This is a genomic window from Rhodococcus sp. Z13 (genome assembly GCF_025837095.1).
Classification (GTDB): Bacteria; Actinomycetota; Actinomycetes; order Mycobacteriales; family Mycobacteriaceae; genus Rhodococcus; species Rhodococcus sacchari.
In genome coordinates, this window is the sequence record NZ_CP107551.1 from 4367801 (window position 1) to 4481278 (window position 113478).

The following is a 113478-nucleotide window of genomic DNA, read 5'->3' on the forward strand; positions in this document are numbered from 1 at the left end:
TCCGCGGTCTCGATCATGCCACCGGGCACCGGGTAGAAACGGCCGCCGGCGGTCTCGCGGGCACGGACCAGGCCGTCGTGCATCTTCACGCCGGTGCGGGCGCCGCCCCAGCGGATGTCGACGGAGTAGAACGCCGCGTTGCTCATCGACTCGGCGCCACCGGCGACGACGAGATCGTGGTCGCCGTTACCGACCTGGAAGGCAGCCTGGATGACGGCCTGCAGGCCCGAACCGCAGCGGCGGTCGATGTGCATGCCGGGCACCGTGATCGGCAGACCGGCGTCGAGGGCGACGACACGGCCGATGGCGGGAGCCTCGCTGTTGCCGTTGCAGTGACCGAGGATGACGTCCTGAACCTCTTCGGGCGCAACGCCGGTACGCTCGAGCAGGCCCTTGAGAGCCGCGACACCGAGATCGACTGCGGTGAGGGACTTGAACATTCCGCCGTAACGGCCGATCGGAGTACGGACCGGCTCGCAGATGACGACTTCGCGCATGATGACCTGAAGACCTTTCGGGGAGGAGGGGGGTGACGGAGGGTCCGTCACATGAAGCGGCCGCCGGTGACCTCGAGGACCGTTCCGGTCATGTAGGAGGACATGTCGGAGGCGAGGAACAGTGCGACGGAAGCGACTTCGTCGACCTCGCCGGGACGGCCCATGGGGATTTCGCTCATCTTCTGGTCCCAGGCCTTCTGCGGCATCGCCTCGGTCATCGCCGAGCGGATCAGGCCGGGCTGGATGGCGTTGACGCGCACTCCGTGGTGGGCCATCTCCTTGGCGGCGGCCTTGGTCAGGCCGACGATGCCGGCCTTGGCGGCCGAGTAGTTGGTCTGGCCGACCATGCCGACCTTGCCGGACAGCGAGGAGATGTTGACGATCGCGCCGCGCTTGGCCTCACGCATGATCGCGGCGGCCTTGCGGGTGCCGTGCCAGGTGCCCTTCAGGTGCACGGCGATGACCAGGTCGAAGTCCTCCTCGGTCATCGTGCGCATGGTGGCGTCGCGGGTGATGCCGGCGTTGTTGACGACGATGTCGAGCGAGCCGAAGCCGTCGACCGCCTCGGCGAGGAGGGTGTCCCAGTCGGATGCCTCGACGACGTTCGCCCGCACGGCCCGTGCCACGTCGCGGCCGCCGAGCTTCTCCGCGGCGGCGGTGGCGGCGTCGAGGTCGAGGTCGCCGATCACCACGCGTGCACCGGCATCGACGAACTGTTGTGCGATGGCGAACCCGATGCCCTGTGCGGCTCCGGTGATGACGGCAGTGCGATTCTCCAGCAGAGACATCTACGATTCCTTTCGCGGGGCTCGGGACGGCCCCCAGACAAGTCGATGCTCCGAATATAACGGCGATCCGGCTCGTTGAACGGCCTCGATCCATCGACAATGCCTATACGGGAATGGCGCCATTCGTATTGGACACCTTCCGGCGGCCGCACGAAGGTTGTAGACATGACACTCTCCATCCCCGCCCCCGAGGTCGACGAAGACGACTTCCGCGAGATCCTCGCCCAGACCCGCGCGTTCGTGCGCAACGTGGTCGTTCCCCGAGAGCAGGAGATCGCCGAGACGAATGCGATCCCCGAGGACATCCGCGCTGCCGCCAAGGAGATGGGCCTGTTCGGATACGCCATCCCGCAGCAATGGGGCGGGCTCGGCCTGAACCTGATGCAGGACGCCGAACTCGCAATGGAGCTCGGCTACACCACCTTGTCGCTGCGCTCGATGTTCGGCACCAACAACGGCATCGCCGGGCAGGTGCTCGTCAACTTCGGCACCGACGAGCAGAAGGCACAGTGGCTCGAGGGCATCGCCTCCGGCGAGGTCGTCGCCTCCTTCGCCCTGACCGAACCCGGCGCCGGCTCCAACCCGGCCGGTCTGCGCACCAAAGCCGTGCGCGACGGTGACGACTGGGTGATCACCGGCGAGAAGCGATTCATCACCAATGCCCCGTTGGCGAACCTGTTCGTGGTGTTCGCCCGCACCCGCCCGGCCGACGAGAACGGCCCCGGCATCGCGGTCTTCCTCGTCCCCGCCGACACCCCCGGTGTCTCGGTGGGCAACAAGGACGCCAAGATGGGTCAGGAGGGCGCCTGGACCGCCGACGTGCACTTCAACGACGTGCGCGTGCCGAACTCCGCCCTGATCGGTGGCAGCGAGGACGTCGGCTACAAGGCCGCGATGGTCTCCCTCGCCCGTGGCCGCGTGCACATCGCCGCGCTGTCGGTCGGGCAGGCGCAGCGCGCCCTCGACGAATCCGTCGCCTACGCCGCGACCGCCACCCAGGGCGGCACCCCGATCGGCAACTTCCAGCTGGTGCAGGCGATGATCGCCGACCAGCAGACCGGGGTCATGGCCGGCCGCGCCCTCGTGCGCGATGCCGCCCGCGCCTGGGTGGAGGAGACCGACCGCCGTATCGCCCCGTCGGTGGCGAAGCTGTTCTGCACCGAGATGGTCGGCAAGGTCGCCGATCTGGCCGTGCAGATCCACGGCGGCACCGGGTACATGCGCGAAGTCGCCGTGGAGCGGATCTACCGCGATGTGCGTCTGCTGCGCCTGTACGAGGGCACCAGCGAGATCCAGCGCCTGATCATCGGCGGCGGACTCGTCAAGCAGGAACAGAAGAAGAACTCCTGACCCTCGGGTGCGGCTCCGGGACCGAGCGTCCCGGAGCCGCATTCCTGTCCCGGATCGGTTTCCCGCACAGACGAAGAGGCCACCGGCACTGACGTGCCGGTGGCCTCTTCGCGTGTGGGTCAGGAAACCGTCAGACGCGATCGCAGATCGGTCTTGAGGATCTTGCCCGCGGCGGAGGTCGGCAGGGCGTCGACCAGCACCACCTCACGGATCTTCTTGTACGGCAGGACGCGTTCGGCCACATAGGACTTCAGCTCGTCCTCGTCCGGGTCCGAGCCCTCGACGGGGACCACGAACGCGACCGGCTCCTGCCCGACCGCGCCGGCGTCCCGGCCGACGACCGCGGCGGTGGACACCTGCGGATGGGTCACCAGGATCTCCTCGAGCTCACGCGGATACACGTTGTAGCCCTTGTAGATCAGCATGTCCTTGGCGCGGTCGGCGATGTAGACGAAACCGTCGGCGTCGCGGTAGGCGATGTCGCCGGTGGCGAGCCAGCCGTCGACGTACTGCTCCGCCGTGATCTCGGGGTGGCCGAGGTAGCCGTCGGTGACCTGGGGTCCCTTGATCCAGATCTCGCCGCGCTCACCGGCGCCGAGGACGACGGACGGGTCGGTCTGCGAACGGATCTCGATCTCGGTGTCGAACACCGGCAGGCCGACGCTGCCGAGCCGGTAGTCGGAGTCGACGACGAGCGGCATGGCCGTGACGACGCAGGTGCCCTCCGTCAGCCCGTAGCCCTCGGCGACCCGGGCGTTGGGGAACGCCCGCTGCAGGTTCTCGAGGGTCACGTGGTCGATCGGGGCCGCACCCGAGGAGACGACCCGCACGGTGCTCAGGTCGCGCGTCTCGACGTCGGGGTGGGTGGCCAGCGCGTGCCACATCGCGGGGCTGCCCGTGATGTAGCTGGCCTCGTACTGCTCGATCAGCACGAGCATCCGCGCCGGATCGAACCGGCCGGCGAGGACCTGGGTCAGGCCGCACGCGAGCAGGAACGAGGTGTTGATCAGTGCGTGCGCGTGGAACAACGGGGACACGACGATCGTCGACCCCTGCCCCGGGACCACACCGGCGATATCGAGATCGTCGATCTTTTCGAGCGACACCAGGCCGTCCTCGTCGGCGACGAGCTGGTGCCCGGCGCGCCACGCGCACATCTGCGTGACGTTGCCGATGACGTTGCGGTGCAGGACCCGCACGCCCTTCGAGATACCGGTGGTGCCACCGGTGTACGCGATGTGTGCGACGTCGTCGCCGGACACCGCGGCCGGTTCGAAGGCGGTGGGCCGGCCGTCGAGCAGGTCGGCGAACCGCACGACACCCGGGGCGGACGCCTCGACCGGGGTGTCCGAGACGACGGCGATCAGGCCGACGGTCGTACCGGCCGCGGCGCTCGCCAGGGTGCCGAACTGCTCGGGCTGTGTCACCGCCGCGACCGCCGCGGTCTCCTCGATCTGCCGGCGCAGGCCCGGTTCGGGCTGCAGCGGGTTGACGAGGGTGACCGCGGCGCCCACGCGCAGCGCACCGTAGTAGGCGATGTGGAAGTCGACACAGTTGCCGAGATGCAGCAGCACCACGTCGCGTTCGCGCACACCCGATTCGCGGAGTGCACCGGCGAACTGCGCCGAACGCTCGTCGAGTTCACGGAAGCTCAGGACCCGGTCGCCGTCGATGACGGCGGGCCGGTCGCCGTAGACGGCGGCAAGGCTCGGCGTCCACACCGCCATCGACGTCGCCGGATAGGACAGCGTCCGATTCACCCAGTCCGGACGGGAATTCATCGTCTGCTCCCGCATCAGCGCGGTGCCATGCGGATGGCACCGTCGAGACGGATCGTCTCGCCGTTGATGTAACCGTTCTCGAGGATGTTCGTGGCCAACCGGCCGAACTCGTCGGGGCGGCCCAGGCGCGACGGGTTGGGCACCGTGGCCTCGAGCGACTTGCGGACGTCCTCGCGCAGGCGGGCGAGCAGCGGGGTGTCCATGATGCCGGGGGCGATGGTGTTGACGCGGATGCCCTTGCTGGCGAGGTCGCGTGCCGCGACGATCGTCATGCCGACGATGCCGGCCTTGGACGCCGAGTAGTTGATCTGGCCGATCTGGCCCTCGAAGGCGGCGACGGAGGCCGTCATGACGATGGCGCCACGCTCGTCGTCGATGAGGTCGAGCTCGGCCATGCGCTCGGCGCCGAGGCGCAGGGCGTTGAAGGAGCCGATGAGGTTGAGGCGGATGACGAACTCGAAGTCCTCGAGCGAACCTGCCTTGCCCTCCTTGTCGAGGACGCGCATCTTGCGGCCGGCGCCGGCGCAGTGGACGACACCACGCAGGCCGCCGCGCTCGTGCGCGACGTCGAGGGCCGCGGCGAACTGCTCGGGATCGGTCACGTCGCCGGGAGCGAACACCGCGCCGTCGCCGAGTTCCTCGGCGACCTCGTCGCCGTTCGAGCTCGGCAGGTCGATGAGGGTGACGTTGCCGCCGGCGGCGAGGACGCGACGTGCCGTGGCGAGACCGAGACCGGAGGCGCCACCGGTGACGGCGACGGACAGACCCTTGAGTTCCATGCTGTGTTCCTTACGTGTCGAAGCGGGAGTCGAGAAAGGTTCGGGATCAGAGGAGTTCGAGAATGGTGGCGTTGGCCATGCCGCCGGCCTCGCACATCGACTGCAGGCCGTAGCGGATGCCGTTGTCGCGCATGTGGTGCACGAGGCGGGTCATGAGGATCGCGCCGGACCCACCGAGCGGGTGGCCGACGCCGATGGCGCCGCCGAGCGGGTTGAGACGGTCGGGCTTGGCGCCGGTCTCGGCGAGCCAGGCCAGCGGCACCGGGGCGAAGGCCTCGTTGATCTCGAAGGCACCGATGTCGTCGATGGACAGGCCGGAACGCTTCAGCGCCTTCCCGGTGGCGGGGATCGGGCCGGTGAGCATGACGACCGGGTCGTCGGCGGCGACGACGGCGGTGTGGATGCGCGCGAGCGGGGTCCAGCCCTGCGCCGCAGCGTATTCGCTGGTGGTGATGAGCAGGGCGCCGGCGCCGTCGGAAATCTGCGAGGAGTTGCCGGCGTGGATCACGCCGTCCTCCTTGAAGACCGTCTTGAGCTTGCCGAGCGACTCGAGGGTGCCGCCGCGGCGGATGCCCTCGTCCGTGGCGAAATCGCCGACCGGGACGATCTGGCCGGTGAAGGCCCCGGCGTCGGTGGCGGCCGCGGACAGTTCGTGCGAGCGCAGCGAGTACTCGTCGAGTTGCGTGCGGGAGAAGCCCCACTTCTCGGCGATCATCTCGGCGCCGATGCCCTGGCTGAAGCCGCCGACCTCGAAGCGGTCGAGGACGTTCTGCGGGAAGTGCTGGCCGTCCTTGCTGGCGCTGCCCATCGGCACGCGGCTCATGGACTCGACACCACCGGCGACCACGACGTCGTTCTGGCCGGAGACGACGGTGGCGGCGGCGAAGGACACGGCCTGCTGGGCCGACCCGCACGCCCGGTTGATGGTGGTGGCGGGCACGGTGACGGGCCATCCGGCCGCGAAGACGGCGCTGCGCGAGACGATTCCGGCCTGGTCGCCGACCTGGCTGACGCAACCCCACTGGACGTCGTCGATCGTGGCGGGATCGAGGCCGGTCCGCTCGGCCAGCGCGGTCAGCACGTGGGCGGACAGGTTGACGGGGTGGATTTCGGACAGTGCACCACCGCGACGTCCGATGGGGGTACGGACGGCGTCGACGATCACGGCATCGCGCATGCGAATCGGTCCTTTGCTGTTGCGGACACGGTTGCCGGGCAACCATGGTGGGTAAACGACGACCGGCCGGGTGGCGGCCCTCACATTCGAGGAGACCATGCACCCGGCCGGTAGGGGAAAGTCTTTCGGCGGAAGCCTCCGTTAGGTGGAAGCTATGCCGTTCGTCAGGCGATGCCCCGGATCAGCTTGCGATCGCGTTCGGGGTTGGCGAAGACCAGCACCGCCACCGCGGCGATCGCACCGACGATGCCGATGGCCTGGAACGCTGCCGCGTAGCCCTCGGCGGGCGTGGCGGCGTTGTCGACGAGCACACCGGTCGCGTAGGGGGCGACGAGGCCGCCGACGGCCATGAGGGCGAGGAAGACACCCATCGTGCCGGCGGTCTGCTGCGGCGGGCACAGCTCCGAGATCGCCGCGTTGATCAGCGGGAACGCGATGGAGCCGATGCCGTAGCCGAAGGAGACGACCGCGACGGCGAGCGCCGGGGTGCTGATCGAGGGCAGGAACACCAGGATGGCGCCGCACAGGAGGACACCGACGGACGGGACGATGATGCGCACGACCCGCGAGCGGTAGCCCTTGCCGAGCAGCCGGTCGGTGACGGTGCCGGAGAAGATCATCAGGCACAGGCCCACGATGGACGGCAGGGCGAACATCGAACCGGCCTGCATGGCGCTGTAGCCGAGACCGACCTCGAAGTAGGACGGCAGCCAGGTCAGCACCACGGTCGACAGAGCGTAGACGACCATGATCAGGGCGGCGCAGCTGATGAAGGTGCGGGTCAGCAGGATCTTGTGCCACGGAACCGACGGTTCGGTCGAGGCGGTGTCGGCGTTCTCGACGGCCTTGGCGGTCTTGGCCGTCTTGGCGGTGAAGGGGCCTTCCTTCCAGCCCGTCAGCCAGCACAGGACCCAGACGGCGCCGAGCACCGACAGCGCGATCAACGCCATCTTCCAGCCGTAGTTGACGGTGATGAAGGTCAGGACGGGCGCGAGCAGGATCTTGGCGACCGAGGCGGAACCGGTGAGGAAGGCGCCCGGCAGGCCGCGCTTGGCCGGCGGGTGCCACGAATAGGTGGCGGTGTGCATGAGCGCCGAGCTGGGGCCCTCGGCGAAACCGAGGAGCATGCGGCACACGACCAGCACCGCGAACGACGCGCTCACCACGAGCGGCAGCATCACGACCGACCAGACCAGACCGAGGGCGAGCAGCGCCCAGCGCAGGGTGAGGTACTTGTTCAGCGGGCCGGCGAGGAAGCCGCCGACGGTGAACGTGACGAAGAAGAGCGAACCGACCAGACCGATCTGCGAGGAGTTCAGTCCGAGGTCACGCGCCAGGGGCTGGGCGATGATGCCGAGCACCGCCTTGTCGGCGTAGTTCACGACGTACAGGAAGATGACGAGCCCCGTCATTCCCCATGCACGGCCCGGGGTCACCAGGGGTGTCGAGACCTTCTCGGGTTCGGACGGGCCGTCGGCGGCACCGGATGTGCCGCGCACGATTTCGCCTGTGGTCACTGGGAGTCCCTTCAGAACTCGGATGGATGACCGGCGTACGAACGTCCGTGGGACTTCGTCTGCCGGGAGAACGTCACGCCTGGCGTTGGCGTGTATTCAACGTGAGCCGGGTCACCACAGGCAAAGAGCGGGTTGCGAACGAATCGATCACCAAAACCTATGATTCGTCACAAGCGGGTTCCGGAAGGTCCGTGCTGGTCCCCGGATCATTGGTCTGCGCTAACCGAGCGATAGCCGATCGGTGGCTGTTGCCGGTGCCACCCCCGGGGCATGCTGACTGTGCACCGGGCCGGGACACATGTCTTCGGCCCCACCGGGACACGACCGTGTCCCCCACGAGACCCGCGACGAGGACAGCGAGCACAGCATGAACTCCACCGCTTCCACCGACGAGCTGCCCTCGTCCACTGCTCCCCTGGCCGGGGTGCGTGTGGTCGAGGTGTCGAGCTTCGTGGCCGCCCCGTTGTGCGGAATGACCCTGGCCGCGCTCGGCGCCGACGTCGTGCGCGTCGATCCGATCGGAGGGGCCGCCGACTACCGGCGCTGGCCGGTCACCGACGACAACGAGTCGATCTACTGGGCCGGGCTGAACAAGGGCAAGCGTTCGTTCGCCGCCGACTTCCGTGATCCCGGGGCGCAGGCGCTGATCCGCGATCTGATCATCGACGCCGGGGTGCTGGTCACCAACGCCGCCGGCCGTTCGTGGCTGGACTACGACGAGCTCGCCGCGGTGCGCCCGGACCTGATCCACGTGCAGGTCCTCGGCCGCGCCGACGGCACCGGCGCGGTGGACTACACCGTCAACGCCGCCGCCGGGTTCCCGCAGGTCACCGGCCCGGAGAACATCTCCGCCCCGGTCAACCACGTGCTGCCCGCCTGGGACGTCAGCTGCGGGCTGTACGCGGCGCTGTCGGTGGTCTCGGCGGTCTACCGCAGGGAGATCACCGGCGCCGGTACCAAGGTGGTGCTGCCGCTCGAGGACGTCGCGTTCGCCACCGTCGGCAATCTCGGCTACATCGCCGAGGCGCAGCTCGGCCGCCCCGAACGTCCCAAGGTCGGCAACGGTGTCTACGGCACCTACGGCGCGGACTTCGCCACCCGTGACGGCGTCCGGTTCATGATCGTCGCGCTGACTCCGCGGCACTTCCGCGACCTGACCGAGCTGACCGGCACCACCGAGGCGGTGACCGCCCTCGAATCCGCCCTCGGGGTGAGTTTCAAGGACGAAGGTGCCCGCTTCGAGCACCGCCACGTGCTCGACAGCCTGTTCGGCGCCTGGTTTGCCCGCCACAGCGGCGACGAGGTCGAGAAGGCCCTGGCCGGCACCTCGATCCTGCACGAGCGCTACCGCACCTTCGCCGAACTCGCCGCCGACCCGCGGGTGACCGACAACCCGATGTTCACCCGGCTCGAGCAGCCGCGGATCGGCACCTACCACGCGCCGAGCACCCCCATGTCGTTCGACGGCCGCTATCCCGAGGTGCGCCCCGCGCCCGCCAACGGCGACGACACCGCCGAGGTCCTCACCGAACGACTCGGGTTGACCGACGAGGAGATCGACGCCCTGGCCGCCTCCGGCACCATCCGTACCACGCAGAAGGATCACGCATGACCCGCCTCGCCCAGACCCTCGGCCTGACCGAGTTCCAGACCGAGATCCTGGACACCGTCCGCGCTTTCGTCGACCGGGAGATCATCCCCAACGCGCAGGAACTCGAGCACTCGGACACCTACCCGCAGGCCATCGTCGACCAGATGCGCGAGATGGGTCTGTTCGGGCTGATGATCCCCGAGGAGTACGGCGGGCTCGGCGAGTCGCTGCTGACCTACGCGCTGTGCGTGGAGGAACTGGCCCGCGGCTGGATGAGCGTCTCCGGTGTCATCAACACCCATTTCATCGTCGCGTACATGATCCGCCAGCACGGCACCGAGGCGCAGAAGCAGCACTTCCTGCCGCGCATGGCCACCGGCGAGGTCCGCGGGGCGTTCTCGATGTCCGAACCCGAACTCGGTTCCGACGTCGCCGCGATCCGCACCAAGGCCAAGCGCGACGCCGAGGGCAACTACACCATCAACGGCCAGAAGATGTGGCTGACCAACGGTGGCTCCTCCACCCTGGTCGCCGCGCTGGTGCGCACCGAGGAAGGTGCCGAGAAGCCGCACAAGAACCTGACCACCTTCCTGATCGAGAAGCCGGCCGGTTTCGGTGAGGTCGCGCCGGGCCTGACCATCCCCGGCAAGATCGACAAGATGGGTTACAAGGGCATCGACACCACCGAGCTCGTCTTCGACGACTACAGGGCCTCGGCCGATTCGATCCTCGGCGGCACCCCCGGCAAGGGCTTCTTCCAGATGATGGACGGTGTCGAGGTCGGCCGCGTCAACGTCTCCGCCCGTGCCTGCGGTGTTGCGATCCGCGCCTTCGAGCTCGCCGCCCGGTACGCGCAGCAGCGCACCACCTTCGGCAAGCCCATCGCCGAGCACCAGGCGATCGCGTTCTCCCTCGCCGAGATGGCCACCAAGGTCGAGGCCGCCCATCTGATGATGGTCAATGCTGCGCGCCTGAAGGATTCGGGTGAGCGCAACGACGTCGCGGCCGGCATGGCGAAGTACCTCACCAGCGAGTACTGTTCCGAGGTCACCCAGGCTTCCTTCCGCATCCACGGCGGCTACGGCTACTCCAAGGAGTACGAGATCGAGCGCCTCATGCGCGAGGCCCCCTTCCTGCTCATCGGTGAGGGCACCAGCGAGATCCAGAAGACCATCATCAGCAAGGGCCTCCTGCGCGAGTACGCGCTGTAAGGTCATCTCCCACAACTACATCCATCTCCGGAAGGACGACGCGTGAAGCGCACGCTGTACAACGAGGACCACGAGGCGTTCCGGCAGACGGTGCGCGACTTCATCGCCAAGGAAGTCGCCCCCGTCTACCACGAGTGGGAGGAGGCCGGTCATCCCCCGCGCGAGTTCTACAACCGCATGGGCGAACTCGGTCTGCTGGGCATCCAGGTGCCCGAGGAGTACGGCGGCGGCGGCGAGAAGTCGCTGAAGTTCAACGTCATCCTCGCCGAGGAGGCCTCGGCGGCCGGCGTGTCGTTCGGGTCGTCGTCGGTGCACTCGAATCTGATCCTGCCGTACATCATGCAGAACGCCACCGAGGAGCAGAAGCAGCGCTGGCTCCCCGGATTCGCCTCGGGCGAGCTGATGTTCGCGATCGCCATGACCGAGCCGGGCACCGGTTCGGACCTCGCGAACATCGCGACCACCGCGAAGCTGTCGGAGGACGGCAGCCACTACGTCCTCAACGGCGCCAAGACCTTCATCACCGGTGGTGCGCTCGCCGACCGCATCCTCGTGGTGTGCCGGACCTCCCCCTACAACCCGGAGGACCGTCGCGGCGGCCTGTCGATCCTGGTGGTGGACACCCAGAGCGAGGGCTTCTCGGTCGGGCGCAAGCTGAACAAGATCGGCCTCAAGACGTCGGACACCGCCGAGCTGGCGTTCGACGACGTGAAGGTGCCCGTCTCCGATCTGCTCGGCAAGGAGGGCGAGGCGTTCTCGTACCTGACGCAGAACCTCGCGCAGGAACGCCTCACCATTGCCTTCGGTGCCGCCGCGACGGCCGCCGCCGCGATCCAGCACGCCATCGCGTACACCAAGGAGCGCAAGGTCTTCGGTAAGCCGGTCGCGTCGTTCCAGAACACCAAGTTCGTGCTCGCCGAGTGCTCGACGGAACTGCAGGCGATGCAGATCATGGTCGACAACGCGATCGAACTCAACGACCGTGACGAACTGACGGTGCCCGACGCCGCCCGCGCGAAGCTGTTCGCGACGGAGGCTGCCGGTCGCATCATCGACAAGTGCCTCCAGTTGCACGGCGGTTACGGCTACATCACCGAATACCCCATCGCCCGCCTCTACGCCGACACCCGCGTGACCCGCATCTACGGCGGCACCAACGAGGTCATGAAGACGATCATCGCCAAGGATCTGGGACTGTAGGTCTTCACGGTTCTTCGGTGGAGTGGCCCCTGTGACCCGGGGCTACTCCACCGAAGTCGTTTCCGGCTATCGTGTTCCGCCATGCGACTAGTCGTGAAGACCAAGAGGGTGATCGAGGCGCACCTGAGCAACTCCTCCGTGCGTGCACTGTCGGGGTCGATGGTGGCGTACGAGGGGCAGATCGAGTTCAGGTCCGCCGGTTTCGGTGGCGGCGAGGGGGTGCTCGCCGGGCTCCGGCAACGCGCGACCGGTGAGGGACTGTCGCTCATGGAGTGCAGCGGCAACGGCGTCGTCTACCTCGCGCACGAGGCGCAGGACGTGACCGTGCTGGACCTGAACAACGAGACCCTGCAGGTCGAGTCCGAACAGCTGCTGGCGCTGAGCGGGAACCTGACCACGAACGTGACGTTCGCGGGCCTGCGCGGCGGCATGAGCGGCCAGGGCCTGTTCACGACCACGGTGACGGGCACCGGGCAGGTCGCGTTGCTGTCGGCCGGGGGCCCGCTCATCCATCTCGAGGTGTCGCCGCAGTACCCGCTCGTCGTCGATCCCGACGCCTTCGTGTGTGCGAAGGGTCAGCTCACGCAGTCGTTCGTCACCGACGTGTCGTGGCGGTCCGCCATCGGCCAGGGCAGCGGCGAGGCGTTCTCGCTCAAGTGGGACGGTGTCGGCGTGGTGTCGATCCAGCCGGCGGAACGGTAGGGGCACGATGACGTTCACGAAGATCAACGGCAAGGTCGTCCGGGCGGATCTGCGGCAGACCGGCCCGATCGTCGCGCGACGCGGCGCGATGCTGTTCTACACCGGCAACGTCCGGTTCTCGCCGCACGGCATGCCCGGTGGGGTCGGCGGCGCGCCCGGTCTCGGTGGGGTCGTGGGCATGGCCGGCCGCATGCTGCAGGGCGAGCACGAGGCCACGATGCTCGCCGAGGGCGACGGGGTCGTGCACTACGGCTTCCGCGGGCTCGAGACGCACGTCGTCGACATGTCGGCCGGTGGCGAGCTGCGGGTCGAGGCCTCCCGTCTGCTCGCCCACACCACGGGACTGCAGTCCACGGTGGTGTCGGTGGCCGCGGCGTCCGGTGGAGGCGGGGGCGGCGGCCTGTTCGGCGCCCTGCGCGGCGCCGCGACGGGCGCGCTGACCGGCACGGGCATGTTCACCACGCAGCTGACCGGGCACGGCACGGCGGTGTTGCTCGCGCACGGTGGTGTGATCGAGCTGCAGGTCGGCGGGCCGGCGCCGGTGGTGGTGGACCCACAGGCGTTCGTCGGCTCGTACGGGCCGGTGCGCACCGAACTGAAGTCGGCGATGAGCTGGCGCAATCTGGGCCGGACCGGTGGGGAGGGCATGCAGCTCGAGTGCACCGGTCAGGGCATCGTCTACGTGCAGGCATCGGAGGAGAAGCTGTGAGCACCGTTCTGAATCCGTCGAGTTTCGCCGGCAGCGACAACGTGCCCGGCAATTCCTACGCCTACTGCATCGATCTGCAGACGCCGTGGTTCCTGTCGAAGGGCGCGATGATCGCCTATTACGGTCAGGTGCAGTTCAATCCCCTGACCCACGGCCTGCAGGGACACCTGCTGCACATGGTGGCGCAGCAGTTCTCCGCTCCGCTCTATCTGGGCGACTACGTCGTGGCGGAGGGTTACGGGAAGCTGATCCTCGGCGACCGCGGGTACGACATCAACTCGTACGACCTCGACGACGGCAACCTCACCATCCGGCAGGCGAACCTGCTGGCCTTCGAACCGGGGCTGTCGCTCAACCAGTCGATCGTGCCGGGCTTTCTCACCCTCATCGGGACGGGGCGGTTCCTCGCGTCGTCGAACGGCCCGGTGATGTTCGCGGAGCCGCCGCTGCGCGTCGACCCGGAGGCCCTCGTCGGCTGGGCCGACTGCCCCTCCCCCAGCCACCACTACGACGAATCGTGGATCACCGGGTTCGTGGCGGCGGGGGCGCGGCGTTTCGGTGTGCAGTCCGGTGAGGAACGTCAGTTCGATTTCACCGGCAAGGGCACCGTGCTCATCCAGTCCAGTGAGAAGGTCATCACGGATTCGTCGCTCGTGCGGACGATCGAGAACCAGATCCCGGGATTGTCGACGTCGGGTTTGCACCGTATCAACCAGGTCGTCTCGCAACAGCTGCAACAGCAGCAGCACTGACACCACGTCCTGGGCCGAGACCGGAGAAATTACCGGGTCATCACCTCTTCCGGTGACGAGCTTCACAAGCTAGGCTTGCCTAACCAGAGGTAAGGTTTGGGCAACCTAAGAAGTGCCCTCGGTCCAGGAAAGGTGGCTCTGATGATCGTCTGCAGTTGCCACGCTCTTACTCACAGCCACATCGAGGCCGAGGTGGCCGCGGGAGCACGATGCACCCGTGAGGTCAGCGCCCGGTGCCGTGCAGGCACCGACTGCGGCAACTGTGTCCGCAACATCTCTGCGATCATCCGGCAGGCTCGCGTCCGGAATGAGACCATCGAACTCGAGACCGCCGTGTAGCCAGCCCCTACCCGGCGGTGAAACCCGATGGTTCCCCCGGGAGGTGGCCATGAAGGGCGACAAGAAGGTCATCGAGTTGCTCAACGAGCAGCTCACAGCAGAGCTCACCGCGATCAACCAGTACTTCCTGCATTCGAAGATGCAGGAGGACCGCGGCTGGTCCAAGCTCGCGAAGCACACGCGCGACGAATCGTTCGACGAGATGCGTCACGCCGAGAAACTGACCGACCGCATCCTCTATCTGGACGGACTCCCCAACTACCAGCGTCTCGGCGGCCTGCGCCTGGGCCAGACGGTCAAGGAGATGCTCGAGGCAGATCTGCAGGTGGAGATCGAGGCCCGCGACCGGCTCCGCAAGGGTGCCGAGTACATGCGCTCGGTCAGCGACATCACCTCGGCGAAGATCTTCGAGGACATCCTGGCCGACGAGGAGGAACACATCGACTATCTCGAGACGCAGCTCGATCTGGTCGAGCAGCTCGGCGAACCGCTCTACATCGCCCAGCACATCTCCCCGCCGGAGTGACCCGGCAGGAGTGACCCGACAGCGCAGAACGGGCCGCGGCGTCGTGCCGCGGCCCGTTCTCTATGCTGTGGGACACACCCGCTCCCCCGACGGTGAGAGGAAGACCATGAGCGACTCGTCCGTGATCGTGGTGCACAACGCCGAGCAGCAGCGTTACGAGCTCCACGACGACGATGCCGTCATCGGCTACACGCAGTACCACCCCGACGGCGACACCCAGCTGGTGTTCGACCACACCGAGGTCGACAAGGGTTATTCGGGCCAGGGTCTCGCCGGGAAGCTGGTCGGCTCCGCCCTCGACGACGTCCGTGCGCGCGGCAGGAAGGTCGTCGCGATCTGCCCGTACGTCGACAAGTTCATCGACAAGCATCCCGAGTACCGGGATCTGACGGCCTGAGACCGGATGCGACCGGCGCGGCGGTGGGATCACCGCCGCGCCGGTCGTCGTATTCGGAAGATCTCTCCGGGAGGGTCAGTTGCCCTTGCGGTTGCGCAGATCCAGGGCGACGTCGGTGATCATGTCCTCCTGGCCACCGACGAGGCCGCGCCGGCCGATCTCGACGAGGATCTCGCGGGTGTCGAGCCCGTAGATGCTCGCCGCGGTCTCTGCGTGCCGCAGGAAGCTCGAGTACACACCCGCGTAGCCGAGGGTGAGGGTCTCGCGGTCCACCTGGACCGGGCGGTCCTGCAGCGGGCGGACGATATCGTCCGCGGCGTCCTGCAATCCGAACAGATCGCAGGAGTGCTTCCAGCCGAGCAGGTCGGCGACGGCGACGAACGGCTCGATGGGGCAGTTGCCGGCACCGGCACCGTGACCGGCGAGCGAAGCGTCGACGCGGATCACGCCCTCCTCGACCGCGCACACCGAGTTGGCGACAGACAGCGACAGGTTCTGGTGGGCGTGGATGCCGATCTGTGTGGTCTCGTTCAGGACCTCGCGGTAGGCGCGCACGCGCTCGCGGACCCCGTCCATCGTCAGGCGGCCGCCCGAGTCGGTGACGTAGACGCAGTCGGCACCGTAGGACTCCATGAGCTTGGCCTGCCGGGCGAGTTCCTCGGCCGGCGCCATGTGCGACATCATGAGGAAGCCCGACACGTCCATGCCGAGTTCCTTTGCGGCGGCGATGTGTTGTGCGGAGACGTCGGCCTCGGTGCAGTGCGTCGCGATGCGCACGGAGCGCACGCCGATCTCGTAGGCGCGCTTCAGCTCGTGCACGGTGCCGATACCCGGGAGCAGCAGCGTCGTGAGGGTGGCCGAAGGGATCGCTTCCGCAGCGGCTTCCAGCCACTCCCAGTCGGTGTTGCTGCCGGGGCCGTAGGTCAGCGAGTGACCGGCGAGCCCGTCGCCGTGCGCCACCTCGATGGCGTCGACACCCGCACGGTCGAGGGCGCCGGCGATCTTCGCAACGTCCTGCGGCGTGATGCGGTGACGGATGGCGTGCATGCCGTCGCGCAGGGTCACGTCCTGGATGTACAGAGCCGTTCCGTCGGTTGCGAATTCGCGTGTCGTGGTTGCCGCGGTCATGCCGTCACCTGATCCTTCGTGCGTGCCGCGACGGCGCGTGCGACCTGCAGCGCCGCCGAGGTCATGATGTCGAGATTGCCCGCGTACTCGGGCAGGTAGTGCGCTGCGCCCTTGACCTCGAGGAACACCGCGACCTTCCACAGCGGACCGGTGTGGTCGGTGAGCGTCGCCATGGATTCGGTGACCTCGGTGAACTGCACCTCCTGCTTGAGGGTGTAGCCGGGCACGTACTCCTGGACGGTCGCGACCATCTCCTGCACGGACGCGACGATCTCGTCCTTGCGGTCCTCACCGACGAGCGCGAGCACGGTGTCGCGCATGATGACCGGCGGATCGGCCGGGTTGAGGATGATGATCGCCTTGCCGCGGGTGGCGCCACCGATGAGTTCGATGGCCTTCGAGGTGGTTTCGGTGAACTCGTCGATGTTGGCGCGGGTGCCCGGACCGGCGGACTTCGAGGAGATCGAGGCGACGATCTCGGCCCAGTGCACCTTGGTGACGCGGGAGATGGCCGCGACGATCGGGATCGTCGCCTGCCCACCGCAGGTGACCATGTTGATGTTGGGCGCGTCGAGGTGCTCGGTGAGGTTCACCGGCGGCACCACGTACGGGCCGATCGCAGCCGGGGTGAGGTCGATGAGCTTCTTGCCGTGGGGGCGCAGGATCTTCTCGTTGTGCTCGTGGGCCTTCGCCGAGGTCGCGTCGAAGACGATCTCGATCTCGTCGAAGCGGGGGTGCGCGACGAGGCCGTCGACGCCGTTCGAGACGGCGTCGATGCCGAGGCGCTTCGCCCGGGCGAGGCCGTCGGAATCCGGGTCGATGCCGACGAGGGCGACGGTCTCGAGTTCGGCGTCGGCCAGACGCTTGATCTTGATGAGCAGGTCGGTGCCGATGTTGCCCGACCCGATGATGGCCACTTTGGTTGTCATGAATTCTCCTGTGCCGTAGAGGGTGCGGACGAGAACTTCGCGGTCACGCCGCCGAGGGAGGAGATCTCGGCGCGCACGGTGACGCCGGGCGGTGCCGGCACCATCGGACCGAGGGCGCCGGACAGCACGACCTGTCCCGCCCGCAGGGGCTGACCGAACTCGCGGGCGGTGCGCGCGAGCCAGAGCAGTGCGTTGAGCGGATCGCCGAGGCAGGCGGCTCCGGTGCCCTCGGAGACGAGTTCGTCGTCGACGTACATCCGCATGGTGGCGTCGATCGGCTCGAACTCGTCGAGGGTGAGGGTCTGCGAGCCGAGCACGTACAGGCCGCTGGACGCGTTGTCCGCCACCGTGTCCGTGATCTTGATGTCCCAGCCGGCGACCCGGCTGTCGACGATCTCGAGGGCTGCGACGGCGTGGCTCACGGCGGCCCGCACGGTCGCGAGGTCGAGGTCGTCGGAGTCGAGGTCCGCGGAGAGGACGAAGGCGATCTCGGCTTCGACCTTGGGCTGGAGCAGCCGCTCGCTGGGCACCTCGTCGAGAGCCGTGACGTCCATGTCCTCGAAGAGGACACCGAAGTCGGGGCGGTCCACGCCGAGCTGCTGCTGCACGGCCGGGGAGGTCAAGCCGATCTTCCGGCCGACGACGCGGGCGCCGTCGGCCAGGCGGCGCGCGGTGAGCTGCTGCTGCACCTCGTACGCCAGGTCGATGTCGGTCTCGCCCAGCAGGTCGCGGACGGGCCCGCACGGGGTGGAGGTCCGGGTGGCCTCGATGAGGCGGTCGGCCGCTTCACTGGCGATGTGGGTGCGATCCGCCGCGGAAGTGGTGTTCGAGCTGGTTGTCATCACGTCCTCGTCGTTCGATGGATTACGACCATCGTGACGGGAAGCACCACGCGCACCTAGGGTCATGTTCCGGTGAGTGGAACGTTTGGGCGGAGGTCGTGTCGCCACACAGCTCGGGTCGCCACACAGCTCGGGTCGCCGCACGGGCCGTGTCGCCGCACGGGCCGTGTCGCCGCGGATCAGAGATTGCGGATGGCCTCGCGGCGCGCGTGGGTGGCGGCGATCCCGGCGGCCGCCGCCTGCACCGCACCGGCGTGCTTCTCGGGCCGGAACCGGGTGACCGGGCCGGTCACGCTCACCGCGGCGATCGGCCGGTCGTCGGCGTCGAAGATCGGGGCGGCCACGCACGTCAGCCCCACCGCCGACTCCTCGTACTCGAAGGCCACCCCGTGTTCGACGACCGCGGCGAGGTTCGCGCTCAGGCGGCCCGGGGTGGTGATGGTGCGCGGGGTCTTGCGGGGCATCCCTCCGGCGAGCACCTCGGCGAGCACCTCCGGCGGCGAGAAGGCGAGCAGGGCCTTCCCGATTCCGGTGCAGTACATGGGCATTCGACCGCCGATACGGGAGGGGATGGACGCCGGTCGGTGACCGCCGATCTTCGAGACGTAGACGACCTCGGTGCCCTCGGGAACGCCCAGATGGACGGTCTCGTGGGTCCGTTCGTAGAGATCCTCCATGAACGGGATCGCGACCTCGAGCAAACCGCGTTCGAGGGAGGCACGCAGGCCGAGTTCGAACAGCTGACCGCTGAGGCGGTAGCCGGACTCGTCCCGGTCGAGCAGCCGGACGGCGACGAGGTCGTTGGCGATGCGGTGCAGGGTCGCCTTCGGCAGGCCGGTGCGGCGCGCCAGTTCGGCGAGCGGCAGACCGTGGTCGTCGGCGGTGAACGCCCACAGCACCGTGACGACCTTGCCGAGCACGGTGTTGGTGTCGACCTGCTGACCTTCCACGACGCTCAGGGTAGGACAGGCCCGGTGCGGCCTGCCGGAGGGCGCGCGCTCCTGGCATCCTGGAACGGTGACCGAGCGCAAGCGGGGGGATCTGACGTTCGAGAGCTGGATCGAACGTCAGATCCGCGTGGCGCAGGAACGGGGCGATTTCGACGACCTGCCCGGCTACGGCAAGCCCATCCCCGACCACGGCGACGACGAGCTGTGGTGGGTGAAGAGTTATATGGCGCGCGAAGGACTTTCGACCGAGGCGCTGCTGCCGCCGGAGTTGCAGTTGCGACGCGAGATCGAGCGGCTGCCCGAGACCGTCGGGGCCGTACCCAGCGAGCAGGTGGTGCGGGAGATCGTCGCCGACCTCAACCGGCGGGTCGCCTCCTGCCTGCTCTCCCCCGGCCGGTTGCCGGTCCCGGTGCACAAGGTGGACGCCGACGAGGCCGTGGAGATCTGGCGGGCCGAGCGGGCGCGACGGCGCGAGGAGGCGCGCCGGGCCCTGAACTCGACACGGCCCCGGCTCGAGACGATGTCCGAGACCGGGGCCGTGCCCAGGAGAGTGTGGTTCCGGTGGTTCCGCAGGCGGAACCGGCCGGCCGTCAGGGAAGAGTGAGCGGTGCGCCCGTCGCGGCCTGCACCTGCTCCGCGGTGACGCCCGGGGCGCACTCGCGCAGCACCAGGCCCTCATCGGTCACGTCGATGACCGCGAGGTTGGTGATGATCCGCTGGACGACGCCCTCACCGGTGAGCGGCAGCGAACACTGGGAGACGACCTTCGGGTTGCCCTGCTTGTCGGTGTGCTCCATGAGCACGATGACCTTGCGGGCACCGTGGACGAGGTCCATCGCGCCGCCCATGCCCTTGACCATCTTGCCGGGGACCATCCAGTTGGCGAGATCACCCGTGGCCGAGACCTCCATGCCACCGAGCACCGCGGTGTCGATGTGGCCGCCGCGGATCATGCCGAAGCTCAGCGCGGAGTCGAAGAAGGAGGCGCCCGCGTTGACGGTGACGGTCTCCTTGCCGGCGTTGATCAGGTCCGGGTCGACCGCGTCCTCGGTGGGGTACGGGCCGGTGCCGAGGATGCCGTTCTCGCTGTGCAGCGTGACGTGCACGCCCTCGGGCAGGTAGTTGGGGATCAGCGTCGGCAGGCCGATGCCGAGGTTGACGTACTCGCCGGGGGAGAGTTCCTGCGCGGCGCGGGCGGCCATCTCGGTCCGGGTCCACCCGTTGGTCTGCGTTTCGACGGTCGCTGTCATCTCAGGCACCCTTTCCGGCGGAGACGGTCCGCTTCTCGATCTGCTTGTCCTGGACACCGGTGTGCACGATGCGGTTGACGAAGATGCCCGGCAGGTGCACCTCGCCCGGATCGATCTCACCCGGCTCGACGAGTTCCTCGACCTGCGCGATGCACACGCGCCCGGCCATCGCGGCGAGCGGGTTGAAGTTCATCGCGGCCTTGTTGAACACGAGGTTGCCCTCGGTGTCGCCCTTGAGGGCGTGCACGAGGGAGAAGTCGGCGGTGATGGACTCCTCGAGCACGTAGCGCTTGCCGCGGAACTCGCGGATCTCCTTGGCCGGGGACGCGACCGCGACGGAGCCGTCGGTGTTGTAGCGCCACGGCAGGCCGCCCTGGGAGATGGGGGTGCCGACACCGGCCGGGGTGTAGAAGGCGGGGATGCCCGCGCCGCCGGCGCGCAGCTTCTCGGCGAGGGTGCCCTGCGGAGTCAGCTCCACCTCGAGCTCACCGGAGAGGTACTGGCGGGCGAACTCCTTGTTCTCCCCCACGTACGAGGCGGTGACGCGGCGGATGCGCTTGTCGCCGAGCAGGATGCCGAGGCCGTGGCCGTCGACGCCGCAGTTGTTGGAGAAGACTTCGAGGTCGGTGGCGCCGGAATCGGCGATGGCCTGGATCAGGACGTCGGGGATGCCGCACAGCCCGAATCCGCCCACCGCGAGCGTCGCTCCGTCACGGATGTCCGCGACGGCCTCCGCTGCCGTCTCGAAAACTTTCGTTGCCAACTCACACCTCTCGGGGCCCGGGAGCCACACGACTCCGATGTCCGGATGCGTCCACTGGATGAACGCTGGTTCTTGCTTGCCTTCCAATAAAGATGCTGCAGGTCAGGAATTCAAGGAATCACGAGAATCTCTCGAAAATTGATCGCTGTCCGAACGACATACCCTCATGCGTTCACTCAGTGGACGTATGCTGGGGGCATGTCCACCGGAGCACAGGGTCAACTGATCAAGCGGGTCACCGCGGTGCTGCGCACCATCTCGGCGCACGAACCGCACGGGGTGACCACCTCCGAGGCGGCCCGCGAGACCGACCTCGCGCGGCCGACGGTGCACCGGTTGCTCTCCTCGCTCACCGACGAGGGGCTCGTGGACCGGGACGCGGCGACGGGCCGCTGGACGCTGGGACCGGAGCTGTACCTGCTGGGCTCGCTCGCATCGATGCGCTACGACATCACCGATCTCGCCGGCGACGTGGTGCGCGAGCTGGCCCGCGCGACGGGTGAGAGCGCCTTCCTGTCGGCGCGGCGGGGCGACGAGACGGTGTGCCTCCTACGAGAGGAGGGCAGTTTCCCGCTGCGCTCGCACGTGCTCCACATCGGGATCCGGCTACCCCTGGGCGTCGCCTCGGCGGGGCTGGTGATCCTGTCGCACATGCCCGATCCGGAGATCGACGCCTACCTGTCGCGGGTCGATCTCGTGTCCGAATGGGGGCCGCAGCATTCACGGGAGGAACTCGGGAAGCGGATCGAGGCGACCCGCCTGACCGGATACGCCGTCAATCCCGCTCTCCTCGTGGAGGGCAGCTGGGGGTTGGGCGCCGCGGTGTTCGACCACCGCGGCGCCCCGACGTGGGCGCTGAGCCTCACGGGTGTGGAGAGCCGGTTCCGTCCCGACCGGATACCGGAGCTCGGTGAGGCGTTGCTGGACGGCGCCCACAGGCTCACCCAGCGGTTGCGTCAGCGCGGACGCTGACGTCCGCTCACGCGGACGCGGCCGCCGCGGCGCGCTGCAGTACCCGTTCGGCGTGCCGCAGGACGGGGGCGTCGACCATCTTCCCCTCGAAATCGAAGACCCCGCGCTCCTTCTCGGCGGCGGCGAGGACCCGTCGTGCCCAGTCCTCCTCCTCCGGGGTGGGGGCGTAGGCGCGGCGGACCACGTCGACCTGACCCGGGTGGATCGACACCTTGATGTCGAATCCGACCGCGACGGCGTCGAGGGCCTCCTCGAACAATCCGTCGATGTCCTTGATGTCGAGGTACACCGAGTCCAGCGCCCAGCGGGCGTGGCCCTTGGCGGCGAGCAGGGACACCGACCGCGCATGCTGCGCGACCGCACGGTAGGTGCCGTCGGCGCGGCGGCTGGCGTTGCCGCCGAGCCCGGCCACCAGATCCTCTGCGCCCCACATGATCCCGAGGGTGTTCTCGGCGGTGGCGATCTCCTCCACCTTCAGCACGCCCAGCGGCGACTCGACGAGTGCGACCACCTCGAACGGCGCGAGCGACCGTACCTCGTCGCCGCTCTCGCACTTGGGCAGCATGATCCGCGTGTAGGCGGTGCGCTTCAGTGCCTCGAGGTCGGCCTCGTGGTCGGCGGTGCCGACCGGATTGACCCGCACCACGGTGCGTTCCGGGTCGAGCGGGGTCGCGACGAGGGCATCGCGGGCGGCCGGTTTGTCGCCCGCGGCGACGGCGTCCTCGAGGTCGAGGATGACCACGTCGGCGCGGTCGGCGGCCTTGGCGTAACGATCGGGCCTGTCGGCGGGGCAGAACAGCCATGCCGGCCCGGGCAGTTCCCAGGTCATGACGTCGGCTTCTTCCTCACGAGGGTCTTGCGCACGGCCACGGCCACGATGTCGCCGTGCTGGTTGCGGCCGGTGTGCTCGAGGGTGACGATCCCCTCGCCGGGACGGCTCTTCGACTCGCGCTTGTCGAGGATCTTCGTCTCGGCGTAGAGGGTGTCACCGTGGAACAGCGGCTTCGGGAAGGAGACCTCGGAGAATCCGAGGTTGGCGACGATCGTGCCCTGTGTCAGCTGCGCGACCGACAGACCCACGATGGTCGACAGGGTGAACATCGAATTGACCAGACGCTCACCGAAACTCGTCTCGGCCGCGTAGGCCGCATCGAGGTGCAGCGCCTGCGTGTTCATCGTCTGCGTCGTGAACAGGGTGTTGTCGGCCTCGGTGATGGTGCGACCGGGCCGGTGCTCGTAGATCGCGCCGAGTTCGTATTCCTCGAACCACAGGCCGCGCTGGACGATCCGCTTCTCGGTGCCCGTCTCGCTCACAGTCCCAGCTCCCGTCCGATGAGCATGAGCTGCACCTCGGTGGTGCCCTCGCCGATCTCGAGGATCTTGCTGTCGCGGTAGTGGCGCGCCACCGCGTACTCGTTCATGAAGCCGTAGCCGCCGTGGATCTGCGTCGCGTCGCGGGCGTTGTCCATCGCCGCCTCGGAGGCGACGAGCTTGGCGATCGCGGCCTGCTTCTTGAACGGCTTGCCGGCAAGCATCGCGGCGGCGGCGTCGTAGTAGGCGGTGCGGGCGGCGTGCGCGCGGGCCTCCATGCGGGCGATCTTGAAGGCGATGGCCTGGTTGCTGCCGATGGGGCTGCCGAAGGCCTCACGCTCCTTGGCGTATTTGACCGATTCGTCGACGCAGCCCTGCGCGGCACCGGTCGACAGCGCCGCGATCGCGATGCGGCCCTCGTCGAGGATGCGCAGGAAGTTGGCGTAGCCGCGGCCGCGCTCGCCGAGGAGGTTCTCCTCCGGCACCCGCACGTCCGCGAAGGTGAGCGGGTGGGTGTCCGAGGCGTTCCAGCCGACCTTGTTGTAGGCGGGTTCGGCGGTGAAGCCGGGCGTATCGGTCGGCACGAGGATGGTGGAGATCTCCTTCTTGCCGTTCTCGCGCACACCGGTGACCGCGGTGACCGTCACGAGCGAGGTGATGTCGGTCCCCGAGTTGGTGATGAACTGCTTGTTGCCGTTGATGATCCACTCGCCGTTCTCGAGCCTGGCGGTGGTCTTCGTGCCGCCGGCGTCGCTGCCCGCGCCGGGTTCCGTCAGGCCGAAGGCGGCGAGATTGCGGCCGCTCGCGAGTTTCGGCAGCCATTCCTGCTTCTGCTTCTCGTTGCCGAACCGGTAGATCGGCATGGCGCCGAGGGAGACACCGGCCTCGAGGGTGATGGCGACCGACTGGTCGACCTTGCCGAGTTCCTCGAGCGCGAGGCACAGGGCGAAGTAGTCGCCGCCCATGCCGCCGTACTCCTCGGGGAACGGCAGACCGAACAGACCCATGTCGGCCATGCCCTGCACGACCTCGTAGGGGAACGAGTGCTCGGCGTCGTGCTTCGCCGCGACCGGCGCGACCACCGTGCGGGCGAAGTCGGCGACCGTCTTGCGCAGCTGCTCGTACTCGTCGGGAAGTTGGCCCGTGGCCAGGTATTCCGTCATGACTGTGCCTCTTCCGTATCGGCGTGCGGGACGACCCGCGCGAGAAGTTGATCGACCTTGACCTGCTCACCGGGCGCCGCGAACAGTTCGACGACGCCGTCGACGGGTGCGGTGAGCGAATGTTCCATCTTCATGGCCTCGACCACGACGAGCGTCTGCCCGGCGGTCACGGTGTCCCCGGATGCGACGGACACCGCGATGACGGCGCCCGGCATGGGGCTGGTGATGTCGGCGTCGCCGGCATGCGCGTCGTCGCCGCGCACCGAGGCCTCCTGCACCTCGCGGACGGCGACGCTGCCGCGGCCGTCGGCCAGCCAGATCGCCCCGTCGGATTCGGCGACGCGGTAGTTGTGCCGCCGGCCGTCGAGCACGACGGCGAGGGTGGAGCCGTCGAGATCGACCGTGATCGAATGGCTCTGTCCGCCTTCGACGTCCACGCGTCCGTTCCGGGGTGTGCCGGTGAGGTGGACGTGTTCGGTGCGGTCGCCCGAGGAGAGCCGGAACGAGACGGGACGGTGCGTCCCGACGCGCCAGCCGTCCGGCACCGACCAGGGGTCGGAAGTGTCGGCGGGCCAGTTCTCCAGCCAGCGCAGCGCGGCGGCCGCGACGAGGGTGGCGTCCGGAGTGCCGGGGGCGGCGTAGTCGCCGAGACGGCGGTCGAGCAGGCCGGTGTCGAGGGCGCCGGCGACGACGTCCTCGTCGGCGAGCAGGAACCGCACGAAGTCGACGTTGGTGACCACACCGAGCACCGCGGTGTCGGCGAGCGCCCGGTCGAGGCGACGCAGGGCGCCGGCACGGTCGTCGGCGTGCGCGATGACCTTGGCGAGCATCGGATCGTAGTCGCTGCCCACCACGGTGCCGGGCCGGATTCCCGAATCCACCCGCACCCCGGGGCCGGTGGGCTCGACGACGTCGGCGATCTCGCCGCCGGTGGGCAGGAAGCCGCGGGCCGGGTCCTCGGCGTAGACGCGGGCCTCGATCGCGTGGCCGGTGAGGGTGACGTCGTCCTGGGTGAAGCCGAGCGGCTCACCCGCGGCGATGCGCACCTGCCACTCGACGAGGTCGAGGCCGGTGACCATCTCGGTGACCGGATGCTCGACCTGCAGCCGGGTGTTCATCTCCATGAAGAAGAACTCGTCCGGCCTGTCGGCGGAGACGATGAACTCGACCGTGCCGGCGCCGGTGTAGTCGACGCTGCGGGCGGTGTTGCAGGCCGCCTCGCCGATGCGGGCGCGGGTGGCCTCGTCGAGCAGTGGCGAGGGCGCCTCCTCGATGACCTTCTGGTGGCGGCGCTGCAGGCTGCACTCGCGTTCGCCGAGATGCACGACGTTGCCGTGGGTGTCGGCGAGGATCTGCACCTCGATGTGCCGGGGGCGCTGGACGAACCGCTCGAGGAAGAGGGTGTCGTCGCCGAACGCCGAAGCGGCTTCGCGGCGGGCGGATTCGAGTGCGGCGGGCAGATCCTTCGAGTCCTCCACCAGGCGCATGCCCTTGCCGCCGCCACCGGCGGACGGCTTGACGAGCACCGGATAGCCGACCTCCTCTGCGCCGGCGATCAGTTCGGCGTCGGTCAGTCCCGGGCGGGAGATGCCTGGGACCACCGGGACACCGAACTTCGACACCGCGGCCTTGGCGGTGATCTTGTCGCCCATCGTCTCGATGGCGTGGGCGGACGGGCCCAGGAAGGCGATACCGGCGGTGGCGCAGGCGGCGGCGAAAGCGGAGTTCTCCGAGAGGAATCCGTAGCCGGGATGGATGGCCTGCGCGCCGGTGGCGAGGGCGGCCTCGATCACCTTGTCGATGACCAGATAGCTCTCGCGCGCGGCGGCGGGACCGAGCAGGACGGCGGTGTCGGCCTCGCGGACGTGCCGGGCGTTCCGGTCGGCCTCGCTGAACACCGCGACCGAGCGGATGCCCATCGCGCGGAGGGTGCGGATGACGCGCACCGCGATCTCGCCGCGGTTCGCCACCAGGACCGTGTCGATCCGATTCGTTTCACTCATGTCGCTCACATCCGGAAGACGCCGTAGGAGACCGGCTCGAGGGGCGCGTTCGCACACACCGACAGGGCCAGGCCGAGAACTTTTCGGGTGTCGGCGGGATCGATGATGCCGTCGTCCCACAGCCGCGCGGTGGAGTAGTAGGGATTGCCCTGCTCCTCGTACTGGGCGCGGATCGGTGCCTTGAACTCCTCCTCCTGCTCGGGGGTCCAGGGCTTGCCCGAGGCGTCGAGCTGATCCGACCGGACGGTGGCGAGCACCGAGGCGGCCTGCTCGCCGCCCATGACGGAGATCCGGGCGTTGGGCCACATCCACAGGAAGCGAGGCGAATACGCGCGCCCGCACATCGAGTAGTTGCCCGCGCCGTAGGAGCCGCCGATGACGACGGTCAGCTTCGGCACCCGCGCGCACGCGACGGCGGTGACCATCTTCGCGCCGTGCTTGGCGATGCCGCCGGCCTCGTAGTCGCGGCCGACCATGAACCCGGAGATGTTCTGCAGGAACACCAGCGGGATCGAACGCTTGTCGCACAGTTCGATGAAATGCGCGCCCTTGACGGCGGATTCACCGAAGAGCACACCGTTGTTGGCGATGATGCCGACGGGGTGCCCGTGGATGCGCGCGAAACCGGTGACGAGGGTCTTGCCGTACTCGGCCTTGAACTCGTGGAACGAACCCCCGTCGACCACACGGTCGATGACCTCGTGCACGTCGTAGGGGATGCGCGGATCGGTGGGCACCACGTCGTACAGCCCGGTGGGGTCGGCGTCGGGTTCGACGGTGGGTTCGACGTCCCATGGGCGCGGGTTGCGCGGCCCGAAGGTGGAGACGATGTCGCGCACGATCCGCAGGGCGTCGCGATCGTCCTCGGCGAGGTGGTCGGTGACGCCGGAGACCTTCGAGTGCAGGTCGCCGCCGCCGAGTTCCTCCGCGGTGACGACCTCGCCGGTCGCGGCCTTCACCAGCGGCGGACCGCCGAGGAAGATGGTGCCCTGGTTGCGGACGATGACGGCCTCGTCGCTCATCGCGGGGACGTAGGCACCGCCGGCGGTGCACGAGCCCATGACCGCGGCGATCTGCGGGATCCCCTTGGCGCTCATGGTGGCCTGGTTGTAGAAGATGCGGCCGAAGTGGTCGCGGTCGGGGAAGACCTCGTCCTGGCGCGGGAGGAAGGCACCGCCGGAGTCGACGAGGTACAGGCACGGCAGGTTGTTCTGGAGGGCGACCTCCTGCGCGCGCAGGTGCTTCTTGACCGTGATCGGGTAGTAGGTGCCGCCCTTGACGGTGGCGTCGTTGGCGACGATGACGCACTCGCGGCCCGCCACCCGGCCGATGCCGGTGATGATGCCGGCGCCGGGGCACTCGTCGTCGTACATGCCGTTCGCGGCCAGCGGGGAGAGCTCGAGGAACGGGCTGCCGGTGTCGAGGAGTTCGTCGACGCGGTCGCGCGGGAGGAGCTTGCCGCGGGAGACGTGCCGCTCACGGGCCTTCTCGCTGCCGCCGAGCGCAGCCGCGGCGAGCTTGTCGCGCAGCTCGCCGACCAGCTGTTCGTGCTGGTCGCGGCTCGTCGGGGTCGCTTGGGTGGTTGTCACGGACACCATCCTCGGTCGGTTTGGCGAATCACGATTAACTGAAATCTAGGTTAGTTATGATTAACCGAGTTGTCCAGACCACATTTCGAGCGGAGAGTGTCATGACCGAGTCCGCGATCGACGCCCCGACCACCTCGGGACGCCCGACCCGGCGCAGCCTCGCGAAGGCCGAACGCCGCCGCGACCTCCTGCGCGCCGCGTCGCAGCTGATCGCCGAACGCGGATTCGCCGGTGTCCGGCTCGAGGATCTCGGCGCCGCCGTGGGCATCAGCGGCCCCGCCGTCTACCGGCACTTCTCCAACAAGGACGCCCTGCTCGTCGAACTCCTCGTCGACATCAGCCGCCGCCTCCTGGCCGGCGGGCAGCAGGTCGTCGAGACCACCCCCGACCCCCGCGACGCCCTCGAGGGCCTGGTGGACTTCCACCTCGACTTCGCGCTCGGCGAGCCCGATCTCATCCGCGTGCAGGACCGCGAGTTCGCCTCGCTCCCCGAGGACGCCCGCCGGGAGGTCCGACGCACCCAGCGCCTCTACGTCGAGATCTGGGTGGGCGTCCTGTGCCGCCTCGACCCGGCACTGCCCGAGTCCGACGCCCGCACCATGGCCCACGCGACCTTCGGGCTCATCAACTCCACCCCGCACAGCGCCGACCCGCGCTCGCCCGAGAGCACCCGCGCGGTGCTGCGGCGCATGGCGCTGGCCGCCCTCACCACCACCGCCTCGGCCGCCGCGCCGAGTCCGGCCCGAACGGAGACCGCATGAGCTACTTCGAACGTCTCGGCCCGGCGTCCTTCCGCGCCACCTCGCACGTGAGCGGCGCCTGGAACGAGACCGAACAGCACATCGCGCCCGCCCTGGGCCTGCTGGCCCACGTGATCGAGACCGACCGCGACGAACGGCGCGACGACGGCCTGGCCGTCGCCCGCCTGTCCTACGACATCCTCGGCACCGTCCCGATCGGCCGCGTCGACACCCGGGTGGAGGTGCTGCGCCCCGGACGCACCATCGAACTCGTCGAGGCCACCCTCGTCCACGACGACCGCGCGATCGTCCGCGCGCGGGCCTGGCTCATGCAGACCCGCCCCACCGACGGGGTCGCCGCCACCGCCCTGACACCGATCCCCCGGCCGCAGGAGCTCGAACCGTGGGATCCGACAGCGCTGTGGCCCGGCGGATACATCGACTCGGTGGAGGTGCGCCGCGCGAGCCTCGGCGAGGGCCGTTCCTCCTACTGGGTGCGCACCGACGTGGCGCTCGTGGAGGGCGACAAGGTCAGCGACCTCGCCCGGTTCGCGGGACTGTTCGACATCGCCAACGGCATGGCCGTCCTCGCCGACCCACGCCGGGTCGCCTTCCCCAACGTCGACCTCACCGCGCACCTGTTCGCGGAGCCGCGCGGCGAGTGGCTCGGCTTCGACACCTCGGTGTCGTTCGGGGAGAACGGGATCGGTCTGACCACCAGCGTGTTGCACGACGAGGCCGGCCCGATCGGCACGTCCTCGCAGATCCTCACCGTGCGGCCGTCCTGACCGCACGGCGTCCCGTCAGCCCAGCAGCGCGGTGGCCAGTGTCCGGTACGCCTCGATCGGGAAGGTGAACGGATCGGCGGTGAGCACCTGAATCGCGACCTCGTCGGCACCCGCCGCGTAGTGCTTCTCGATGCCGGCCACCACGGTCTCGAGGTCGCCCCACGGGATCAGCGCGTCCATCAGCCGGTCGCTGCCGCCGCCGGCGACGTCCTCGTCGGTGTACCCGAGCCGCCGCAGATTGTTCGAGTAGTTCGGCAGCGAGAGGTAACTGCGCATGTACTCGCGGGCGATACCGCGCGCGGTGGTCTCGTCGGTGTCGAGCACGACCGCCACCTCCGGCGCCAGCAGCGGCCCGTCCCCGAGGGTCTGCCGGGCGAGGGCGGTGTGCTCGGCGGGCGTGAAGTAGGGGTGCGCCCCGGCGGCGCGATCGGCCGACAGCTTCAGCATGCGCGGGCCGAGGGCCGCGAGGACCCGGCGTTCGGCGGGCACCGGAGCGGCGGTCGCGTCCAGGGAATCGAGGTACTCGACCATGCGGCTGTAGGGCCGGGTGTACGAGGTGTTCTCCCTCGCGTCGACGACCGGCGCGTGGCTGGTTCCGAGACCGAGGAGGAAGCGTCCCGGATACTTCCGTTCCAGGTCGGCGACGGCCGCGGCGGTTTCCTCCGGGGCGGTGTGCCAGATGCTCACGATGCCGCTCGCGAAGCCGAGCCGCGACGTCGCCGCGAGGTAGTCGTCGTAGAAGGGTGGGAAGCCGTCGGCGAAACCACCGGAAGTCCACACCCGGTCGTAGCCGAGTTCGTCCAGTCCCCGCGCCGCGGCGAGCGCCGCCTCCCGGCTCCTCCGACCGATCCAGAACGCGCCGCCCCACACACTCACCCGTCGTGTCATGTGGTCGACCATAGCGACGACACCGGGGTCCGTGCAGGAGCGCGACCACCGCACCCCTACCCGCCTGGTCCGATAGAGTCGCTTCCGGGGCTGATCAGCAAGCCCGGACAACGTGTGTTCGTCGACCGATACGGTCCTGTCCACACCGCCCTCGGGACTCGTCGGCGTAGGCCGGACCGGGAAACGGGGTGGAGATGGCAGGTTTCGCTCGTTCCCGGACCATACGGGCGGGGGTGCGGTCGTGAGAGATCCGTCGGTCCCCGAGACCCGCACCGAACGCCTCGCGGCGCGGCTGGTCGTGCAGAGCTGGTTCCAGGTGGCGTTCGCCGTCCTGGCCGTCTTCGCCGTGATCGGCTCGATCGTCGGCGGCGTCTTCATCCAGCGCACCGTCCAGATCACCGACGAGGTCACCGACCGGATCCAGCCCGCGATGACCCAGGCCTACCGGCTGCAGGCCGCCCTGCTCGGCCAGCAGACCGCCGCCCGCGGCTACGCCCTCACCGGCGACACGTCGTTCCTCGAGCCCTACGAGTACGGCCGGAACGAGGAGGTGGCCGCGAACGCCCGGCTGCGCGAGCTGCTGGCCGGGCATCCGGAACTGCTCGAGGACGTCGAGCAGATCGAGACCCTGGGGGACGAGTGGCGCCGGCAGTACGCCGAGCCGCTCGTCGAGTCCGTCGAACCGGGGACCAACCGCAGGGTGGATCCGGCCGCGGCCGCCGCGGGCCGGGACACCTTCGTCCGGCTCCGGGCGTTGTTCGACGCGGAGAACACCGCGTTGTCCGCCGCTCTCGAGGACCGTCTCGACGACCTGTCGCGATCGCGCACGATCCGCAACTCGGTGCTCATCGCCATGGTCGTGGCGTTCATCCTCACCGGGCTGCTCATGGTGGTGCTCGTCCACAATCTCGTCGCTGCCCCGCTCGGCCGTCTCCGCCAGGCCGCGCGGCGGGTGGCGATGGAGGAGAACTTCGATCAGCACATCTACCCGCAGGGACCGAAAGACATCCGGGCCCTTGCCGGCGACGTGGAGACCATGCGCGGCCGTATCGTCGATGCCCTCACAGAGTCGCGCCGACAGCAGGATCTGCTCGCCAAGCAGACCGCGGATCTCGACGCGCAGGCCGAGGAACTACGACGTTCCAACACCGAACTCGAGCAGTTCGCCTACGTCGCCTCACACGACCTGCAGGAGCCGCTGCGCAAGGTCGCGTCCTTCTGCCAGCTGCTCGAGAAACGCTACGGCGACATCCTCGACGAGCGCGGGCAGCAGTACGTGCACTACGCCGTCGACGGCGCGAAGCGGATGCAGGTGCTCATCAACGACCTGCTGGAGTTCTCTCGCGTCGGCCGCATCCACGACGCGTACGTGCAGGTCGATCTGGGGCGTTCCCTGGACAAGGCGCTGGCCAATCTGTCGACCTCCGTGGAGGAGACGCAGGCCCGCATCGAACGGCCCGACTCGCTTCCGGAGATCGTCGGCGACCCCACGCTGCTGACGATGCTGTGGCAGAACCTGATCGGGAACGCGATCAAGTTCCGTCACCCCGACCGCGCTCCGGTCGTGCGGATCGAGTGCGAACGCATCGGAGAGGCGGACGGAGAGGCCGAGGGGCAGTGGCAGCTGTCGGTCACCGACAACGGCATCGGGATCGACAAGGAGTTCGCCGACAAGGTCTTCGTCATCTTCCAGCGTCTGCACGCCCGCGACGACTATCCGGGTACCGGCATCGGCCTGGCGTTGTGCAAGAAGATCGTCGAGTATCACGGGGGACGCATCCGGATCGACACCGATTACACCGACGCCCACTCCGGGGGAACTCGAATCTGCTTCACCCTCGGATCCTCAGCCCGCCCCGCCGAACCGGTGAAGCACGGGAGCGACACACCAGGAGCACCATCGTGAACCATTCCGCCGCTCGGCCGGTCGACGTCCTGCTCGTCGAGGACGATCCCGGCGACGAACTGATGACCCGTGAGGCGTTCGAACAGAACAAGATCGGGAACACCCTGCACGTCGTGCGCGACGGCGAGGAGGCCCTCGACTTCCTGTACCGCCGCGGGCGGCACGCCGACGCCCCCCGCCCGGATCTGGTCCTGCTCGACCTCAACCTTCCCAAGTACGACGGCCGGCAGGTGCTGACGCAGATCAAGTCCGACCCGGACCTGGCCGAGATCCCCGTCGTGGTGCTCACGACGTCTTCGGCCGAGGAGGACGTCCTGCGCAGCTACCGACTGCACGCCAACGCGTACGTCACCAAGCCGGTCGATCTGGACCAGTTCCTCGGTGCCGTCCGGCAGATCGACGAGTTCTTCGTGCAGGTGGTGCGGTTGCCGGGTCGGCGCGGCTAGTGCCCCGGCACGATCGACCCCCGCCCGGGTGCCTCCCGGGCGGGGTGCGGTGTCCTCGTCAGGACAGTATGCCGATGATCACGACCAGGAAGACCACCGCGATCACGGCGACCGCCAGCAGTGTCAGCCAGCCGCTGATCGGAAAGCGTTTCCTGGTGTCCGGTTCCGGCGCCGAGAGCCCCGAGGTGGTGCCGGAGTCCGGCGGCGTCGATCCGGGAGGTACTCCCCCACCGGGCTCGAGGTCGGGGGTGCGGGACGGGTCGGGGTCCTGATTGCCGTGCGGTTGGGGATCCGGGACTGACACGGGATCTCCTTTCGTCGATCGTCCGAAGAGGCACGTCGCATGTGCCTGTCCGACGGAAGCTCCCTTCAGCGGAAGTCCCTGCACTGCCGCATACCCCTCGGCTCCCGCCACAAACGACCCCCGCCACGAACGACCCCCGCCACGAACGACCCCCGCCACGAACGACCCCCGCCACGAACGACCCCGCCGGGCGTTTGCCGCCCGGGCACCGGGGTAGGCACCCGCAGGACGCATTCCCGACGAGCCGAGGAGCGACGATGAAGGCAGTGACATGGCAGGGCAAGCGGTCGGTGAGCGTCGAGACGGTGCCCGACCCGCGGATCGAAGATCCCGGTGACGCGATCGTCCGCATCACCAGCACCAACATCTGCGGATCGGATCTGCACCTGTACGAGGTGCTCGGCCCCTTCATGGCCCCCGGCGACATCCTCGGCCACGAACCCATGGGCATCGTCGAGGAGGTCGGCCCCGAGGTCACCCGGCTGAAGCCCGGGGACCGTGTCGTCATCCCCTTCCAGGTGTGCTGCGGGCAGTGCTTCATGTGCGAGCACGGCCTGCACTCGCAGTGCGAGACCACGCAGGTCCGTGAGCAGGGCACCGGAGCCGCGTTGTTCGGCTACTCCGAGCTGTACGGCAGTGTCCCCGGCGGGCAGGCCGAGTACCTGCGCGTCCCGCACGCGGACGCCACCCACATCAAGGTTCCCGACGGCCCCGCCGACGACCGCTTCGTCTATCTGTCCGACGTGCTGCCCACCGCGTGGCAGGGCGTCGAGTACGCCGAGATCCCCGAGGGCGGAAGCGTCACCGTGCTCGGCCTCGGACCGATCGGTGAGATGGCGGCACGCATCGCCGCGCACCGCGGTGCCCGCGTCATCGGTGTCGATCTGGTGCCGGAGCGCCTCGCACGCGCGGCGTCCCGCGGCATCGAGGTGGTCGATCTGCGCGACGTCGACGACCGTCCCGGCGACGCGATCCGGGAACTCACCGCCGGCCGCGGCACCGATTCGGTGATCGACGCGGTGGGCATGGAAGCGCACGGCTCCCCCGGCGCGAAACTCGCCCAGACCGCCGCGGGCCTGCTGCCGTCGGCGATCTCCGAGAAGGTCATCGAGAAGGCCGGAGTCGACCGGCTTCACGCCCTCTACACCGCCTTCGACGTCGTGCGGCGCGGCGGCACCGTGTCGCTCAGCGGCGTGTACGGCGGTGCGGCGGATCCGATTCCGATGCTCACCCTGTTCGACAAGCAGCTGAGCCTGCGCATGGGTCAGGCCAACGTGTTGCGCTGGGTACCGGAGATTCTGCCCCTGCTCACCGACGAGGATCCGCTGGGCGTGGACACCTTCGCGACACACCGCCTGCCGCTCGACGAGGCGCCGCACGCCTACGAGATCTTCCAGAAGAAGCAGGACGGCGCCATCAAGATCACGTTGCGGCCCTGAGGCCGGTCACGGGAAGGGTCCGGGGCACGCCCCGGACCCTGTCCGTCGTCAGCGTCCTGCCGTGGCGAGCCGTTGGCCGTCCTCGGACGCCTTGCCGGCGGATTCCTTCATCGCCTCGTGCATCGGTTCGGCCGCCGCGCTCTCGATCGCGCTCTGCGATTCTTCGAGGGCGTGGTCGTGATCGGCGTCGATCACGGTGATCTTGCGCGGCTTGGCCTTGTCGGCGATCGGGATGGTCAGGCGCAGCACACCGTTTCGGTAGTGGGCCTCGATCCGGTCGGTGTCGAGGGCGTCACCGAGGAAGAGCCGGCGGGTGAACATGCCCCGCGGCCTCTCGGCCGAGATGTACTCGCGGTCCCGGTCGAGTTCCGGACGCTCGGCGCGCACGGTGAGGACGTTGCGTTCGACGTCGAGTTCGATCGATCGGGCGTCGACACCGGGAAGATCGAATTCCGCGATGAAGCGGTCGTCTTCGCGCCATGCGTCGAGGGGCATCACGGCGGGTCTGGTCATCGTGCCGAGTACCTGCTGAGTGATGCGATCGAGATCGCGGAACGGGTCGGTGCGCATCAACATGGATTGTCACCTCCGACTGTCCGGCCGTCAGGAACGGCCACTCGCTTTTCAATTATCTGTGCCAATTGACACAGATTTATTATGGCCTCGTTCTACAATGTGGTCAAGAACCGATGGAACCGGACGAGGACGAGCGAGGAGAACGATGACGCAGGATCCCACCCCGCGGTCCCAGCGCGGCGTGTACGGGATCTCGGTGGCCGCGGAGCTGTCCGGCCTCGACCCGCAGACCCTGCGCCTGTACGAACGCCGGGGCCTGCTGAATCCTGCACGCACCGCCGGTGGAACCCGACGGTACAGCGATCACGACCTGCAGACGGTGCAGCACATCGTCGAACTGGTCTCGTCCGGCATCAACATCGCCGGGGTCGCGCGCATCCTCGAACTCGAGGCGGCCAATGCCGCGTTGCGGGCCGACATCGAGCGTCTGCGCGCCGCCCTGGGGAACGGATCCGACGCACCACCACGGTGACGCGAATGTCCGTTCCGTGCAGATGCTTGAAAAATCTGAATCATGCGATATAGGAATACTGAGTCCGGTCCACGCGGATCGGGATAGTATCGATAACACACCTCACAGGTGCCGAGGAATGCGTCGCAGCAGGCGGCGCACCGAAAAGCAGTAAGGGGTGACATCCGTGCGCAGAGCGCAACACGACTCTCCCACCCGGGAACAGGCGCGGGTCGAGGAAGAGAACCTGTCGAATCAGATTGCGGACGAACCGATCCGGTGGCCCGATCCCAGCCCGCTCGAGGACTGGTGGGCCCGGGTCATGGCGAAATCCATTCCCTGATCCGGTTTCTCCGATCCGTCATGTTCCCGTCCACTTCCGACTCCGTTTCGACGAGGTAGAGGCGCACGATGCCACACCGAGATCTGCTGGCCGGAAACCGGTGGGTCTTCCGTTGCGAACACTGTGATCACAGCTATCGCGCTCCGGCGCAGAACCGGCTGCACGCCGAGCTCTACGCCCATGTGAACGGCTGGGCAACCGAACCCCGGACATTGTGTCCGGGCTGTGCCACGCTGTTCGTCCACGAGGATCGTCCGGGAGTGCATCCACCCGCGAGCGGGTACGGTGACGTGCATGGACCACTCGCACGCACCGATAGTCGATGCGCGGGCGGACTATCACCGAACTGACCGATACGGATTCACCCCGCCCCGGCCACCGCCAGGGCCGCGGGACCGATCCGCGCGTCGTCGACGTCCTCGGAGCCGATCCGTTCCGCTCCGACCTGCTGGCGAACTCGGGTGTGGACGACCGGCTCGCCCGGGGCGGATATCTGGCCGACGCCGAGGAGCTCATGGCCGACGCCGTGGGATCCGATCAGGCATTCGTCTCGACTTGCGGAAGTTCGCTGTCGGTCAAGGCCGCGATGATGGCAGTGGCCGGGCACCACCCCGGTGGGCTGCTGCTCGGCCGCGACTCCCACAAGTCCGTCGTCGCCGGCCTGATGTTCAGCGGCATCACCCCGCGCTGGGTGCCACCACGCTGGGACGCCGGGATGCACTTCTCCCATCCGCCCTCCCCCGCCGAGATCCGGGAGGGCTGGGAGCGGCATCCCGACGCGGCCGGGGCGCTGGTGGTCAGCCCCAGTCCCTACGGCACCTGCACCGACATCGCCGGGATCGCGCAGGTGTGCCACGAACGCGGCAAACCGCTCATCGTGGACGAGGCCTGGGGTGCGCACCTCCCCTTCCACGAGGACCTGCCGACCTGGGCGATGGACGCCGGGGCCGACATCTGCGTGGTCAGCGTCCACAAGATGGGGCACGGCTTCGAACAGGGCTCGGTGCTGCACCGGCAGGGCGACCTCGTGGACGGTGCCCACCTGTCGTCGTGCGCGGACCTGCTGATGACCACCAGTCCCAACGTGATGATCTACGCCGCCCTGGACGGCTGGCGCCGCCAGATGGTCGAACAGGGCCACGAGCTCATCGGCCGGGCGCTGGATCTGGTCCGGCGCACCCGGGAGCGTATCGCCGGGATCGCCGGGCTCACCGTGCTCGAGGATCGGCTGCTGGGCAAGGAGGCCTCGCACGATCTCGACCGGCTGCAGGTCCTCCTCGACGTCACGGAGACCGGCGCCTCGGGCTACCAGTGCGCCGACTGGTTGCGGGAGGAATGCTCCGTGGACGTCGGAATGGCGGACCACCGGCGCATTCTGGCGACCTTCTCGACCGCCGACGACGAGGACACGGCCGCACGTCTCGTCCGTGCGCTGACCGCGCTGTCCCGTGCCGCACCGGATTTCACCCCTCCCCCGAATATCGACCTGCCGGCACCCGCCGATCTCGAACTCGAGTCCGTGATGTCCCCGGCGGACGCCTTCTTCGCGCCCACGGAGACGGTCCCGACCACCCGGGCGGAGGGCCGTATCTCTGCCGAGCAGCTCACGCCCTATCCACCCGGCATCCCGGCGATGATCCCGGGGGAACGACTCGACCGGGAGGTGCTCGACTATCTCGCGAGCGGCCGCGGGGCTGGAATGGCGATCCCCGATGCCACGGATCCGTCACTGGAGACCGTACGGGTGGTCGCGGAACGGTGAGCGCGACACCCAGGGAACCGGATCGGTGTGGTCACCCGCCTGGCGGGGTCCGAGCATCTACTCTCGCCTCATGGCAGGCGACGCGACGACCGTGCGTTCCCCCGGGGAACTAGCGGCTGCACTGGAATCCACCGGGTATCTGGCCGACGAGGGGCTCGCCACCGTGGCCTTCCTCGCGCTCCGGATGGGGCGCCCGTTGTTCTGCGAGGGCGAACCCGGCACCGGGAAGACCTCGCTCGCCGCGGCCCTCGCGCAGGCCCTGGACCTGCCGATGGTGCGGTTGCAGTGCCACGAGGGGATCGACGCGTCGCAGGCGCTCTACGACTGGGACTTCCCGCGCCAGCTGCTCCACCTGCGCACCCTCGAGGCCGCGAGCGGGGGTGAGCTCGACGCCGACGCCGCCGAGCGGTCCCTGTACACCGAGCGGTATCTCCTCGTCCGCCCACTGCTGCGGGCGCTCACCGAGTCACCGTGCGTGCTGCTCGTCGACGAGATCGACCGCGCCGACGACGAGTTCGAGGCGTTCCTGTTGCAACTGCTCGACGAGAACACGGTGACGGTGCCGGAGCTGGGTGAGATCCGCGCCGCCACACCACCTCTGGTGGTGCTCACGTCCAATCGCACCCGGGAGGTCCACGACGCGCTCAAGCGCCGCTGCCTCTACCACTGGGTCGACCATCCCGGGCTCGACCGGGAGATCGCGATCCTCCGGCGGCGCCTGCCCGATCTCGACACCGGCCTGGCCGGGCAGGTCGCCCGGGCGGTGCGGGTACTGCGGGAGCAGGAACTGCTCAAACCACCGGGTATCGCCGAATCCCTCGACTGGGCACGGGCATTGCGCGCCCTCGACCGCGACGTCCTCGACGCGGCCACCGCCGCGGCGACCCTCGGTGCGGTCCTCAAGTACCGGGAGGACATCGACCGGGTCACCCGCGCCGGGCTGGAGAAACTGGTCGCGGTGGGGTGACGGGCGCCACCCCACCGCGGGGCGTCATTCCGTGAAGGTGCGCCCGTTGATCGTCAGTTCGATACCGCTCCCCCGCCGGATCGTGTTGTAGATCGGGCAGGCGGCGACGAACTTGCGGCCGAGCGCGAAGGCGTCCTCGTACTCGACGCCGGACACCTCGATCTCGAGCACCGTGCGGTCGTACCGGGTGGGATCGACCGTGCCCCGGGTGTGGGCGGCCCGCGCGACGATCCCGTCGACGGGCAGCCCGTCCTGCTCCGCGTTGTGCTCGAAGTTGGCCATCGCGCAGGAGGTCAGGGCGGCGAGCAGCAGTTCACCGGCGTGCACCGCTTCCCGGCCGGCGAGCCGGGAGTCGGTGACGAAGTGGTTGCTGCGCGCGCTGACGACGAACCGTCCGGTCTCGGTGGTGACGGTGCCGGTCACCACCGCGTCGTGCTCCGCCTCGAGACGGCCCGCGGGAAGGTCGACCCGCTCGGGGGCGCTCATGCCCGAGCCCCGGAGCGACGCTTCCACTCCCCTGCCGCGGGGCGGGCCAGACCGAGATTCTCACGCAGGGTCGTGCCCTCGTACTCGGTGCGGAAGATGCCGCGCTTCTGCAGCTGCGGGACGACCTGCCGGGTGAAGGTCTCGAAACCACCCGGCTGGTAGGGCACCTGGAGGGTGAAGCCGTCCGCGGCGCCGTCCTCGAACCAGTCCTGCAGGCCGTCGGCGACCTCGTCCGCCGTGCCGATGAAGTTGCCCTCGTAGCGGCCGCCGTACTGCTTGCCCAGCTCGCGCAGAGTCAGTCCTTCGCGTTCGGTGATCTCCCGGACCTCGTGGTAGTGCCCGGCCACACCCGGAACCTCGACCTCGGGGAGCCGCTCGTCGAGCGGGAAGGTCGACAGGTCGACGTCGAGATGGTAGGCGAGCGTGGACAATCCGCCGATGGGCGGCACCAGCTCGAAGATCTCCTCGGCGAGTTCCTTCGCACGGGCGGTGGTGGACCCGACCACCGGGGTGATCGACGGGAGGATCTTGATCTCCTCAGGAGCGCGGCCGAACGTCGCGGCGCGTTCCTTGATCTCGGTGTAGAACGCCTGCGCCGACTCCTTCGAGGCGTGGCTGCAGAAGATCACGTCCGACCAGCGGGCCGCGAAGTCCTTGCCCTTGGAGGACGCCCCGGCCTGGATGAGCACCGGGTAACCCTGCGGCGGGCGGGGCACGTTGAGCGGGCCCTGCACCGAGAAGTAGTGACCCTCGTGATCGATGCGGTGGACCTTCTCGGGATCGGCGAAGAGGGGCTGCTCGGCGTCGAGCACCAGCGCGTCGTCGTCCCAGCTGTCCCAGAGCTTGCCGGTGACCTGGAGGAACTCGTGGGCGCGCTCGTAGCGGGTGGACCGGTCGAACTGCTGGTCGAGGTTGAAGTTGCGGGCCTCGGACTCCTGGAAGGAGGTCACGATGTTCCACGCCGCACGTCCCGCGGACAGATGGTCGAGGCTGGCGAAGGTGCGCGCGATGTTGAACGGCTGGGTGTAGGTGGTGGTGACCGTCGCCGCGAGCCCGAGGTGGCGGGTCACCGCCGCCATCGACGCGATGACCGGCAGCGGGTCCACGCGCAGCGATCCCAGCGCGCCGTAGCGCAGCTGCGAGTCGGTGCTCCCGCCGAAACGGTCGGGGACCGAGAGGATGTCGGGGAAAAAGGCGAGATCGAACCGCCCGTCCTCGAGGGTGCGCGCGATGTTCTGGTAGTAGCCGGCGTCGAGCCAGCCGGGCACCGAATCGGCCATGCGCCACCCGCCGGGACGACCCGGTCCCGCGGTGATGAACGCGGCGAGATGCATCTTCCTGCTCACGAATACTCCTGACTTGCTGTGTGCCGGAACGGATCCGGTCAGGCCTGCGCCAGTTCGGCGGACACGGCGGAACGGACGGGCTCGAAACGGCTGTCGGACAGCCAGGTCCGCACGTCGACCGTCTCCGGGTACACGCCCAGCGCGTGGAAGTTGTCGGCGAGGTCCTGGGTGCCCTCGATCGCGTCGGTATCCACGGCGGTGAATTCACCTGCACCCGAGTAGGACAGGCGGCGGTCGACGACGAGGTCGCGGTAGACCTCCTTCTCGAGCTGCGAGTCGCCGAAGCCGCCGAGCGCGGCGAACTCCTCGACCGCGACGTCGGGCTGTGCCTCGATCCAGCGCTGCGCGTCGCGCACGTTGCGGGCGAGCTTCGCGGCGATCTCGGGGTGCTCGAAGGCGAACTTCTCGCTGGCGACGAAGAACGCGTAGTCGTAGGTCTGCACGTCGGGGAGGGTGTCGGCGTCGTGCTTGCGGCGGGCCAGCTCGATGGTGGGCTGCCAGTTGATCCACGCGTCGACCTTGCCCTGCGCGAAGGCGGCCTCGGCGTCGGCGGCGGTGAGATTGCTGTACTCGATGTCGTCGAGGGTCAGGCCCGCGCTCTCGAGGTACTTCACGAGGCTGTAGGTGCCGGTGGTGCCCTGCTGGTCGGCGACGCGGCGGCCCTTCAGGTCCGCGGCGCTGCGGATGTCGGAGCCCTTGGGCACGAGGATGTCGACCTCGTTGCGCGGCAGCGGGTAGGCGACGAGCGGGACGAACGGCACGTTGCCGCCGATGCCGTAGATCACGGCGGTGGCGGTCGCGAAGGAGAAGTCGATGCTGCCGGCCTTGATGGCCTCCATGACCGGGAGGGAGGCGGTGAAGCCGGACTGGAAGTTCACCGGCACACCGAGATCCGCGGAGACGTCGAAGCCACCGAGGTTGTGGGAGAGCACGGCGCCGGGCTCCGCCTTGCCGTCACCGATGAGCGCGTAGCGGACCTCGGAGAGCTCACCGTCGTTCGCCGAGTCGCCGGAGCCGCACGCGGTGAGGGCACCGAGCCCGGCCAGGCCGAGCGCGCCGATGCCCGCGGCACGCAGGAACCCGCGGCGGTCGAGGACGGGACGGGGCAGAGCGTTCATGTGGGGGAGAACCTTTCGAGGTCGATCGGGATGGAGCGGCGGGGATCAGGAGCCGGTGGCGGCGTGGACGGCGCGGTCGGCCTCGAGCAGGCCGTCGAGCAGTTCCTCCTTCCACGCGGCGAGCTGGGCGTCACCGCGGTGACGTGGACGGCTCTGGGGGACGCGGAGATCCCGGGTGATGCCCTGCGGGGTGAGCAGCAGGACGCGGTCGGCGAGGACGAGGGCCTCCTCGACGTCGTGGGTGACGAGCAGGACGGTGCGAGGATGCTCGGCGAGCACGCCTTCGAGCAGCTGCTGCATCGTGACGCGGGTGATGGCGTCGAGGGCGCCGAAGGGCTCGTCGAGCAGCAGGATGTCGGGGCGGTGCAGCAGTGCGCGGGCGAGCGCGACGCGCTGGCGCTGACCGCCGGACAGTTCTGCGGGCCAGGCCTTCTCGCGGCCGGCGAGCCCGACCTGGGCGAGCAGCTCGGCGGCCTTGTCGCGCTGTCCCTTCGTGCCGAGCTGGACGTTGTCGAGCACCGACTTCCACGGTAGGAGCCGGTCCTCCTGGAACATCATCCGGGCGGTGGGGCCGCCGGCGGGGACGTCGCCGATGGGGGTCATGGTGCCGGAGGTGGGTTCCTCGAGTCCGGCGAGGATGCGCAGCAGGGTGGACTTGCCGACGCCGCTGGGGCCGAGGATCGCGACGAAGTCGCCGGGGTCGATGGTCAGGTCGAGATCGCGCAGGACCTGGTTGTCGCCGTAGCGGCGGCCGATGGAGGACAGTTCCAGGCCGACGAGGCCGCGGGTGGTGGTCATCGATCGCCCTTCCGGTAGTTCGGGTTCCAGCGCAGGACGCGGGCCTCGATGAAGCGGGTGATCTGGTCGGCGAGCAGGCCGGCACCGGCGTAGAGGACGATCGCGAGCACGATGCGTTCGTTGCGGAGCATCTCGCGGCCGTTCTGCGCGAGGTAGCCGATGCCCTCGCGGGTGGCGATCGTCTCGGCGACGACGAGGGTCAGCCAGGCGACGCCGAGGGCGTAGCGGATGCCGGTGAGGATCATCGGCATGGCTCCGGGGACGATCACCTCGCGGATCAGCTGACCGCGGCTGAGTCCGTAGGAGCGCCCGAGCTGGATGAGCTTCTCGTCGACGGTGCGGATGCCGCTGACGGTGTTGAGGTAGACGGGGAAGATCACGCCCAGGGTCACGAGCAGGACCTTGGGGAGTTCACCGATTCCGAAGGCCGCGATGAGCAGCGGCACGAGGGCGAGGTGGGGCAGTGCGCGCACCATCTGGAGGGTGCGGTCGAACAGGCCCTCGGCGATGCGGGACAGGCCGACGGCGAAACCGAACGCCAGGCCGATGGCGGAACCGATCACGAATCCGATCGCGATCCGGCGCAGGCTCACGAGGATGTGCGACTGGAGTTCGCCGGTGGACCACAGCGAACGCGCGGCGTCGACGACGTTCGTGGGCGGCGGCAGGATCGACGCGGGGATGACACCGGTGCTCGACGCCCACTGCCACCCGACGACGACCAGCACGGGCACGACCCAGGGCAGCAGCGTCGTCCAGTGCGGGGCGCGCAGGCGGCCGAGGCCGCGGCCGGTGGCCGGGACGGCGGGGGCTACGGAGACGGTGGCGTCGCTCATCGCAGGATCCCGCGGGCGGGCCGAGCGGTGTGGTCGGTCATGGGTTCTCCCTGTCGGTGAAACGGTCGCGAAGCACGCTACGACTCGCGCACGCAGATGTCGTCGTTTGTATACAGATGGATTCAAAATATGTACAACGCGGGTACCCCGTGGTAGTTCTGATCGGATACCGCCCGGATCGGAAGCGGACACCAGAGCGACGACGGGGAGGCCTCCGGATGGAACGTGCAGCCACGAATCCCTATCTCGAGCTGCGCAGACGCATCCTGGACGGGGTCTACTCGCCGGGCGATCTGCTCGTCCCCGCGACCGTCGGCGAGCAACTCGGGGTCTCCCGCACCCCCATCCGCGAGGCCCTGATCCGACTCGAGATCGAAGGTCTCGTGACGAAAGTCTCACGCGGATTCCAGATCCTCCGGCGCACCCCCGAGGAGATCCTCGACATCTGCGAGGCCCGCATCGCCCTCGAATCGGCGGTCGCCCGCTCGGCCGCACAGCGCCGCACCGAACTCGACCTCGCCCGCCTCCGGCGGAGCCTCGACGAGGCCCGCGAGGAGACGGACCCGGACGTCCGGCTGCGCCGGCACGCCGAGTGGCACGTCGCCCTGCGGCTCGCCGCCCACAACCCCACCATCACCGAACTGATGGAACTGCTCGACACCCGGCTGCACGTCCACGACGGCAGCGCCTCACGCGCCCCGTCGAACCTCGATCTCATCGAGGGCGAGCACGAGGACATCTATCAGGCCGTCGCCGAAGGGGACGGCGACCGCGCCCGGGAACTGATGGTCGCGCACCAGAGCCGCACCCGGGACATTCGCATCGCCGAGATGGCGGCGAAGAACGGCTGAGCACCTCCGATCCGTCCCCAGCGCGACCGGCGGGCAGTACCGTCAGCGAACGGACCCGGTGACAGGAGGGCGGATGACGGGCACACGGACGTCGGACGACCGGCAGGCGCCGGCCTCCGGCACGATCGTGGGCCTCGTCGGGTTCGGCCGCGCGCTCGCCGAGGCCGGCCTGTCCGTCCCCCTCGACGCGACCACCACCTATCTCGACGCCCTCCGCCACCTCGACGTCGCCGACCCGGCCCAGGTGTACTGGGCGGGCCGCGCCGTCCTGTGCCGCGCGCCCGACGACATCGACCGCTACGACGCGGCGTTCGTCCACTGGTTCGGCGGCACCCTGCCGACGGCCTCCCACCGGCAGGGGCGACGCACCCGCACCGCCCGCATCGCGGCGCTCACCCGCACCGGCGACCCGGCGGACGGCTCCGGGGACGACTCGCCGCACCTGCAGGTCGCCGCGGACGACACCGATCTGCTGCGCCGCCGCGACATCGCCGAACTCACCGCCGCCGAACGCGCGCATCTCGGTGAGATGCTGACCCTGCTGCGGCCCCGCCCTCCCCGCCGCCCGGCGTTGCGCTCACGGCCGTCGCGGCGCGGGCCCGTCGACCCGTCCCGCACCCTGCGCGACATGCTCGCCGCCGGGGGAGAACCCGTGCGGCCCCGGCGGCACCACCGCGCGACCCGGCCCCGCCGGGTGGTGCTGCTCGTCGACGTCTCCGGATCGATGACCCCCTACGCGGACGCACTGCTGCGCTTCGCGCACGTCGTCACCCGCGCGGCCCCGGCGTCGACCGAGACGTTCTCCGTCGGCACCCGGCTGACCCGGTTGTCGCGAGCCCTGCGCGCCCGCGACCCGGAACTCGCGCTCGCCGCGGCCGCGCGGGCGGTGCCCGACTGGGCGGGCGGCACCCGGCTCGGTGACACCCTGCGCGCCTTCCTGGACCGCTGGGGCCGGCGTGGCCTCGCCCGCGGCGCGGTCGTCGTGATCTTCTCCGACGGCTGGGAACGCGGCGACGCGACGCTGCTCGGCGAGCAGATGGCGCAGCTGCGGCGCCTCGCCCACCGGGTCCTGTGGGTGAACCCGCACGCGGGTGGGGAGGGATACGAACCGATCCAGTCGGGTATCTCGAAGGCCCTGCCGCACATCGATCGTCTGCTCGCAGGACACAGTCTCGCAACCCTGGAGGAACTGCTCGAGGAGGTTCATCGTGCGTGAGGTTCTCGACGAACTGGACCGTCGATGGAGGGCGGGGGAGACCGTCGCACTCGGCACCGTGGTGTCGACCTTCCGGTCGGCACCACGCGGCCCGGGCGCGTCGATGCTCGTCGCGCAGGACGGCACCGTCACCGGCAGCGTCTCCGGCGGCTGCGTCGAGGGCGACGTCTACGAACTCGCCCGCGCCGTCATCGAGGACGGCGCCCCGGTGCTGCAGCGCTACGGGGTGTCCGACGACGACGCCTTCTCCGTCGGACTCACCTGCGGCGGCATCATCGACGTGTTCGTCGAACGCATCGACCCGCAGGGCTTCCCGCAATTCGGCGCCCTCGTGGACTCGGTGCGCGACGGGGAGCCCGTCGCGCTCGCGACCGTCACCGAACATCCCGATCCGGTGGTGCGCGGACGCCGGGTGCTCGTGTGGCGGGACCGCGACGAGGGGCGGCTGGCGTCGGCGCGGATGCACGACGCCGTCGTCGACGACGCCCGCGGCCTGCTCGAGGCCGGCCGCTCCGGCACCCTCCACTACGGCACCGACGGGCAGCGGCGCGGCGAGGGAATGTCGGTCTTCGTCAACGTCTTCCAGCCGCCGCCACGCATGATCGTGTTCGGGGCGATCGACTTCGCCTCGGCGATGGCCCGTCTCGGCTCGTTCCTCGGCTACACGGTGACGGTGTGCGACGCGCGCGGTGTGTTCGCCACCGAGGCCCGTTTCCCCGGCGCCGACGAGGTGGTCGTGCAGTGGCCGCACCGCTATCTCGCCGCCGAGGCCGAGGCGGGGCGCGTGGACAAGCGGACGGTCATCACCGTGCTCACCCACGACCCGAAGTTCGACGTGCCGCTGCTGGAGGTCGCGTTGCGGCTCGACGTCGCCTATGTCGGGGCGATGGGGTCGCGGCGCACCCACGAGGACCGGATGGCGCGGTTGCGGGAGACGGGCCTGACCGACACCGAGCTCGAGCGGCTCTCGTCGCCGATCGGGCTGGACCTCGGTGCCCGCACCCCCGAGGAGACCGCGGTGTCCATCGCGGCGGAGATCATCGCGCTGCGCTGGGGTGGGGGCGGTGGCCGTCTCGCGGAGACCGCCGGGCCGATCCATCGGCACGAGGAACCCGCCGTCGGGCACCGGCAGTAGCGGTCGCCGCCCTGGCCCGGACGGGATTTCCCGATTCGGGTCCTTTTCGTGCGCTACATAACGCAGAGTGTCAGTGATCTGTATCACCGCGATACGTGAAGGTATCTGGAGGCTCGATGCGCATCACTGTCACCGTCGACGGCACGCAGTACACGGACGACGTGGAACCCCGGCTGCTCCTCGTGCACTACCTGCGGGAAAGACTCGGCAAGGTGGGCACGGTGGTCGGCTGCGACACCAGCAACTGCGGCGCCTGCACCGTCCTGCTCGACGAGCGCAGCGTCAAGTCGTGCTCGGTGCTCGCAGTGCAGGCCGACGGCCGGTCCGTCACCACCGTCGAAGGACTCGACGCGAACGGGAGCCTGCATCCCGTCCAGGAGGCCTTCCGGGAGAAGCACGCGCTGCAGTGCGGCTTCTGCACCCCGGGGATGATCATGTCGACCATCGACCTGCTCTCCGAGAACCCCGACCCCACCGACGAGGAGGTGCGGCACGGACTCGAGGGAAATCTGTGCCGCTGCACCGGTTACCAGAACATCGTCGCCGCCGCCCGCGACGCCGCGCAGCGGCTGCGTGAACGCCCGGCCACCACCCGGGAGGTAGGACGATGACGAGCACCGCCGACCCGGAGACCACCGTGACCGACCCCGAACCGGAACTCGGGCGGGCCCGGCGCCGCAAGGAGGACGAACACCTCATCACCGGGCGCACCCGCTGGACCGACAACATCGTGCTGCCCGGCATGCTGCACGCGGCGATCCTGCGCAGTCCCGTCGCGCACGCCCGCATCACCGGTATCGACGTCTCCGAGGCCCGCACCCGGCCCGGCGTCGTCGCCGTCTACACCGGCGCCGACCTCGCCCAGGAGCAGGGCAGCCTGCCGTGCGCGTGGCCGATCACCGAGGACATGTTGACGCCGGACGCGCCGGCCCTCGCGGTCGACACGGTCCGGTTCGCCGGTGAGGCCGTCGCCGTGGTCGTCGCCCGCAGCGCCTACGAGGCCCACGACGCCCTCGACGCCATCGACGTCGACTACGAGGACCTGCCGGTCGTCCTCGACCTCGAGGCCGCGGTCCGGGGCGGCGACCTCGTCCATCCCGATCTCGGCACCAACGTCAGCGCCACCTGGGTGTTCGACTCCGCCGAGGCGGGCAGCGGCGGGAAGGTGGACGACGCGATCCGCGACGCGGAGATCGTCCTCGAGCGCACCTTCCGGCAGCAGCGGCTCATCCCCGCCTTCATGGAACCGCGTTCGGTGGTCGTCGACCCCACCGCACCGCAGATCACCATGTGGTCGGCCACGCAGGTCCCGCACGTGCTGAAGCTGATGCTGGCGATGACCCTGGGCATCCCGGAGCACAAGCTGCGGGTGATCGCCCCGGACGTGGGCGGCGGGTTCGGCGGCAAGCTGCAGGTGACCCCGGAGGAGGTGCTCACCCTTCTCGTCGCGCGGCGCCTGCACAAGCCCGTCAAGTACACCGAGACGCGCAGCGAGTCGATGCTCGCGGCGCACCACGGCCGCGACCAGGTCCAGAAACTCACCCTCGCGGCGCGCCGGGACGGCACCGTCACCGGCCTGAAGGTCGAACTGCTCGCCGATATGGGCGCCTATCTGCGGCTCGTCACCCCGGGTGTGCCGATCCTCGGGGCGTTCATGTTCAACGGCATCTACAAGTTCGACGCCTACCGGTTCGAGTGCACCAACGTGTTCACCAACAAGGTGCCCACCGACGCCTACCGCGGTGCCGGGCGCCCCGAGGCGACCTTCGCGATCGAACGGCTGATGGACGAACTCGCCGTCGAACTGTCGATGGACCCCGTCGAGATCCGGGAGAAGAACTGGATCCGCCACGAGGAGTTCCCCTTCGACACCGTCGCCGGACTGACCTACGACTCCGGCAACTACGAGGCTGCCACGGCCAAGGCGCGAGAGTTGTTCGACTACGACGCATTACGGCGCGAACAGGCCGAGCGACGCGCACGCAAGGACCCGGTGCAGCTCGGCATCGGGGTCTCGACGTTCACGGAGATGTGCGGTCTCGCTCCGTCGCGGGTGCTCGGTTCGCTGTCCTACGGTGCCGGCGGCTGGGAGCACGCGGCGATCCGCATGCTTCCGACCGGCAAGGTCGAGGTGGTCACCGGTTCGTCCGCGCACGGGCAGGGGCACGAGACGGCGTGGAGTCAGATCGTCGCCGACCGTCTCGGAATCCCGTTCGAGGACATCGAGGTTCTCCACGGCGACACCCAGACCGCGCCGCGCGGACTCGATACCTACGGCTCCCGGTCGCTCGCCGTCGGTGGTGTCGCCGTCGTCAAGGCCGCGGAGAAGGTGGTGGCCAAGGCCCGGCCCATCGCCGCGCACCTGCTCGAATGTTCCGAGGACGACCTCGATTTCGAGTCCGGGCAATTCCGCGTGAAGGGCACCGCGAAGTCGGTGGCCCTGACCGACGTGGCGCTCGCGGTGTTCGCGGCCCACGACCTGCCCGAAGGTGTGGAACCGAATCTGGACTCCGACGCGACCTACGATCCCGACAACTTCTCGTTCCCGCACGGCACGCACCTGTGCGCCATCGAGGTCGACACCGAGACCGGGCACGCCCGCATCCGGAAGTACGTGTGCGTGGACGACATCGGGCACGTCGTCAACCCGCTGATCGTGGAGGGACAGGTGCACGGTGGTCTCGCGCAGGGTATCGCGCAGGCCCTCTACGAGGAGGCGGTGCACGACGAGTCGGGCACGCTGCTCAGTTCGTCGTTCGCCGAGTACCTGCTGCCCACCGCGGTGGACCTGCCGCCCTTCGTCACCGACCGCACCTCCACCCCGGCTCCGGGTAATCCGCTGGGGGTCAAGGGCGTCGGGGAGGCCGGGACCATCGCGTCGACACCGGCGGTGGTCAATGCGGTGCTCGACGCGGTGCGGCAGTTCGGGGTCACCGACATCGAGATGCCCTGCACGCCCATGCGGATCTGGCACGCGATTCGAGACGCGCAGACGAGGCAAGGAGGAGCGGCATGATTCCCGCACCGTTCGACTACATCGCCCCCACCACCGTCGACGAGGCGGTCGCCGCCCTGCACGAGGCGGGGGAGGACGCCAAGGTCGTCGCCGGCGGCCAGAGCCTCATGCCGGTGCTGCGGCTGCGGATGGCCGCACCGAGCGTGCTCGTCGACCTCGGCCGCATCCCCGAGCTGCGCGGCATCCGCGACGACGGCGACGCCCTCGTCATCGGTGCCACCACCACCCACCACGACGTGCTGCACGACCCGCTCGTCGCGGAGCACGCCCGGCTGCTGGCCGAGGCCACCGCGACGGTCGCCGACCCGCAGATCCGGCACCGCGGCACCTTCGGCGGGTCGCTCGTGCACGCCGACCCGGCCGGTGATCTCGCCGCTCCTGCAGTGGCTCTCGGCGCGAGCTTCACGGTGGCGGGACCGTCCGGCCGCCGCACCCTCGGCACCGACGAGTTCTTCCAGGACTACTTCACCACCGCCCTGGAACCCGACGAGCTGCTCGTGGAGGTGCGCGTGCCCAAGCACACCGGCTGGGCGGCGCGATACGAGAAGTTCCACCGTGCGGCGCAGCAGTGGTCCATCGTGGGTGTCGCCGCGACCCTCGAGGTCACCGGGGGCACCGTCGCGCAGGCCCGGGTGGCGCTGACCAACATGGCGGCGGTGCCGGTGCGGGCACGCAGTGTGGAGGAGTCGCTCGTCGGCCGGCCCGCGACCGCCGAGACGATCCGGGAGGCCGCCGAGCACGCCGCGGAGGGCACCTCCCCGATGACCGACGGCAACGCCGACGCCGAGTATCGGAGCCATCTCGCGCGGGTACTCACCCGGCGGGCGGTGACCACGGCCGCCGGGGTCGGGTCCGCCTAGGCATCCCGTCCCGGAACCACTCGTTCGGAAAGGTCCACATGCAACTCGAACACACACTGTCCGTTCCCGCGCCGATCGACGAGGTCTGGGCGGCACTGCTGAATCCGGAGAAGGTCGCGCCCTGCATGCCGGGGGCGACGCTCACCGGCGTCGACGGCGACACCTTCACCGGCACCGTGAAGGTGAAGCTCGGGCCGGTCGCGCTCACCTTCAAGGGCAAGGGCGTCTACGTCGAGAAGGACGAGACGGTCCGGAAGGCGGTCATCCAGGCCGACGCGAAGGACACGCGCGGCAACGGCACGGTGAGCGCGACGATCACGGTCGGGCTCACCGGCCACGGCGACCGCACCGACGGCACCGTGAACACCGACATGAAGATCACCGGCAAGCCCGCCCAGTTCGGGCGGGGCATGATCTCCGACGTCGGCGGGAAGATCCTCGAGCAGTTCGCGGACTGCCTGTCGAAGAAGCTGGGTCCGGCCGCCGAGCCCGGGGGGAAGGCCGTGCCGGAGACGGCGGCCGCGAAGGCCACCGCCGAGGCGGCCGAGTCGCAGCCCAACGAATCGGTGGCGCCGAGCCCACCCCTGCCCGGCAGCGGCCCCGAGGAGCAGCCCGCGGGCATCGGTGGGCTCTCCAGCGACGAGGACGCCGGGAAGGAGGAGGCAGCCACGCCCCGCCCCAACGAGTCCGTGCCTCCGAGCCCATCCGTCGCCGCGGCGGCACCCGAGGCGGCGCCGGTGCAGCAACCCGAGGCCGAGCCGCTCGACCTCATGCAGTACGCCGGGGGATCGGTGGCCAAGCGGGTGGTGCCGGTCGCGGTGATCGCAGCGCTCGTCGTCGTCCTCGCCGTGATCCTCCAGCGACGCTCGGGACGCTGACACCCTCGTCCTCCCACACCGATACTGCGGCCCGGTTCGATTGCGAACCGGGCCGCAGTTCTCATCGGGGGTCAGGCCGTGGCGTGCACCGGGGTGATCGGGTCGATCCGGGAGCGCAGCCAGATGTGCGCCGGGTCGGTGTCGCGTTCAGCGTGCCAGACGGCGAACTGCCGCAACGGCGGCAGCGGGAAGGTGGGTTCGAGGATGCGCAGGGACGCGACGTCGGCGATGTGACGCGCCATCCGCTCTGGCAGCAGGGTGACCAGGGAGGTGTTCTGCAGCGCGTAGGGCAGCACGGCGACATTGCCGGTGGTGGCGCCGGTGCGGGTGACGATACCGGCCCGCAGCAGCGCGCGGGCCGGGTTGGTCTCGTCCGCGTACTGGACGTAGGACAGCAGCGGATACCGGGCCAGGACCTCGCGGGTGAGGTCGGTGCCGGGATACGGATGCCCCGACCACACCGCGCCCACGAACCGGTCGGACAGCACCGGGCGTCGTCGGCAGGTCGCGAATTGCGGTGCCTCCAGGAGATGTTCGGGGAGGACGGCGAGATCGACCTCGAAGCGGTGGAACGCCTCGAGTCCGGCCGCGCTGAGCGGCCGCAGGTCGTAGCGGATGTTGGCGGGAGTGCCGCCGCGCACCAGCATGCGCAGCAGCGACACCTCGGCGTAGTCGCCCGTCAGCAGGGTGAAGGTGCGGGTGTCGGTGGCGGGGTCGAAGTCCGGGGACGCGAGCACCGACTGTTCGAGCGTCCGCAGCGCCGCCCGCAGCGGTTCGACGAGTGCCTGCGCCCGCGCGGTCGGCCGTAGGGTGCGGCCGCTCTTGACCAGCAACGGATCGCCGAGTTGCTTGCGCAGCCGCGCGAGGGCCGTGCTGGTCGCCGGCTGGGACATGTTCAGACGCCGGGCGGCGCGGGTGACGTTGCGTTCGGAGAGCAGGACGTCGAGGACGACGAGCAGGTTCAGATCGACCCGTCGTAGATCCATTCGACCCCCCCTGACGTCGAAAGCGGCGGAACGGGTAATTCCGGCGGGCATAGTGAGGTTTTCTCACCAGGCCGGTGCTTGCAGGTGAAGAAGAACGAGAGCCGCAGCAGCGATCGAGCCGATCCTCCACGGACATAGACTGATTCGCTGCAGCGCCTTCCACCGGGTCTTCAGCAGCGCGTTCGCGCGTTCGGCCGGAGCACGCATCGCAGACAGCAGCGTGTTGCGGCAACGAGTGCCGATATCGAGATCACGGCCTTTCGTCGGGACGTGGACGCCGATCCCGGCACCGGTGTACCCCTTGTCGGCGAGGGTGGGCATCCCGCCGGCGGCAGCGTGGTAGAGGGCGCCGAGGATCCCGCCCCGACGAGCAGCGGTGAGGTCGTGCACCGAACCGGGGGCAACCTCGGACACCCAGATCGGGTAGCCGGTCGGATCGGTCAGGACCTGGACGTTGCCGCCGTGGCGGCGATGTTTACCCGAGTACCACACGTCGTGCCCGGACTCGGAACGCTCCCGGCAGCGAGTCGAGGCGATGAGGGTGCCGTCGAGACAGACATGCTCCCAGCCGGACTCGATCCCACGTTCGAGCACGTCGTGCAGGTCCGGGGCGTGCGCAGCGATCACGTCGATACCTTCGTGGAGATACCGGTAGGCGGTGGCCTGCGAGATGCGGGCATCGCGCGCCAGGGTGGCGACGTCGGTGCCGTCGCGGAACCACCGCAGCACCATCAGAGCCTGGACGTAGACGGTCGCGGCCCGCTGCCACGGCCGGCGATCGGTCCTGCGGCGGTGGGCAGCGAGGATACGGGCGACGAAGGTCAGGGTGTGCTCGGGCACGTCGAGCGTGGCACGATAGGTAATCACGTGGGGTCCTGCTCCGGGTTGCTTCTTGCTCGAAACAATCCCTACCAGGCAGGACCCCACGTCCTCTTTTCACGCCACACCGTTCGGATGTCTTTGCTGTCGTCGGTGACTCTCTGGTGAGAAAACCTCAGTAACCCACGTCCGAGACGTATACGCAAGATCGAATACCACCTATCGGAGTTGGACGTCGATCTTGTGAGCGGGGTGGTCGACTCCTAATGTGGCCCACGTCCTGACGGCATCGAACCGTATTTCGCCGTGGCCCGCATTTCAGTACCGATCTTCTTCAGCGCCGAAGTCCTCCGGTGCCGAAATCATTCCGGCCGCCGGCTCAGGCATGCAGAGAGTTCGGGGGGCCTTGGCAGTGGATCTTCTTCGGGGAGTACGACGGCACACGCCGGAGAACTGGCGTCTGTGGCGGAAGATGACCGTGGTCGTCGCCGTCCCCATCGTGGCCGCGACCCTGTTCGGTTCGCTCCGCGTCCACAGCCTGTTCGACGAGTCCCGCACCTACAGCCGGGCCGCCGAAAGCGCCTCCATCCTGCCGGCACTTGCCACCTACGGCACCGGTGTCACCGGCGCCGCCGCCGCGACGATCCTGTCGCTGCCCGTGGACAACGGTGCGCAGGCCGCCGCCGAGGCGGAGGTGCAGTTGACAGCTTTCCTCGACACCAAGGACCTCGACGGGCAGACCACCGTGCTCGTCGAACGCGTCCTCGCCGAGGGCCGCAGTCTGCTCGACAGCGCGCGGTCCGGGACGCTGGCCCCGCTGGTGGCCAGTGAACGCGCCGAAGCGTTCGTCACCCGGGTGCAGACGGTCTTCCGGTCCCTCGTCGACGACACCGGCGCACCCGCCGTGCGGACCTCGGGAGCGACGCTGTCGGACATGTGGGGCACCCAGTGGAGCCTGCTCGACCAGGTCGTCGCCTACCCGTCTCTGCGGGACGGAACCGAAGGCGCGCTGCTGATGTGGTCGAACGCCCTGGGCACCGAGGCGGCGAAGCTGTCGGTGCTGCGCGAGGAGATCTCCTCCGATCCCGGTGCCGACGACGCACTCGTCGACACGCTCTCCGCCGAACTCGACAACCGCCGCGCCGTCACCGCCGACCTCGACAGTGCCGCAGGCGATGTCAACGCCCTGCGCACTTCGATCTTCACGAGCCTGATGGCCTACCAGTCCGGGGTCGCCGACTCGGCGACCCGGATCGTGGCGGTCCTCGACGACCTCGCCGGGGAGGCCCGCACGGAGGCGGTGAAGAACGCCATCGGTGTCGCCTGTGTGCTCGCCCTCGCACTGACCCTCGCCGTCCTCATCGCGGCCTCGCTCGTCCGTCCGTTGCGCCGCCTCCGGAACGACACCCTCGATGCCGCGGAAGTGGTCCTGCCCCAGGCACTCGCGGCGATCAAGGACGGCGCGGAGATCGAGTCCGTGAGCCTGCCGCCGGTCCGCGTGCGCACACGCGAGGAGATCGGTGAGGTGGCCCGCGCGATCGACAGCATGAACGAGGGCGCCCTGCGGCTCGCCGGCGAGCAGGCGCAGCTGCGACGACAGGTCAACGAGATGCTCGAAACCCTCGCCCGCCGCAACAAGACTCTCGTCGAACAGCAACTCGCCCTCATCGACTCGCTCGAGCACGAGGAACGCGATCCGGCCCGCCTGCAGAGCCTGTTCGCCCTCGACCATCTCGCCGCGCGCATGCGGCGCACCGGCGACTCCCTGCTCGTCCTCGCCGGCACCCGCCCCCGCCTGGGCCGCATCCCGGACGCGCCGCTCGTCGACGTGCTGCGCGCCGCCGTCTCGCAGGTGGAGAACTACCAGCGCGTGCAGATCGGTCCCGCCCCCGACGGCAGCCTCGCCGGCCACGCCGTGACCGACGTCGTGCACCTCGTCGCCGAGCTCCTCGACAACTCCCTGCGGGCGTCGCCGCCGGAGAGCCCCGTGGCGTTCGTCTTCTCCCGCGCCATCGACGGCGGCCTGTTGCTCGAGATCGTGGACCGCGGAATCGGTATCCCGCCCGAGGAACTCGCGCAGATCAACAAGCGGCTGGCGTCCGGTGACGCGAACACCTCCGACGCCACCCGGCGCATGGGCCTGTTCGTCGTGGGCCGGCTCGCCGAACGGCACGGCATCACGGTGCGGTTGCGGCCCACCTCGGACGCCACGACCGATCCGGGGATCACGACGAGCGTGTACCTGCCGACGACGCTCCTCCGGGGAACGGACGACCACGACGATCCGTACCGCACCGAGCGACCGCGCCGGCTGCCCGGCGAGTACTCCGGACCGAAGCGGCCCGGGCCCCGCTCGCTGGTTCCCGCAGTGTCCCCGAAACCGCGTGCGGGTCTGCCATCCTGAGGACATGACCCCACCACGGGTCGACGTCCACCAGCACGTGTGGCCGGCGTCCCTCCTCGCCGCGCTGCGGGCACGCACCCGCCCGCCGCGGCTCGTCGACTGGACGCTGCATCTCGAGGGCGAACCACCCTACGAGGTGCGGCCCGAGGATCATTCGGTCGCCGAGCGGGCCGGTCTCGCCGCGCGCGACGGCGTGGACCGCGTGCTGGTGTCGTTGTCCAGCCCGCTCGGCATCGAGGCGCTGCCCCCGCGCGAGGCGGCGGTGCTGCTCGACGCCTACCACGAGGGGGTGCTGGCCCTGCCCGATCCGTTCGCAGCCTGGGCCGCCGCCTCGGTGCACGATCCGGACCCGGACGCCCTCCGCGACGTCCTCGCGGCGGGCTGCGTGGGTCTGCAGCTGCCCGCCACCGCGCTGTGCGACGCGGAGGGCTACGGCCGGTGCACACCGCTGCTCGAGGAACTCGACCGGATCGGGGCGCCGCTGTTCGTGCATCCCGGTCCGGCGGCGGCGCGGCCGTCGGATCCGTCCTGGTGGCCCGCGATGGTGTCGTACGTGGCGCAGATGCACACCGCGTGGTTCGCCTGGCACGAATACGGGGCGCCGCGCTTCCCGCGGCTGCGGGTGGTGTTCGCGATGCTCGCCGGGCTCGCCCCGTTGCACCGCGACCGGATGGCGGCCCGCGGAGGACCACCGGTCCCGTCGGCCGGGGTCTTCGTGGAGACCTCGTCGTACGGTCCGGAGATCGTGGCGTCGGTGGGGGAGGTGCTCGGTCCCGAGCGCGTCGTCCTCGGTTCCGACCGTCCCTACGCGGCGCCCCTGCTGCTCGGCGACGAGTGTGACGGGCCCGTGCGGCGGTACAACCCCGCCGCCCTGTTCGACGGATCACATGCGCGCAAACCTTGACACCCGTCCCGCCCGGCGCTGAAGTGGTCGGCATGCATTCTCCGGCGACCCTGCACCATCGCAGGCTCCACGTGGACCTCGTCCGCATCGCCGGCGGTTTCTGTGGTTGTCGCGCCTGTCGTTGAACCGACCCGGCCCTCTCCCCCGTCACCCCAGGAACCACGATGACCCCTGCTGTATCCACCCCTGCTGTGTCCACCCCTGTTCTGTTCACCCCCGAGCTGTCCGCTCCCGCGCGTCCGGATCTCGCCCGGATCGCCCGGCGGATCGCTGCGGATCCGGCTCGCTGGCGTCCTCTCGTCCGGTTCGACGCGGACGAACGCTGGTACACCCGCCTCGCGGTCACCGACGACCACGAGGTGTGGCTGCTGAGCTGGCTTCCCGGTCAGCGCACCGGAATCCACGATCACGGCGGGAGCGCGGGAGCGTTCGCCGTGGCGCAGGGCGTGTTGCGGGAGGACACCGTCGACGGACTGCCGGGCGGGGATCCGGCGGGGCGCCGGGTGGCGGTCTCGTCCGCATACCATGAAGCCGGAGCGGTGCGCCCCTTCGACAGCCGCCACGTCCACGAGATCGTCAACGACGGGACGATGCCGGCCGTGAGCGTCCACGTCTACGCACCGGCACTGGACTCGATGAACCGCTACCGGCTCGTCGACGGTGTCCTCGAACTCGCGGTGTCCGAACGCGCAGGTGCCGACTGGTGAGACCCGGGCTGGGCCGGGAGTCCCGAGCCGGACGAACAGCGCAACACCGACTCGGCGAGAAGACTATGATTTGTATCACAAGAGTTGTCGGGGGCCGGGAGCAGACTACGCGTAGAGACGAATCGTCATCGAGGAGGCGCAGGTGCGATGTATGCACAACGCGAAACCTACTTCGGGTGGACGTCTCGCCGCGTACCGCTGTCCTCCGATCTCCCGCGCGACACCCCGCGTGAACGGACTCCACACCCCGACGAGGAGGACTCCGCTCCGTCCGGCGTGACCCTGGACCGGATCCTTCCCGAATCGCTGCTGCACGGCCGGCTGGTGGCCTACCACGACGCCGAGGAGGACAAGGACTACGTCGCCGTGGCCGTGGGCGAGATCCGCGGCGAGGACGACGTGCCGGTCCATGCGGTGGAGGAGGAATGTCTGGTCGTCTCCGCCGCGCACAGTCCCGTCGGCGGCATCCTCGTCGGCACCGACGACGACGATCTCGACGACCGCGAGATCGAACGCCAGCTGCGGCGGGGAGGCCCGGTCAGGGATCTTCTCGAGTATCTGGGGGTGCGGTCGGTGGTCGTCGACTGGACCTCGATGAGGGTGTGACCCGCGGGCACGGACACATGCCCCGAGTCCACCCTCGGGTGGTACCGTCGTTCGCGTCACCACCGTGACCAAACCGTGATTTTCTGTCCGGTTTCGGAAGATTCGCCACGGGTATGCCCTGTCGGACACGAGCCGGGTGGGTGGTGTCACGCGAAGGCGGTGCCGGACTGAATGCATGCCCGTCGGGGGCAGTCCGGCACCGCCCTTCTCGTTCTCGGCCGCGCCGGCGGACCTCAGCGTTCCTGGGGGACGCCGTCGACGATCTCGCGGACGAGCAGCTCGGGCGCCTCGACCGACAGGAGATGACCGGCGTCGGCGACCGCCACGAAGCGGCCCCCGATCTCGTCGGTGAGCTTGCGCAGCGCCGCGACCTGCACCAGGGGATCCTTCTCGCCCACCACGACCTCGACGGAGTGCCCACGCCAGCGCTTCAGCAGCGTGCGGTCGATCCGCGGCATGTTGATCAGCGAGGTGCAGTAGGCGCCCACCCGGCACGACCAGCGCAGCGTCTGCTCGTCCGGCTCGAAACCCGGACCGGCCAGAGCGCGCAGGTACCGCTCGGTGTTCTCCAGATTGGGCTCGCTGCGCCACTGCAGGCTCGGGATCAGGGCGCGGTTCCAGCGGATGCGCGGCACCAGCCCCAGCGGGGCCGCCAGCACCAGCTTCTCGACCCGCTCGACGTCCTCCACCGCGGCGGCGACGGACGCCGCCCAGCCGAGGCCGATGACCGGGACGCGGTCGGCGCCGAGCGCGTCGAGGATCTCGGTCAGCCAGTGGCCGTAGACGGCGTGCAGGCGGGCATCGGGGCGGCTGCCGGCGCTGGCACCGGGAAGGCCGGGGAGGTCGACGAGGACCACACGGTTCGTGTCGCCGAACCGGTCGGCGAGCAGGCGCAGACCTGCGGCGGGGAGGTCACCGCCGGCCAGCACGACCACCGGCGGGGCCGTGGTGGGACCGGTGGTCAGCACGTAGGTGTCGCCGAGCGAGGTGCGGGCGACATGCTCCTCCACGGGACGCTTCCAGTGGCTCAGCAGCCCTGCGCACGCCTGGTGGATGACCGTGTCGTCGCCGGGACAGCGATACGGCGAACGGGTGAGCATCCTCATCACCCGCCGACCCGGACGAGCCCGGGAGCGACAACGTGATCACTGGTGAACGGCATGGATGAATCTTCTTTCGTCGGTACGACATCGTTGGTACGACGTGGTTACGTCGACCGGCCTCCGGCACACCGCACGACACCGTAGCCCACCGCTCGGGCGGAAGGCCAGCCCCTCTCGCGGAAATTCTCACTCACGTCCCAGACGACACATCCGTGCCGAAACTCACCGCCGGTGAAGGAGTCTCGTGAGGATCACCGCAACGAGCGATGGTGAGACATACATCACTCCGCGCTCGTTGGGTAGTCGAAGCAACAGTTGCCCGGCACGCCGGGCCCGCGTGCTCGGACCCCCGTGTCCAACCCCGTATCCAGGGGTACCGGTTGAAGCCCGCGCGCCACGGGTATGCGGGGGCCATGACCGATCTGCCCTCGGTACTCTCGGCACCCTTCCGGCTGGGCTCCGCGCTCCGCGGAGCACGGATCTTCCACCCCCGCGGTGCGACATTCGAAGGTACAGCCGAACTCGGCTCGTCCTGGTGGCCCCGGCAGATGCCCCGGCACCTTCCGGTGATCGCCCGGCTCTCGCGCGGCATCGGCACCCCCGACGGCCTGCCGGACGTGCTGGGTCTGGCGATCCGCTTCCCCCTCGATTCGGGACCGTGGGACGTGCTGCTCGCCTCGGCGTACCTGCCGGGCCGGGTGACGCTCTCACCCGCGCGGTCGTGGTCGAGTGCCGGATACAGCACCCTCATGGCCTATCGCACCCACGTCGACCCGACGCCGCGCTGGATCACGGTTGTTCCCCGCGGGGAACAACCGTCGTCCACCACGTCCGTGGAGGCGTTGCGCGGACCGTTGCCGTTCTCGCTCCTCGTCGGCTCGGCCCGCGGACCGTTGGAGGGCGCGGGCACGCTGGTGCTGGAGCGGCGGATCCCGGAAAGCGACGAGAACCAACCGTCTTTCGACCCGACCGTGCACTGCCCGGATTTCGTGGATCCCTGGCCGGGATGGCTCGGCACCGTGCGGCGCGACGCCTACCGGGCGAGCCGGACCGGGCGCGGTGCGATCCTCGCCCGGTCCGGCCGCACCGTCAGCTGAGCACGGCGTCGACCGTCTTCTTCAGCGCGGACGGCTGCGCGGGGGAGCGCGGCGCGTCCTCCCTCAGCTCCAGCATCCGGGCACCGATCTCCTGCAACCTCTTGCGCCCCAGTGCTTCCCGCACCTTGGGGAACCACTCCTCCTCTTCCTCCTCGATGTGGTGCTCGACGTTCTCGATGAGGACGGTGGCCTTCGCCTCGAAACGCTCTGCGCCGGGCTTCATTCCGGCCAGTTCCGTCACCAGCACGTCGGCCACGTGGTGCTCCTCGTAGGACTCGAGGACGTCCTCCTCCAGATCCGGCAGCAGCGAACGTACCTCCGGATACATGCACTCGTTCTCGATGTAGGTGTGGACGGTGAGGGCCTCGATGATCCGGTCGACGATCCGGCCCTGGTCCTTCTCGCTCTCCGCCTTCCGGAACTCGCGGAAGAGCTTCTTGATCTCCTTGTGGTCTTCCTTCAGCAACACGATCGCGTCTGTGGACACCGGATCCTCCTGCAGCGTGGGACATCATCACCCCGGCGGGCGTGGCACAGGGGTACCCGCCGCAAATGCCCTCACACGCGGACCCGGTGCCTCAGACGCGGACGCGGTGGGCGTCGGTGAGGATCGCGTCGCGCAGGGCTGCCTCGGGCCCGCTCAGCACCGAGCGGCGGGAGAGGAGCACGAACTCGATGTCCCCGGCGTCGGGCAGCACCCGCTGCGGATCGCGCGCCGGGACGAGACCCGGGGGTGGCAGCCCCTCGGCGTGCAGGACGACACCCAGCCCCGCCAGGGCGGCGGCCCGCAACCCGTTGAGACTGTCGGTGGTACAGGCCACCCGCACCCCGCGGCCGGTGCGCTGCAGCACGTCGAGCGCGATCGCCCGCGTCAGTGCCGGCTGCGGGTAGGTGACGAGCGGGATCGGCTCGCCGGGGTCGACGACGTAGTCGGGGGCCGCGAGGAAGACGAGCCGCTCCCGGAAGATCAGCTCGCCGCGCCGGCTGCCGGGTCGGCGCTTGCCGAACACCAGGTCGAGTTCGTTGCCGTCCAGGCTCCGCTGCAGGTCCTCGCTGAGGCCCACGGTCAGCTGGAGGTCGATCCGCGGATGGCTGCGCCGGAAGCCGGCCAGGATGGTGGGCAGTTCGTAGAGGACGAGGTCCTCGGAGACACCGAAGCGCAGGCGGCCGGAGATCGGCGACTCGGAGAAGTGGCGGCGGGCGGCGTCGTGCCGGTCGAGGATCTCGCGGGCGAAGGCAACCATGTCGGCGCCGTCGGCGGTCAGCTCGACACGGTGCGTGTCGCGGACGAACAGCCGCCGTCCCACCTCCTTCTCGAGGCGGGCGATGTGCTGGCTGACCGTCGACTGCCTCAGCCCGAGCCGGTGCGCCGCCGCGGTGAAACCGCCCTCGCGCTCGACGGCGAGGAAGCTGCGCAGGTGGACCGGATCGAACACGACCCCCACTGTAATCACGATCCGTGATCGCAGAAAACGTCGCTACCGCCTTCTGTAATTACACGGCGCTGTCGTACCGTCGAATCCGTGCTCTCCAAGATTCCCGTGCTCGGCCGACTCGACCCGTTCCTGCTGGCCATCCTGCTCACCGTCCTCGTGGCGGCCCTCCTGCCCGCCGACGGTGTCGTTCTCGACGGCGTGAACTGGGCCGCCAAGATCGCCATCGGGCTGCTGTTCTTCCTCTACGGTGCGCGGCTCTCCACCCAGGAGGCGATCGACGGTCTCAAGCACTGGCGTCTGCACCTGGCGATCCTCGCCACCACCTTCGCCGTGTTCCCGCTGCTCGGCCTGGCCGCGAAGGCGTTCGTGCCCTCCGTGCTCACCGAACCGCTCTACCTCGGTGTGCTGTACCTGTGCCTGTTGCCCTCGACCGTGCAGTCGGCCATCGCACTGGTCTCGGTGGCCCGCGGCAACATCCCCGGCGCGATCGTCTCCTCGAGCGCCTCGAGCCTGCTGGGCATCGTCGTGACCCCCGTGCTGGTCGCGCTGACCATGTCCACGCAGGGCGTCACCTTCAGCGGTGGTGCCGTCGTCGACATCATGCTGATGCTGCTCGCCCCCTTCATCGCCGGTCAGCTGCTGCGCCGCTGGATCGGCACGTGGGTCAAGGAACACGGCAAGCCGCTCAAACTCGTGGACCGCGGCTCGATCATGCTGGTCGTGTACGTGGCGTTCAGCCGCGGCATGAACGAGGGCATCTGGTCGATGGTGTCCGTCGGCCACCTCGCCGCCCTCGTGGGCGTCTGCGCCCTGCTGCTCGCGATCGTGCTCGGCCTGACCTGGTACTCGTCCCGGGCCCTCGGCTTCTCCTACGAGGACCGCACCGCGATCCTGTTCTGTGGTTCCACCAAGTCCCTCGCCACCGGCCTGCCCATGGCGATCGTGCTCTTCCCCGGCCAGCCCATCGGCCTGATCGTGCTCCCGCTCATGCTGTTCCACCAGATGCAGCTGCTCGTCTGCGCCGCCATCGCGGGACGGCTGGCGAAGACGCAGCCGGAGGAACTGGTGGCCGCGTGACCGGTCCGTAGCGCGACGAACGGCGGTGTCCCCGGATCCCGGGGGCGCCGCCGTTCTCGTCACGTCACGCTCCCGTTCGGCGACATCGAGGGTGAAATCCGCCGTGTCGAGTGGCGGCGACGGCGCCGTGCCGCCACCGTGCAGAGGAACCGATCGATCCACGGACCTCGACCGAAGGAGCACTCGAATGGGTCTTCTGTTCCACGATCACCTCCACGACGAGTTCGGGACCTGGCCACTGGCCTACATCCCCTACGGCGGCGCCGACTTCGGTGAGATCGCGGCGGTGGCCCGCCGGGTGGGCGACGGGGACGACGGGGACTTCCACACGGCATGGATCGAGGCCGGCGACCGCCTCGTCACGGAAGCGGAGTCCTGCGCCGCCGCCGGGCACGACAATTCGGCCCGGGAACTGTTCCTGCGGGCGAGCGCCTACTACGCGACCGCCTACCACCCGCTGTACGGCTCCCCGGTCGATCCGCGGCTGCTCACCGCCTTCGGCAAGCAGAGGGCCGCCTTCGATGCCGGGCTGGCGATCGGGGACACGCCGGTGACCCCCAGCAGGATTCCGTTCGAGGACACCACGCTGCCGGCTTACCTGATTCCCGCACCCGGCCACGAGAACAGCGTGCGCCCCCTGATCGTCTTCACCAACGGCTACGACGCCACGATCACCGACATGTACTTCGCGTCGGCCGTCGCGGCACTGCGGCGCGGCTACCACTGCCTCCTGTTCGACGGACCGGGACAGGGCGAGATGCTCTACGAACAGAACGTGCCGCTGCGACCGGACTGGGAAGTGGTGGTGCGCGCGGTGATCGACCACGCCGTGGCGTCACCGATCATCGACCCCGAACGCATCGTCCTCAGCGGGTGGAGCCTCGGCGGACATCTCGCGCCGCGTGCCGCCTCCGGCGAGCACCGCCTGGCAGCGGTGGTCGCCGATCCCGGTCAGTGGAGCGTCGCGGCCGGCGCCCGGGCCCTCGGCGCGGCGTTCGGTCTCCCACCCGAGGTGCTGGACGATCCGCTGTCGATGAGCGCGCAGGACGCCGAGGCGATCATGTCTGCGGTACAGGCGGATCCGGCGCTGCGGTGGAAGCTCGTCTCCCGCGGCTTCTGGGTCCACGGCGTCTCGGACATCCGGGAACTGTTCGCCGCACTCGACGAGTACACCCTCGACGGGATCGGGGAGCGCATCTCGTGCCCGGTCGTGGTGACCGCCGCCGAGAACGATCCCCTCGCACGCGGTGCGGGCGTCTTCGGAGATCGACTCGGCGACAAGGTGACTCTCCTCCGGTTCACCGACGCCGAGGGCGCGGGGGAACACTGCGAGATGACCAACCGCACCCTGCTCAACAGAAGGGTTCTCGACCGGCTCGACGAGATCCTGGCGCCCGGCTCGCACACCTAGGAGCCGAAGGGCAGATCACTCCGCGGGCTGTTGCCCCACGCTGCGGGCGATGCCGCGCGCCGCCGTCATGAGCACACCCACGATCGTCTGCTTGCGGTGCGTCCCGGTGGGCACCACCACTCCGAGAGCCGCCAGCGCATGCCCCGACCGGGCGAGGACGGGAACGGCGATGCCGGTGGTGCCGTCGTCGAGCAGGCCGTCGAAGCTCGCGAAACCCCGACGCCGGATCTCCGCCAGGACCCGCCGGAAATCCCGGGTCGTGGTGGAGGCGAAGAGGGCCTCGACCTCCGGATAGCGGCGCCGGTAGGCGTCCTGCACGTCGGTGGGGGAGAAGGCGAGCATCGCCATGCCCATCGATGTGCGGTGCGCGGACATGCGGCGGGCAACCGACGCCTGGTTCACCACCGACTCCGACGCGGAGAGCCGTTCGAGGACGAGCACCTCGTCGTTCTCCAGGACGGCCAGCTGGGTGTGCTGGTGCACCACCGACTGCACGTCCTGCAGGAAGGGCAGCGCCGCCTCACGCAGGTCGCGGGCGGGCGCACTCCGCGCGACCAGCTCCCACAACCGCAGGCCGAGACGCACCCGGCCGTCCGGGTCGCGGGTGACGAGACCGTGGCGGGTCATCTCCCCGACGAGCCGGTAGACCGTCGCCGGCGGGATGTCGGCCCTGCGGGCGAGCGCACCGACCGTCAGCCGCGGTTGTTCCTCGTCGAACGACTCGAGGATGCGGACGACACGATCGAGCATCGAGTCACCGGACGGTGAGTTGGCCATGCGTCCATTGAACTGGAACCACGCCCGCCCTCCGCGGCGGGGCGTGTTCGACCCCTCGGTGGGCCGAGGCGCGTAGTTTCGGATTCGGTACCGTTCGAACGCGACCGCAACGGCGTGTCGTTCGATCGGCTCGGAAACAGCCGGACAATTGGGAGGTTCCCGTGGCTGGTGGTCTCGTCGCCCTGCTGGACGACGTCGCGGCGCTCGCGAAGGCGGCAGCGGCATCCATCGACGACGTCGGTGCCGCGGCGGGCAAGGCGAGCGCCAAGGCGGCCGGTGTGGTGGTGGACGACACCGCCGTCACCCCGCGCTACGTGCACGGCTTCACTCCCGACCGCGAACTGCCGATCATCCGCAAGATCGCGATCGGCTCGATCCGCAACAAACTGCTGATCATCCTGCCGGTCGCGATGCTCCTGAGCCAGTTCCTGCCGCAGGCCCTGCCGTACCTGCTCATCGCGGGCGGCCTGTTCCTGTGCTTCGAGGGAGCGGAGAAGGTCTACGAGGCGTTCACCGGTGGGCACCACGAGGACGACGTCCCCGCCGCCGCGGCCGGGCCGGAACTCGAGAAGTCGATGGTCAGCGGCGCGATCCGCACCGACCTGATCCTCTCCGCCGAGATCATGGTGATCTCGCTGTCGTCGGTCGAGGACGAACCGTTCCTCACCCGACTGCTGGTGCTCATCATCGTCGCCTTCTTCATCACCGCCCTCGTGTACGGCGTGGTCGCGCTGATCGTGAAGATGGACGACGTGGGTCTCGCGCTGGCCCAGCGCAAGTCGACGTTCTCGCAGAAGATCGGCCGGGGTCTGGTGGCCGCGATGCCGAAGCTGATGGCGGTGCTCACCGTCGTCGGTATCGCCGCGATGCTGTGGGTGGGTGGCCACATCCTGCTCGTCAATGTCGGTGAGGCCGGCTTCCACTGGCCCGCCGACCGCCTCCACGACCTCGAGCACTGGGCAGGCGAACTGGTGCACAACGGTTTCGGTGGTGTCCTGTCGTGGACGGCGGGCACCGTGACGTCGGCACTGGTGGGCCTGGTGGTCGGCATGATCATCGTGCTGGTCGCGCACCTGATCCCGAAGCGGAAGAGCAAGGCAGCCCACTGACGAACGCGTTCGCGCGCCCTGGAGACGTTTACGCACGTTCAGAAGGTGTGTATGTGTCTGCAGGGCGCGCGAACGCGTTGTAGGAGGGGGTCAGCCGCGGGCCATGTCCACGAACCGCGACAGGTGCAGCTGATGGGCGACGGTGATCGTGGCCGTCGGGCCGTTACGGTGCTTGCCGACGATGAGGTCGGCCTCGCCGCCACGCGGGTCGTCGCGCTCGAAGGCGTCGGGGCGGTGCAGCAGGATGACCATGTCGGCGTCCTGCTCGAGCGAGCCCGACTCACGGAGGTCGGAGACCATGGGGCGCTTGTCGGTTCGCTGCTCGGGACCACGGTTGAGCTGACACACCGCGACGACCGGGACCTCGAGTTCCTTCGCGAGAAGCTTGAGGCTACGCGAGAATTCGGAGACCTCCTGCTGACGCGACTCGACCTTCTTGCCGGAGGTCATCAGCTGCAGGTAGTCGACGACGATGAGGCGGATGTCGTGTTTCTGCTTGAGCCGCCGCGCCTTCGCGCGGATCTCCATCATCGTCAGGTTCGGCGAGTCGTCGATGAACAGCGGTGCCTCGCTGATCTCGCTCATGCGGCGGGCGAGGCGGGTCCAGTCGTCGTCGGTCATGCGACCGGACCGCATGTCGGCGAGCTTGATCTTCGCCTCCGCCGACAGCAGACGCATGACGATCTCGGTCTTGCCCATCTCGAGGGAGAAGATGACCGAGCCCATGCCGTGCTTGATGGAGCACGAGCGCATGAAATCCATGCTGAGCGTGGAGTTGTGCGTGGGCACCATGGTGCGACCGGCGAGATACATGTGGTCGCCGTCGACCTCGACGCAGCGCACCGGCACCGACGCGACCGGACGGACCGCCACGATGCGCCGCTCCCGCAGGACGTCGGAACGGCATTCCTTGTGCCGCAACGCCTTGCTGGGGAGGACGAAGACGTCGTCGTCGGTGGTGAAGGCGACCTCCGTGCCGTCGAGCACCGGCGCGTGGCCGAGGCCCGCGAGGAGTTCGGCGACGTCGTCGGCGAGCTGCGGTGACGACGCGGTGAAGCGGACGGTGCCGTCGTCGTCGATCTGCCCGCCGGCGTCGAGCAGCCCGGCGAGGAGTTCGCGACGCTGCTGTTGGGAGGCCCGCTGGTATTCGGTGGGGATGTGGGCACCCAGCTCGAGGAGCTCACCGGTGAAGCCGCCCTCTCCGTCGACCCGCATGTGCACCTCGGGGTCGGAGGACGGACCGCCCAGCCACGCGCCGAGGGTGAACGGCGCGACCGGCAGGTCGGCAGCGGGCAGCGACAGGGGAGCGGCGTGTGCGACGGCGTGCCGGGCATCGACGTCGGCGGCGAGTTCACCGGTGGTGCGGATGCGGCCGTCGGTGGTGCGCCACTGGTGCTGTTCGTCGGCGACGAGCACGGTGCCGTCGGAGAAGACGACGTCGAAGCACGGGCGGGCGTGCATGACCTCGGTGGCGGCCACGACCCGGGTGGGCCGGCCGTCGGCGCCGAGCAGTTCGTCGCCGACCTGCACCTCGCCCATCGTGGTCCACCCGGTGGGGGTGGGCAGGGGAGTGTCGAGCGCGAGCGCCTTGCCGACACCGGGACGCGCGGCGACGATGATCATCTGGCCGGGATGCAGGCCGTTGGTGAGTTCGTCGAGCTCCTGGAAGCCGGTGGGCACACCGAGGGAGATGCCGCCGCGGCTGGCGATGGAGTCGATCTCGTCCATCGTGGGCTGCAGGAGTTCTTCGAGGGGCACGAAGTCCTCGCTGGTGCGCCGCTCGGCGACCTCGAAGATCTCGGCCTGGGCGCGGTCGACGACCTCGGCGACGTCCTGGCCCTCGGAGCCGGCGTAGCCGTATTGGACGATGCGGGTGCCGGCCTCGACGAGGCGGCGCAGGATGGCCTTCTCGGCCACGATCTCGGCGTAGTAGCCGGCGTTGGCGGCGGTGGGGACGGTCTGGGTGAGGGTGACCAGGTAGGCGGCGCCACCGATGCGCTTGAGCTCGCCGCGCCGGTCGAGTTCGGCGGAGACCGTGACGGGGTCGGCGGGCTCACCACGGCTGTAGAGGTCGAGGATGGAGTCGTACACGACCTGGTGCGCGGGACGGTAGAAGTCGCCGGGGCGCAGCACCTCGAGGACGTCGGCGATGGCGTCCTTGCTCAGCAGCATGCCGCCGAGCACGGACTGCTCGGCCACGAGATCCTGTGGGGGTTGCCGACCGAAGTCGCCACCCGGCTCTTCGGGAGGGCCCGGGTAGTCGGGATTTCCACGATCGTCCACGACCGCCAATGCAGTGCCTGCCTTCCTCCACGTATCCATGCCCGGCCGGAACGAGCCGCCGGATACCTGCACGCACTCCCGGTTCCGGTACCGGGGTTCGTCTCCGGTTCTACTCGCCCCTACCGACAACCTGTGTGTGGAGTCGTGCGCTCGACGTTAGGGATCGGATCAGCCCTCCACAACTCGGGTTGTGCACAGCGCTGTGGATGAATTGTGGAAATGGGAGGACAGAGTTGTGCACCGTCTGTGGACAACTTGGGGACAGTGCATCTCACACTCTACATTTCCCCAGGTCGTAAGCGAAAAATGCCTGTTCACACCTGTGGAGAAAAAGTATTTCGGCGTGTCGGAGGGTCGGGCGTGTCAACCTGTTCGTTCCCGGAACGACACGCTGTGGACTCACATCGGTGTGGTTCGTCACAGAGTTATCCACAGGTTGTGCACAGACGACGAGGAGCCCCGCGCCTACCAGGCACGGGGCTCCTCGAAAGAGCTGGAATCAGGCAGCCACGACGTTCAGGGTGAACTTCGCGGTGACATCCGGATGCAGCTTCACGACGACCTGGTGCTTGCCGGTCGCCTTGATGTGAGCCTTCGGCAGCTCGATGATGCGCTTGTCGAGAACCGGACCACCGGCGGCCTTGAGGGCACCGGCGACGTCGGCGGCGGTAACCGAACCGAACAGCTTGCCCGAGTCCGAGGTCTTGACGCTCAGCTCGACGTTCTCGAGGCCCTCGATGGCGGCCTTGAGCTCCTGGGCGTGCTCGAGGTTGCGCACGGCGCGCGCAGCCTGGGCGCGACGGATGCCCTCGACCTGCTTCTGGGCGCCACGGGTGGCGACGATCGCCAGGCCGCGGGGCAGCAGGTAGTTGCGGCCGTAGCCGTCCTTGACCTCAACGGTGTCGCCAGGCGCACCGAGGTTGTCCACGTCAGCAGTGAGGATGAGCTTCATCGTGTCCCTCCCTTTCCTCAGCGAGTCGTCGAGACGTAAGGGAGCAGAGCCACCTCACGAGAGTTCTTGACAGCAGTAGCGATGTCGCGCTGGTGCTGCACGCAGTTGCCGGTGACGCGGCGAGCGCGGATCTTGCCGCGGTCGCTGACGTACTTGCGCAGCAGCGCCGTGTCCTTGTAGTCGATCTGCACGTTCTTTTCCTTGCAGAAGGTGCAGACCTTCTTCTTCAAAACCTTCTCGCGCGCGGGCGACTTAGGCATGGTCTTTCTCCGTAATTTAGGAAGTTCCGATCGAAGGTCGGATCAGAACGGAGGCTCGTCGTCCCCGCCGCCGCCGAACGAGCCGGCCTGCGGGGCGTCGCCCCACGGGTCGTCTCCGCCGACGTTCGCGGTGGGACGGCCACCGCCCGATCCACCGGAGGAACCGCCGAAGCCGCCTCCGCCACCGCCGCGGCCGGCCTTGGTGACCTTGGCCGTGGCGTAACGGAGCGAGGGGCCGATCTCGTCGACCTCGAGTTCGACGACAGTGCGCTTCTCGCCCTCACGCGTCTCGTAGCTGCGCTGCTTGAGCCGGCCCTGCACGATCACGCGCGAGCCGCGGGTCAAGCTCTCGGCCACGTTCTCCGCTGCCTCACGCCAGATGTTGCAGCGCAGGAACAGAGCCTCGCCGTCTTTCCACTCGTTGGTCTGACGGTCGAAGACGCGGGGAGTGGATGCGACCGTGAAGTTCGCAACCGCAGCACCCGCGGGGGTGAAACGCAGTTCGGGGTCGGCGGTCAGATTGCCGACCACGGTGATGACGGTGTCGCCTGCCATGTGGTTCCTCCTGCAGTGTGTGGAGTCCTGATGCGCCAGAGCCTACGGCCCGACGCCGACAGGCTCACTTGCCGTGGCGCAGAAGCTTGGTGCGGAGCACCGACTCGTTCAGGCCGAGCTGGCGATCCAGCTCTGCAACGGCAGCGGGCGTAGCGGTGATGTCGACGACCGCGTAGATGCCTTCGCTGTTCTTGGCGATCTCGTACGCGAGACGACGCTTGCCCCACACGTCGACCTTGTCGACGTTGCCGCCTTCCTTGCGGATGACATTGAGGAACGTCTCCAGCGAGGGAGCGACGGTGCGCTCATCCAGGCTGGGGTCCAGGATGATCATCAGTTCGTAACGACGCATTAGACCTCATCACCTCCTATGGACTGTGAACGGTCACGGACGATCCGTGACAGGAGGGTCGTTGCGTCAGCAACCCATGAAGGGTACACGACGGCCCGGTGAGCAGCGAAATCGTCGTCCCCCCGCGAGGCGGGATCTGACCTAGGGTGAGGACATGCGTACGAGCCCCCGGACCGTCTCGCTCGTCGCTGTCCTGACCTGCGCGGTGATGCTGCTGCTGGGCTGGCTGAACAAGGCACGCTGCGCCGGGGGACCGTTCGACGCCGAGGGCCGCACCCTGCGGTTCGAGGAGATCAAGGACGCACACGTCTGCTATTCCGACATCCAGCAGCTGTGGATCGGCCGCGGCATCAACCTGCACGTCTTCCCGTTCATCGACGGCGGCATCACCGACACCGGCGCCCTGACCGGCGGCACCGTGGAATATCCGGTGCTCAGCGGGGTGCTCATGTGGATCGGTGCGCTCGGGGCCCACAACGACACCGAGTTCCTGCTGCACTCGGCGCTCCTGCTCGCCCCCTTCGGACTGGTCACCGCGTGGCTGCTCGCGCGCATGGCGGGCTGGGCCGCGTTGCTGTGGTCGGCGACGCCGCCGCTCGTGCTCTACGCCTTCCTCAACTGGGACCTGTCGGTCGTGGCGGTGACCGTCGCCGCGTTCGCGGTGATGACGGTGCAGCGCTGGTCGCTGCGCACCCGCGGGGTGATCGCCGCGGCGCTCCTCGCGGTGGGGTTCTGCCTCAAGCTCTATCCGGGCCTGTTCGTACTGCCGCTGATCGCCTACGTGTTCACGGGCGGCGAGACTCCCGAACGCCGCCGGGACGTGTCGGGGGCACTCGCCGTCGCGGGCACCGCCGCGGTCGTCGCCGCGGCGATCAACGCGCCGTTCGCCCTCCTCGGCTACGAGGGATGGCGCGCGTCGTTCGTCTTCCAGCAGAACCGCGAGGCCGACGGGACCAGCAACTCGATCTGGTACTGGGGGCTGCGACCGCTGCTCGGCGGCTACCAGGAGTACGAGAACACCCAGGAGTTCATCGACCTGGTGGCGGTGCTGTCGCCGGCGCTCGTCGCGGCCTCGCTCGTGCTCGCACTGTGCCTCGGATGGCGTCGCTACCTGCGGGAGGGGGTGTACCCGTGGCTGGGGACGGGCGCGGCGATGCTGTGCGGCTTCCTGCTCTTCCACAAGGTGCACTCACCGCAGTACACGCTGTGGCTGCTGCCGCTGCTGATCCTGCTGCGCGTGCCGTGGGGGCTCGTCGCGGCCTATCTCGTCGCCGACCTGGCGATCGGGATCGGCATCTTCCGGTGGTTCGCGGCCACGGCGGGCATGACCGACGAGACGCTGCCCCTGGTCCTCGTGCACGTCGGGGTGTGGGGCCGGGCCATACTGTCGATCGTCCTGTTCTTCGTCTTCCTCCGGAGCTCGCCCCGGGACCCGTGGCGGCGTACCGAGAAGACGGACGACAGCCGCCGACCGACCATCCCGGAGGGAGTGCGTCGACCGACATCTGGATGGAGCATGCAGTGCCCGAATGGATGGAGCATCCGGTACTCGAAGGTCCCCGGATCCGCCTCGAACCGTTGCGCGGGTCCCACGCCCCGGGGCTGGTGGCCGCCGCGGACGATCCCGACGCGATCTTCGCGTGGTCCTCGACCGTGATCCGCGATCTGGACGACGCGTCCGCGTTCGTGCGTGAGGCAGATGCGGATCCCTCCCGGTCGCCCTACGCGATCGTCGACCGGGCGACCGGGGAGGTGCTGGGGTCGACCTCCTACTACGGGATCGAGCCGAAGCACCGCACGCTCGTCATCGGTTACACCTGGCTGGCGACCCGGGTACAGCGCACCCACGTCAACAGCGAGTCGAAGTACCTGCTGTTGCAGCACGCCTTCGACGTCCTCGGTGCGGTGCGGGTGACCTGGCAGGTCGACGAGCGCAACGCGCGGTCGCGGGCCGCGGTGCTGCGTCTCGGCGCGCAGGAGGAGGGACTGCTCCGCAAGCATCGGCGTCGTCGCGACGGCAGCTGGCGGACGACGGTGTTGTTCTCGCTCCTCGACGACGAATGGCCCGCCACCCGGGACCGGCTGGAGAAGAGCATCTCGTGACCCGGACCGCCCATCCCCTCGCCGCCCCCGCCGTCGTCCTCGCGGGCGCCGCCGGGGTGTGCGCGCTGGTGGCGTGGGCGGATCCGACGACCCCTGGCGGCATCATCCCGCCGTGCCCCACCTACACCCTGTTCGGCATCCACTGCCCGGGCTGCGGGCTCTCCCGGATGCTGTACTCGCTGGTGCATTTCGACGTCCCGGCGGCCGTGCACTACAACGCGCTGGGTGTGGTCGCGCTCGTCGTCGCCGCGGTGCTGTTCGCGGTGTGGACGGTCGGCCGGGTGCGGGGCACACCGATGCCGCGGTGGACGCGGTACCGGTGGACCCCGCACGTCGTGCTGGTGGTCGTGGCGGTGTGGTTCGTGGTGCGCAACCTTCCCGTCGCACCGTTCACCGCCCTGCGGATCTGAGCAGGGGTCAGTCCTCTTCCGCACACGGCTGCCGGTACGGCACGCCCGGCAGATAGCGTTCCCACTCGTCCTCGGTGACGGGGCTGCCGACCGAGTCGCACAGGCGCGTGACGGCGAGCGCCGGATCGAGTTGCCACAGCCGCACCGACAGATCCGGGCCACCCGCGACGAGCACCTCGCCGTCGTCGGCGAATGTGGCATCGTAGACCCGGCTTCCGTAGGCGGTGAGCGTCGCGAGCAGCTTCGGTTCGTCGGGTCGGCTCACGTCCCAGATCCAGGCGGTACCGTCGCCGATGCCCCCGGCGAGTCGCTCGCCGTCGGGGGAGAACTGCACCGAGTACACCGCGTCGGCCGGGCCGGTGATACGCGAGAGATCCTGCGGGGCAGCGATATCGGTGACGTCCCACAGTCGGATGGTGCGGTCGGCGCTGGCGGCGGCGAGCAGGGTGCCGCCGCGTCCGAACGCGACCGCCTGCGTCTGGCTGTCGAATCCGGGAACCACCGAGATCCTCCGGGCCGCAGCGGAATCCGAGGTGTCCCACAGTTCGATGTTGCCGTCGGTTGCAGCCACCGCGAGGACGTGCGCGGTGGGATGCCACGAGATCATGTACGGCAGGTCGTTCGTCTCGAAGGTGCTCACCACGCGCGGGGCGGCCGGATCGGACACGTCGACGAGGGCGACCGTCTTCGCTTCCGTCGGGGCCACCGCGAGCACCGGAGCGGAGGGGTCGAAGCTCACCGCGCCCACCACACCGGGCACCGCCTCCTCGACCGTGCCCGTGAAGGCGGGTGCTTCCGGGTCCTCGACGTCCCACAGGTGCACCGCCCCGGTGGACGTGCCGCCCGCGGCCAGCCTTCCGTCGGGCGCGAGGGTGGCGGCACCGCTGAACCGGGTCTCGACCGGTGGGTCCAGGGGGGGCAGTTCCCGTGCCTCGGTGGCATCGCCGATGTCCCACAACGGAAGTTCTCCCGACCGGCCCTGCCCGAAGAGGACGAGATCACCGTCCGGCCCGATCGGGTTGACGTAGATCGTCTCGTCGGCGGGCAGTACGGGACCGGGCAGCGGCCACCAGCGCACCGCGCCGTCCAGTGCGGTGGTGAGCAGCGCCCGGTCGCCGACGAAGACGACGGAGGTCACCGGGTTGGATCCGGGCAGCGTCGCGATCGGCGCGGCGGGCTCGGGGTCGGTGGCGTCCGCCCACAGCCACACGGTGTTGTCGGAACTCGCCGCGGCGATCCGCCGTCCGTCGGGATCGAAGGCGACGGAGTTGACGTAGCTGGTGAACCCGTCGAGGTCCGGCAGAGGTACCGGGGCCGCGGGGTCGGTGAGGTCCAGGCGCATCACCCGCCGGCCGGTGGTGCCGGCCGCGAAGGTGTGCCCGTCCGGCGAGAACGCCACGGCCAGAACGTGTTGAGTACTTCCGTCCGGCGCCGTCTCGAAACGCGGAACCATCTCGGTGTCCCACCGCTCCGTCTCCCACACCCGCAGCGACATCTGGCGGCCACCGGCGACGAGGAGCCGGCCGTCGGGGGAGAAGACCGGGAACACCGCCCCTTCGGCCGCCCCGGGGATCGGGGGCAGCGCGGCGGCACCGCTGTCGGTGACGTTCCACCGCAGGATCGATCCGTCGCCGACACCGGCGACGAGTCGTGTTCCGTCGGGCGAGAATTCGAGGGCGTAGGCGGTGTTCTCCTCACCGGACAGCACGGCCACCCGATCCGGCGTGGCGGAATCGGTGATGTCCCACAGCCAGATGCCGCCCTGACCGCCCACGGCCACCGAGTTCCCGTCCGGGGAGACGGCGAGCGCGTAGAGTTCGCCGACGCCGTCACCGGCGGTGAACGTCGTGAGGGGTTCGGTCTCCGGGCCGCGGCTGTCGGCCGTCCAGATCCGCACCTGCCCGTCCGAGGCGGCGCTCACCACGAGACCGCCGTCGGCGGTGGCGCGGGCGAGGATCGGGCCGGGTGGGCCCGCCAGGCGGAGTGGGACGTGCACCCCGGTGGCGTCGAGCAGCGCCGACCGGGCCTCGGGGGTGTCGGCGACCTGGTAGCCGGCGATCGCGAGCTGGGCGGAGACCGACGGTTCGACGGCGCGCAACTGGGAGGAGACGGTGGCGATCTGACGCGACATCGCCTCGTCGCGGGCCTGCTGCGCCTCGATGCTCCGCGAGTGCGCGTGGACCCCGGCGACGGTCGCGACGATCGCGAGCACGAGGGCGACGACCGACGCCACGGTCAGCGAACCGACGAGGCGGCGCAGCACCGCGGTCCGCCGACGTTCGGCGGCGACGGCGGCGTCGCGGTGCGCGACGCTCTCGGCGAGGAACTCTCGTTCGAGCCGGTTGAGGGCTTCACCGTTGTCGTCGGTGCGGCTCCAGTCCTCGAAGAGGACGAGGCGGCCGCCGCCGAGCAGGGCGCTCTCGTCGCGCCCGCTGTCCTCCCACACCTGCGCGGCGCGGGTGAGATCACGGTGCACGGTCAGGCCGACGCGGTCGGAGTCGATCCAGCCGCGCAACCGGTCCCAGGCGGTGAGCAGCACCTCGTGGGAGAGCTGGACGGAGTCCTCGTCGACGGTGAGGAGCCGGGCGTCGGCGAAGCGGTCGACGATCTCGTCCACCCCGTCGCCGTCGGTGAAGGCCAGTTCGCTGCGCGGCACGCGCCGGCGGGTCTGGGTGTCGTCCTCGACGTTGACCAGGCGCAGGAACACGCGGCGGGCGAGCGCCTGCCGGCCGGGACCGAGCGTGGAGTACACCTCCTCGGCGGTCTGCTGGACGGCTCCGGAGATACCGCCGATGGCCGTGTAGTCGGCGACGGTGAGGGTGCGGCGGTCGGCGCGCTGCCACAGGCCGAGCAGGGCGTGGGAGAGCAGCGGCAGCATGCCGGCCTCCCCCTTCGAGCGCGAAGTGCGCGGGGTGAGGTCGGCGAGCAGGACCTGGACGAGTTCGGTGGGCACCGTCGAACCGGCCTTGACCGCCGGTTGCACGATGACGGACTCGAGTTCCTCGGGCGACATCGGCCCGACCACCACGGGACCGGCCTCGAGAATCGGCACGAGCCGCGGTTCGCGCGCGGCGAGCGGGTAGAAATCGGCGCGCAACCCGAGCACCACGACGACCCCGGCGGACAGTTCCCCGAGACGGTCGACGAAGTCGGCGCGGCCCTCGTCGTCGCCGAGCGTCCAGAACTCCTCGAACTGGTCGACGATCAGCACGGTGGGGGCGTCGACGTTCAGGGCGGCGACGGCCTTGTCGGGTCCCGCAGAGGACGGGGTCAGCACCACCGCCTTCCAGTCGGCGAACTCCGGTCGCGAGCCCACCGTCGCGGCGACGCCGGCACGCAGGAGCGAGGACTTGCCGGACCCTGAGGGACCGATGACGAAGAGGACCCGCGGGCCCTCGCCGGCGATCGCCGCGCGGATCCGGCCGAGGACCTCGTCGGTGAGGCGGTCGCGGCCGTAGAACCACTCGGCGTCCTCCTCCTGGAAGGGAGCGAGGCCGCGGTAGGGGACGGGGTCGGTGGTCCGCCGCCGGGCGCGTGCCTGCCGGGCGCGCCGCGCGGCGTCGATCCACTGTTGCCGGTCGTTCTCGTCGGTGACGCCGCAGGCCTGCAGCACGGAGTGGAAGGCCGGCTCGCTCGCGCGGGTGGGCAGGTGCTGGCCGGAGAACCATCCGGCGACGGTGCCGTGCAGTGCACCGGAGGCGTCGACGACGTCGCGGATGGACAGTCCGGCCCGGGTGCGGAGGGCGGTCAGGGCGCGCCCGAAGTCGGCGCGCGAGGTGATGGAGGCCGGGTCGGCCGGCTCCACGTCGATGTCCGTCATGGACGGTTCCCCCCTGAGGTGTGTCTTCGTTTGCGCAGGTAGAAGGTGTATGGCTGTACGGATTTCGTACGGGATCACCGTCCGACGGGGTCCTCGCGTGCCCGCGGGCCGGATAATCGAATCGTTGCGAATACGGCGAATCGGACTTTCTCCCCCCGAAGTGGTCCGTGTCGCCCGTCCCGGCTCCCGGGACGGCTTCTCCCGATCCCGATCGCCCGGTTCCGGGCACGACCGACTTTTCCCGAGAGGCGGTATCCATGAACGCGCGGCCCGATCACTCCCCGTTCCGGCCGACGCGCCCGAACGATCTCGTGCGTCCCCTGCTGAGTGCGCGCGAGAAGGAGGTGCTGCTGGCCTGGCTGGGAGCGGAGTCGAAGGGTGAGGCCGCGCGCCGGTTGTTCATCTCGGTGGGCACGCTGAACACCCATCTGCAGCGGATCCGCGTCAAGTACGCGTCGGCCGGGCGGGACGCTCCGACGAAGGCGAGCCTGCTGGCCCGCGCCCTTCAGGACGGGCTGACCACGCTCGAGGAGTGGTGACACGCCGGAAGGCGAACGGTCAAGGGTCGTCGGGGGTGCAGGGCACGGCGTCCTCCATCGCGTGGTCCACAGGCCCCCGACAGCCCCGTGATCCGAATGTGACGAAACGGATATCAACGCCACAACTCGCCGAACGGGCAGATGAGGCGCAAGGGTGTCAGGCGACGCGGAGCGAGGACAGCGCCGCATGCTGTTCGACGCCCACCCGGGCGGGTGCGAGCGCCAGCGCGGTCGCGGTCTGCCGCGGATCGAGGCCCACGAGGGTGCGGAGGATGAGGATCTCCTGCTGGACGTGGGTGAGGGGAGACCCGGCCGGATAACGGAACCGTGTGTCGGCCGCGTCGGCGGCGATCGTGTAGGCCGTGCGGACGAAGGGCCGATCGGCGCCCGACGGCGCGGCGAGTTCGGCCAGGATCGTGCGGCACACCTCCACGGCGAGACGATCGGCGTCCGCGAAGGGGCTGCCGACGAGCCGTGCCCGTCCCCGGCAGTAGGTGACGATGTGGGGGTGCAGCTCGCGCACGAGAGCGGGGACGGCGGCGGTGTCCCCGGCGGCGACCGACCAGGCCAGCTCGCATGTCGTGAACCGAGTGGCCGTGCTCTCGACCCCTCGATCGAATCCCCGCCCGCCGGTGGTCATCGGTCCCCCTTACAGCTCTTCTCCGAGCCTAGGACGGGGGCCGCGCGTGCGACATCATCCGTTCGGATGATTCTTCCCTCGACCCCCGTCGGTGGGCGGGCCTCAACCGGTCCGGCAACCACCGCGGCGGCGAGTCGGGCGCCTGGTCGAGGATCCCGCCGACGGGGTCGTCGACGAAGCCGTAGCGCACCGGGTCCTCCACCGGCCTGTAGATCTGCCGGAGAACCACCGCGCACAGCGCGACGACGGCGACGTCCCGCAGGAACACCGTGGCGGTGAACCACTGCTCGGGCAGGCCCTTCTGGTCGGGGCCGAGGTAGTAGTACATGCGCGGCACCCACACCAGGGCGTCGATCGTCATCCAGGCCAGCAGCACGCGGCGGTGCGGGATCGCCAGCACGGCGAGCGGCACCAGCCACAGCGAGTACTGCGGGCTCCACACCTTGTTGGTGAGCAGGAACGCGACGATCACCAAGAAGCACAGCTGCGCCAGCCGCGGCCGGCGCGGCGCGGTCAGAGCGACGACCCCGATCCCGGCGCACGCCGCGGCGAACAGCACGAGCGAGACGACGTTGAGGGTGGGCACCGGCCAGTCCGGCCGGCCGAGGAACGAGCGCAGCACGTTGTAGATCGAGTCGGGATCGGCACCGCGCTCGGAGTTGAGGCGGAAGAACTCGGCCCAGCCCCGCGGGTAGAGCAGCATGATCGGCAGGTTCACCACCAGCCAGGTCGCCGCGCCCGCGGCGGCGGTCCGGGCGAAGACCCCGAGCCGGCCGGTGCGCAGGCACAACACCAGCAGGGGACCGAGCAGCAGCAGCGGATACAGCTTCACCGCGGCGCCGAGACCGAGGAGCACCCCGGCCAGCAGGGGTTTCCGCCGCGCCCAGGCCAGCAGACCCCCGGCCGCGCACGCGGTGGCCAGCGCGTCGAAATTGGTGAAGGCATGGACGACGACCAGGGGTGAGGCAGCGACGAGCGCGGCGTCCCAGATCCGGCGACCCGCCGACATGGCCGTGGCCCACACCGTGGCGAGCCACGCGAGGGCCAGGCCGAGCGCGACGACGCAGAAGTAGATCGCCACCTGCAGCGCGTCGGGGAGCCAGGGGGTGGCGTCCCAGGCCTTCGCGATCCGCATCGACCCGTACTGGTAGAGCCCGGCGAGCACCGGATACTCCATGTACCGGGTCTGCATCGCCCCGTCGGCGCCGGGTTCCTCCCAGGACGTCCGGTAGGGGAAGGCGCCTTCGGAGAGCCGTTCGGCGCCGTAGAGCGGGACGATGTCGGAATAACACATGGCCACGTACTGGCGGTTGTTCCCCCAGTCCAGGCCGAGTGCCCCGTCGGCCCCGACCGGTCCCTGCTGGATGCACGCGGCCTTGCCGAACCAGCCGAACGCCAGGAAGACGACGGCGAGCAGCAGCATCACCCGCAGCGGGGTGAGGAAGCGGGTGCGGCCGAGCACCGCGTGCCGGCCCACCGGGCCGCCGATGACGGTGCTCAACCGCGCGACCATCGGGTCGGTGCGGCCCGGGGTGTCGCGCCAGTCCACCGAACGACGATCCTCGGCCGGCGGTGCAGGAGACACCACCGGCCGAGGATCGTGTGCTCGGACGTCGCTCACGCGGCGAGGCTACCCCGCGAGGACCGTCAGAATCCGCCCTGCGGTTGCAGCTGGCCGCCACGTGCCCCCGGAACCTGCTGGCCACCGGCGCCCGCACCGCCGTTCTGCGGTCCCGTACCACCCTGTGTGTCGTCACCGGTGCCACCGGCCGGGCCTTCGTCCTCGCCGGGGCCACCCGGCACGGGGACCTGCTGGGTGGTGGTCTGCGGTGCGACGCCCGGAACCGGGATCGTCACGCCGGGGAAGATCTCCACGTTCTGCGTGGTGATCTGCGGGACCTCCGGCAGGGTCGGCTCGACGCTGGTGGTCGTCGTCTGCTGCTGGGTGGTCGCGGTGGCGGTGGCGGGAGCCGTCCAGGCCGGCACACCCGCGACGCCGGCGATGGGATCGGGCTTCGGGAACGACTCGACCTCGGTGCCCTCGAGGGCGCCGTCCATCGTGTCCTTCCAGATGTCCGAGGGCAGGCCGGAGCCGTAGATCATGCCTCCCCAGCGGTTCTCCAGGGGCAGGCCGTCCTCGGTGCCGATCCACACGGCCGTCGACAGCGACGGGGTGAAGCCGACCATCCATGCGTCCTTGTTGGAGCCGGTGTCGCCGAGCTGGGCGGTACCAGTCTTCGCGGCGGAGGGGCGGCCGCCCGCGAGGGCATGGCCGTTCGAGTACGCGGCGATGGGGGTCATCGCGGAGGTGGTGTTGTCGGCGACCGCCGCGTCCACCACCTGCTCACCCGCGGGGGTACCGCGGTCGAGGAGCACCTCGCCGTCGGAGGTGACGACCTTCTGCACGAAGTACGGATCGTGGTGGACGCCGGAGGCCGCGAGCGTGGCGTAGGCCGAGGCCATGTCGAGCACCCGCGACTGGTACTGGCCGAGCACGATGCCGTAGTTCGGGCCGGCGCCGTCGGGTTCGGTGAGGGTCGGGCCGATGCCCGGCAGCTCCTTGGCGACACCCAGCTTGTGCGCCATGTCGGCGATGGCCTGGGGGCCGTTGTCCATCTGGAGCATCATCCGGTAGAAGCTCGTGTTCAGCGACCGCTTCAGGGCCTCGGCGATAGTGCACTGCCCGCACGACTCGCCTTCGACGTTGCCGATGCTGATGCCGTTGACGGTGAGCGGACCGCTGTCGTAGGTCTGCGACAGCGGCACACCCTGTTCGAGGTTCGCGGCGAGACCGAACACCTTGAACGACGAACCGGTCTGCAGGCCGGACTGCGCGAAGTCGAAGCCGACACCGCTCTCACCGCCGTAGTAGGCGCGGATGGCACCGGACCGCGGGTCGACGGACACCACCGCCGTGCGGAGCTCCTCGGGTTCGTTCTCGAGGTTGGTGCGCACCGCGTCGAGCGCGGCCTCCTGCGCCTGGGTGTCGATGGTCGTGGTGATCTCGAGGCCCGCCGTGTTGAGCAGGTTCTCGTCGATGCCCTCGCGGGCCAGCTCGGCGATGACCTGATTCTTGATCAGGCCCTCGGGGCCGGTCGACTGGTCGCCGTTGTCGAGTTCCGCGATCGGGACGTAGGCGGGGTACTGCATGCCCGCGCGCTGGGCCGCGTCGAGGGTGCCGGCGGTGACCATGCCGTCGAGCACGTAGTTCCAGCGGGCCTCGGCGCCCTCCGGGTTCGTCTCCGGGTCGAGCAGCGACGGCAACTGGATCGACGACGCCAGCACGGCGCCCTCCTCGACCGTGAGCTCACCGACGGGCTTGCCGAAGTAGGCGTTCGACGCCGCCGCGATGCCGTAGGCGCCGCGACCGAAGTAGATGGTGTTCAGGTACGCCGCGAGGATGTCGTCCTTCGACCACTGGTTGGCCATCTTGGTCGACAGCACCAGTTCCTTGAGTTTGCGGGTGAGGGTCCGCTCGGAACCGACGAGGGCGACCTTCACGTACTGCTGGGTGATGGTCGAGCCGCCACCGGCGCTCTCGCGTCCGAGGACGTTGTCGCGCGCGGCGCGGGCGAAGCCGGTGATCGAGAAGCCGGGGTTGCTGTAGAAGTCGCGGTCCTCGGCGGCGAGCACGGCGTTGCGGACGTGCAGGGGGATCGCGTCGATGTCGACCTCGGTGCGGTTGCCCTCGGGCGGGATCACCTTGGTGATGACGCTCTGGCCGTCGGAGTTGTAGATCGTGGCGGCCTGGTTGGTCTGGAGCTCACCGGGCCTGGGCACGTCCTGGACGATGTAGGCCAGCATGAACGCGAGCGCGGGGACGATGATGCCCGCCGCGATCAGGCCGTAGCAGACGCGGCGGATCGTCCGCCAGCGGTTGCCCTTGCCCTTACCGCCGCCGCCCGCTCCGCCACCGGAGCCACCACCGGGAGGAGCCGTGGGCGGGCCACCGGTGGGAGGTCCGCCGGCCGGGCGGTTGGGGGACACGGCACCGACGCGGGTCGTGCGGGCCGGGTCGCTCACCCGGGTGGTGGGGGCGTCGGCCGGCCGGCCGGCCGCTGAAGCGGCGGCGGGGCGCATCGCGACCGTCGGATCGGCCTGCGAGGGGCGCTGCTGGGGAGGAACCGCGGCGCCGGAGACCGCGCCGGGACGCGGGGGCACGGGACGGTTCTGTGCGGCGTTCGGGCCCTGGGTCGGGTTCGGGCCCGAGGGCGGGCCGGCGACCGGACGGGCCTGGTTCGGCGCCTGACCGGGGGCCGGGGGGCGACCCTGGACGGGGCCGCGCGGCGGGTACTGCTGCGGCTGCTGCGGCGCGCGGCCCTGCGGGGGACGGGGCTGCTGCCCCGGCTGCGGCGGCGGGCCGGCCGGTCGTGGCGGCTGCCCCGGTTGCGCTTGGGCGCCCGGCTGTCCCTGGGGACGCGGGCGGGGAGGCAGCGGGCGGCCCTGGTTCGGACCCGGAGCAGGTGGTTGTCCCGGGCCCTGCGGTGCAGGACGCTGACCCGGACCCTGGGGGGCAGATCCCTGGACTCCCGGATTCTGCGGAGCGGGTCCCTGCCGACCCGGACCGGGGTACGGTCCGGGGCGCTGCGCCGGCGAGGGGCCGGTGGACCCGTTGCTCCGAGGCGGGACGGACCTGTTGTCCTCGGGTTCGTTGTCGGGGGAACTCACGTACTCATCTCCAACTGTTCTCGCGACGTGTCACGCCGCGCCTTCACACTGCTCCGCGGACGGCCGCACATGACGACGCCCGCCGCAGTCGTCGGACACGGCGTTCGGTCGTGCCGGTCGGACACAGGAGCGAAGACCACCGAAAAGCGTACGGTGACGACTCCCGGCGCGTCCGCTCACTCGCTGGCGGTGCGACGTTTCGGCCCCGCCGACCGGCGACGAGGGCTCTTGGGGGCAGGTTGCGAACCCAGGACGTACGACTGGACGAGATGGTTCCAGCTGCAGGTTCGGCACACCTCGACCACGTGGACCGAGAACTCCTCCTGGCTGGCGGCCATGCGCACCAGTTCCTCGGGGGTGCGCGCCGAACCGGACACCGGACCCAGCTTGTCCCCGAAGACCCACGAGACGAGGGTCAACTGTTCCTTGCGGCAGATCGGGCACACGACGTCGCTGCCCCTGCCGTGGAATTTCGCCGCCCGCAGCAGGTAGGGGCTGGCGTCGCAGACCTCGCTGACTCCGCGCCGCCCCGAGTAGACCTCCGCGAGCAGCGAGCGTCGCTGCAACGCGTAGTCCACCACCTGCCGCTGAATTCGCACGGGTTCCAGAGTACGTGCGCCCTGCTCGGACAGGGGCGAGGAGTGACGCAGATGGTCTACGACGTCACATGTATCGGACCCAGCGTATGGTCGTATATATCGGCGCGATATAGTTCTGCGTCGTATCAATCGGTTGGTTCGGACGACGCAGGAGGTGACCCGTGCTGGAGCTGGCAATTCTCGGGCTCCTCCTGGAATCGCCCATGCACGGCTACGAGCTGCGCAAGCGTCTCACCGGGCTTCTCGGACCGTTCCGCGCGTTCTCGTACGGGTCGCTGTATCCGACCCTGCGGCGAATGCAGGCAGACGGGCTCATCGACGAGGATCCGGGGGTCCCCGGTTCCGTGAAACGACGCGCCCGCCGCGTCTACCGGCTCACCGCGAAGGGTCGCGAACGCTTCACCGAGCTGGTCGCCGATACGGGACCGCAGAACTACACCGATGACGGATTCGGCGTCCACCTGGCCTTCTTCGGCCGCACCCCCGCGGAAGCGCGGATGCGGATCCTCGAGGGCAGGCGGCGCCAGGTCGAGGAGCGCAGAGAGGCGCTCCGCGATGCGATCGGACGCGCCAGCGGCACGCTCGATCGGTACACCCGTCAGCTTCATCAGCTCGGCCTCGAGTCGAGCGAGCGCGAAGTGCGCTGGCTCAACGAACTGATCGCCGCCGAGCAGTCGTCAGCAGCACGCAACAAAGAAGGAGAACCCGACCATGGGTGAGAACAGCACCGCGGTGCGCGTGGCCATTGTGGGCGTGGGGAACTGTGCCTCCTCCCTGGTCCAGGGCGTCGAGTACTACAAGGATGCGGACCCCGAGACCACCGTCCCCGGCCTGATGCACGTCGAATTCGGCCCCTACCACGTGCGCGACGTCCAGTTCGTCGCCGCCTTCGACGTGGACGCCAAGAAGGTCGGGTTCGATCTGTCCGAGGCGATCAACGCGAGCGAGAACAACACCATCAAGATCGCCGACGTTCCGCCGCTCGGCGTGACCGTTCAGCGTGGCCACACCCTCGACGGCATCGGCAAGTACTACGCGCAGACCATCGAGGTCTCCGACGCCGAGCCCGTCGACGTCGTGCAGGTCCTCAAGGACGCCGAGGTGGACGTTCTCGTCTCCTACCTGCCGGTCGGCTCGGAAGAGGCCGACAAGTTCTACGCCCAGTGCGCCATCGACGCCGGTGTCGCCTTCGTCAACGCGCTGCCGGTCTTCATCGCCTCCGATCCGGAGTGGGCGCAGAAGTTCACCGACGCCGGTGTCCCGATCGTCGGCGACGACATCAAGTCGCAGGTCGGCGCCACCATCACCCACCGTGTGATGGCGAAGTTGTTCGAGGATCGCGGCGTGGTGCTCGACCGCACCTACCAGCTGAACGTCGGCGGCAACATGGACTTCAAGAACATGCTCGAGCGTGAGCGCCTCGAGTCGAAGAAGATCTCGAAGACCCAGGCCGTCACCTCGAACCTCGCGGGCCCGCTGTCCGGCAAGGTCCACGACCGCAACGTCCATATCGGCCCGTCGGACTACGTCGAGTGGCTCGACGACCGCAAGTGGGCGTACGTCCGCCTCGAGGGTCGCGCCTTCGGCGACGTCCCGCTGAACCTCGAGTACAAGCTCGAGGTCTGGGACTCCCCGAACTCCGCCGGCATCATCATCGACGCCATCCGCGCGGCGAAGATCGCCAAGGACCGCGGCATCGGTGGCCCGATCCTCCCGGCTTCGGCCTACCTGATGAAGTCCCCGCCGGTCCAGATGGCCGACGAGAAGGCGCGTGCCGCGCTCGAGGCCTTCATCATCGGCGCCGACGCCTGACAGTCCTCTCTCACCCGACGGCGGTGGGCCGGTCCGGATCATCCGGATCGCCCACCGCCGTCGGCGTATCCGGAGCCTACGGGTGGAGCCTTCCGCGCGAAAGCTCCACCGCCGGTACGGCACCGGCTACGCTCGGGGCACCGGCGGGTCCGTGGATCCGGCGGAGCGAAGACACAGGGGAGAAGGAGTTCTCGTGGCCACCTGGTGGACGGCTCTGCAGCTGCTCGCACCCGCGTTCTGGCTCGGCGCGGTGGTCGCGATCTCGTTCCTCGAGGCGCCGCTGAAGTTCCGCGCGCCCGGCATCACCGTCCCCCTCGGCCTGGGTATCGGCCGTCTGGTGTTCCGTGCCCTCAACATCCTCGAAGCCGTGGTCCTCGTGGTGCTGTGGATCGCCGCCCTCGCCGCCCCGGCCGCCCCGGCCACGGCGATGTGGTGGCTGCTCGGGATCGTCACCGTCGTGCTGGTGGTCCAGGTAGCCGGGGTGCGGCCGGTGCTGACGAAGCGGTCGGACCGGGTGCTGGAGGCCGGCACCGACCTACCCCGTTCGAACGCCCACTACGTGTACGTCGCACTCGAACTCGTGAAGGTGATCGCACTGGTGGCGCTGCTCGCGGTGACCGCCGACGCCCTGCTGTGACCCGACGTGCCGTGACGTGGGCTCAGGCCATGCGCCGCACGACCGCCAGCGGCAGCACCTTCATCGCGTAGGCCAGCGGGATCCACGGCCAGGACGGCACGTACGCCTTGGCGGGTTCCTTCTCGATCGCGGCGGCCAGTGCGCGGCATCCGGTCTCGGTGTCGACGATGAACGGCACCTTCTTCACCTTCTCGTTGATCTCCGAGCGGATGTAGCCGGGGAAGACTGTGCTGACCCGGATGTCCGTGCCGGCGAGGTCGGCGCGCATGCCCTCGCCCAGCGAGGCGACGGCGGCCTTCGACGCCGCGTAGGTCGTCATGTTCCTCGGCATGCCGCGCAGCGCGCTCATCGACGAGATGAGCACGACGTGCCCGCGGCCGCGGGGCCGCATCAGCTCCAGTGCCGCCTCGCTCTGTGCGAGCGCGCCGAGGAAGTTGGTGTTCGCGGTCTGGACGTTGGCGCGGAAGTAGCCCGTACCCAAGGGTTGTCCCTTGCCCAGACCGGCGTTGACGATCACCCGGTCGAGTCCGCCCAGCTCCTCGTCGAACTCACGGAAGACGGTGAACACGTCGTCGTGCCGGTTCACGTCCAGCGCACGGACGGCGACGGTGATGCCGGGATGGGCGGCGAGCAGTTCCTCGCGGAGCTCCTCGAGACGGTCGACGCGACGGGCGGCGAGAGCGAGATTTCTTCCCCGCGCAGCGAATTCGCGTGCCATGCCGGCACCGAGCCCCGAACTGGCACCGGTGATGAGGATGTTGCGTCGTTCCGGCCGACTCATCAGCTCTCCTTGTCGTGTCGGTCGATCATTGCGAGGCAACGGGATTCGAGATATCCGACCACCACCCAGAAGTCCTTGAAGGCGGGATTGGTGGTGTGCCCGTGATGGTAGCGGTAGTAGATCTGCTGCGCGATCACCGCGAGGCGGAACAGACCGAAGACCTCGTAGAAACCCCAGTCACCCACGGGCAGACCGGTCTTCTCGGCGTAGCGGGCGACGATCTCGTCGCGGGTGAGCATGCCGGGAAGATCCGACGGCTGACGCTTGGTGAGCAGCATCATCGGTTCGTCGTCGGCCTGCACCCAGTAGGCGAGCGACGAGCCCAGGTCCATCAGCGGGTCGCCGATGGTCGCCAGTTCCCAGTCCAGGACGGCGACGGGCTTCAGCGGATCGTGTTCGTCGAGAACGATGTTGTCGAGCCGGAAGTCGCCGTGGATCACCCGCTGCGCGACGTCCTGCGGCTGTCGTTCCGCCAGCCAGGCGGTGACGCGGGTGAAGTCGGGCACGTTGTCGGTGCGCGCCTTCTCGTAGCGGGAGGTCCATCCCGCGACCTGCCGGGCGACGTAACCGGAGCCGCGGCCGAGTTCGGACAGCCCGGCCTCCTGCGGGTCGATGCCGTGCAGTTCGACGAGCAGGTCGACGATCCGCAGGCACAGGGTGCGCGTGTCCTCCGCGCTCAGGTCGAGCTGCGTCGGCGGATTCGCGCGCAGGATGGTGCCGGGAACCCGTTCCATGACGTAGAAGTCACTGCCGAGCACGGCGTGGTCGGTGCACAGCCCGACCATCCTCGGCACGTAGGGGTAGACCGGGGCGAGCATCGACTGGATGCGGTACTCGCGCGCCATGTCGTGCCCGGAGGACGGTTTCGCGCCGGCTGGAGGGCGACGCAGGACCAGATCGCGGTCCGGATAGCGCAGCAGGTATGTCAGATTCGATGCGCCACCGGAGAACTGGCGTACCTCCGGCACACCGGCGACACCGGCGTGGTCGGCCAGCCAGGTCGCGACCGCCTCGACGTCGAAGGCGTCCTCGTCGCGGACCGCGCGGGCATTGTCGGGCAGAGCCGTCACCGTGGGATCCCCCTTTCCTCAGGCGTACTTGCCGAGCTCGAAGCGGGCGACGAGACCCTGGTGCACCTCGTCGGGCCCGTCGGCCAGCCGCAGCGCGCGGGCGGCCGTCCAGGCACCGGCCAGGGGGAAGTCGTCGGACAGCCCTCCACCGCCGTGGATCTGGATAGCGAAGTCGACGATCTGCTGCACGACGCGCGGTGCGACGACCTTGATCTCGGAGACCGCCGACCGGGCACCGGCGAGCCCCTGGGTGTCGAGCAGCCAGGCGGCGTGCAGGACGAGCAGGCGCAGCTGGTTGATGGCGATACGGGCGTCGGCGACGCGTTCGCGGTTGCCACCGAGGTCGATGAGCCGCTTGCCGAAGGCGGTGCGGGAAAGCCCACGGCGGCAGGCGAGTTCGAGGGTGTTCTCGGCGAGCCCGACGAGCCGCATGCAGTGGTGGATGCGTCCCGGTCCGAGCCGGCCCTGAGCGATCTCGAATCCCCTTCCGGGACCGGCGATGACGGCGTCGATGGGGAGGCGGACGTTCGTGAAGGACACCTCACCGTGGCCACCGGGCTCGTCGAAGAAGCCCATGGTCGGCAGCATCCGCTCGACCTTCACGCCGGGTGTGTCGATGGGGACGAGCACCATCGAATGGCGTTGGTACTTGTGCGCTTCCGGATCGGTCAGGCCCATGAAGATCAGCACCTTGCAGTCGGGATGCCCGACACCGGTGCTCCACCACTTGCGGCCGTTGAGCACGATCTCGTCGCCGTCGACGACGGCGGTCGCGGCCATGTTCGTCGCGTCGGAGGAGGCGACCTCGGGTTCGGTCATGCAGAACGCCGAGCGGATCTCGCCGTCGAGGAGCGGCCGCAGCCACTGTTCCTTCTGCGCCTCGCTGCCGTAGTGGTAGAGGACCTCCATGTTGCCGGTGTCGGGAGCGTCGCAGTTGAACACGGCGGAGGCGAACTGCGAGCGGCCCATCTCCTCGGCCAGCGGCGCGTACTCGACGTTGGACAAGCCCGCGCCGAGTTCCGGGTCGGGCAGGAAGAGGTTCCACAGGCCCTGGTCGCGCGCCTTGCGTTGCAGTTCACGGAATTCGGGGGAGACGGCCCATCTCTCGTCGGCACCGACGTCGCGGCGGCCCGCACCCGCCTCGCGGTATGCGGCGCGGAGCCTCTCCTCCACGGGGGCGACCTCGGTGGCGATGAAGGCTCGGAGCCGTTCGAGATAGTCGCGACTGCGCTCGGACTGTGCGAAATCCATCGGATGCCTTCCGTCGACTGCGACCGAGAGGCTCGGTCGGGCGGCCGTAACTGAGCGATGCTCAGTTAGGCTAGCGGTGTGAGCACCCCGCGACAAGAGCCCTCGGGACGACGGCGCCTGCCCCCGGAGGAACGTCGCCGTCAGCTCGTGGCGATCGGGCTGCAGGAACTCGCGGCCCGGCCCATCCACGCACTGTCCGTGGACCGGGTCGCCGAGATCGCCGGCATCTCCCGCGGTCTGCTGTTCCGCTACTTCCCCACGAAGCAGGACTTCTACGTCGCCGTCGTCGGCGCCGCCTCACGCCGGTTGCTGCGCGCAGCGACTCCCGATCCGGACGATCCCGATCCGCTGCGCGCGGTGCTGCAGGCGTTCGTGTCGTTCGTCGACCGGCACGGCGACAACTACCAGGCGTTCTTCCACGGCGGGTTCGGCGCCGACCCGCAGATCCGCGCCATCCACGACTCGATGCGCGACACCATGGTCGAGCGGGTCGTCACGGCACTGGGATGCGACGACGCCCCGCGCACCCGGCTGCGGCTGCGCGCGTGGTGGGCGCTGGTGGAGTCCCTGGCGGTCGACCGCTTCCGCGACCGCGATCCGAGCGTCGAGGAGATCGTCGACTACGCGGCCGGGCTGCTGCCCGCCGTTCTCGGCGACCCGGATTCTCTCAGCGACCCGGTATCTGGATCGTGATGCCGGGGAACACCTCGATCTGCGAGGGCACCTGGATGGGCAGGTCCACCGGCGGCACCGGAATCGTGATCGGCGGCAGGTTCGACAGGTCGGGCAGCTGGAAGGCCGGCGGGGGAGTCTCGGTCGGGGTGGTGATCCCGGCGTCCGCCGGCACACCGGCCTGACCGCCGATCGGCTCGGGCCACGGGAAGTCCTCGACCGGGGTGCCTGCGAGCGCCCCGTCCATGGTGCTCTTCCAGATGTCCGAAGGCAGACCCGAACCGTAGATCGGGCCGCCCCAGCTGTTGGTGATCGCGCTGCCGTCGGGGGTACCGACCCACACCGCGGTCGACAGCGACGGGGTGTAGCCGACCATCCAGGCGTCCTTGTTCTGGCCGGTGTCGCCGAGCTGGGTGGTGCCGGTCTTCGCCGCCGCCGGGCGGCCGTCCGCGAGTGCGTGCCCCCGCGAGTACGCCGGGATCGGCAGCATGGCCTGGGTGGCGTTGTCGGCGACCGCCGCGTCGAACCGCTGCTCACCGGGTGAGGCGGGACGGTCGAGCAGGACCACCCCGTCGCCGGTGACGACCTTCTGCACGAAGTACGGCTCGTGGTAGACGCCCGACGCGGCGATCGTCCCGTAGGCGGAGGCCATGTCGATCACCCGCGACAGGTACTGGCCGAGGACGATGCCGCCCTCGGGCGGACCACCGTTCTCGCTGAGCGTCCTGCCCTCGACCCCGGGGATCGTCTCGGGGATGCCCGCGGCGTGCGCGGCGTCGGCGATCTTCTGCGGCCCGTTCGTCATCGACATCATGAGCCGGTAGAAGCTCGTGTTCAGCGACCGCTTGAGCGCCTCGGCGATGGTGCACCGCCCGCACGACTCGCCCTCGACGTTGCCGATGCGGACGTTGCCCACGGTGAGGGGAGAGCTGTCGAAGCGGGCACCCAGGCCGATGCCCTCGTCGAGGGCGGCGAGCAGACCGAACACCTTGAACGACGAGCCGGTCTGCAGCGGGGCCTGCGCGAAGTCGTATCCGGCGCCGTCCTCACCGCCGTAGTAGGCGCGCACCGCCCCCGAGCGCGGGTCGACGGACACGATCGCGGTCCGCAATTCCGGGGGTTCGCCCGCGAGGTTGTTGCGGGCGGCGTCGACGGCGGCCTGTTGCGCCACCGGGTCGATGGTGGTGGTGATGTGCAGGCCCTCGGTGTTGATCGCCTGCTCGTCGATGCCCGCGGCGGACAGCTCGCGCAGCACCTGGGTGCGGATAAGCCCCTCCGGGCCGGGATTCTCGACGGGCGGCGAGAAGGCGTTGGACGGCACGGTCTCGGGGAAGACCAGGCCGGCCCGTTCCGTCCCGTCGAGTGCGTCGATGGCGACCATGCCGTCGAGCACGTAGTTCCACCGCTCCTCTATACCGGGCCGGTTGTACTCGGGGTCGAGCGAGGAGGGGGTCTGGATCACCCCGGCCAGTACGGCACCCTCGGCGACCGTCAGTTCCCCCACGGGCTTGCCGAAGTACGCCTGCGACGCGGAGGCGATGCCGTACGCGCCGCGACCGAAGTAGATGGTGTTGAGATAGGCCTCGAGGATCTCGTCCTTCGTCCACTCGCGCGCCATCTTGGTGGAGATGACGAGCTCGCGCATCTTGCGCTCGACAGTGCGTTCGGAGCCGACGAGGACGTTCTTGACGTACTGCTGGGTGATGGTGGAACCACCACCGGCGGATTCCTTGCCCAGGATGTTGTCGCGGGCCGCGCGGGCGAAACCGGTGATCGAGAAACCGGGATTGCTGTAGAAGTTGCGGTCCTCCGCGGACAGCACGGCGTTGCGGACGTGCACGGGCACCTCCTCGAGTCCGATCTCGAGACGGTTGCCCTGGGGCGGCACGACGCGGGTGATCTCGGTGACGTCGTCGGCGGCGTAGATCCGGGCGAGCTGGTTCGTCTTCATGTCCGAGGGCTGCGGCACCTCGGTGGACGAGTACGCGATGGCGAAGAGACCGGCCGGCACGAGCACCGCGAGCACGAACACGACGAACGCGATGCGGCGAGCGACCTGCATGCGGCGCTTCTTCAGGGCCTGCGCGTTGCGTGGTCCCGCGGCCGCGCCGAGACTGCGCTTCCGTGCCGTCCTTGCGCTGCGCTTCCGTGCCGTCCCTGCGCTGCGCTTCCGCGTGGTTCCCGCACTCCGCGTCCCCGCCGTTCCGGCACTGCGGGACCTCTTCGCAGTCCCGGCTGCCTGTGTCTTCTTCGCAGCCCCGGCTGCCTGCGACTTCGTGGTCTTCGAGGACGCCTGCCCCCGCGTCCGGGGGGTTCCCGTACCCCGCGCGGACGTCGACCTCGTCGGTCTCTTCGGGCTGCTCACTCGTACCACTTTCTCCGTGCTCGGCCTTCGGCAGGACGACGTCCCGCCCACCGTATGGTACGGATCCGACTACCCGGCTCCCTCACCGCCGACGCTCGGTGGGGGAGGGGGTCACCGGCCCGCGCGCCGCCAGGCACGGAACGCGAAACCCCAGGCCGCGACGAACGCGAGCAACACCAGCGACGGCACGATCCCGGGCTGCGGGGAGGTCAGTTCCGCGACGGCTCCGATCAGCGCCATCACGGTGAACACGGTGAGGAACCCGAGGAGCATCTCCAGCCGGTTCCGCCGCGGAACCTTCCTCACGACTTGACGCCGCCCGCGGTCAGACCGGAGATGATGCGGCGCTGGAAGATCAGCACCATCACCACGAGCGGCACCATCACGAGGGTGCCGCCGGCCATGATCGACGCGTACGGGGTGACGTACGGGTCGGTACCGGTGAAGCGGGCCATCGCGACGGTCACCGGGGCGGTGCGCTCACTCGACAGTTGCGACATCAGCAGGTACTCGTTGACGGTCGCGATGAACGCGAGGATCGCCGTGGTGAACAGGGCGGGTGCCGCGAGCGGCAGCATGATCATGCGGAAGGCCTGGCCGCGGGTCGCGCCGTCCATGCGGGCGGCCTCCTCGAGTTCCCACGGCAGGTCGGAGAAGAACGAGGTCAGCGTGTACACCGTCAGCGGCAGCACGAACGAGATGTTCGGGATGATCAGCGCCTGGTAGCTGCCGATCCAGCCGATGTCGGTGAACAGCTGGAACAGCGGCGTCACGAGCGCGACGACGGGGAACATCGACGCGCCGAGGATGATGCCGGTGACGAAGTACTTGCCGCGGAAGTCGAACCGCGACAGCGCGTAGGCGGTGAACACCCCCAGCAGCAGCGCGACCGCGGTGGTGGCGCCGGCGATGATGACGCTGTTGAGCAGTGCGCGGGAGAAGTTGACCTTGGCGTCGGGGTCGAGCGCCTCGGCGAAGTTCTGCAGGGTCGGGTTCGACGGCCACAGGGTGGTGCTGAACGTCTCGGACGGGTCCCGCAGCGCGGTGACGATCATCCAGTAGCAGGGCGCCAGGCCCCAGATCACGATCAGTGCGACACCCAGATAGGTGCCGAATCCGCGCAGCCGGCGGCGCAGGGGCACCTTCCGGACGGGCACCTCCTCCGGCTCGGTGCGGGGCGCCTCGGCGGTGGCGGTCATGCGATCTCCCCCTTCCGCTGCTTCTCCTGTGTGTTCACGGCGTTGGCGCCGAGGAACCGGACCAGCACGAACGCGACCGCGAAGATGATGAGGAACGTGATCGTCGACAGGGCCGACGCCGAGTTGGCGCCCTGGCGCATCTGATCGACGACGAGCACGGAGATCGTCGACGTCGCCGGGTTGGAGCCCATCATGATGGCGGGCAGGTCGTACATGCGCAGCGCGTCCATGGTGCGGAACAGGATCGCGACCATGAGGGCGGGCTTGACCAGGGGCAACGTGATCTGTGTGAACCGCTGCCAGGCGTTGGCGCCGTCGACCTTCGCAGCCTCGTAGACGTCCTGGGGGATCATCTGCAGGCCGGCGAGGATGAGCAACGCCATGAACGGGGCCGTCTTCCACACGTCCGCGACGATGATCGCGAAGCGGGCGGGCCACGGATCGGCGGTCCACAGGAAGTCGGTGCCGAGGAGCTTGTTGGCGATGCCGTCGTTGGCGAAGATGAAGAACCACAGCTTCGCGGTGACGGCGGTGGGGATGGCCCAGGGCACGAGCACCGAGGCCCGCAGCAGGCCGCGGCCGCGGAACGACTTGGCCATCACGAGTGCCATACCGAAACCGATCACCGTCTCGAGGGAGACGGTGACGACGGTGAAGAAGAAGGTGTTGAAGATCGACTGCCAGAACTGGGAGCCGAGGGTGCCCGGGGGGCACGGGATGGTGCCGGTGGCGGTACCGCAGGTCTGGGTGATCCACCGCGTGTAGTTCTCGATCCCGACGAACCCGCCGGTGACGAACCGGCCCGTCTCGGGGTCGAGCTTCTTCGCGTCACCGTGCAGCGACATCCACACCGCGCGCCCGAGCGGGTACAGGATGATGACGGCGAGGACGAGCATCGACGGGGCGATGAACATCCACACCGGGATCCTGCGCCGCTCCTTCGTCGCGGCCGCGGGTGGTTCGGGTGCGCGGTGCCGTCCGCCGACACGTCCGCGGCCGGGACCGGGGACGGTCCCGACCGCGGGTTCGTGTGACGGATCCGCGGGCTTGTCGACCTGCGGGTCTGCCATGTACTGCTCCTAGAGCATCAGTTGCCGGCGGTCTCGATGCCGGCCTTGGTGTCGTCCAGCGCCTGCTGGACGGTCTTCTCTCCGCGGATGGCAGCGTAGGCGTTGTCGGAGATCGCCTTCGACACGGCCGAGTAGTACGGCGATGCCGGACGCGGCTTCGCAGCCTCGAGAACTTCCTTCAGCGTCGAGAAGTAGGGGTACTGCTCGAGGATCGCCGGGTCGTCGTAGACCTCGGCGAGGACGGGGGCGCCGCCCGCCTCGGCGTAGTACATCTGCGACTGCCGGGTCTGCATGAACTCGAGGAAGTCGCGCGCGGTGGCCGGAGCGTCCGAGAACGCGCTGATGCCGACGTTGTAGCCGCCGAGGGTGGACACACCCGGGCCGTCGATGCCGGGCAGGACGGCGATGCCGTAGTTGCCGGCGATCGACGAGGACTCGCCGTCGGTGTAGAAGCCGGGCCAGGTGCGCAGGAACAGGGCCTCGCCGTTGCCGAAGGCGGTCTGCGACTCACCCTCGGTGTAGGTCTGCGCGGCGGCCGGGATGATGCCGTCCTCGAAACCGTCGACGATGAACTGCAGGCCCTCGGCCGTCTTGTCGTCGATGGCGGGGGTCAGACCGTCCTCGGCGACGAAGGAGCCGCCGAAGGCGTTGACGATCTCGGTGACGTTGACCGTCAGGCCCTCGTAGTTCTTGAACTGACCGATGTAGCAGGCGATGCCCGCCTCCTCGGCCTTCGGGCACTCGGCCTTCAGCTCCTCCCAGGTGGCCGGGGCCTTGTCGACGAGGTCGGTGCGGTAGTAGAGGAACGCGCCGTTGGTGTTCTTCGGGGCCGCGTAGAGGGTGCCGTTGTAGGTGCCCGACTCGACGGTCGCGGGCAGCAGGCCCTCGGTGTCGATCGCGTACTCGCCCTCGAGCGGAACGAGCCAGCCGTTGGCGGCGAACTCCGCGGTGTTGGTGACGTCGACGGCGATGAGGTCGTACTCGTCGCTCTTGGCCTGCATCCGCTGGGCGATGTCGTCGTACTGGTCGTTGGCCTCCTTGGCCAGCGGCTTGAACGTCACCTGCTCGTCGGGATGCTCGGCGTTCCAGTCGGCGATGATGCTCTCGAGCGCCGCGTTCAGGGGATCCTGACCCTCGACGATCGTGATCGGACCGCGGCCCTCACCGGCTGCGGAGGCGGTGTCGCCGGTGGTGGTGCTGTCGCTGCCACCGTCGTCCGACGAACAACCCGCGAGAACGAGCGCAGCCGCAGCCGACGCTGCGATCGCGGCCCTCCGCATCGCCTTCGTATTCAGAACCATCAACAACTCCCCGTTTCGAGGTGGAAAATTCTCGCCGGTGACTCCGGGCCACCGGCACCGGCCACTACTGTGGCACGCGTCATGGGGAAAAGGCGGCATTCCGCCCGACCTGGATCGGTTCTGTGTCGGGCGACTCGGCCGTTTCCCGCGGGCCGGTCAGCCGATGCGGCGGCCGTCCGAGGTGCCGAAGACGTGCACGTGTTCGGGGTCGAAGCGCAGGTACAGGCGGTCGCCCTTCTGCGGCGGGTTGCGCCAGTCGCTACGCGCGACGATCTGCTGCACGATGCCACCGACGTCGGCGCGTCCGTAGACGTACGCCTCGGAGCCGAGTTCCTCGACGACGTCGACGTCCACCGCCAGACCGTCGGCCGAGATCTCGAGATGTTCGGGGCGGATACCGAGGACGACCTCGGTCTCGGTGACCTGCCCGAGCACGTCGCGCGGGATCGGGACGTACGTGTCGCCGATCATGGCGCCACGGTCGAAGACCGGCAGGCGGAACAGGTTCATGGCGGGTGAACCCATGAAGCCGGCGACGAAGATGTTCGCGGGCCGGTTGTAGAGCTCACGCGGCGACGCGCACTGCTGCAGGATGCCCTTCTCGAGCACGGCCACGCGGTCGCCCATCGTCATGGCCTCGACCTGGTCGTGGGTGACGTAGACGGTGGTGGTGCCGAGGCGGCGCTGCAGCTGCGCGATCTGGGTGCGGGTCTGCACGCGGAGCTTGGCGTCGAGATTGGACAGCGGCTCGTCCATGAGGAAGACCTGCGGCTGCCGCACGATGGCGCGGCCCATCGCGACGCGCTGCCGCTGGCCGCCGGACAGGGCCTTGGGCTTGCGGTCGAGGAACTGCTCGAGGTCGAGCATCCTCGCGACCTCGAGAACCCGCTGCCGGATCTCGTCCTTGGGGGTCTTGGCGAGCTTGAGCGCGAAGCCCATGTTCTCGGCGACCGACATGTGCGGGTAGAGCGCGTAGTTCTGGAACACCATCGCGATGTCCCGTTCCTTCGGGTCCTGCCCGGTGACGTCCTGGTTCCCGATGAGGATGCGTCCGCTGTGCACCTCCTCGAGGCCGGCGAGCATGCGCAGCGAGGTGGACTTGCCGCAGCCGGAGGGGCCGACGAGGACGAGGAACTCCCCGTCCTCGATCTCGAGGTCCAGCGCGTCCACGGCGGGCGTGCTCGAGCCGGGAAACAGACACGTGGCCTTGTCGAAGGTCACCGACGCCATCTCGCAGATCCTTTCCGAAGCGGACACGCTCGTGCGCCGGAGAATCTACCGTGCCCCGCTCGACTCGTTCCCGACCGGCGTGACGTCGTCGCCGTTCCACACCTGGATCCCGCGGATGCCCGGGACGTCGCCGGCGTGGAAGACCGGATCGCGGCCCTGCTTGCGCTGCGCGCTGTAGTTGTGGAACAGCGCGTAGGCGATGCCGGACAGCGGGACCAGCGCGACGAGGTTGACGGTGGCCATGACTCCCATCGCGAGGTCGGCCAGGGCCCACACCAGCGGCACCGAGCCGATGGCGCCGAGGAAGACGCACAGCACGACCGCCGACCGTAGGTAGGGGAGGATGCGGCGCGAACCGGTGAGGAACTCCATGTTGGATTCGCTGTAGTAGTAGTTGCCGATCACCGAGGTGAACGCGAGGAAGAAGATCAGCACGGCGAGGAAGTGCACGGTCCAGTCGCCCAGCTGGGAGGACAGCGCGTTCTGGGTGAGCGTCGCGCCTTCGAGTCCGCTGCCGAACTCGGGGTCCGACAGCAGGATGATGAACGCGGTGATGGAGCAGACCAGCAGGGTGTCGAAGTAGACGCCGAGGCTCTGGACCAGGCCCTGCTTCACCGGGTGGGTGACCGAGGCGGTCGCGCCGGCGTTGGGTGCCGAACCCATGCCGGCCTCGTTGGAGAACAACCCGCGGCGGATGCCGTTCATGAACGCCGCCGCGAAACCACCGCCGACGATCTCCTCGAGCCCGAAGGCGTTCTCGACGATGAGCCGGAACATGGTGGGGACCTCGTCGATGTTGAGGACGACGACGATCACGCCGATGACGAGATAGGCGAGGGCCATGACCGGCACGACGACCTGCGAGACGGCCGAGATACGGCGGATGCCACCGAAGATCACCGCTCCGACGAGCACCGCGACGACGAGACCGACCCCTATCTGCAGGAAGGTGGTCTTCTCGCCGACGGAGCCGGCCACCGCGTCGACGATGGAGTTGGTCTGCACGGCGTTGAACACGAAACCGTAGGTGACGGTGATGATGACCGCGAAGATCATCCCCATCCAGCGTTTCCGCAGTCCGTACTGCATGTAGTAGGCGGGGCCACCACGGAAGGCGCCGTCCTCGTCGCGCACCTTGTACAGCTGCGCGAGGGTGGACTCGAGGAAGGCGGTGGCCGCACCGATCAGGGCCATCGCCCACATCCAGAACACCGCGCCGGGTCCGCCGAGGCTGATCGCGATGGCGACACCGGCGATGTTGCCGGTGCCCACACGGGAGGCGGCCGAGACGGAGAACGCCCGGAACGCCGAGATCCCCGGTGTGCCGTCGGGCTGGACCTCGGGCTTCTCGACGATCGAGCGCAGCATGTCCGGCACGAGGCGGATCTGGATGAACCGGGACCGCACCGTGTAGTACAGGCCCGAACCGATCAGCAGGGCGATCACCGCATACCAGAACGTGTCGTTGATGTCGGTGACGAAATCGACCGCAGTGTCCATTTCCACGATCTTCGTGACTCGGGTGCGTTCGCGCAGCACTTTCGGTCCGCGCGTCCTCCCATGGGTGTGGGTGTCCCCCGGACGCTCTACGCTCGCGACGTGAGTTCGGAGAAGATGCTGAGCCGGATCGGCGGGTTGTTGAGGAAGGCGGAGTCCACCGACAACGAGCACGAGGCCGACGCCTATCTCGCCGCCGCCCAGCGTCTCGCGACCGCCGCGTCCGTCGACCTGGCGATGGCCCGGGCCCACACCGAGGCGCGGGAGCGGCGGGCCACGCCGGTGCAGCGGCTGGTCACCATCGGGGAAGCGGGGCGGAAGGGGCTGCGGACCTACGCGCAGTTGTTCCTCGCCATCGCCGCGGCGAACGACGTGCAGTGCGACATCACCGCCAACTCCACCGTCGTCTACGCCTACGGGTTCGCCTCCGACATCGACGTGTGCGAGGCGTTGTACTCGTCGCTGCTCGTGCAGATGGTGCGCGCGTCCGACGCCTATCTGCGGCAGGGCACCTACCGGTCGGAGACGACGGTGCAGACCGTGATCGAGGAGCGCGGCGGGCGGCGGGTGCGCACGCGGGTCCGGAAGCCGGTCGCGGCGGTGACGGCCCGGCTGAACTTCCAGTCGGCGTTCGCGGCGAGGATCGGCGCGCGGCTGTCGGAGGCCAAGCAGGAGACCGAACGCGAAGCGGAGGTCTCGACCCCGGGGACCGCGCTCGCGTTGCGCGGGAAGAGCCTGGAACTACAGGACTTCTATCGCCGGACCTCGCAGGCTCGCGGCAGCTGGCGGGGGAACCGGACGAATTCGGCGCGGTCGGTCGACGCCCGGCGGGCGGGCGACCGCGCCGCCCGGGCCGCACGGTTGGGGACGGCACCGGAGTTGCCGGCGTCACCGAGGAGGCTGGAACGATGAGCAGGATTCGGGACATACGGAAAAGTGCTGTCTACGAAGCGGAATCGATCGTGCGCCGGATGCTCGACCGCGCCGACGAGCGAGGTCTGCGCACCGTGGAGGTCGCCGGTTCGCACGTGACCCTCCCGATCGAGCGCCGGTTCGCGTCGATCGAGTCGGTGCAGGCCTACGTCGATGCCGTGCTCACCCTCGACTGGGTGCGCACCCGTTGGGAGCGCGCGCGGATCCGGGTGCGGGTGCGGGCGCGTGCCGGGAACGCCGCGGCGCACTACGAACGCGACAGCGCGACGATCGCCCTGCCGGAGCACCGCGCGAACACCGCGTGGGCGTTCCGGGAGATGGTGGTGCTTCACGAACTGGCGCACCATCTCGATCCGCTGGACCCGGAGGACGCCACCGAGGGTGCGCACGGTCCCCGCTTCGTCGACCGGTTCCTCACGCTGGTCGGTGAGATCATCGGTCCCGAAACGGCTTTCCTGTTGCGGGCCAGTGGGATCGACACTCCGGTCGGACCGAACCGGTGACCTCCCCGGGCCGGGAAGCACGGATGCGTGTTACCGAGGTTTGAACCGGGCTTTGCCCTGATCTCCCCCGCAAGGGGACTTCTTTGGAATACTCCCGTATCCCGTTCGGGAACATACTGTTTGGTCCTTTTCGTGCAACCTCCGCTACAGCACCGAGGCGACGTTTCGGATGACGTACTGTGGGCTACATCACAAGGACCACGCGTCGCTCCCGCCCTCGCGGCCACCACCCCGTTCGCGCCGACGACGCATCCCCTCCGGAAGGAGAACGGTGATGAAACCCGGAGCACGAGTCGCCCTCGGTGTGGGCATCGGATATTTCCTCGGCCGCACCAAGAAGATGCGACTGGCCCTGATGCTCGCCGGTGCCGGAGCCACCGGCAAACTACCCAGTTCTCCGCAGGACCTCCTGCAGCGCAGCGCCTCGATGCTCGGTTCGTCTCCCGAGGTCAGCAGAATCACCGAATCCGTTCGGGGAGAACTGATGAACGCGGCCCGCGCCGCCGCCGTCACCGCGGCGAGCCATCGCATCGACGCCCTCAACGACCGCCTCCAGGAGCGGGCCGGCAGTGGAACGAGCAGGAGGTCGGGACGCCGGGAGGAACCCGAGGACGTCGAGTACGAGGACGACTACGACGAACCCCCCGGCGAACGCGACGAGGACTACGACGACGACACCGGCGAGGAGGACCAGGGCATCCAGGACGCCGAGGTCGAGGAGGAATCCGAACCGAAGCGCCCGGCCCGTCGGCGCACGACCCGCAGCACCCCCACCCGGACGCGAACCTCCCGGAGCAAGGCGAAAGCCGAACCGGACGAGGACGAGGACGAGCCGTCACCCGCCCCCCGCAAGCGGGCCGCCCGGGCCACCTCCTCCGGCCGCGCCCCGGTGCGCCGCACGGGTAGGTGAGACCGATGGCGCGATCACTGAAGGACGTCCCGGGCGACGTGACGGAGACGGTCGGAAAGGTCGGGAAGACCGCCGGACGTGCCGCCGGTGGAACGGGCCGCGCAGCCACGGGAGCCGCGGGCGGTCTCGGGGGATCGGCCACGAGTCCCCTGCGCGACTCCCTGCAGAGCCTGGCCGGTACGGTCGCCCAGGCCGCGGTGTCCAAGGTCTCCGACCGGGTCACCGGAACCGCGGGCCGACTCCAGGACTACGCCGACGGGAAGGGTGGGAACCTCGCGAGCGCCCTGACCGGCGTCGACAGGCTCGCCCAGGGCGAGTCGCCGTTGAAGGCGGCGGCGAGCTCCGGCTTCCAGAACCTGAAGGAGACCGCGAAGGACAAGTTCCAGGACGTCAAGGAAGCCGTCACCGGTGGTGGCGGCGGCAAGGGCGGCGGGGGCAAGAAACTCAAGCTCACCAACATCGTCGAGAGCATCGACGTGGGCGTGCCGATCGACCTCGCCTACGACCTGTGGACCCGGTTCGCCGACTGGCCGAAGTTCATGAAGAAGGTCGAACAGGTCGAACAGGTGGAGGACGAGAAACTCCACTGGACCGGAAAGGTGTTCTGGTCGCGCCGCAACTGGGAGTCCACCATCCTCGAACAGGTGCCGTTCGAACGGATCGTGTGGCGGTCCAAGGGCGGGAAGGGTTACATCGACGGCGCGGTGACCTTCCACGAACTCACTCCCGACCTCACCCGGATCCTCATGGTCCTCGAATACCACCCCCGCGGCCTGTTCGAGCGCACCGCGAATCTGTGGCGGGCAGTGGGACGGCGAGCACGACTGGAACTCAAGCACTTCCGTCGTTACGCCATGACCGAGGCCGTACTGCATCCCGACGACATCGTCGGCTGGCACGGCGAGATCCGCGAGAGCGAGGTCGTCGAGGACGACGAGACCGCGCGGCGGAAGGAAGAGGAACGGGATATCGACACCGACGGAGGCGAGATCCACGACGAAGACGAGGATTTCGACGAGGAGGAACCGTCCGAGAACGAGGATCTGCAGGACGAGGAGGACCTCGAGGACGAGTATCCCGATGAGGAGGACGCGGTGTCCGGCGAGGAACCGGACGACGAAGAGGACGAACCCGAACCACCCCGGAAACGCGCGCCCACGAAACGGACCCGCGCGACGAAGACCACCGGCACACGCTCGGGCCGCTCGAGAGGATCCCGCTCATGACCATCCAACCCGCCGGCGGAGGCGGAGGCGGCGGTGGAGGCGGGGGCATGGCCCGGCCGAACTCCTCCGGGCTCGCCGACGTCATCGACACCATCCTCGACAAGGGTCTCGTCATCGACGCGTTCGTGCGCGTGTCGCTGGTGGGCATCGAACTGCTCACCATCGACGCCCGCGTCGTGGTGGCGAGCGTCGACACCTATCTACGGTTCGCCGAGGCCGTGAACCGGCTGGAGATCTCCGACAACGAACCCAAGGGACTGCCCGACCTCGTCGGCGACATCACCTCCGGCGGAGCAAGACACAAGACGAAGGGCGCCATCGAGGCCGCCGGGGAGAAGGTCAGCGAGTTCCTCGGCGAGGTGCAGCAGCAACGCGAGGCCGCACCCCGATCACGCAGGAGGGAGGACTAGATGTCCACGGATCGGACGGAGCAGAACGGGAACGGAACCGGCTCGGACGCCGGCACCGGTTCGGATGCAGCCGTGTACGTCTACGGCATCGTTCCGTCGGACGTCGAGCCGGAGGACCATGCCCGCGGTGTCGGCGAGCCGCCGGCCGAGATCTCGGTGGTGCGCAGCGGCAGGGTTGCGGCGCTCGTCAGCGAGATCCCCCTCGACCGCCCCCTCGGTACCCCCGACGACCTGACGGCGCACGCCGAACTGCTCGACGGGACGGTGACGGTCGCACCGGTCCTGCCCCTGAGATTCGGTGCGGTCCTGACCGACCGGGATGCGGTGGCCTCCGAGTTGCTCGAGGGTCACGAGGAGGAACTGGTCTCCGCGCTGGAGCAGCTCGACGGGCTCGCACAGTTCGTCGTCAAGGGCCGCTACGTCGAGAGGACGATCCTGCAGGAGATCCTCGACGAGAACACCGATGCCGCGCAGTTGCGCGAGCAGATCCGCGGACAGTCGGAGGACGCCACCCGCGAGGCGCGCATGGCGCTCGGCGAGATCATCAACGCGACGATCGAATCCAAACGTGCCGAGGACACCCGGCGCACCGTCGAGGCGCTCGAATCGTTCGATCCGATGGTCAACGAACGGCCACCCACCCACGAGCAGGACGCCGTGCACATCGCCGTCCTGATGAAACTCGACGAGCAGGACCGGCTCGAGGACGCCCTGCGCGAACTCGCACAGGAGTGGGAGAACCGCGTCGATCTGAATCTGCTCGGGCCGATGGCCGCCTACGACTTCATCACGAAATCCGATCCGGGGGAGGGAGGTTGACCGATGGGCTTGGTGTCGTCCCTGCTCACCCTTCCGCTCGCTCCGGTGAAGGGCGTGCTGTGGCTGGGGCAGGTCATCCAGGAGCAGGTGGAACAGCAACTCCACGACCCCGCAACCATCCGCCGTGAGCTCGAGGAGATCGACGAGGCGGCACGCGCCGGGAGGATCACGCCGGAGGAGAAACAGGCCGCGGAACAGGCCGTCCTGAACCGGATGATCCCGGGGGACTCTCCCGGGAAGGCCGGGAAGGAGTGACGCCGTGGCGAAGAACAGCGAGCCGCCCGTGGTCTCGGCATCCGAGGCCGGGCGGGCCGCCCTCGCGCATCTCGAGGAGCTGACCTCGAAGACCGCGCAGGGGGTCACCTCGGTCGAACCCACCGAGGACGGCTGGACGGTGGAGATCGAGGTCGTCGAGGACCGGCGCATCCCCTCGTCGGCGGACATGCTCGCGCTGTACGAGGTGGAGATCGACATGGAGGGAAACCTTCTGGCCTACCGGCGGACCCGTCGTTACGGGCGCGGCAGCAGCGACATCGGGGGAGCGAGGGCCGGCACATGACGGTGGTGGGCGGGAGCGGGAGCATGTCGCCCCAGCCGTACGGCGGCGGGCACCAGTCGACCAATCTCGGTGACATCCTCGAACGCGTCCTGGACAAGGGACTGGTGATCGCCGGTGACATCCAGGTGAACCTGCTCGACATCGAACTGCTCACCATCAAACTCCGGCTCGTCGTCGCGTCGCTCGAGACGGCGAAGTCCGTCGGGATCGACTGGTGGGAGAGCGATCCGTGGCTGAGCAGCAAGGCACGCAACCGCGAACTGGAGTCGCAGTCGGATCTGGAAATCGAGAACCGGAGGCTGCGGGAGCGCCTGGCGCAGCTCGAACAGGAGCGCACCCCGGCGGTCGAGGAGGCGATCGTGCACGAGGAGGATCGTGACTGACACGACCGGCATCTGGATGTACGCGGTGACCGAGGCCGGGCACACAGCCGACCTCGTGTCCACCGCGACGGGCGTTGCGGGCGAACGGGTCCGCGTGATCGGGGAGGACGGGCTGACGGCGGTGGTCGGCACGGTTCCCCTGGCCGAGTTCGGGGCGGACGCCCTCACCCGCAATCTCGAGGACCTGGGCTGGCTCGAACGGGTCGCCCGCGCACACGACGCCGTCGTGTCGACACTGGGACGGCGGATCCCCGTGATCCCGCTGCGGCTCGCGACCGTCTGCCTCGACGAGCACCGCGTCCACGAGATCCTGATGCAGCACCGGCGGGAGTTCACGGAGGCGCTGACACTGGTCACCGGCCGGACCGAGTGGGGGGTCAAGGCGTTCGCGGACCGGAAGACGCTCTCCGAGGCCCTCACCGACGCGAACACCGGTGACGCTGCCGGCGGTTCCGGGACGGCCTATCTGCTCCGCCGTCGCGCCCAGCTGGCCGCACGGGAGAGCGTCGAACGCGAGGCCGCCGCCCGCGCAGACGACATCCACGAACGGTTGCTGCACAGAGCCGCCGCAGGTCGGCGCAACCCACCGACCGATCCGGCCCTGAGCGGCAACCCGGAGTGGATGCTGCTCAACGGGAGCTACCTGGTGGACGACGAGGCAGCGGACGAGTTCCGTTCCGAGGTCGAGGATCTGGGGAAGTCGTTCGCGGGGATCCGGGTGGAGCTGACTGGTCCGTGGCCGCCCTACTCCTTCGCCGGCGCCGAACGGATCGCGCCGTGAGATACGCCGACGGGTCCGTCGACGAGGAACGGCGCATCGCCCTGATCGATCTGCTCGACCGGGTGCTCGCGGGCGGCGTCGTCGTCACCGGCGACGTCACGCTCTCGATCGCCGACGTCGATCTGGTGCGGATCTCGTTGCGTGCCTTGATCTCGTCGCTCAGCACCCTCTCGGTCACCGGCGACGTGCCGGTCCCGGACGGAACGAGGAACGGGCGATGAGCGAACCCGCCCGCCTGCCGTCGCGGATCGACGCCGATCCCGAGTCGGTGGAGCGCGGCCTGGTGACGCTGGTGCTCACGCTGGTGGAGCTGCTGCGTCAGCTGATGGAACGGCAGGCGCTGCACCGGATCGACGCGGGTGATCTCAGCGACGAGCAGATCGAGAGGGTGGGGACGACCCTGATGCTGCTCGAGCAGCGGATGGAGGAACTCCGCGACCATTTCGGGCTCACTCCCGAGGATCTCAACATCGATCTCGGCCCGCTGGGCACCCTGCTGCCCCGGGAGTGAGCCCGCACGGTCACATGCCGGTGATCTCGACGAGGTCGTAGTCCTTCAGCCCGCCGGAGAGCACGCGCAGGTGGTCGTCCATGGTGCCGAGGGTGTGCTCGATGGCCGTCAGGCGGCTCAGGTAGTGGCCGATGGAGTGCTCGGCCGTGACACCGATACCGCCGTGCATCTGCACCGACTCCTGGCCGATCTTCCGTGCCGACCGGCCGACCTGCAGCTTGGCGCGCGAGGCGATGGCCGGGTCGACGATGCCGTCGGCCAGGGCCATCGTCGCGTACAGGCTCATGCTCGACGCGAGCTCGTACAGCACGTACATGTCGGCGGCCCGGTGGGTCAGGGCCTGGAACATCGACAGCGGAACCCCGAACTGCTTGCGCTGCTTGAGGTAGTTCGTCGTGAGCTGCACGGAGGAGTCGAGCGCACCGACAGCCTCGGCGCACAGCGCGGCCTGGGCCCGCACCTGCGCGGCGGTGATCGCGGCCGACGCGTCGGCGACCTCACCGAGCGGGGTGGCGACGACGTCGTCGAGCACGAGCTGCGCGCCGCGACGTTCGTCGTTGGTGCGGTAGGACGTGCGGGTCAGCCCGTCGGCGCCGGCGTCGACGAGGAACAGGCCCACGCCGCCGGTGGGGAGCTGCGCGGACACGACGAAGGTGTCGGCGCAGTCGCCGTGCAGCACAGGGTTCTTGCGTCCGGACAGCTCCCAGGCGTCGCCGTCGCGGACCGCGGTGGTGGCGACCTCGGTGTGCGGCCAGCGGCTGCCCGGCTCGTCGTGCGCGAAGGCGAGCAGGGTGGTGCCCTCCGACAGGCGCGGGAGGATCTCGGAACGCTGTTCCTCGCTGCCGACCTCGGCGATCAGCCAGCCCGGCAGGTAGACCGCGTCGAGGACCGGTTCGGGGGCGAGGGCACGGCCGATCTCGGTCATGACCGCCATGACCTCCACCGGTCCGGCACCCATGCCGCCGTGTTCCTCGGCGAAGGGCAGGCCGAGGACGCCGAGTTCGGCGAGCTGCTTCCACACGTCGCGGTTCCAACCGAGATCGCTCTCGGCGACGCGATTGCGCGCCTCGACGTCGTACGCGCCGGCGAGCAGGTCGCGGACGGTCGCGCGGAGCATGTCCTGTTCGGTGTCGAGTTCGAAATTCATGTCCGGGGCCTCACAGTCCGAGAATCGAGGAAGCAATGATCGAACGCTGTACCTCGTTCGAACCGCCGTAGATGGTGACCTTGCGGTTGTTGAGGTAGGTCGGCGTCGTGAGCTGGGCCCACTCGGGCGAGTCGATGCCGGTCTCGCCCGCGGGCAGCGAGTCGGGGCCGGCGATGTCGACGAGCAGTTCCGTGGCGGCCTGCTGCAGTTCGGAGCCGCGCATCTTGAGCAGCGACGACGCCGGGTTCGGCTTGCCGTCGGCGGAGCTCGCGACCACGCGCAGCTGGGTGAGCTCGAGAGCGAGAAGTTCGTTCTCGAGTTCGGCGAGGCGCGCCGCGAAGATCGGGTCGTCGAGCAGCGACCCGCTGCCGAGGCGGGTCTCGGCGGCGAGGGCCTTGGCCCGGGCCAGCTTGACCTTGGTGGCGCTGACGCGGGCGATGCCGGTGCGCTCGTTGCCGAGCAGGAACTTCGCCTGCGTCCAGCCGGTGTTCTCCTCGCCGACGAGGTTCTCGACGGGCACCCGCACGTCCTCGAAGAACACCTCGTTGACCTCGTAGCTGCCGTCGATCAGCTTGATCGGCCGGCGGGTCACGCCCGGGGTGTCCATCGGGAACAGCAGCATCGAGATGCCGGCCTGCTTCTTGGCGTCCGGGTTGGTACGCACGAGGCAGAAGATCCAGTCGGCGTGCTGGGCGAGGGTCGTCCAGGTCTTCTGGCCGTTGACGATGTAGTGGTCACCGTCGCGCACCGCGCGGGTCTTGAGGGAGGCGAGGTCGGATCCGGCCTCGGGCTCGGAGAAGCCCTGGCACCACCAGATGTCGAGGTTGGCGGTGGCCGGGAGGAACCGTTCCTTCATCTCCTGGGAGCCGAACTGGGCGATGACCGGGCCGATCATCGAGGCGTTGAAGGGCAACGGGTCGGGCACGGAGGCGAGCTGCAGCTCACTGAGCCAGATGTTGCGCTGCATCGGGGTCCAGTCGCGGCCGCCCCATTCGACGGGCCAGTTCGGCACGGCCAGGCCGGCGGCGTTGAGGATGCGCTGGGTGGCGACGTAGTCGTCCTTGCCGAGCGGGGTGCCGGACGCGACCTTGGCGCGTGCCTCGGCGGGGATCTCGGTGGTGAAGAAGGTGCGCAGTTCGTCGCGGAACGCGCGTTCCTCCTCGGTGAGCTTCAGATTCATGGAGGGCCTTCCATCGCAGGGGGTCCAACGGGCCACGAACACCACGACCTGCGGAATCCCGTTCCGGAGCCGTGGCGCTTCTCGCCGTTCCAAACTAACCTTACAGTGTTCGCTCGTCCAGATCGCCGAAAAGGAAAGGGATCGATGGCGCGACCCCGCACCCCGTTGCTGAGCCGGGAACTCATCCGCGACGTCACGCTCCGTCTCGTCGACGAGTACGGCCTCGAGGCGGTGTCCATGCGCCGGATCGCCGCCGAACTCGGCGTGCGTGCCCCCTCGCTGTACAGCCACTACGCCACCAAGGAGGAGCTGCTCGACGACATCGCCGACACCATCGGCGAGTCCGTCGACGTCAGCGGCTTCGAGGGCGACGACTGGCAGGAGGCGATCCGCCTGTGGGCCCGCACCTACCGCGCAGCCCTCGCCGCGCACCCCAACATGGTGCCCTTCCTCGCGTCGAGCCCCGGCACCCGGCCGGTCTCCCTCCGCGCGGCCGACGCCATCCACGGTGGCCTCACCCGGGCCGGCTGGCCGCCCCGCTTCGCGACGATGATCGGCGCATCGGTGAAGTACATCGTCATCGGCTCGGCGATCACCTCGTTCGCCGGCGGATTCGACGACCACATCGACACCTACAACGAGCGCTATCCGCACCTGTCCCAGGCACACCGGCTGCGCGAGTACGCCGCGGAGATCGACGCGGACGGCTTCGAACTGATCCTCGAATCGTTCCTCCACGGCCTCGCGGAACGGTACGACTCGCTCCGGTCCACGGAGACCCCGGGATCCGAGACCGCCGGTACCTGAGGTGGTCGCTGCCGGAATCGCCCTGCGCGACCGGCGACATCGACCTAACGTGGAACGCATGACGCGCCCCATTCGCATCGGACTCCAACTCCAGCCGCAGCAGCAACCCGACTACGGCGTCATCCGCGACACCGTCCTCCGCGCCGAGGACGCCGGCGTCGACATCGTCTACAACTGGGACCACTTCTACCCGCTCTACGGCGACCCCGACGGCGCCCACTTCGAATGCTGGACGATGCTCGGCGCGTGGGCCGAGCAGACCGAGCGCGTGGAAATCGGCGCGCTGGTCACCGGCGGTGGCTACCGCAACCCCGATCTGCTCGCCGACATGGCCCGCACCGTCGACCACATCAGCGGCGGCCGGCTCATCCTCGGCATCGGGTCCGGCTGGTTCGAGCGGGACTACGCCGAGTACGGCTACGAGTTCGGCACCGCGGGTTCCCGCCTGGACCTGCTCGCCGAGTACATGCCCCGCATCGTGAACCGTCTCGGCAAGCTCAATCCCCAGCCCACCCGGCACATCCCCATCCTCATCGGCGGTGGCGGCCCGAAGAAGACGCTGCCGCTCGTCGCGAAGTACGCCGACATCTGGCACAGCTTCGGCGAGATGGAGACCCACGTCGAGAAATCCGGCATCCTCGCCCAGCGCTGCGCCGAAGCCGGGCGCCGCCCCGAGGACATCGAGCGGTCGACCTCCTGGCCGGGCGCCGAGGCGGCCCCGTCCTACGTCGAACTGGGCATCACGCAGTTCACCGTCGGCGTCGGCGGTCCCGACTACGACCTGACGGAGTTGCGCGAGGCGATCGCGTGGCGCGACGAGAACTCCGCGCCGCCGCTCACCGGCCTCAGCTGATCGCTGTCACCTGCACCGATCCCCGTCGTCGGTAGCATCGGTGGTGCATGTCGTACGCACCGCAGCTTCCGCCCTGCAGCGCCGGCGACTGGGACGACGGTCGTCGCCGGCGGCGCCTCCACGAGTCCCGCACCGGGCACCGCTGGCAACGGTTCGGCCGGCTCCGGCGCGGCCTCGTGCGCACCGCCCTCGCGACACTCCCGTTCCTCGCGCTGTTCACCCAGTACTGGGCGTGGGACGTCGCACCGATGCGCGAGCGCCTCGCGCTCACCGAGCCCCGCCTCCACCCGATCCACGACGCGACCTCGGCCGACGACCGCGACACCGCCGTCGTCGACCTCGTGGGGCTCGGCAATCTCGATGCCACCGACACCGCCGCGGCGCTGCCCGCCCTGGGGAAGCTCGGGCAGGTCTGGGCCGTCGAGTACGACAACAGCGGTCTCGACACGGCCGTGGTGAGCCGGATGATCCTCGAACGCGCCACCTGGACCGGGATCGGGAACGTCGTGCTCGTCGGGAACAGCATGGGCGGGATCGTCGCACTGGAGGTCGCGCAGCATCTCCACCAGGAGACCCCGCTCGAGGTGACCGGGGTGATCCTCGACTGCACCCCCATCGACCTGCACGCGGTGCGCGCCGACGCCCGCGACGCGGGGGAGGACCTGCTGCGGTGGATCGGCTGGCTGCCCGGTGCGCGGGAGAGCCGCAGCATGCGGACGCTGGTGGAGGTCGCGGCACGCCAGGACCGCTTCGTCGTCCCCTCCGACCGCTGGTATCGCCGCATCGACCCCGAGGAGCTGCGCAAAGCCGTCACGGAAGTGCTGAACGACAAGATCTTCTCCACCGACGCGGCGAGCAACGGCCTGATCGAATCGCAGTTCCGGGCGATCGTCGCCTCCGGTGCCGTCGACAACCTGCGGGCGCTCGCCGCCGAACGCGACGACGGGACCCGCCCGGCGGTGGTGTTCCTGCGCCCACGGAACCCGTTGGCCGACACCGTGGTCGACGTCGAGTACACCCACCGGGTGCTGGTCGAGCAGGTCGGCGGAATCGACGGCACCCTGCTCGTGTCGAAACTCGACGGCATCGGTCACGCGAACCCGATCCAGGCACCCGAGGTGTACAACGAGGCGATCACCGACCGCGTGGTGCCGTTCCTCGACTCGCGGCCGGGGGAGACCCCGGATCCGGACCGTCGCGGCTACGGACCGATCGACCTCGACCGTATCGCGCCGGGATGAGACACCGGGCGGGATCACCGCGTGGACGCCGGATCATCACCGGGCGTTCACCTTCCTGTTCCGTCGCACACCCCTTGGCCTCCTAGGGTCCGCCTCGAAGCGAACCTATCGAGGAGATGACGTGGCCCGTACCGACCTGCCCCTGTTCGTCACGCACGACGGCGTGTCGTCCCGTTCCGATGTCACCTGCAGGTACAAATGCGGCGACGCGTGCGCGCAGCCCGCACCCAACACCTCGCGGGGCGAGTACTTCGGGGACATCGTGCGCACGGCCTTCTCGCGCCGCGGGCTTCTGCGCGGTGGCGCGATGACCGTACTCGCCATCGGGGCCGGGGGCGTGCTCACCGCGTGCGGCGACGAATCCGGTGCCACCGCCGCGGCGAACGCCGCCGATTCCGGAACCGCTCCGGATGGAACGAGATTCACTGCGGTGCAACCGAACACCGACGACGCCGTACGGGTTCCGGAGGGTTACGAGCAGGAGGTCGTCATCCGCTGGGGTGATCCCGTCCTGCCCGACGCTCCCGGTTTCGACATCGGCGGCCAGACCGCCGCAGCGCAGGAGAAGCAGTTCGGGTTCAACAACGACTTCGCCGCACTGCTCCCGGTGGAGGGCGTCCCCCACACCTACCTGCTCGTCGTGAACCACGAGTACACCACCGAGCCGTTCATGTTCGCCGACTACGACTCGGAGGACCCCACCGAGGAACAGGTGCGCATCGGGCTCGCAGGGCACGGCCTGTCGGTGGTCCAGGTGCGAGGCAAAGCCGGAAGCGGTGTTCTGACACCGGAGTTCGGGCGGTACAACCGGCGCATCACCGGGACCACGGAATTCCTCGTCACCGGTCCCGCGGCGGGCAGTGCCCTGCTGAGGACCTCCACGGATCCGACCGGCACGCGGGTCGCGGGGACCCTCAACAACTGCTCGGGCGGGATCACGCCCTGGGGGACGGTGCTGTCGGGGGAGGAGAACTTCGACCAGTACTTCGCCAACGCCGAGCTCGTCACGGATCCCGTTGCCGCCGAACGCCTCGCCCGGTACGGCGTCGAGGGTGGTGCGACCGAACGCAAGTGGGAGCGGTTCGAACGGCGTTTCGATCTCGCGGTGGAACCGAACGAGGTCAACCGGTTCGGCTGGGTCGTCGAGATCGATCCGTGGGATCCGGAGTCGGTGCCGGTCAAGCACACGGCCCTGGGACGTTTCAAGCACGAGGCCGCCACGATCCACGTCACCGGGGACGGCACCGTCGTCGCGTACAGCGGGGACGACGAACGCTTCGACTACATGTACAAGTTCGTCTCGTCCCGGAGGATGCAGCAGGGTGGTTCACGGACGGCGATGCGGCACAACATGACCCTGCTCGACGCGGGCACCCTCTACGTCGCCCGGTTGTCCGCGGACCGGACCGACAGTGGGGACCGGACCGACAATGGCGAGTTCGCCGGGACGGGTGAGTGGATCCCGTTGCTGCGCAGCAACGAGGACGGCAGCGCCGAATCGTTCGTCGACGGGATGAGCGCCGAGGAGGTCGCGGTGTTCACCCGCCTCGCCGGCGACCGGGTGGGGGCGACGAAGATGGACCGCCCCGAGGACTTCGAACCGAACCCGATCACCGGCAAGGTCTATGTCGCACTCACCAACAACACCGAGCGCGGGGTGGACGGAGCGCCGCCCGCCGACCCCGCGAATCCCCGGGTGAACAACAAGAACGGACAGGTGCTGGAGATCGACGACGACCACGCCGGCACGTCGTTCACGTGGAATCTGCTTCTGGTGTGCGGTGATCCGGACGAGGCCGACACCTACTTCGGTGGTTTCGACAAGTCGCGGGTCAGCCCGATCTCGTGCCCGGACAATCTCGCCTTCGACCCGCACGGCAACCTGTGGATCTCCACCGACGGCAACGCCCTCGGGTCCAACGACGGACTGTTCTCGGTGGTGCTCGACGGCCCGCGCCGGGGTGAGACCAAGCAGTTCCTCACCGTCCCGATCGGGGCGGAGACGTGCGGTCCCGTCGTCCAGGACGGCCGGGTCGTGGTGTGCGTGCAGCACCCCGGGGAGACCGACGACGCGTCGTGGGCGTCGCCCGCCTCCCACTGGCCCGACGGCGGCGACGCGAAGCCGCGTCCTTCCGTTGTGGCGGTGTGGAAGTCGGATGGTGGCCGGATCGGAATGTGACGCCCCCGCTCGGTCTACCCGAGCCAGTCCAATACCGCTGCGGCCGTCCAGGATTGCTGCATGCTGCCCAGCGGGTCGCCGTTGAACGGATCGTAGTACTCGGCGAACGACCCGTCGCTGGCCTGACGTAATCCTTCGGCGCGCAGGACGTTCGCGCGCTCGGCCCAGCCGCGTCGCGCGAACGCCCAGGAGAACAGCCAGGTCATCACCGGCCACACCGGTCCGCGCCAGTACTCGCGGGCCCGGAAGTCCTTCGACACCGGCGAGGTCGACGGGGGCACCGCGTACCGGAGGTCGGGGTGACCGCAGAACTTCGGGCCCTCGAAGGTGCGGAGCAGCGCACGTTCGGCCTGCCGATCGAGACCCCCACACAACAACGGCGCGAACATCGCGAGAGTGTCGGTGGCGACCCACTTCCCGGTGCGGAGATCGAAGTCCTTGGCGGCGCCGGTGCGCGGGTCGGTCGTGTCGACGACACCGCGCCGGAACCGTTCCGCCCAGGAGTGCAGGTCGCGCACGTCGACGTTGGGGCGCGAGTGCTCCTCCCCGATGGTCGCGAGGACCTCGCACGACAGGGAGAACACGGCGCTGACGAAGACGTCCTCCACCGCGAAGGACATCGCCTTGGCGAGGACGTCGTCCTCGTAGCGGGCCGCCTTCATCTCCTCGAGCAGCCACAGATAGCGCACGTACTCGAGGTCGCTGGGGCGCTGCCCCGGGTCGGCGACGTGCTCGAGGTCCTCGCGCTGGAAGGCCGGCACCGCCCCCGCCATCACGTTGGCGTAGGCGGCGTCCCAGCGCGGCGAGTTGTCCATACCGGATTCCCACCCGTGGTAGAGCGCGATGCGGCCGTTGCCGTCGAGGTCGCGGGCGTGGGCGAGCCAGCGGTGCCAGCGCACCAGATCCGCCCAGCGGCGATCCAGGAACTCCTCGGCGACCGCGCGGGTCGTGCGGCCGTGACGTCGCGAGTGCTCGAGGATGCGCTGCACCGCGATCGCGTGCACGGGCGGCTGGGTGATCCCGGAGGTATGCACCCCGTCGGGGGCGTGCGCGGCAAGTTCGGTCACCGCCCACCGCGTGGGGCCGGGGAAATAACCGTCCACACCATTGGCGAAGACGATGTGCGGGATCATCCCGTTCTTCCACTGGGCGGACAGCAGGGTGTCGA

At 69.2% G+C, this 113478-nt stretch carries 112 protein-coding genes and 1 pseudogene (2 of these 113 only partly in view); 59 read left to right on the forward strand and 54 right to left on the reverse strand.

Annotation, left to right across the window (positions count from 1 at the left end; genetic code table 11):
• Together OED52_RS19945 and fabG are read right to left on the reverse strand one after the other, a co-directional pair.
• Positions 1 to 497: the beginning of an acetyl-CoA C-acetyltransferase gene (locus OED52_RS19945; protein WP_264152542.1), read on the reverse strand. 715 nt of this gene lie to the left of the window's left edge; the window shows 497 of its 1212 coding nt (coding positions 1-497); its start codon is at positions 495 to 497; the stop codon falls past the left edge of the window.
• 47 nt (positions 498 to 544) lie between these two features.
• A complete protein-coding gene (gene fabG / locus OED52_RS19950; protein ID WP_264152543.1) occupies positions 545 to 1285 on the reverse strand; it encodes a 3-oxoacyl-ACP reductase FabG in 741 nt (246 codons plus the stop codon).
• 165 nt (positions 1286 to 1450) lie between these two features.
• On the opposite strand from fabG, the gene OED52_RS19955 reads away from it, so the two are divergent.
• On the forward strand, positions 1451 to 2635 hold the full coding sequence (locus OED52_RS19955; RefSeq protein ID WP_264152544.1) for an acyl-CoA dehydrogenase family protein: 1185 nt from the start codon (positions 1451 to 1453) through the stop codon (positions 2633 to 2635).
• Positions 2636 to 2754: 119 nt separating this feature from the next.
• Here the strand turns inward: OED52_RS19955 and OED52_RS19960 are convergent, their stop codons facing one another.
• From OED52_RS19960 to OED52_RS19975, 4 genes are all read right to left on the reverse strand, one after another.
• Positions 2755 to 4416: a class I adenylate-forming enzyme family protein gene (locus tag OED52_RS19960; protein ID WP_264152545.1), complete on the reverse strand. Its 1662-nt coding sequence runs from the start codon at positions 4414 to 4416 to the stop codon at positions 2755 to 2757.
• Between the two features lie 14 nt (positions 4417 to 4430).
• Positions 4431 to 5195, reverse strand: a complete 765-nt coding sequence (locus tag OED52_RS19965) for an SDR family NAD(P)-dependent oxidoreductase (RefSeq protein ID WP_264152546.1) — start codon at positions 5193 to 5195, stop codon at positions 4431 to 4433.
• Between the two features lie 46 nt (positions 5196 to 5241).
• Positions 5242 to 6372: a thiolase family protein gene (locus OED52_RS19970; protein WP_264152547.1), complete on the reverse strand. Its 1131-nt coding sequence runs from the start codon at positions 6370 to 6372 to the stop codon at positions 5242 to 5244.
• Between the two features lie 164 nt (positions 6373 to 6536).
• Positions 6537 to 7889: an MFS transporter gene (locus OED52_RS19975; RefSeq protein WP_264152548.1), complete on the reverse strand. Its 1353-nt coding sequence runs from the start codon at positions 7887 to 7889 to the stop codon at positions 6537 to 6539.
• 367 nt (positions 7890 to 8256) lie between these two features.
• On the opposite strand from OED52_RS19975, the gene OED52_RS19980 reads away from it, so the two are divergent.
• The 9 genes from OED52_RS19980 to OED52_RS20020 all read left to right on the forward strand — a co-directional run bounded on the left by OED52_RS19980 (position 8257) and on the right by OED52_RS20020 (position 15316).
• A complete protein-coding gene (locus tag OED52_RS19980) occupies positions 8257 to 9501 on the forward strand; it encodes a CoA transferase (RefSeq protein ID WP_264152549.1) in 1245 nt (414 codons plus the stop codon).
• Entirely contained in the window at positions 9498 to 10691 is a 1194-nt protein-coding gene (locus OED52_RS19985) for an acyl-CoA dehydrogenase family protein (protein ID WP_264152550.1), read from the forward strand. The genes OED52_RS19980 and OED52_RS19985 overlap by 4 nt, the downstream gene beginning before the upstream one ends.
• A 42-nt stretch (positions 10692 to 10733) precedes the next feature.
• The gene (locus OED52_RS19990) at positions 10734 to 11891 is read left to right on the forward strand and encodes an acyl-CoA dehydrogenase family protein (RefSeq protein WP_264152551.1); all 1158 of its coding nucleotides are present in this window, start codon (positions 10734 to 10736) and stop codon (positions 11889 to 11891) included.
• Between the two features lie 81 nt (positions 11892 to 11972).
• Positions 11973 to 12593, forward strand: a complete 621-nt coding sequence (locus tag OED52_RS19995) for an AIM24 family protein (protein WP_264152552.1) — start codon at positions 11973 to 11975, stop codon at positions 12591 to 12593.
• 7 nt (positions 12594 to 12600) lie between these two features.
• Complete coding sequence (locus tag OED52_RS20000) at positions 12601 to 13302, forward strand: AIM24 family protein (protein WP_264152553.1); 702 nt, start codon at positions 12601 to 12603, stop codon at positions 13300 to 13302.
• Positions 13299 to 14054, forward strand: a complete 756-nt coding sequence (locus OED52_RS20005; RefSeq protein ID WP_264152554.1) for an AIM24 family protein — start codon at positions 13299 to 13301, stop codon at positions 14052 to 14054. The genes OED52_RS20000 and OED52_RS20005 overlap by 4 nt, the downstream gene beginning before the upstream one ends.
• Positions 14055 to 14195: 141 nt before the next feature.
• On the forward strand, positions 14196 to 14393 hold the full coding sequence (locus OED52_RS20010) for a (2Fe-2S)-binding protein (RefSeq protein WP_264152555.1): 198 nt from the start codon (positions 14196 to 14198) through the stop codon (positions 14391 to 14393).
• 49 nt (positions 14394 to 14442) lie between these two features.
• A complete protein-coding gene (gene bfr, locus OED52_RS20015; RefSeq protein ID WP_264152556.1) occupies positions 14443 to 14919 on the forward strand; it encodes a bacterioferritin in 477 nt (158 codons plus the stop codon).
• Between the two features lie 106 nt (positions 14920 to 15025).
• Entirely contained in the window at positions 15026 to 15316 is a 291-nt protein-coding gene (locus OED52_RS20020) for a GNAT family N-acetyltransferase (RefSeq protein WP_264152557.1), read from the forward strand.
• Positions 15317 to 15391: 75 nt separating this feature from the next.
• On the opposite strand, the gene dmpG is transcribed toward OED52_RS20020, so the two are convergent.
• The 4 genes from dmpG to OED52_RS20040 all read right to left on the reverse strand — a co-directional run bounded on the left by dmpG (position 15392) and on the right by OED52_RS20040 (position 19165).
• Positions 15392 to 16444, reverse strand: coding sequence for a 4-hydroxy-2-oxovalerate aldolase (gene dmpG / locus OED52_RS20025; RefSeq protein WP_264152558.1), 1053 nt, complete (start codon positions 16442 to 16444; stop codon positions 15392 to 15394).
• Positions 16441 to 17373 (reverse strand): acetaldehyde dehydrogenase (acetylating), encoded by a 933-nt coding sequence (locus tag OED52_RS20030; RefSeq protein WP_264152559.1) that lies wholly within the window; start codon positions 17371 to 17373, stop codon positions 16441 to 16443. Before OED52_RS20030 ends, dmpG begins: the two co-directional genes overlap by 4 nt.
• Positions 17370 to 18215, reverse strand: coding sequence for a 2-keto-4-pentenoate hydratase (locus OED52_RS20035; RefSeq protein WP_264152560.1), 846 nt, complete (start codon positions 18213 to 18215; stop codon positions 17370 to 17372). Before OED52_RS20035 ends, OED52_RS20030 begins: the two co-directional genes overlap by 4 nt.
• 179 nt (positions 18216 to 18394) lie before the next feature.
• Complete coding sequence (locus OED52_RS20040; RefSeq protein WP_264152561.1) at positions 18395 to 19165, reverse strand: IclR family transcriptional regulator; 771 nt, start codon at positions 19163 to 19165, stop codon at positions 18395 to 18397.
• Positions 19166 to 19232: 67 nt separating this feature from the next.
• Here OED52_RS20040 and OED52_RS20045 point away from each other — a divergent pair, with 67 nt between their 5' ends.
• Positions 19233 to 19769, forward strand: coding sequence for a DnaJ family domain-containing protein (locus OED52_RS20045; protein ID WP_264152562.1), 537 nt, complete (start codon positions 19233 to 19235; stop codon positions 19767 to 19769).
• Here OED52_RS20045 and OED52_RS20050 read toward each other — a convergent pair.
• Together OED52_RS20050 and OED52_RS20055 are read right to left on the reverse strand one after the other, a co-directional pair.
• Positions 19756 to 20415, reverse strand: coding sequence for a CoA transferase subunit B (locus OED52_RS20050; protein WP_264152563.1), 660 nt, complete (start codon positions 20413 to 20415; stop codon positions 19756 to 19758). The two genes, OED52_RS20045 and OED52_RS20050, sit on opposite strands and share 14 nt — an antisense overlap.
• Before the next feature lies 1 nt (position 20416).
• The gene (locus tag OED52_RS20055) at positions 20417 to 21178 is read right to left on the reverse strand and encodes a CoA transferase subunit A (RefSeq protein WP_264152564.1); all 762 of its coding nucleotides are present in this window, start codon (positions 21176 to 21178) and stop codon (positions 20417 to 20419) included.
• 198 nt (positions 21179 to 21376) lie between these two features.
• Between OED52_RS20055 and OED52_RS20060 the strand changes: the two genes are divergently transcribed.
• Positions 21377 to 22150, forward strand: a complete 774-nt coding sequence (locus OED52_RS20060) for an IclR family transcriptional regulator (RefSeq protein WP_264152565.1) — start codon at positions 21377 to 21379, stop codon at positions 22148 to 22150.
• Positions 22151 to 22157: 7 nt separating this feature from the next.
• Here OED52_RS20060 and OED52_RS20065 read toward each other — a convergent pair whose 3' ends face one another.
• Genes OED52_RS20065 through OED52_RS20085 form a run of 5 tightly spaced genes read right to left on the reverse strand, consistent with a single transcriptional unit; the run spans position 22158 to position 28225 of the window.
• A complete protein-coding gene (locus OED52_RS20065; RefSeq protein WP_264152566.1) occupies positions 22158 to 22979 on the reverse strand; it encodes an HpcH/HpaI aldolase/citrate lyase family protein in 822 nt (273 codons plus the stop codon).
• Complete coding sequence (locus OED52_RS20070) at positions 22976 to 23464, reverse strand: MaoC family dehydratase (RefSeq protein WP_264152567.1); 489 nt, start codon at positions 23462 to 23464, stop codon at positions 22976 to 22978. Before OED52_RS20070 ends, OED52_RS20065 begins: the two co-directional genes overlap by 4 nt.
• Positions 23461 to 24624, reverse strand: a complete 1164-nt coding sequence (locus tag OED52_RS20075) for an acyl-CoA dehydrogenase family protein (protein ID WP_264152568.1) — start codon at positions 24622 to 24624, stop codon at positions 23461 to 23463. Before OED52_RS20075 ends, OED52_RS20070 begins: the two co-directional genes overlap by 4 nt.
• The gene (locus tag OED52_RS20080; RefSeq protein ID WP_264152569.1) at positions 24621 to 26627 is read right to left on the reverse strand and encodes an acetyl-CoA carboxylase biotin carboxylase subunit; all 2007 of its coding nucleotides are present in this window, start codon (positions 26625 to 26627) and stop codon (positions 24621 to 24623) included. Before OED52_RS20080 ends, OED52_RS20075 begins: the two co-directional genes overlap by 4 nt.
• 5 nt (positions 26628 to 26632) lie before the next feature.
• Complete coding sequence (locus tag OED52_RS20085; protein WP_264152570.1) at positions 26633 to 28225, reverse strand: carboxyl transferase domain-containing protein; 1593 nt, start codon at positions 28223 to 28225, stop codon at positions 26633 to 26635.
• A 92-nt stretch (positions 28226 to 28317) separates the two neighbouring features.
• Between OED52_RS20085 and OED52_RS20090 the strand changes: the two genes are divergently transcribed.
• Together OED52_RS20090 and OED52_RS20095 are read left to right on the forward strand one after the other, a co-directional pair.
• Complete coding sequence (locus OED52_RS20090) at positions 28318 to 28977, forward strand: SACE_7040 family transcriptional regulator (RefSeq protein WP_264152571.1); 660 nt, start codon at positions 28318 to 28320, stop codon at positions 28975 to 28977.
• Positions 28974 to 29744 carry a thioesterase family protein gene (locus OED52_RS20095; protein WP_264152572.1) on the forward strand — a complete coding sequence of 257 codons (771 nt, stop codon included), beginning with the start codon at positions 28974 to 28976 and terminating at the stop codon, positions 29742 to 29744. The genes OED52_RS20090 and OED52_RS20095 overlap by 4 nt, the downstream gene beginning before the upstream one ends.
• Before the next feature lie 15 nt (positions 29745 to 29759).
• Here OED52_RS20095 and OED52_RS20100 read toward each other — a convergent pair whose 3' ends face one another.
• On the reverse strand, positions 29760 to 30632 hold the full coding sequence (locus OED52_RS20100) for an LLM class F420-dependent oxidoreductase (RefSeq protein ID WP_264152573.1): 873 nt from the start codon (positions 30630 to 30632) through the stop codon (positions 29760 to 29762).
• Positions 30633 to 30873: 241 nt separating this feature from the next.
• On the opposite strand from OED52_RS20100, the gene OED52_RS20105 reads away from it, so the two are divergent.
• Positions 30874 to 32538, forward strand: a complete 1665-nt coding sequence (locus OED52_RS20105; RefSeq protein ID WP_264152574.1) for a sensor histidine kinase — start codon at positions 30874 to 30876, stop codon at positions 32536 to 32538.
• A complete protein-coding gene (locus tag OED52_RS20110; RefSeq protein ID WP_264152575.1) occupies positions 32535 to 32984 on the forward strand; it encodes a response regulator in 450 nt (149 codons plus the stop codon). The genes OED52_RS20105 and OED52_RS20110 overlap by 4 nt, the downstream gene beginning before the upstream one ends.
• Before the next feature lie 58 nt (positions 32985 to 33042).
• On the opposite strand, the gene OED52_RS20115 is transcribed toward OED52_RS20110, so the two are convergent.
• Positions 33043 to 33288 (reverse strand): DUF6480 family protein, encoded by a 246-nt coding sequence (locus OED52_RS20115; protein WP_264152576.1) that lies wholly within the window; start codon positions 33286 to 33288, stop codon positions 33043 to 33045.
• Positions 33289 to 33545: 257 nt separating this feature from the next.
• Between OED52_RS20115 and OED52_RS20120 the strand changes: the two genes are divergently transcribed.
• On the forward strand, positions 33546 to 34727 hold the full coding sequence (locus tag OED52_RS20120; RefSeq protein WP_264152577.1) for a zinc-dependent alcohol dehydrogenase: 1182 nt from the start codon (positions 33546 to 33548) through the stop codon (positions 34725 to 34727).
• Between the two features lie 48 nt (positions 34728 to 34775).
• Here OED52_RS20120 and OED52_RS20125 read toward each other — a convergent pair whose 3' ends face one another.
• Positions 34776 to 35303, reverse strand: coding sequence for an Hsp20/alpha crystallin family protein (locus OED52_RS20125; RefSeq protein ID WP_264152578.1), 528 nt, complete (start codon positions 35301 to 35303; stop codon positions 34776 to 34778).
• A gap of 145 nt (positions 35304 to 35448) precedes the next feature.
• On the opposite strand from OED52_RS20125, the gene OED52_RS20130 reads away from it, so the two are divergent.
• From OED52_RS20130 to OED52_RS20140, 3 genes and pseudogenes are all read left to right on the forward strand, one after another.
• The gene (locus tag OED52_RS20130) at positions 35449 to 35775 is read left to right on the forward strand and encodes a MerR family transcriptional regulator (protein ID WP_264152579.1); all 327 of its coding nucleotides are present in this window, start codon (positions 35449 to 35451) and stop codon (positions 35773 to 35775) included.
• 616 nt (positions 35776 to 36391) lie between these two features.
• Positions 36392 to 37859, forward strand: a pseudogene (locus OED52_RS20135) (aminotransferase class I/II-fold pyridoxal phosphate-dependent enzyme).
• 70 nt (positions 37860 to 37929) lie between these two features.
• Positions 37930 to 38826 carry an AAA family ATPase gene (locus OED52_RS20140; protein WP_264152580.1) on the forward strand — a complete coding sequence of 299 codons (897 nt, stop codon included), beginning with the start codon at positions 37930 to 37932 and terminating at the stop codon, positions 38824 to 38826.
• 24 nt (positions 38827 to 38850) lie between these two features.
• Here OED52_RS20140 and OED52_RS20145 read toward each other — a convergent pair whose 3' ends face one another.
• From OED52_RS20145 to OED52_RS20165, 5 genes are read right to left on the reverse strand one after another with little or no spacing between them, the layout of a single operon-like run.
• The gene (locus OED52_RS20145) at positions 38851 to 39312 is read right to left on the reverse strand and encodes an OsmC family protein (RefSeq protein WP_264152581.1); all 462 of its coding nucleotides are present in this window, start codon (positions 39310 to 39312) and stop codon (positions 38851 to 38853) included.
• Positions 39309 to 40646, reverse strand: a complete 1338-nt coding sequence (locus OED52_RS20150; RefSeq protein WP_264154785.1) for an LLM class flavin-dependent oxidoreductase — start codon at positions 40644 to 40646, stop codon at positions 39309 to 39311. Before OED52_RS20150 ends, OED52_RS20145 begins: the two co-directional genes overlap by 4 nt.
• A gap of 50 nt (positions 40647 to 40696) precedes the next feature.
• Positions 40697 to 41776, reverse strand: coding sequence for an NrtA/SsuA/CpmA family ABC transporter substrate-binding protein (locus OED52_RS20155; protein WP_264152582.1), 1080 nt, complete (start codon positions 41774 to 41776; stop codon positions 40697 to 40699).
• A gap of 45 nt (positions 41777 to 41821) precedes the next feature.
• Positions 41822 to 42574: an ABC transporter ATP-binding protein gene (locus OED52_RS20160; RefSeq protein ID WP_264152583.1), complete on the reverse strand. Its 753-nt coding sequence runs from the start codon at positions 42572 to 42574 to the stop codon at positions 41822 to 41824.
• On the reverse strand, positions 42571 to 43410 hold the full coding sequence (locus tag OED52_RS20165; RefSeq protein WP_264152584.1) for an ABC transporter permease: 840 nt from the start codon (positions 43408 to 43410) through the stop codon (positions 42571 to 42573). Before OED52_RS20165 ends, OED52_RS20160 begins: the two co-directional genes overlap by 4 nt.
• A 218-nt stretch (positions 43411 to 43628) precedes the next feature.
• On the opposite strand from OED52_RS20165, the gene OED52_RS20170 reads away from it, so the two are divergent.
• The 7 genes from OED52_RS20170 to OED52_RS20200 all read left to right on the forward strand — a co-directional run bounded on the left by OED52_RS20170 (position 43629) and on the right by OED52_RS20200 (position 51366).
• Positions 43629 to 44261 (forward strand): GntR family transcriptional regulator, encoded by a 633-nt coding sequence (locus tag OED52_RS20170; protein WP_264152585.1) that lies wholly within the window; start codon positions 43629 to 43631, stop codon positions 44259 to 44261.
• A gap of 73 nt (positions 44262 to 44334) precedes the next feature.
• Positions 44335 to 45477, forward strand: coding sequence for a vWA domain-containing protein (locus OED52_RS20175; protein WP_264152586.1), 1143 nt, complete (start codon positions 44335 to 44337; stop codon positions 45475 to 45477).
• Positions 45470 to 46612: an XdhC family protein gene (locus OED52_RS20180; protein ID WP_264152587.1), complete on the forward strand. Its 1143-nt coding sequence runs from the start codon at positions 45470 to 45472 to the stop codon at positions 46610 to 46612. Before OED52_RS20175 ends, OED52_RS20180 begins: the two co-directional genes overlap by 8 nt.
• 116 nt (positions 46613 to 46728) lie before the next feature.
• On the forward strand, positions 46729 to 47223 hold the full coding sequence (locus tag OED52_RS20185; protein WP_264152588.1) for a (2Fe-2S)-binding protein: 495 nt from the start codon (positions 46729 to 46731) through the stop codon (positions 47221 to 47223).
• A complete protein-coding gene (locus OED52_RS20190) occupies positions 47220 to 49628 on the forward strand; it encodes a xanthine dehydrogenase family protein molybdopterin-binding subunit (RefSeq protein WP_264152589.1) in 2409 nt (802 codons plus the stop codon). The genes OED52_RS20185 and OED52_RS20190 overlap by 4 nt, the downstream gene beginning before the upstream one ends.
• Complete coding sequence (locus OED52_RS20195) at positions 49625 to 50488, forward strand: FAD binding domain-containing protein (RefSeq protein ID WP_264152590.1); 864 nt, start codon at positions 49625 to 49627, stop codon at positions 50486 to 50488. Before OED52_RS20190 ends, OED52_RS20195 begins: the two co-directional genes overlap by 4 nt.
• A 38-nt stretch (positions 50489 to 50526) precedes the next feature.
• A complete protein-coding gene (locus OED52_RS20200; RefSeq protein ID WP_264152591.1) occupies positions 50527 to 51366 on the forward strand; it encodes an SRPBCC family protein in 840 nt (279 codons plus the stop codon).
• A gap of 71 nt (positions 51367 to 51437) precedes the next feature.
• Here OED52_RS20200 and OED52_RS20205 read toward each other — a convergent pair whose 3' ends face one another.
• Positions 51438 to 52352: a LysR family transcriptional regulator gene (locus OED52_RS20205; protein WP_264152592.1), complete on the reverse strand. Its 915-nt coding sequence runs from the start codon at positions 52350 to 52352 to the stop codon at positions 51438 to 51440.
• 63 nt (positions 52353 to 52415) lie between these two features.
• The gene (locus OED52_RS20210; RefSeq protein ID WP_145690968.1) at positions 52416 to 53219 is read right to left on the reverse strand and encodes an IS5 family transposase; all 804 of its coding nucleotides are present in this window, start codon (positions 53217 to 53219) and stop codon (positions 52416 to 52418) included.
• Positions 53220 to 53643: 424 nt separating this feature from the next.
• On the opposite strand from OED52_RS20210, the gene OED52_RS20215 reads away from it, so the two are divergent.
• The 4 genes from OED52_RS20215 to OED52_RS20230 all read left to right on the forward strand — a co-directional run bounded on the left by OED52_RS20215 (position 53644) and on the right by OED52_RS20230 (position 57792).
• A complete protein-coding gene (locus OED52_RS20215) occupies positions 53644 to 55575 on the forward strand; it encodes a sensor histidine kinase (RefSeq protein ID WP_264152593.1) in 1932 nt (643 codons plus the stop codon).
• 4 nt (positions 55576 to 55579) lie between these two features.
• The gene (locus tag OED52_RS20220) at positions 55580 to 56479 is read left to right on the forward strand and encodes an amidohydrolase family protein (protein ID WP_264152594.1); all 900 of its coding nucleotides are present in this window, start codon (positions 55580 to 55582) and stop codon (positions 56477 to 56479) included.
• A 191-nt stretch (positions 56480 to 56670) separates the two neighbouring features.
• On the forward strand, positions 56671 to 57186 hold the full coding sequence (locus OED52_RS20225) for a cysteine dioxygenase (protein WP_264152595.1): 516 nt from the start codon (positions 56671 to 56673) through the stop codon (positions 57184 to 57186).
• A 147-nt stretch (positions 57187 to 57333) separates the two neighbouring features.
• On the forward strand, positions 57334 to 57792 hold the full coding sequence (locus OED52_RS20230; RefSeq protein WP_264152596.1) for a hypothetical protein: 459 nt from the start codon (positions 57334 to 57336) through the stop codon (positions 57790 to 57792).
• Positions 57793 to 58025: 233 nt separating this feature from the next.
• Here the strand turns inward: OED52_RS20230 and OED52_RS20235 are convergent, their stop codons facing one another.
• The gene (locus OED52_RS20235; RefSeq protein ID WP_264152597.1) at positions 58026 to 58892 is read right to left on the reverse strand and encodes an alpha/beta fold hydrolase; all 867 of its coding nucleotides are present in this window, start codon (positions 58890 to 58892) and stop codon (positions 58026 to 58028) included.
• A 416-nt stretch (positions 58893 to 59308) separates the two neighbouring features.
• On the opposite strand from OED52_RS20235, the gene OED52_RS20240 reads away from it, so the two are divergent.
• Positions 59309 to 59992 (forward strand): phosphodiesterase, encoded by a 684-nt coding sequence (locus OED52_RS20240; protein WP_264152598.1) that lies wholly within the window; start codon positions 59309 to 59311, stop codon positions 59990 to 59992.
• On the opposite strand, the gene OED52_RS20245 is transcribed toward OED52_RS20240, so the two are convergent.
• Together OED52_RS20245 and OED52_RS20250 are read right to left on the reverse strand one after the other, a co-directional pair.
• Complete coding sequence (locus OED52_RS20245; protein WP_264152599.1) at positions 59985 to 60479, reverse strand: hemerythrin domain-containing protein; 495 nt, start codon at positions 60477 to 60479, stop codon at positions 59985 to 59987. The genes OED52_RS20240 and OED52_RS20245 overlap by 8 nt on opposite strands.
• A 91-nt stretch (positions 60480 to 60570) precedes the next feature.
• Positions 60571 to 61428 carry a LysR family transcriptional regulator gene (locus OED52_RS20250; RefSeq protein ID WP_264152600.1) on the reverse strand — a complete coding sequence of 286 codons (858 nt, stop codon included), beginning with the start codon at positions 61426 to 61428 and terminating at the stop codon, positions 60571 to 60573.
• Between the two features lie 87 nt (positions 61429 to 61515).
• Here OED52_RS20250 and OED52_RS20255 point away from each other — a divergent pair, with 87 nt between their 5' ends.
• Both OED52_RS20255 and OED52_RS20260 read left to right on the forward strand, forming a co-directional pair.
• On the forward strand, positions 61516 to 62505 hold the full coding sequence (locus OED52_RS20255; protein ID WP_264152601.1) for a bile acid:sodium symporter family protein: 990 nt from the start codon (positions 61516 to 61518) through the stop codon (positions 62503 to 62505).
• Between the two features lie 187 nt (positions 62506 to 62692).
• Entirely contained in the window at positions 62693 to 63916 is a 1224-nt protein-coding gene (locus OED52_RS20260) for an alpha/beta hydrolase family protein (protein ID WP_264152602.1), read from the forward strand.
• A 15-nt stretch (positions 63917 to 63931) separates the two neighbouring features.
• Here OED52_RS20260 and OED52_RS20265 read toward each other — a convergent pair whose 3' ends face one another.
• Positions 63932 to 64693, reverse strand: coding sequence for an IclR family transcriptional regulator (locus OED52_RS20265; RefSeq protein WP_264152603.1), 762 nt, complete (start codon positions 64691 to 64693; stop codon positions 63932 to 63934).
• A 161-nt stretch (positions 64694 to 64854) separates the two neighbouring features.
• Between OED52_RS20265 and OED52_RS20270 the strand changes: the two genes are divergently transcribed.
• Entirely contained in the window at positions 64855 to 65802 is a 948-nt protein-coding gene (locus tag OED52_RS20270) for a DUF808 domain-containing protein (protein WP_264152604.1), read from the forward strand.
• A gap of 90 nt (positions 65803 to 65892) precedes the next feature.
• Here the strand turns inward: OED52_RS20270 and dnaB are convergent, their stop codons facing one another.
• The 5 genes from dnaB to rpsF form a co-directional block, all read right to left on the reverse strand.
• On the reverse strand, positions 65893 to 68094 hold the full coding sequence (dnaB, locus tag OED52_RS20275; protein WP_264152605.1) for a replicative DNA helicase: 2202 nt from the start codon (positions 68092 to 68094) through the stop codon (positions 65893 to 65895).
• A 490-nt stretch (positions 68095 to 68584) separates the two neighbouring features.
• Positions 68585 to 69037, reverse strand: coding sequence for a 50S ribosomal protein L9 (gene rplI / locus OED52_RS20280; protein ID WP_264152606.1), 453 nt, complete (start codon positions 69035 to 69037; stop codon positions 68585 to 68587).
• Between the two features lie 17 nt (positions 69038 to 69054).
• Positions 69055 to 69297 (reverse strand): 30S ribosomal protein S18, encoded by a 243-nt coding sequence (gene rpsR / locus OED52_RS20285; protein ID WP_264152607.1) that lies wholly within the window; start codon positions 69295 to 69297, stop codon positions 69055 to 69057.
• A gap of 42 nt (positions 69298 to 69339) precedes the next feature.
• Complete coding sequence (locus OED52_RS20290; protein ID WP_264152608.1) at positions 69340 to 69852, reverse strand: single-stranded DNA-binding protein; 513 nt, start codon at positions 69850 to 69852, stop codon at positions 69340 to 69342.
• A 64-nt stretch (positions 69853 to 69916) separates the two neighbouring features.
• On the reverse strand, positions 69917 to 70204 hold the full coding sequence (rpsF, locus tag OED52_RS20295; RefSeq protein WP_264152609.1) for a 30S ribosomal protein S6: 288 nt from the start codon (positions 70202 to 70204) through the stop codon (positions 69917 to 69919).
• Between the two features lie 154 nt (positions 70205 to 70358).
• On the opposite strand from rpsF, the gene OED52_RS20300 reads away from it, so the two are divergent.
• The 3 genes from OED52_RS20300 to OED52_RS20310 are packed head-to-tail and all read left to right on the forward strand — an operon-like array spanning position 70359 to position 72717.
• Positions 70359 to 71861: a glycosyltransferase 87 family protein gene (locus OED52_RS20300; protein ID WP_264152610.1), complete on the forward strand. Its 1503-nt coding sequence runs from the start codon at positions 70359 to 70361 to the stop codon at positions 71859 to 71861.
• On the forward strand, positions 71783 to 72307 hold the full coding sequence (locus OED52_RS20305) for a GNAT family N-acetyltransferase (RefSeq protein ID WP_264152611.1): 525 nt from the start codon (positions 71783 to 71785) through the stop codon (positions 72305 to 72307). Before OED52_RS20300 ends, OED52_RS20305 begins: the two co-directional genes overlap by 79 nt.
• Positions 72265 to 72717, forward strand: a complete 453-nt coding sequence (locus OED52_RS20310; RefSeq protein WP_264152612.1) for a DUF2752 domain-containing protein — start codon at positions 72265 to 72267, stop codon at positions 72715 to 72717. Before OED52_RS20305 ends, OED52_RS20310 begins: the two co-directional genes overlap by 43 nt.
• 7 nt (positions 72718 to 72724) lie before the next feature.
• Here the strand turns inward: OED52_RS20310 and OED52_RS20315 are convergent, their stop codons facing one another.
• The gene (locus OED52_RS20315) at positions 72725 to 76537 is read right to left on the reverse strand and encodes an nSTAND1 domain-containing NTPase (protein WP_264152613.1); all 3813 of its coding nucleotides are present in this window, start codon (positions 76535 to 76537) and stop codon (positions 72725 to 72727) included.
• 257 nt (positions 76538 to 76794) lie between these two features.
• On the opposite strand from OED52_RS20315, the gene OED52_RS20320 reads away from it, so the two are divergent.
• The gene (locus OED52_RS20320) at positions 76795 to 77076 is read left to right on the forward strand and encodes a response regulator transcription factor (RefSeq protein ID WP_264152614.1); all 282 of its coding nucleotides are present in this window, start codon (positions 76795 to 76797) and stop codon (positions 77074 to 77076) included.
• Between the two features lie 157 nt (positions 77077 to 77233).
• Here OED52_RS20320 and OED52_RS20325 read toward each other — a convergent pair whose 3' ends face one another.
• The 4 genes from OED52_RS20325 to OED52_RS20340 all read right to left on the reverse strand — a co-directional run bounded on the left by OED52_RS20325 (position 77234) and on the right by OED52_RS20340 (position 82983).
• Positions 77234 to 77716 carry an RNA polymerase subunit sigma-24 gene (locus OED52_RS20325; RefSeq protein ID WP_264152615.1) on the reverse strand — a complete coding sequence of 161 codons (483 nt, stop codon included), beginning with the start codon at positions 77714 to 77716 and terminating at the stop codon, positions 77234 to 77236.
• 28 nt (positions 77717 to 77744) lie between these two features.
• A complete protein-coding gene (locus OED52_RS20330; RefSeq protein WP_264152616.1) occupies positions 77745 to 79337 on the reverse strand; it encodes a glycosyltransferase family 87 protein in 1593 nt (530 codons plus the stop codon).
• A gap of 26 nt (positions 79338 to 79363) precedes the next feature.
• Positions 79364 to 81877: a transglycosylase domain-containing protein gene (locus OED52_RS20335; protein WP_264152617.1), complete on the reverse strand. Its 2514-nt coding sequence runs from the start codon at positions 81875 to 81877 to the stop codon at positions 79364 to 79366.
• Positions 81878 to 82560: 683 nt separating this feature from the next.
• A complete protein-coding gene (locus OED52_RS20340) occupies positions 82561 to 82983 on the reverse strand; it encodes a DUF5318 domain-containing protein (protein ID WP_264152618.1) in 423 nt (140 codons plus the stop codon).
• A gap of 161 nt (positions 82984 to 83144) precedes the next feature.
• Between OED52_RS20340 and OED52_RS20345 the strand changes: the two genes are divergently transcribed.
• From OED52_RS20345 to OED52_RS20355, 3 genes are all read left to right on the forward strand, one after another.
• Entirely contained in the window at positions 83145 to 83702 is a 558-nt protein-coding gene (locus OED52_RS20345; protein ID WP_264152619.1) for a PadR family transcriptional regulator, read from the forward strand.
• Positions 83695 to 84795, forward strand: a complete 1101-nt coding sequence (locus OED52_RS20350; RefSeq protein ID WP_264152620.1) for an inositol-3-phosphate synthase — start codon at positions 83695 to 83697, stop codon at positions 84793 to 84795. Before OED52_RS20345 ends, OED52_RS20350 begins: the two co-directional genes overlap by 8 nt.
• A gap of 193 nt (positions 84796 to 84988) precedes the next feature.
• Positions 84989 to 85432, forward strand: a complete 444-nt coding sequence (locus tag OED52_RS20355; protein ID WP_264152621.1) for a hypothetical protein — start codon at positions 84989 to 84991, stop codon at positions 85430 to 85432.
• 22 nt (positions 85433 to 85454) lie between these two features.
• On the opposite strand, the gene OED52_RS20360 is transcribed toward OED52_RS20355, so the two are convergent.
• The 3 genes from OED52_RS20360 to OED52_RS20370 are packed head-to-tail and all read right to left on the reverse strand — an operon-like array spanning position 85455 to position 88534.
• Positions 85455 to 86213, reverse strand: a complete 759-nt coding sequence (locus OED52_RS20360) for an SDR family oxidoreductase (protein ID WP_264152622.1) — start codon at positions 86211 to 86213, stop codon at positions 85455 to 85457.
• A complete protein-coding gene (locus tag OED52_RS20365) occupies positions 86213 to 87283 on the reverse strand; it encodes a phosphotransferase family protein (RefSeq protein WP_264152623.1) in 1071 nt (356 codons plus the stop codon). The genes OED52_RS20360 and OED52_RS20365 overlap by 1 nt, the downstream gene beginning before the upstream one ends.
• Before the next feature lie 18 nt (positions 87284 to 87301).
• The gene (locus OED52_RS20370; RefSeq protein WP_264152624.1) at positions 87302 to 88534 is read right to left on the reverse strand and encodes an acyl-CoA dehydrogenase family protein; all 1233 of its coding nucleotides are present in this window, start codon (positions 88532 to 88534) and stop codon (positions 87302 to 87304) included.
• Between the two features lie 78 nt (positions 88535 to 88612).
• Here OED52_RS20370 and OED52_RS20375 point away from each other — a divergent pair, with 78 nt between their 5' ends.
• A complete protein-coding gene (locus OED52_RS20375; protein ID WP_264152625.1) occupies positions 88613 to 89227 on the forward strand; it encodes a TetR/AcrR family transcriptional regulator in 615 nt (204 codons plus the stop codon).
• Here OED52_RS20375 and OED52_RS20380 read toward each other — a convergent pair.
• From OED52_RS20380 to OED52_RS20410, 7 genes are all read right to left on the reverse strand, one after another.
• Positions 89202 to 91283 (reverse strand): transglycosylase domain-containing protein, encoded by a 2082-nt coding sequence (locus OED52_RS20380; RefSeq protein WP_413247776.1) that lies wholly within the window; start codon positions 91281 to 91283, stop codon positions 89202 to 89204. The genes OED52_RS20375 and OED52_RS20380 overlap by 26 nt on opposite strands.
• Before the next feature lie 399 nt (positions 91284 to 91682).
• Positions 91683 to 91877, reverse strand: a complete 195-nt coding sequence (locus OED52_RS20385; RefSeq protein WP_264152627.1) for a hypothetical protein — start codon at positions 91875 to 91877, stop codon at positions 91683 to 91685.
• Complete coding sequence (locus OED52_RS20390) at positions 91874 to 92770, reverse strand: carbohydrate ABC transporter permease (protein WP_264152628.1); 897 nt, start codon at positions 92768 to 92770, stop codon at positions 91874 to 91876. The genes OED52_RS20385 and OED52_RS20390 overlap by 4 nt, the downstream gene beginning before the upstream one ends.
• A complete protein-coding gene (locus OED52_RS20395; protein ID WP_264152629.1) occupies positions 92767 to 93840 on the reverse strand; it encodes a carbohydrate ABC transporter permease in 1074 nt (357 codons plus the stop codon). Before OED52_RS20395 ends, OED52_RS20390 begins: the two co-directional genes overlap by 4 nt.
• Before the next feature lie 17 nt (positions 93841 to 93857).
• Positions 93858 to 95141, reverse strand: coding sequence for an ABC transporter substrate-binding protein (locus OED52_RS20400; protein WP_264152630.1), 1284 nt, complete (start codon positions 95139 to 95141; stop codon positions 93858 to 93860).
• Positions 95142 to 95297: 156 nt separating this feature from the next.
• Positions 95298 to 96371: an ABC transporter ATP-binding protein gene (locus tag OED52_RS20405; protein WP_264152631.1), complete on the reverse strand. Its 1074-nt coding sequence runs from the start codon at positions 96369 to 96371 to the stop codon at positions 95298 to 95300.
• Positions 96372 to 96416: 45 nt separating this feature from the next.
• Positions 96417 to 97871: an alanine/glycine:cation symporter family protein gene (locus OED52_RS20410; RefSeq protein WP_264152632.1), complete on the reverse strand. Its 1455-nt coding sequence runs from the start codon at positions 97869 to 97871 to the stop codon at positions 96417 to 96419.
• A gap of 99 nt (positions 97872 to 97970) precedes the next feature.
• Between OED52_RS20410 and OED52_RS20415 the strand changes: the two genes are divergently transcribed.
• From OED52_RS20415 to OED52_RS20470, 12 genes are all read left to right on the forward strand, one after another.
• A complete protein-coding gene (locus OED52_RS20415; protein ID WP_264152633.1) occupies positions 97971 to 98780 on the forward strand; it encodes a DUF2786 domain-containing protein in 810 nt (269 codons plus the stop codon).
• Positions 98777 to 99304 carry a TIGR04338 family metallohydrolase gene (locus OED52_RS20420; RefSeq protein WP_264152634.1) on the forward strand — a complete coding sequence of 176 codons (528 nt, stop codon included), beginning with the start codon at positions 98777 to 98779 and terminating at the stop codon, positions 99302 to 99304. Before OED52_RS20415 ends, OED52_RS20420 begins: the two co-directional genes overlap by 4 nt.
• A gap of 274 nt (positions 99305 to 99578) precedes the next feature.
• Positions 99579 to 100214: a hypothetical protein gene (locus OED52_RS20425; RefSeq protein ID WP_264152635.1), complete on the forward strand. Its 636-nt coding sequence runs from the start codon at positions 99579 to 99581 to the stop codon at positions 100212 to 100214.
• A 5-nt stretch (positions 100215 to 100219) separates the two neighbouring features.
• Complete coding sequence (locus tag OED52_RS20430) at positions 100220 to 101440, forward strand: SRPBCC family protein (RefSeq protein ID WP_264152636.1); 1221 nt, start codon at positions 100220 to 100222, stop codon at positions 101438 to 101440.
• Positions 101437 to 101850, forward strand: a complete 414-nt coding sequence (gene gvpJ, locus OED52_RS20435; protein WP_264152637.1) for a gas vesicle protein GvpJ — start codon at positions 101437 to 101439, stop codon at positions 101848 to 101850. Before OED52_RS20430 ends, gvpJ (OED52_RS20435) begins: the two co-directional genes overlap by 4 nt.
• Positions 101851 to 102669, forward strand: a complete 819-nt coding sequence (locus OED52_RS20440) for a GvpL/GvpF family gas vesicle protein (protein ID WP_264152638.1) — start codon at positions 101851 to 101853, stop codon at positions 102667 to 102669.
• Between the two features lie 3 nt (positions 102670 to 102672).
• Positions 102673 to 102924 (forward strand): gas vesicle protein GvpG, encoded by a 252-nt coding sequence (locus tag OED52_RS20445; protein ID WP_264152639.1) that lies wholly within the window; start codon positions 102673 to 102675, stop codon positions 102922 to 102924.
• A gap of 4 nt (positions 102925 to 102928) precedes the next feature.
• The gene (gene gvpO, locus OED52_RS20450; RefSeq protein WP_264152640.1) at positions 102929 to 103228 is read left to right on the forward strand and encodes a gas vesicle protein; all 300 of its coding nucleotides are present in this window, start codon (positions 102929 to 102931) and stop codon (positions 103226 to 103228) included.
• On the forward strand, positions 103225 to 103611 hold the full coding sequence (gene gvpJ, locus OED52_RS20455) for a gas vesicle protein GvpJ (RefSeq protein ID WP_264152641.1): 387 nt from the start codon (positions 103225 to 103227) through the stop codon (positions 103609 to 103611). Before gvpO ends, gvpJ (OED52_RS20455) begins: the two co-directional genes overlap by 4 nt.
• Positions 103604 to 104392 carry a GvpL/GvpF family gas vesicle protein gene (locus OED52_RS20460; RefSeq protein WP_264152642.1) on the forward strand — a complete coding sequence of 263 codons (789 nt, stop codon included), beginning with the start codon at positions 103604 to 103606 and terminating at the stop codon, positions 104390 to 104392. Before gvpJ (OED52_RS20455) ends, OED52_RS20460 begins: the two co-directional genes overlap by 8 nt.
• Positions 104389 to 104613 (forward strand): gas vesicle protein, encoded by a 225-nt coding sequence (locus OED52_RS20465; RefSeq protein ID WP_264152643.1) that lies wholly within the window; start codon positions 104389 to 104391, stop codon positions 104611 to 104613. Before OED52_RS20460 ends, OED52_RS20465 begins: the two co-directional genes overlap by 4 nt.
• Entirely contained in the window at positions 104610 to 104903 is a 294-nt protein-coding gene (locus OED52_RS20470; protein ID WP_264152644.1) for a gas vesicle protein K, read from the forward strand. The genes OED52_RS20465 and OED52_RS20470 overlap by 4 nt, the downstream gene beginning before the upstream one ends.
• Before the next feature lie 10 nt (positions 104904 to 104913).
• Here OED52_RS20470 and OED52_RS20475 read toward each other — a convergent pair whose 3' ends face one another.
• Positions 104914 to 106050 (reverse strand): acyl-CoA dehydrogenase family protein, encoded by a 1137-nt coding sequence (locus OED52_RS20475; protein WP_264152645.1) that lies wholly within the window; start codon positions 106048 to 106050, stop codon positions 104914 to 104916.
• Positions 106051 to 106060: 10 nt separating this feature from the next.
• Positions 106061 to 107230 carry an acyl-CoA dehydrogenase family protein gene (locus tag OED52_RS20480; RefSeq protein WP_264152646.1) on the reverse strand — a complete coding sequence of 390 codons (1170 nt, stop codon included), beginning with the start codon at positions 107228 to 107230 and terminating at the stop codon, positions 106061 to 106063.
• A gap of 144 nt (positions 107231 to 107374) precedes the next feature.
• On the opposite strand from OED52_RS20480, the gene OED52_RS20485 reads away from it, so the two are divergent.
• The 4 genes from OED52_RS20485 to OED52_RS20500 all read left to right on the forward strand — a co-directional run bounded on the left by OED52_RS20485 (position 107375) and on the right by OED52_RS20500 (position 112310).
• On the forward strand, positions 107375 to 108037 hold the full coding sequence (locus OED52_RS20485) for a TetR/AcrR family transcriptional regulator (RefSeq protein ID WP_264152647.1): 663 nt from the start codon (positions 107375 to 107377) through the stop codon (positions 108035 to 108037).
• Positions 108038 to 108095: 58 nt separating this feature from the next.
• Positions 108096 to 108890, forward strand: coding sequence for an LLM class F420-dependent oxidoreductase (locus OED52_RS20490; protein ID WP_264152648.1), 795 nt, complete (start codon positions 108096 to 108098; stop codon positions 108888 to 108890).
• Positions 108891 to 108937: 47 nt separating this feature from the next.
• A complete protein-coding gene (locus OED52_RS20495) occupies positions 108938 to 110131 on the forward strand; it encodes an alpha/beta fold hydrolase (RefSeq protein WP_264152649.1) in 1194 nt (397 codons plus the stop codon).
• Between the two features lie 121 nt (positions 110132 to 110252).
• A complete protein-coding gene (locus OED52_RS20500) occupies positions 110253 to 112310 on the forward strand; it encodes a PhoX family protein (protein WP_264152650.1) in 2058 nt (685 codons plus the stop codon).
• 14 nt (positions 112311 to 112324) lie between these two features.
• Here OED52_RS20500 and ggh read toward each other — a convergent pair whose 3' ends face one another.
• A protein-coding gene (gene ggh, locus OED52_RS20505; RefSeq protein ID WP_264152651.1) for a glucosylglycerate hydrolase crosses the window boundary here: on the reverse strand, positions 112325 to 113478 show its 3' portion. Its footprint extends 184 nt past the window's final position; only the last 1154 of its 1338 coding nucleotides appear in the window; its start codon lies off the right edge, out of view — the gene reads right to left on this strand; its stop codon occupies positions 112325 to 112327.

Coding starts and splice junctions, on each gene's coding strand:
- fabG (WP_264152543.1), bottom strand. CDS start 1,285: ATGTCTCTGCTGGAGAATCGCACTGCCGTCATCACCGGAGCCGCACAG.
- OED52_RS19955 (WP_264152544.1), top strand. CDS start 1,451: ATGACACTCTCCATCCCCGCCCCCGAGGTCGACGAAGACGACTTCCGC.
- OED52_RS19960 (WP_264152545.1), bottom strand. CDS start 4,416: ATGAATTCCCGTCCGGACTGGGTGAATCGGACGCTGTCCTATCCGGCG.
- OED52_RS19965 (WP_264152546.1), bottom strand. CDS start 5,195: ATGGAACTCAAGGGTCTGTCCGTCGCCGTCACCGGTGGCGCCTCCGGT.
- OED52_RS19970 (WP_264152547.1), bottom strand. CDS start 6,372: ATGCGCGATGCCGTGATCGTCGACGCCGTCCGTACCCCCATCGGACGT.
- OED52_RS19980 (WP_264152549.1), top strand. CDS start 8,257: ATGAACTCCACCGCTTCCACCGACGAGCTGCCCTCGTCCACTGCTCCC.
- OED52_RS19985 (WP_264152550.1), top strand. CDS start 9,498: ATGACCCGCCTCGCCCAGACCCTCGGCCTGACCGAGTTCCAGACCGAG.
- OED52_RS19995 (WP_264152552.1), top strand. CDS start 11,973: ATGCGACTAGTCGTGAAGACCAAGAGGGTGATCGAGGCGCACCTGAGC.
- OED52_RS20000 (WP_264152553.1), top strand. CDS start 12,601: ATGACGTTCACGAAGATCAACGGCAAGGTCGTCCGGGCGGATCTGCGG.
- OED52_RS20010 (WP_264152555.1), top strand. CDS start 14,196: ATGATCGTCTGCAGTTGCCACGCTCTTACTCACAGCCACATCGAGGCC.
- bfr (WP_264152556.1), top strand. CDS start 14,443: ATGAAGGGCGACAAGAAGGTCATCGAGTTGCTCAACGAGCAGCTCACA.
- OED52_RS20020 (WP_264152557.1), top strand. CDS start 15,026: ATGAGCGACTCGTCCGTGATCGTGGTGCACAACGCCGAGCAGCAGCGT.
- dmpG (WP_264152558.1), bottom strand. CDS start 16,444: ATGACCGCGGCAACCACGACACGCGAATTCGCAACCGACGGAACGGCT.
- OED52_RS20030 (WP_264152559.1), bottom strand. CDS start 17,373: ATGACAACCAAAGTGGCCATCATCGGGTCGGGCAACATCGGCACCGAC.
- OED52_RS20035 (WP_264152560.1), bottom strand. CDS start 18,215: ATGACAACCAGCTCGAACACCACTTCCGCGGCGGATCGCACCCACATC.
- OED52_RS20050 (WP_264152563.1), bottom strand. CDS start 20,415: ATGACAGCGACCGTCGAAACGCAGACCAACGGGTGGACCCGGACCGAG.
- OED52_RS20060 (WP_264152565.1), top strand. CDS start 21,377: ATGTCCACCGGAGCACAGGGTCAACTGATCAAGCGGGTCACCGCGGTG.
- OED52_RS20065 (WP_264152566.1), bottom strand. CDS start 22,979: ATGACCTGGGAACTGCCCGGGCCGGCATGGCTGTTCTGCCCCGCCGAC.
- OED52_RS20075 (WP_264152568.1), bottom strand. CDS start 24,624: ATGACGGAATACCTGGCCACGGGCCAACTTCCCGACGAGTACGAGCAG.
- OED52_RS20080 (WP_264152569.1), bottom strand. CDS start 26,627: ATGAGTGAAACGAATCGGATCGACACGGTCCTGGTGGCGAACCGCGGC.
- OED52_RS20085 (WP_264152570.1), bottom strand. CDS start 28,225: ATGGTGTCCGTGACAACCACCCAAGCGACCCCGACGAGCCGCGACCAG.
- OED52_RS20090 (WP_264152571.1), top strand. CDS start 28,318: ATGACCGAGTCCGCGATCGACGCCCCGACCACCTCGGGACGCCCGACC.
- OED52_RS20095 (WP_264152572.1), top strand. CDS start 28,974: ATGAGCTACTTCGAACGTCTCGGCCCGGCGTCCTTCCGCGCCACCTCG.
- OED52_RS20100 (WP_264152573.1), bottom strand. CDS start 30,632: ATGACACGACGGGTGAGTGTGTGGGGCGGCGCGTTCTGGATCGGTCGG.
- OED52_RS20120 (WP_264152577.1), top strand. CDS start 33,546: ATGAAGGCAGTGACATGGCAGGGCAAGCGGTCGGTGAGCGTCGAGACG.
- OED52_RS20125 (WP_264152578.1), bottom strand. CDS start 35,303: ATGTTGATGCGCACCGACCCGTTCCGCGATCTCGATCGCATCACTCAG.
- OED52_RS20130 (WP_264152579.1), top strand. CDS start 35,449: ATGACGCAGGATCCCACCCCGCGGTCCCAGCGCGGCGTGTACGGGATC.
- OED52_RS20140 (WP_264152580.1), top strand. CDS start 37,930: ATGGCAGGCGACGCGACGACCGTGCGTTCCCCCGGGGAACTAGCGGCT.
- OED52_RS20145 (WP_264152581.1), bottom strand. CDS start 39,312: ATGAGCGCCCCCGAGCGGGTCGACCTTCCCGCGGGCCGTCTCGAGGCG.
- OED52_RS20150 (WP_264154785.1), bottom strand. CDS start 40,646: ATGCATCTCGCCGCGTTCATCACCGCGGGACCGGGTCGTCCCGGCGGG.
- OED52_RS20155 (WP_264152582.1), bottom strand. CDS start 41,776: ATGAACGCTCTGCCCCGTCCCGTCCTCGACCGCCGCGGGTTCCTGCGT.
- OED52_RS20160 (WP_264152583.1), bottom strand. CDS start 42,574: ATGACCACCACCCGCGGCCTCGTCGGCCTGGAACTGTCCTCCATCGGC.
- OED52_RS20165 (WP_264152584.1), bottom strand. CDS start 43,410: ATGAGCGACGCCACCGTCTCCGTAGCCCCCGCCGTCCCGGCCACCGGC.
- OED52_RS20170 (WP_264152585.1), top strand. CDS start 43,629: ATGGAACGTGCAGCCACGAATCCCTATCTCGAGCTGCGCAGACGCATC.
- OED52_RS20175 (WP_264152586.1), top strand. CDS start 44,335: ATGACGGGCACACGGACGTCGGACGACCGGCAGGCGCCGGCCTCCGGC.
- OED52_RS20185 (WP_264152588.1), top strand. CDS start 46,729: ATGCGCATCACTGTCACCGTCGACGGCACGCAGTACACGGACGACGTG.
- OED52_RS20190 (WP_264152589.1), top strand. CDS start 47,220: ATGACGAGCACCGCCGACCCGGAGACCACCGTGACCGACCCCGAACCG.
- OED52_RS20195 (WP_264152590.1), top strand. CDS start 49,625: ATGATTCCCGCACCGTTCGACTACATCGCCCCCACCACCGTCGACGAG.
- OED52_RS20200 (WP_264152591.1), top strand. CDS start 50,527: ATGCAACTCGAACACACACTGTCCGTTCCCGCGCCGATCGACGAGGTC.
- OED52_RS20205 (WP_264152592.1), bottom strand. CDS start 52,352: ATGGATCTACGACGGGTCGATCTGAACCTGCTCGTCGTCCTCGACGTC.
- OED52_RS20215 (WP_264152593.1), top strand. CDS start 53,644: ATGACCGTGGTCGTCGCCGTCCCCATCGTGGCCGCGACCCTGTTCGGT.
- OED52_RS20220 (WP_264152594.1), top strand. CDS start 55,580: ATGACCCCACCACGGGTCGACGTCCACCAGCACGTGTGGCCGGCGTCC.
- OED52_RS20230 (WP_264152596.1), top strand. CDS start 57,334: ATGTATGCACAACGCGAAACCTACTTCGGGTGGACGTCTCGCCGCGTA.
- OED52_RS20235 (WP_264152597.1), bottom strand. CDS start 58,892: ATGCTCACCCGTTCGCCGTATCGCTGTCCCGGCGACGACACGGTCATC.
- OED52_RS20240 (WP_264152598.1), top strand. CDS start 59,309: ATGACCGATCTGCCCTCGGTACTCTCGGCACCCTTCCGGCTGGGCTCC.
- OED52_RS20260 (WP_264152602.1), top strand. CDS start 62,693: ATGGGTCTTCTGTTCCACGATCACCTCCACGACGAGTTCGGGACCTGG.
- OED52_RS20265 (WP_264152603.1), bottom strand. CDS start 64,693: ATGGCCAACTCACCGTCCGGTGACTCGATGCTCGATCGTGTCGTCCGC.
- rplI (WP_264152606.1), bottom strand. CDS start 69,037: ATGAAGCTCATCCTCACTGCTGACGTGGACAACCTCGGTGCGCCTGGC.
- rpsR (WP_264152607.1), bottom strand. CDS start 69,297: ATGCCTAAGTCGCCCGCGCGCGAGAAGGTTTTGAAGAAGAAGGTCTGC.
- OED52_RS20290 (WP_264152608.1), bottom strand. CDS start 69,852: ATGGCAGGCGACACCGTCATCACCGTGGTCGGCAATCTGACCGCCGAC.
- rpsF (WP_264152609.1), bottom strand. CDS start 70,204: ATGCGTCGTTACGAACTGATGATCATCCTGGACCCCAGCCTGGATGAG.
- OED52_RS20300 (WP_264152610.1), top strand. CDS start 70,359: ATGCGTACGAGCCCCCGGACCGTCTCGCTCGTCGCTGTCCTGACCTGC.
- OED52_RS20310 (WP_264152612.1), top strand. CDS start 72,265: ATGGCCCGCCACCCGGGACCGGCTGGAGAAGAGCATCTCGTGACCCGG.
- OED52_RS20315 (WP_264152613.1), bottom strand. CDS start 76,537: ATGACGGACATCGACGTGGAGCCGGCCGACCCGGCCTCCATCACCTCG.
- OED52_RS20320 (WP_264152614.1), top strand. CDS start 76,795: ATGAACGCGCGGCCCGATCACTCCCCGTTCCGGCCGACGCGCCCGAAC.
- OED52_RS20325 (WP_264152615.1), bottom strand. CDS start 77,716: ATGACCACCGGCGGGCGGGGATTCGATCGAGGGGTCGAGAGCACGGCC.
- OED52_RS20350 (WP_264152620.1), top strand. CDS start 83,695: ATGGGTGAGAACAGCACCGCGGTGCGCGTGGCCATTGTGGGCGTGGGG.
- OED52_RS20360 (WP_264152622.1), bottom strand. CDS start 86,213: ATGAGTCGGCCGGAACGACGCAACATCCTCATCACCGGTGCCAGTTCG.
- OED52_RS20370 (WP_264152624.1), bottom strand. CDS start 88,534: ATGGATTTCGCACAGTCCGAGCGCAGTCGCGACTATCTCGAACGGCTC.
- OED52_RS20390 (WP_264152628.1), bottom strand. CDS start 92,770: ATGACCGCCACCGCCGAGGCGCCCCGCACCGAGCCGGAGGAGGTGCCC.
- OED52_RS20395 (WP_264152629.1), bottom strand. CDS start 93,840: ATGGCAGACCCGCAGGTCGACAAGCCCGCGGATCCGTCACACGAACCC.
- OED52_RS20400 (WP_264152630.1), bottom strand. CDS start 95,141: ATGGTTCTGAATACGAAGGCGATGCGGAGGGCCGCGATCGCAGCGTCG.
- OED52_RS20405 (WP_264152631.1), bottom strand. CDS start 96,371: ATGGCGTCGGTGACCTTCGACAAGGCCACGTGTCTGTTTCCCGGCTCG.
- OED52_RS20410 (WP_264152632.1), bottom strand. CDS start 97,871: ATGGACACTGCGGTCGATTTCGTCACCGACATCAACGACACGTTCTGG.
- OED52_RS20420 (WP_264152634.1), top strand. CDS start 98,777: ATGAGCAGGATTCGGGACATACGGAAAAGTGCTGTCTACGAAGCGGAA.
- OED52_RS20425 (WP_264152635.1), top strand. CDS start 99,579: ATGAAACCCGGAGCACGAGTCGCCCTCGGTGTGGGCATCGGATATTTC.
- OED52_RS20430 (WP_264152636.1), top strand. CDS start 100,220: ATGGCGCGATCACTGAAGGACGTCCCGGGCGACGTGACGGAGACGGTC.
- gvpJ (WP_264152637.1), top strand. CDS start 101,437: ATGACCATCCAACCCGCCGGCGGAGGCGGAGGCGGCGGTGGAGGCGGG.
- OED52_RS20440 (WP_264152638.1), top strand. CDS start 101,851: ATGTCCACGGATCGGACGGAGCAGAACGGGAACGGAACCGGCTCGGAC.
- OED52_RS20445 (WP_264152639.1), top strand. CDS start 102,673: ATGGGCTTGGTGTCGTCCCTGCTCACCCTTCCGCTCGCTCCGGTGAAG.
- gvpJ (WP_264152641.1), top strand. CDS start 103,225: ATGACGGTGGTGGGCGGGAGCGGGAGCATGTCGCCCCAGCCGTACGGC.
- OED52_RS20470 (WP_264152644.1), top strand. CDS start 104,610: ATGAGCGAACCCGCCCGCCTGCCGTCGCGGATCGACGCCGATCCCGAG.
- OED52_RS20475 (WP_264152645.1), bottom strand. CDS start 106,050: ATGAATTTCGAACTCGACACCGAACAGGACATGCTCCGCGCGACCGTC.
- OED52_RS20480 (WP_264152646.1), bottom strand. CDS start 107,230: ATGAATCTGAAGCTCACCGAGGAGGAACGCGCGTTCCGCGACGAACTG.
- OED52_RS20485 (WP_264152647.1), top strand. CDS start 107,375: ATGGCGCGACCCCGCACCCCGTTGCTGAGCCGGGAACTCATCCGCGAC.
- OED52_RS20490 (WP_264152648.1), top strand. CDS start 108,096: ATGACGCGCCCCATTCGCATCGGACTCCAACTCCAGCCGCAGCAGCAA.
- OED52_RS20495 (WP_264152649.1), top strand. CDS start 108,938: ATGTCGTACGCACCGCAGCTTCCGCCCTGCAGCGCCGGCGACTGGGAC.